Consider the following 85788-nt stretch of genomic DNA (forward strand, 5'->3'; position numbering starts at 1 on the left):
AGCCGTATATGATTAAAAAATATATTATTGAAAGAAAGAGCTGGATCCTTCTCTTTTTATTCATGCAGCTGTTTATCCTTTTTATTTCTTATCTTGATTCAACCATTTCATTAAAGTCCGTTCTCTATATTGTCTTTTTATTGATGATTATTTTTTTCATTTTTGTCATCATCCGCTACAATAAAGAAACAAAGTTTTATAAAAGCTTGGAAGGATGGGAAAACAGCCTTGATTTAACAAGTATAGCGAATGCTGAAAGCCCTTTTGAAAAAATGATTGAACAGCGGATAATAAACCAAACGAAGCTTTTGAAACAAGAGGCTTCGCAAAATCGAATTGCGCTCGAGCAGGAAAAAGATGAATTGCTGTCATGGATTCATGAAGTTAAAACACCGCTGACAGCGATGCATTTAATCATTGAACGATTAGATGATGAAGTTATCAAAGCACAATTGACATATGAATGGCTGCGCATTCATCTGCTGCTTGACCAGCAGCTTCATCAAAAACGGATTCCTTTCATGGAAAATGATTTATATATTGAAAATGTTGCACTGGAACCACTCATTTTCAAAGAGATAAAAGCTTTGCAATCATGGTGTATGCAAAAAGGAATTGGGTTTGAGGTCGAGCTAGAGGCTGCCGAAGTGCTAAGCGATGCGAAATGGCTCGCCTTTATCATGAGACAGCTGTTAACAAATGCGGTAAAATACAGCGATTCATCCGATATCATCATTCAAAGCTATCGGCAAAATGATCAAACAATGATCAAAGTGAAGGATTTTGGCCGTGGCATTGACCCGAAGGATCTGCCGCGTATTTTTGACAAGGGCTTCACATCCACGACCGCACATCAGGACAATGCCTCAACAGGCATGGGATTATACTTGGCGAAAAAAGCCGCCGAAACATTGCTGATAGATATTAAAGTAGAGTCAAAGCTTGGAGAAGGAACGACTGTTACCTTAACCTTTCCAAAGAAAAATGAATTTGTCCGCATTACAAGCATGTGACAATTTTGTCACATGCTTTTTCATTTTGTTCGCTGAATCGAAGGAAAAATACAAGAAGGACGATTATGATAAAAATATCAAGGAGGGACGCGATATGTATATTTTAGAGGCAACAAAAATTTACAAAAGCTATGGAAACAAATTTAATAAACAAGAAGTGTTAAAGGGATTGGACATTCGTGTCGAAAAGGGAGAATTCGTCAGCATCATGGGGGCATCCGGCTCAGGGAAAACGACATTGCTCAATGTTCTATCCTCAATTGATCAAGTCAGCCAAGGAACGATCAAAATAGAAGGAAAAGACATTGTAAGCATGAAAGAAAAACAACTGGCTGAATTCCGCAAAAGACATTTAGGATTCATCTTTCAAGAATACAATTTGCTCGATACACTGACAGTGAAAGAAAACGTCCTGCTGCCTTTATCCATTACAAAAACAGCAAAAAAAGACGCGGAGCAAAAATTTAATGAACTAGCGACAGAACTAGGAATTTATGAGATCAAAGACAAATATCCGAATGAAATTTCCGGCGGCCAAAAACAGCGCACCTCAGCAGCAAGGGCATTTATTCACGAGCCGAGCATTATCTTTGCCGACGAGCCAACAGGCGCCCTTGATTCAAAGTCGGCATCTGATCTATTAAACAAGCTGCAAAAATTAAATCAAAAACGAAAAGCCACCATTGTTATGGTCACCCACGATCCGGTTGCAGCAAGCTTCTCAAGCAGGGTCTTTTTTATAAAAGACGGACAAATTTATACCCAATTAATAAAAGGGGAAGAAACAAGACAAACGTTCTTTCAGCATATTATGAAAACCCAAGGGGTATTAGGCGGGGTGCAAAATGAGCATTAATCAGCTGATTTTCCGTAATTTGAAAAAAAATCTGAAAAACTACTATTTATATGTATTTGCCTTAATGTTTACAGTAGCCCTTTATTTCGCGTTTGTCACATTGCAATATGATCCGTCAATGGATGCAACAAAAGGCTCGATTAAAGGGGCTGCTGCCATTCGAACTGCATCCGTATTATTGATTGTCATTGTGACTGTCTTTCTCTTGTATGCCAATAACATCTTCATTAAACGGCGCAGTAAAGAAATTGGCTTGCTTCAATTAATCGGCATGACAAAAGGGAAAATATTCCGCATTCTTACGGCTGAGAATTTTATCATTTATTTCAGCTCATTATTCATTGGAGTCTTTATTGGATTTTCCAGCTCCAAATTATTCATTATGATTTTGTTTAAAATTACCGGTGTCAATGCCATTGCAACGCTTACTTTTTCACCTAATGCTTTGATCCAAACAGTGATCGTTTTTAGTGCGATTTATCTTTGTATCATGCTGTTGAATTACGTATTTATTAAAAAGCAGAACATTTTATCTTTATTTAAAGTTGCTTCCACTACAGAAGTAAAAAAAGTATCCCTGTTGGAAATGATTATCGGGATTCTCGGCATATTCTTCATCATTATAGGCTACTATATTTCGTCTAAGTTATTTGGCGGCGATTTTACTACGATGAATGAGCTATTCCTTGCGATGATCTTTATACTAGGATCTGTCATTATCGGAACCTATTTATTTTATAAAGGGTCTGTCAGCTTTATTTTTTATCTCATTAGAAAAAAGAAGGATGGTTATTTAAATATTCATGAGGTACTATCTCTTTCATCGATTATGTTCCGAATGAAGTCAAATGCTTTATTATTAACGATCATTACAACCGTCTCTGCTCTTGCCATCGGATTGTTATCTTTAAGTTATATTTCCTACTATTCATCGGAAAAATCCGCTGAAAATTATGTCGCCGCCGATTTTGCTCTGACGAATGCGGAAGATGCAAAGCATTTTAAAGAAGCATTACATGCGCATCACATTCCATACAGTGAAAAAATGATTGATGTGATCCACGCAAACATCAATATGGAGAAAATATTAGATACAAAGCTGAAGGAATTGAAAGTTGACCCGGCATCCATGCCTCTCCCAATCATTAGTGACGACGATGTAGAAAAGATCAATCTGTCTCCAGATGAAACTCTTTTTGCAGGGTATAACGATATGATGCAGAAGTTTATGCCGCTGAAAAGTTCCGGTCAAATCGAATTAAAAGGCCGGCACGAAGTCATACCGCAAAAATATTTAGGTTTACAAAAGGAATACTACATTTCCTATTTTTTCACAGGCGGCGGCCTGCCTGTTGCCATTGTCGACGAAACGATATTTGACCGTTTACAAAAGGACATGGACATGAAACCGTCTGTTCATATAGGAATTGATATTCAAGATGAAGCTAAAATACAGGAAGCTAATGAAATCTTTCAAAAAACGACGTTTAGCGGCAATCATGATTCACGGCTCGCCATGAGCAGTAATCAAAAACGATCTATGGGGCTCAGCATGTTTATTGTCGGCTTTTTAGGTTTAACTTTTCTGATTACATCCGGCTGCATTCTTTATTTCAAACAAATGGATGAGAGCGAAGATGAAAAGCTAAATTATACCATTTTAAGAAAACTCGGCTTCACACAAGGCGACTTGCTCAAAGGAGTTCAAGCCAAACAAGCTTTTAATTTTGGGATTCCTTTGATCATCGGACTTTTCCACAGCTACTTTGCCGTTCAATCCGGATGGTTTTTATTCGGCACAGAGCTCTGGACGCCAATGATTCTCGTCATGCTGCTATATACAGCTTTGTATTCGATTTTCGGCTTTCTCTCCGTACTTTATTATAAAAAAGTAATAAAAGCGGCTCTTTAATATTAAGGAACTGTCCAAAAAGTCAGTATAAGTTGACTTTTGGGAACCCCCTCTTTATTTTTAAAAAAACCGCCCGTGTGAAAAACGGGTAGTTTGTTCAACTTTATAGAAAAATATAAGCCTCAGCTCCCCACAGGGTGTCTGAGGCTTATATTTCATTATATGAATAACCCCCGAAATCCTCCCAAATCTCAAACCGTAAAAAAATAAGAAAATCTGCACCGCTCGGCAATCAAGCTTTTATTTGGATACGACGGAAAAACGTTTATTAATGTGCTTACGGTTTTCAATTTCATCTACAAGTGCTATCGCATAGTCTCTATAACTGATGTAGCTTTGGCCTTCAGAGTTGACAGCAAGCACATCGCCTGAAACTTTATATTCACCTGTGCGCGGACCTTGCGGATCAAAAAATGCAGCTGGGCTAATATAAGTCCATTGAATCCCTTCAGAGTTTTCAAGATCTTGCAAATTTTGAGCTGAGCTTTTCGCTACCGGCAAATATTCTTTCGGAAAATCCGGCGTATCAAAGAGGCAGGTTGTTTTCGCTTCATCGACAAACAGGCTGCCCGCTCCGCCTACAACAATAAGCCGCGTATTAGGCGCTCCTTTCAAGGCATTGATTAATACTTTTCCTGCTTCCACATGTTTATGCTCTTCACCAGGTGCAGTGCCAAATGCATTTACAACAACATCAAAATCTTTTATATCCTCTGATGTAATATCGAAAATATCCTTTTCAACAGCTGGTACATCAGTTACTTTAGAAGCATTGCGGACAATAGCCGTAACATCATGTCCTCGTTCCTTTGCTTCCTTTACTATTAGACTTCCTGCTTTTCCCGTTGCACCAATAACGGCAATTTTCATAAACAATTTTCCTCCCTTTATGTAACTAATTCAGTTACAAATTATATGTAACTATTATAGTTACAAATATAAATCCCTGTCAACTTATTGATTGAAGCTGTCATCCGGAAATCATTGCCTGCCAACCTGTTTGACAAAATTTCAAATTTGTCACTAAAATAGTGACAAATGGTGGTGGAAACTTATGATTAACAGCCGTTTAGCAGTGGCGATTCATATTATGATCTTAATAGCATCAAATCCCCTTGAGCATATGTCTTCAGAATTTATTGCCAAAAGCGTCAACACGAATCCCGTGGTGATCCGGCGAATTACAAGCATGCTCAAGAAAGCGGGACTATTAACTTCCCATGCCGGCAGAACCGGAGCAAAATTAACAAAAAACCCTGAAGACATAACACTTTTGGATATTTTTAAAGCGGTCGAACCGAAAGATGAATTATTCGCTATTCACGAAAATCCGAACCCCAATTGTCCCGTTGGAAAAAACATTCAATCCGCCCTGGACAGCACATTTACGCGCGTTCAAAAAGCGATGGAAGACGAGCTGGCCAGCCAATCCCTAAAAGACGTAATGGGCCATTTCTTACAATAAGAATGGCCCATAAAAAATGAAGCTGTAGTTATTTCCTCTTTTTCGGCACTTATGACCGTTTCGCTGTTTTGAATAAGATGAATGATTCATTTTTACTTTCATAAGTTTGCACGCATGCAGGGAATCTTTGAAATCGATTTTATTCCTCCATCAAGTGCTTGATTTCAAAATAAAAAGCATGGATAAATTTTTTCGTATTGATTCGTATAGACGATGCAGCTGCAGGCCGATCGGCTTTTAATTCCTCCATTTTTTGACGAACAGCAGTGAAATCAAAAAATTTGGATGAGTAATTTTCAAACTTTGGATGGATGAAGTCTGTGAGCCCAAGTGACGCTAAGTTGTTCAAGGAATGATAGATCGCCCTCCGCACACGTTGTTCAGACGCTTTAATTTCCCTTTTCAGATCCTCTTCACTGGTTGCTTCTCCAAGCTTCTTCAACGCAATATTTCTAAATATCTCCTTTAATGAAGGAAATCCGCCGGCAAATGTTTTCTCTTGTTCGTAATCATATAAAAACTGCATGATTTCAATGAGATCTTTACTGCCGCTTTCTCCGGCAATGCCTAGTTCTGAAAGGAGGAATCGTGCACTGGCAGAAAGAGAATTTTCTTTATAAGGATTTACATTTTGCTTTAGAAGATGATCAACGTTCATAACACTATATAAAGAGTGATGGATATCCTGAATGGTTTTTTCCAAACGTATATGACCCATCACCTTCTTTAAGATTGACAATACTTCAATTTTATTAATCGGCTTCGTTATATAGTTTTCGATTCCGTATTCATAAGCTTGGCCGATCATATCCTTTGATTCCACCTGCGATATCATAACAATTTTTCCTTTAAAAATCGGCTTGATTTTCTTAATCGTTTCAATGCCGTCCTGAATGGGCATTAACAGGTCAACTAATAAAATATCGACTTTCTTCAAATTTAAAAATTCACCGCTAACATCAGCACCGTCTGCTGCTTCGCCGACGACTTCACCAAGTTCCTCGTCTTCAATGATATGCCATAGCATAGTACGAATTGACTCATCGTCATCTATTATAAAAAACCTCATAAAATCACCTTTTTTGGGTTAAATTTCCAATTGGCAGACGAACGATAAATGTTGCCCCTTTGCTATCTTCCTGATGCTCAATCATTACTTCCCCGTTAAGCTTTTCTGCCAATTCTTTCACATATGAAAGCCCAATACCTGTTGATGAATTGCCCGTGCTGTCGAATTTCAAGGTGAATCCTGGTTTAAAAATAATATCTTTATATTGATCGGGAATTCCGGGACCATCATCATGAACGCGTATTTGGAGCCAATCATTTTCCCGCTCCACTGCAATCTCAATGCTGCCAGTTCCTTTGATGGCCTCCACTGCGTTAGCGACAAGGTTATTCACAATGGAAATAAACGTATACACATGATACTCAGGATGTGACCCATTATATGCAATACTGAATTCAATGTTTTTCCCCAACAGCTCAGCATACTTCTCATGTGTTCGAACAATGATTGATAAAAGTGATCGGACATCTAAATAATCAAGGGAGCTTTCTTCTGAAATTACTTTTGAAAGTCCAGACAAAATGCGTTGATTATCTTTTTTGATCTCATGAACCTCGCCGGCAATCCTCAAGGCATGCCGTGAAAGCTCCTCCAGCGACAGCCTTTTCTTCCCTTTCCTGATCTCCTGCAATTTTTGATACAGGTTGTAAGATTGCCTCGTAATTTCCTCAGCATCTTGAACGGATTTTTTTAATAGCACCGACTCTTCGTAAAGGTTCGATACAAGCATGATCATATGTTCATTGCGTTTTTGAATTTCCGCTTCCCTTAGCTTAGATTCATGCAATTTTATCATACTAAATAAACCGATCACAAAAAAACTTCGGAATATGGCAATAATCATAATTTTATTAAAGGCATCTAAAGTCATAACCGTTCCAATCATAATATTTTCAGCGAGTAGCTCGACAATCCCGGCTGCCAATTCTATCACAATCCCCAAAAGGCCGATCACCCATGGTCGATTGTAAAATCGGTGAATTCTTAAAACAGAAAAAACAAGCGCATACGTGAAGTAATAGAAAAAATAAGGGGAATTTGTATGAATGGAAGCCATCCAATCAACAGATGTAAGGGATATCAAATCGAGAAGAACCCGAAATGTCACAATTGATAAGCCTGCAAGAACACCACATATAACAGCTGGTACCTTTCTCAGCCACAATAAAAAAATAAACAATGTTGGAGGTCCAAAACTCACCCGATAAACTTCATTAAATGGATAAAATTTAATTTCGCCAGCGAGCGGAACCAAAATGATCATTGCAACCAATAATTGAAGTTCTTTTTTTTCAAGAGAGTGCAAGTTCAATATTACCACAACCTTGTTATAATGGTTCCTCTTAAAAAATTGAATAAAAGTTAGAATTTTAAAAACGAAGTAAATAATCAATTTGTAGAATTTTGTAGATTTATCGTCTGATCTTGTAGTTTCAATTTTAAATTAGATGAGATAACTCGTAAGCGCTCTCGCAAACAACTCTACTAATTATTATAGCTTATTATTTCGACGAGTAATCATTTAAAAGATAATGATAATCAATTTTGTCATCCATTCGTTTTGGAGGCAATTATAAAAGAAAAGAGGTGCTATGATGAAAAGAATAAGCTTGGCTTGGCAAATTTTAATAGGTCTTGTACTAGGTATTGTTGTTGGTACTATTTTTTATGGTAACCCAGATGTTGCGAAATTTTTGCAGCCAATTGGGGATATATTTTTACGATTAATTAAAATGATCGTCATTCCAATTGTTATTTCCAGCTTAATTGTCGGTATTGCAAGTGTAGGTGATACAAAAAAGCTCGGAAAGCTTGGCGGAAAAACAATTTTGTATTTTGAAATTATTACAACTGTCGCCATTATTGTCGGACTTTTAGCAGCTAACATTTTTCAGCCTGGTTCCGGCGTCGATATGAGCTCATTAGAGAAAACAGATATTCATAGTTATGTCGATACGGCAGAAGCAGTTGAAAGCCACGGAATAGCTGATACATTTGTCAACATTGTTCCACCAAACATTTTCCAGGCATTTGTTGAAGGAAATATGCTGGCGATCATTTTCTTCTCTGTATTTTTCGGACTTGGAGTCACAGCCATCGGAGAGCGTGGAAAACCGATCATTGCCTTTTTCCAAGGTACAGCTGAAACGATGTTCTGGGTGACGAACCAAGTGATGAAATTTGCACCATTTGGTGTGTTTGCCCTTATCGGTGTGACTGTGTCTAAATTCGGTATCGAATCATTGGTGCCGTTGGGTAAATTAGTAATTGTCGGCTATGGAACAATGTTATTCTTCGTTGTCGTCGTTCTTGGATTTGTTGCAAAATTAGTCGGTCTAAACATTTTTCACATCATCCGTTTACTTAAAGAAGAGCTTATCCTTGCCTATTCAACCTCAAGCTCAGAAACAGTTATGCCAAGAATAATGGAGAAAATGGAGAAATTTGGATGCCCAAAATCCATTACAGCATTTGTCATTCCAACAGGTTATTCCTTTAACTTAGATGGTTCAACCCTATACCAAGCATTAGCAGCACTGTTTATAGCACAAATGTATGGCATTGATTTGTCCATCGCTGATCAAATTTCATTGGTGCTAGTATTAATGTTGACCTCAAAAGGAATTGCAGGCGTTCCAGGCGTTTCATTTGTTGTACTGTTGGCTACGCTGGGAGCAGTAGGCATCCCGCCTGAAGGTCTTGCATTTATCGCAGGTATTGACCGTATTCTCGATATGGCTAGAACAGTGGTCAATGTCATTGGAAATTCATTAGCCGCTGTCGTTATGTCTAAATGGGAAGGTCAGTTCGATGTTGAAAAAGCTATTTCATATATCAATTCTTTTAAAAATAATAAGCAATCCGCAGCTTAACTCAAGTTTGACACCATTTCACTACATGTGGATAACTAAAGGTGATTATACCAATAGTTATCCACTTTTTTTATCGAAAATATAATCATTATGTAGTGTTATGTGGATAACTTTTGTATATCCAATAATATGTAATATATGTTATACTATTAGTGCTATGTATATTCGAATTAATAAGCAAAAAAATAAAAATGGTTCAGTTCGTCAATATCTACAAATATGTCGTACATTTCGTGTAGACAATAAAGTTCGGCAACAAACGCTTTGTAATCTAGGGAGGTTAGAACATTTATTAGAGAATGGCTCTGTCGATAACATAATCGAGGGATTAGCCAAATTTTCAGAGCGTTACTTTGACCGAATTCACGGGCAAGGGTCTTCCTCTTCTGTCTCCGTGCTTTGGACAAAAGAGTTTGGGCCGGTTTATCTGTTCCGAAAGGTATGGGAAAAGTTAGGGCTTGGTCGGCTATTACGTAAAATCATGGATGATTCCGAGGCTGCTTCTCGGTATGACGAAGCCATTTTTGCCATGGTGTTAAACCGTCTCATGGATCCCAATAGTAAGCATTATATCTTCAAACAATGGATCGACACGATTTATGCAGAAGGTCTTTCAGACATTCAACTCCATCACTACTATCGTGCATTAGACTTCTTAAGTGAACAAAAAGAAAAAATTGAGGAACAACTTTATGGACATTTAACCGATTTAACCTCATTAGAAGTAGATATCGTGTTTTACGACACGACAAGCACCTATTTCGAAGGAGAGGAAGCAGACGAACTGCTGGCTCACTATGGTTACTCCAAAGATCATCGTGGAGATCGAAAACAAGTCGTGATTGGCTTATTAATGACCAAAACAGGGATTCCGATTGGGCATCAAGTCTTCCCTGGAAACATGCATGATACGAAGACATTTGGCATGGTGGTTGGAGATCTGAAGAAGCGCTATCCTATTCAGAAAGTCATTCTAGTGGGAGACCGCGGAATGGTTAGTGAAGCCAACTTAGATCAAATTCGTGAACTGGGCATGGAATATATTGTGGGTGTCAAATTACGAAAGTCGAAGAAAGCCCAAGAGCTATTATCCATCCGTGGGCCATATAAGAAGGTTCTCCCGAATCTAAAAGTGAAGTCAAAGAAAATCGATGGCGAAACGTATGTACTCTGTTACAATCCGGACGCTGAAGAACGTGATCGAGCGAGTCGTCAAGTCGTGTTAGAAAACCTTCAATCGAAGCTTGATGAACTCGGTCCATCTGGACTCGTCAAAAACCGTGCGTATTCCAAGTTTTTAACGATAGAAAAAGCATCGGCCAAAATTGATGAAGAGAAGGTATCCAATGACGAAAAGTTTGACGGAAAGTACGCCATTCGGACCAACTCGTCATTAACGGATGAAGAGGCAGCACTTGCCTATAAAGAGTTGTGGAGAGTGGAACAAGCCTTTCGTAACCTGAAGTCGAATCTAGAACTTCGCCCGATGTACCATCGAGTGGAATCTCGTATTCGAGGCCATATCATGGTTTGTTTCCTTGCGCTTGTCATGGAATCCTTTTTGGCCTATAAGCTAAAAGAAATAGGATGCCAAACAAGTGTAAAGGATATTTTGCATGATGTAAGCCAGGTGAAGGCCTCGAAAATACGCGTGAATGGTGAAGAGCAAATCGTTCGTACAGAATTACAAGGTCAAGCAAATCTAGCATTTGAAGCACTTGTCACACAAGCGCCTCCTAGAGTATTAGAAAAAAACACGTGCCACTAACAAGTGTAGTGGTACGTGTTGTGGGTAAAGTCCAAAACACCAGTATTTTCGGGCTTTTCTTTAGTGTACTCTGTCAAACTTGAGCTTAATATAACCGATATAATTCCAAAAACTTTGCAATCAAAAAGCCGGAGTGGTTATGATACCCTTCCGGCTTTTGCTATAGATTGAAGATAATGATTTCAACAGCTTTGTTAGATTCATTCGTAAAAGATGATACTTCTGATCTTGATCGTTTTCTACATAGTTAAACGTTAAGAAAAAACAGAGCGTATTTTCCATCATTTCTGTCATTTCCTATTATTTCTTTATCTTTGTTTGTTCCAAAGTGCAATTCTTTCCCAAAAAGCTTTTCGCATGTAGAATGATTTTTCACAGGAATAAGCAGACAGCTCAAACTCGAAAAAAAGGTGTCACCTATAATGATTATTAAATAAAACTTGAAACTGTTTCCAAATTCAAGTATTATATAGAAAGACTTAGAAATAGGCACGTTTGAAAAAGTGAAAATTAATAATTTTATAGTGGACGGATGTTTATTTTCTTGTTGTCTTCAACACAAAATCACAATAGCCGAATCTGAAATAATTGGTGTATCGCTTAATTTTGCAAAATTACCATAAAACAACTTCTTCGTTTATTAGAGAGATAGAAACTTAAAAAACTTTGAACATATTTTTAAAAAGATAAATCAGGAGTTCCATTGCTTTCAATTCATTTCAGATTAGAAAAACCGTAAATTAAATTTATGGTATCTTAGGCTATTTAACTTATATAAGTTAGGGCCTTTGTTTAATCTAATTTTGAATAGTGGACGTGGTGAGCCGTCCGCGATTGCAAAAGTGAGCATTGCCTTATTTGCGCCATTTGCAAAAACACCACGTCCACAAAAGTTAAATCTCAAGGGAGTACTGTTTTCATATCTCTAATCTCCTAATGATTATTTTTCTTTTTAATACTAATATCTATAAAATTGTTGATAACGTTTGCAAGCAAGGAATCTCCAATTACACAAAACCATTTGTTTACCTTTTCCCTAATTCATCAATTAATTTTAATAAATTAGGATCTTCTATATAATTTTCTATAGTGATAATTCTTTTGTTTTTATGAGATAATCTTGCTCTTTCTAATAAATCTTTATGAACGACGATAATGTCAGTGTCTTCTGGAACATCCTCTATTCTATAATGTTTTACTTCAATACCGTCAATATTTGCTTTTTGCAGTCTTTTTCTAAATGTGGTTGCACCTAATGCACTGCTGCCGGCACCTGCATCGCAAGCAAATGAAATTTTACTTATTTTTGTATTAGACAGTTCATTAGATGGATTTAAAATTTGTTTCCCTTCAGATTTCATTGCTTTTGACTTTTCGATTGAACTTGTAAAATCTTCTTCATCTGTTTTTTTATCAAACTTTAATATTATTGCAGTAACGATGAAGGATACTACCGCAGCTACGATTACACCTGAAATGATTCCTAGGAAATTACCTTTAGGGGTTAAAGCTAAATAAGATATTATGGATCCCGGACTAGGTCCAGCTACAAGACCCGCATCGAAAAGATAAAAAGTTGTAATACCTGACATCCCGCCGGCAATCATTGCTAAAATTGTTAATGGTTTCATTAATACATATGGGAAGTATAACTCATGAATGCCTCCGAAGAAATGAATTATTATAGCACCCGGAGCAGTCCGCTTAGCAGCCTTTTTGCCGAAAAAGCTAAAAGCTAATAATAATCCAAGACCAGGTCCTGGGTTTGACGCAACGGTAAAGTAAATTGATTTTCCTGCTTCAAGCGTTTCTTGCATACCTAAAGGATAATATATTCCTTGATCAATGACGTTATTTAAAAACAATACTTTAGCTGGCTCATTAATAAGAGATAATAATGGTAAGTACCCTGTATCCACTAGAGATTTAATAGCGGATGAAACAACATTATTTGCCGCTTCAATAACCGGTCCTATAAAATAAAAGGAGAAAATCATTAGAAAGAAGCCTAAAATACCAATTGAAAAGTTATTAACAATCATTTCAAATCCTGCAGGTATTTTACCATCTATCAATTTATCAAATTTCTTTATAAGCCAGCCTCCCAAAGGACCAATAATCATCGCGCCTAAAAACATTGGTATATCGGATCCAACTATTAGCCCTATGGCTCCGATGGTACCCATTACAGCGCCCCTTTGGCCGGCAACCATTCTCCCTCCTGTGCTTGCTAAAAGCAAAGGCAATAAATACTTGATTGCCGGATCAACTATACTAGCAAGATTCTCATTTGGAAACCAGCCAGAAGGTATAAACAAAGCTGTTAATAACCCCCATGCAATAAAAGCTCCAATATTCGGCAAAACCATATTGGTCAAGAATCCTCCAACAGCTTGGATGCGTGCACGAAAAGATGGGGTTTTGGCTTTAATTACATTTTCCATGTATAACACCCTTTCTTCATATCAATATTTATAGAAGAAATTTCTATACTTTTTTGAAAAAAAAGATGTTTAAATTTTAAATTTAATCAAAAAAACATTTTTTATTCTACCATTTTAATAACATTCATTATTTCTTCTTCATTGCTTGAATTTCTAAACTTATTTACAACATCTTCATCAATTAGTATAGAAGATAAGTCGGATAGCAAACCTAAATGACTTGAATTGTCTTCAGCCGCTAAGACGATAATAATATTCACTTCTTTTCCCTCTGGGAACTGCACGTTGTTTTGTAATTTCAAAAAAGAAATGCCTGTTTTGATTACTCCTCCTTCGTTTCTTGCATGCGGCATGGCAATTCCCGGAACAATTACTATATATGGACCATTTTTATTGACATTATCAATCATATCTTGAATATATTTAGGAGTAATATTACCTTTTTTTAATAAAGGATCGGAAGCAACTCTTATAGATTCCTCCCATGAAGATACTCTATTCAAGAAATTTATATTACCTTTTAAATATTCACTTAACACACCGTTTCACCTTTCTTCATGATTCTATTTACACTACCATTTCTGTATTTTTAGTTGATAATAAATTTCTTTAATTTTTTCTCTAATTGTTTTATTTTCTAACTCTGTAAAATGTAAAATGGCTTGTTCGATCCCATTTTCACAAATGTAGTTTTGCAAAATTACAGACTCTTCATCATCAGGGTTATCGAATAAAAATGCAGCAGCAACGGCAACTGATAAATATTCTATTGAAAGTCCTAAATCAAAAAGTTCTCTAGTGGGTTTAATTAATCGTTCATTATAGCCCAGTTTGCGAATCGGCGATCTTCCTACTCGCAAAATCGAGTCGCTAATATTTTTGTTTTTAAAGCGCTTTATAATTCTTTCAATAAAATCACTCATATCTTTTGGGTCCATATTAAATTTCCTTAAAATATATTGGGAAGCTTCATTTAGCGTTTCCCGTACAAGATGTTCAATTTTTGCATTTCTCAAAGCGCTCTGTATTGTAGATTCTCCTGCTAAAAACCCAATATAAGCAGTTGCCGCATGACCCATATTCACTAAATATAATTTTCTTTCAATATAAGGCTGTAAATCTTCAACATAGATTGCGTTTTTTATAATAGGCGAATCTGCATTAACGATTTCTGATTTGTTAATGATCCATTCATAGAACGGTTCTACAAGAACACTCTCACCCCCTTCGCTATGTTTTGATAAAGCTAGGCGATCAATAGCTGAATTAGGAAAGCCAACAAAAGTACATATATTTTCCATTTCTTTATTTGAAACATATCTCTTTATCTCACGTTTCAAACTGGAAGAAGCGTTAATTGCATTTTCATTTGCGATAATGTCGATCTTCTTTTTATTTTCTTTTGCTCTTTTCAAAAGGCCTTGAGATAATATATTAGCTATTTTAGGTATGTTATTGATGCCGACAGATGTTGTAATTAAATCTGCATTCACAATAGCATTGATCACTTCTTCTTCTTGTGTTACACTGTTTAATGCTGAAACCGGAGAGATAGTCTCTATCGTATGATTATCATCTAATATCTCAACCTGATAACTATTGTAATTGTTAAATTTATCAACCGTTTTTTGATTTATATCCACGAAACAAACTTCATACCCAGTTTTGTTTAATAAGTAACCAATTAAACCTTTCCCTATATTCCCTGCACCAAAATGCAACGCTAGCATAATATTATCTCCCTTTACAATACTTAAAACTCTTTATCAAAGAATATCCAATCCAGCGAAGCTATTAACTTTTTACTCTAAATTCGCGTGATATTGCCAAAGACTAGACATATCAATATTTTGCTCTCTAATCATCATTAAGGCTAACGCGTCGCCTAATAACAATAAGCTTTGTTCAAATAAGCTTGTCATTGGTTGTACAGATTTCACTTCATTTGGCAGCTGTAGTTTTGTACCTACTGGTATCCTTACGAAACAATCTGAATACTCATTCATTGAGCTATTTGGATTTGCACCTATATGAGCAACTTTTGCTTTAAATTGCTTTGCCTTCTTTGCAATGATTAATGGAAAAGCCGTTTCTCCGCTTCCCGATCCCACTATCAACAAGTCTTTTTCAGTTATTGCAGGCTCAGTGATTTGGCCGACAATATAAGTTTTAATACCAAGATGAGCTAATCGTTTAGCGATAGCTTTCAAAGATAATAGAACTCTTCCAACCCCGACAAAAAATACTTTATCTGCTTTTTTTATCTCGATTAACAATTTATTGACTTCATTCATATCAATTTGGTTTAAAGTAGTGGTGAGTTCGTTTGTAATTTCCTTTACAATATCATAGTAATTAACCATTATTTCCCCTCTTTTCACAATAAACCTTCTATGATGCATTTTTCCATCGCTTTTTTATTCTCAGCTAAACTTTTGTCTCGAATAAATAAGCTTGTACTCCCGGCAACTAGTATGTCGGCCCCAGCTTTTACTAAGCTTGGTATTGTGTCTAAAGATACTCTGCCATCAACCTCAATATTTGTATCCAATTCTTTTTCTTTTATTAATCGCGCCAAATCTTCTACTTTTTTTATTGCATAAGAAACTTGCTTTTCATTTTCATCAGTTGCAAAGCCTGGATTGATTAACATTAACAAAATGGTATCGCACTGCGGCAAAATATAATCCAGGACAGACAGGGGAGTTGCTGGGTTGAGTGCTAAACCTGCTTTAATTCCATTGTTTTTTATTAAGTTAATGTATCGATCAATATGAGTGCTCGTTTCATAGTGAAATGATATTTGTTGTACATCAATTTTGATCATCTCTTGTATAAAAAATTCATTATTATTGGACATAATGTGGACATCAAAATTCATATCAGTTATTTTTCGTAATTGCTTAATAGTATCTATTCCCAATGGCATACTAGGGCTAAAGTGTCCATCTATAATATCAATATGTAAAGTATCCAGTCCTTCTTTCTCAATTTCTTTTACACTTTTTTCTAAATTACATAAGTCAGCACACATTATAGAAGGTGCAATCGTTATTTTTTTATTATTTTGCATGTTTGTGCCTCCATTTGCATGTGTTTGCATGTTTTCCTTTATTATAAAACGCATACAATGAAAAGTAAAGCATGTTTTTGCGTTTTCATGCCATTATTTGCGCGAATGCGTTTTGATCAATTGTTGAAATTATGATAAACTATAAGAAAGACTTAAAGGAGTAAAGTCACTATGCTAAAGGAAGAACGTCAACAAAAAATCTTGCAGATTTTAAATGAAGAACATAAAGTTATTGCAAGCGATTTAAGTAAACGCCTGTCAGTTTCGGAGGATACAATTCGAAGAGATTTAAAGGAGCTTGATAACCGCGGACTTATTAAAAGGGTTCATAGCGGAGCTTTGAGGATAGGGCCTCCTGTTGTTGATTTTTCAACAAGGCAGCACATGTTTAATGAAGTTAAAATTAAATTAGCTAAAAAAGCTTTATCCTTTATAAAAGAAGACATGGTTTTATTAATTGATGGAGGAACGACTAATTTACATCTAGTAAACCAATTACCTTTAACATTAAAAGCCACCGTCATTACAAACAGCCCGCCAATCGCTATGGCTCTGACTAATCATCAACATATTGATGTTATTATGATCGGCGGAACTTTATTCAAACAATCAATGGTTAATTTAGGAATAGACACTGTCGAATCTTTAAGTAATATGAGAGCAGATTTATATATCATGGGAATTTACAAAATTGATCCTTATATAGGAATCAGCGTCCCAAGCTTATCAGAAGCATTAGTAAAGCGGAAAATGGCTTCCATCTCTTCTGAAATATTAGGGATGGCAACATCTGATAAATTAAGCACTGTTTCCAATCACATTGTATGTCCTACTAAAGATTTAACATACTTAATAACAGAAAATATTAGTCCTAACATTAAAAAGATATATGGCAGCCAACAAGTAGTGGTGGTTGATTGATAATGCATTAACAAATTTGATAATCAGCAGTTTGATGAGAAAAAACGAGGGTAAATGAAATCAGATTCAACAAGCCGCTGGTATTGCTAATATATACCATATTGCTAAATTTCGAAGACCGCTTGGTTAATTCCAATTTAATTAAAAGAGGATAGTCTTCCTTCAGGGTAGACTATCCTGCAAAAAATCATGTATCTTTGATGATTGATTAAGCCGTCAAATCCCCTTTAACCCGTTCCGAATAAATTGGATCGTGTATTCCATTTCTTTCTCGTCATCCCATGGATAGTCCGGCATGACCAAAAAGCGGGTAATGAAAAACCCAACGATCGCGTTAATCGTTAAACGAATGACAGTCTCGGTGGGAAAATCACCTATTTGCCCATTTTGTTTAAAATGGTTGACAACTTTTATAAACTGAGGCAAAACTTTTTCAGTAAAAACCGCGCTAAATTTTTCTTGAATTTCTGCATGGAACGCCATTTCCTGAAAAAAAATTTTTAACAATGGGACATTGTTTTTGACAAATTGATAGCGGTTGCGGATGATTTTCCTTAACAGATCTTCAAAATCATCAAGTCGTTGATCCTGGAAAACTTCATTGATAAACCTTTCAGCAAATAAGGGGACGGCAAATTCTATAATGATCGGTGAAACGATGGATATCAGCAAATCTTTTTTTGTTTTATAATGGCGAAAAATCGTTCCTTCCGCTACCCCGGCTCTTTTCGCAATTTCGCTCGTGGATGTCGCAGCATACCCTTTTTCGGCGAAAATTTCGACTGCCGCTTGAAGAATTTTTGCCTGCTTTGGCGTTAAATCTTGATTCGCTGCCTTCATGAACTCGTCCATAAAATTTTTCTGGTCCATACACTTTCCTCCTTATTTCTCTCTTTTATTGTTATAACCTGCGATGTTTTTTCAATGCAAATATATTTAAGACATAGAAAAGCAGCACAAAGCCGAACAATATTAGCAAATCCTGCCAAAGATCGACCAAGTCTTTTCCTTTAATCATGATTTCTTGAATGGCGTCCGCTCCGTAAGTAAGCGGCATAAATTTACTCAACACTTGCAACCACTCTGCCAATGTCTCCAAGTTAAAGATTCCCGAAAAAAATGCTTGTGGAATGATGACAATCGGAATAAACTGCATGATTTGCAGCTCATTATTTGCAAAGGCTGATAAAAGGGTAGCAAGCGCCAGCGCAGTGATGGCTAATAAAAATGTAACTACTAACAGCTGCCAAAAATCCCCTGCCATCCAAATATCAAGTACATATACGCAATACGTGACAATAACGAACGATTGAATAATCGTGAATAAGCCAAATCCTAGCAAATAGCCTGTTACAATCTCCCATCTTTTAATCGGCGTCGACAGCAATTTTTCTAATGTTCCTTGTGTTCTTTCCCGCAAAAATGAAATACCGCCTAGCACAAAAACAAAGAAAAAGACAAAAAAACCGATTAGTACTGAACCCGTCTGATCAAAAAGATTGATTTTGTCAGAGCCATAATAATATTCGACATCAGGCTGAATATTTTTTTGGTCTGACAGGGAGCTGAAGGCGGTTTGAATCACCTTCATAACCGCTGAATTGGCTGTCGGGTCGCTTCCTTCCAGCAAAACATACGGAACATGATTTTTTATCGTTATAAATGCATCTAAATCCTCTTTTTGAAAAGCCTCCTTCGCTTCACTTTCGGACATTTGAACAACATCTTTCTCCAATTCATTTTGCAATACTTGCTCAAGCGGCGCCGGTATATTTTCTGCTGCTATTTTCGGTTCGTATGGGTCGCCGTCTAATACAAGCCATACAAGAGTGATAACTAAAAGCGGCGCAAAGATCAATAAAGCAATCGACCGTTTATCCCTTAACAGCTGTCTTATAATTCGGATGACAACAGCTCCTACTCTCATTTCTCATTCCTCCCGTATGCTAAAAATGCTTCTTCAAGTGAATCGACCTTTTGGTTTTCCTTTAGCTTTTCCGGCGTGTCACAAGCAATGATATAACCGTCTCTTAGCATGGCCAGACGATCACACTTTTCCGCTTCATCCATGACATGTGTCGTAACTAAAATGGTCATCCCGTTGTTTTTTAGTTTTCTTAATTCACTCCATATCGATTGGCGAAGCACTGGATCGATTCCAACCGTCGGTTCGTCTAAAATTAATAGATCCGGTTTATGCATGAGCGAAGCAGCTAGAGACAACCGCCTTTTCATCCCACCTGAAAAGTCCTTGACAACTTTATCCATATGATCAGTTAAATCGACAATTTCCAAAACTTCCTGAATCGCTTTCTTCCGTTCTTGGCGTTTTAGCCCGTAAATAGCGGCTATAAATTCCAGGTTTTCTTTCGCGGTCAACTCCTGATAAAGAGCATCCGATTGCGCCATATAACCGATTGATTTCATTAGCTCGAGTGAAGGAACCTTTTGATCTTTGATAAAAATTTCTCCTTGATCTCCCTCTAAAATTCCTGTGATCATTTTGACCAACGTCGTTTTCCCGGAGCCGGATGGACCAAGAAGCCCGAAAATCTCTCCCTCATTTACGTCCAAATCAATATTTTTTAGCACTTTTTCCTTCCCAAATGAAATCGCAGCTTTACGGACAATAATCATTGAGGCCATTTTTTCCCATCCTTTCGTATAAAATGAGTGAGTACTCACATACATTATAGTTGTGCAAACGAATTTTGTGAAGTGAGTAATCACTCATTTTTTTGCGAATGATAGGAAAATTTTTTTAACAGATTCGGCTTTAATAGTTATCGTCTTAAAAAAGCTGACCGCTGCGGATTTATACAAAAAGCAACAATAAGCATTTGAACTAGAAAAAACATCCACACAAATTGACTGAGGAATGAACATCAGAAGATGCGCTTTTTTGCACAAATTATGCCCATTTATTAATAGGCAGGAGAAATCGGGGCAATCGGTTAGCTATTGGCTCATTAGGAGTGTTTTACAGGAACGACTAGATGAAGATAGCTTTGGTATTCGTTCCTTAGAGGAAATTAAACAAGCATTTTTAGTTATTTTACATAATGATTAAAGGAGATTTTAGATACAATACACATTCAATAAAAATGGTTGAAGTGATACTATATGGGCAAGTGGTACTGTAAAACAATAATGATTGATTCAATATAATAATTCTTCTCATGCGGATTTCTGTTTACGGATAAGGCTGACATATGTGACTTTCAAATTCTTACAGTTGAAAGAAGTGAAAAAAGATGAGCTTAGAGGCATTAAACAAACAAGTGAAAACCGATCTTTCCTATCTCGCCTTCGGAGGTCCAAGCTGGGTGCGAACGCTAAAAAAACCTGAAGGGCATGTCTACGATGTCGTGATCGTCGGCGGCGGCCAAAGCGGCTTAGGTGCGGCTTTCGGTCTTCTACGCGAACGGATATCCAACATTCTTGTCATTGATGAAAACCGAGAGGGCTGGGAAGGACCGTGGGAAACCTACGCCCGTATGGTGACCTTGCGAACACCTAAACATTTGACCTCCATCGACCTTGGGATTCCTTCCCTAACCTTCCGCGCTTGGTGGGAAGCACAATTCGGACCGGAAGGCTGGGAAGCGCTAGACAAAATTCCTCGGGGAGATTGGATGAATTATTTGCGCTGGTTTCGGAAAGTTCTCAATCTGCCCGTCATCAATGAAGTAAAGTTGAAGTTGATAGAGCCGACTGATGAAGGGATTCATCGGCTTCATATTGAAGGAACGGGTGCACCATCTGACATATTGCTCGCACGAAAGGTTATTTTAGCCACGGGAATTCAAGGCGGCGGCGAATGGCATGTTCCTCCTTTCATTGCTGAAAAATTGCCGCATCATCTCTATGCCCACTCCTCAGAAGCAATTGATTTTACAGCACTACAAGGGAAAAAGATCGGAATTTTGGGCGGCGGCGCATCTGCCTTTGATAATGCCAATTTTGCCTTATCAGAGGGTGCTGCCGAAGTTCATGTCTTTGTCCGCCGCAAGAAATTGCAGCGTATCAATCCGATCCGCTATATGGAAGTTTCCGGTCTAATTGAACGTTTCCAAGCTCTATCGGACGCTGATAAATATGCAATCATCGCTCATTTCTTTAAATATAATCAGCCGCCGACCAACGATACCTTCGGACGCGCAGCCTCATGGCCCGGTTTTCACCTGCACTTAGGAGCACCATGGCTTGATGTTGAAGCTGCAGATCAAGGTGCAGTAGTGACCACACCTCAGGGCAAGTTCACCTTCGATTTTCTGATCATCTGCACCGGACTCGTCACTGATCCTGCTTTGCGTCCGGAGCTGAGACTTGTCGAAAGCCACATTGCTCGTTGGGGAGACCGCTATCATCCCCCGAAGGAGCTGGCCAATCCAATGCTTGATGCCCATCCTTATCTCAGCCCTGGTTTCGCTTTTATAAGCCGCGATGAAAAGGGCAAAAAGCTTCTGTACGGAATTTTCGCTTTCAACTATTCGGGTTTGATCAGCTGCGGCATTACAGCAGCTGCTCTTTCCGGCCTGAAATACGGGATACGCAAGCTCGTGTCAGAAGTAGCGGATCAGCTTTTCTTAGATGATCGCGAAAAGATATTGAAAGACTTCTATTCCTATAACGAAATCGAATTTGTCGGTGAATGGACTAAAAAGGAGTAAGGCCTTAGAATAACCGTTGGTGGTGTGGGGGCTGTCTCAAGCTGATTTTTCAGCTAAGAGGCGCCCCTTTTTCAAATAAAAATAACGTTTATATTTTTTTCGGACAGCTGTTTGTAATGCAAGGAATTTATGGTCTGAGAAAGCGGCCTTTTAACACTCTTTAAAAATAAATAAGGTGAATCGAATCAAAGTTCGATCCACCCAATTAAATTTTTTCAGTTTCCTTCGAACAATTAATGGACCACAGCTGGACCAATTAATGCTGCTGGTTTTTCCCCTAAAGCCAGCTTGCTAATGTTTGTATAGCTAATATGTTTATATGATTGCAGCAATTGTTTTAATTCCGGAAATCTTTTATCTTTTTTTAGTTTTTCGATTTCCTGATGATAGATAGACAATACATAATCATCCTGAAATTTCGGTTGGAATCGATCCGGGTCTTCATCCATTAGTAAAGAGCCCATATATTGATATCCATATTGTAATTGACGAGTCAAATGGACGATATTTAAAAATTTACGATAAATAGTTGGTGTTGTTGCCTTTAAGTTTTCGATAGCGGTTTGTGCATTTTTCAACTCATCGTAACTAGAGTCTATTATCACACTATATCATTCCTTTGTTCCGTATTAATCCCACGGTTTATTCAGTGAAAGTCTGGACACGAGTTCTTTATTTTGTTGTCTTTTTAACTTGCGAATGCTTTCACGTTCTTTTCCTGTTTCGTAGAGATATTTTTCTTCCTCTGTTTCTGGAATAATAGGCGGTACTTCCAACGGTCTTTTATTCTCATCCAAGGGAACAAAAGTGAAAAATGCAGTAGCTGCAATTCTTCGTTTCCCAGTTTCTAGATCTTCTGCAATCACTTTACAGAAAATCTCCATGGATCTTTTACCTGTATAGCTAACAAATGATTCAATACAAACCGAATCACTTACCCGGATCGGTTCAAGGAAATTAACGGAGTCGGTCGACGCCGTAACACATTCCTTTACCCTTGTATGTCTGCGGGCGGAAAGCGTCGCACATGCATCCATCTTCTTCATTAAAACTCCGCCAAATAATGTATGATAATTGTTCAAATCATTAATGAGCACTTGATCTGTTTGAACAACACGTGTTTCTTTAACTTTTTTTGCTTCCATCATGATCACCTTACGTATAAAAATACTTTTGAAGCGTACGCTTCATCCGTATTAAAATTTTTACAAAGAGAATTATAATATAGCTGGTTTGCAAAGATACAATGCCAATCCTATATACAATTCATAACAAAATAGTATGGAAGCGCTCTTTAACCTAAACAAAAAACCACCCGTGTGATGAGCTGTCCCCAGTCAAGTAGACAGGAATAAAAAAGCACATATAGAAAAATCCCTCCATAATAGACAGATGAACAGGCTTTCTTTTTCCTGTCTACTATAAAGGGATCGTATCATTGAGCTTGGTCGTGTGTTACATTCTATTCCAAATAAACTTTTATTTCATCATTTGCTTTATCAATTCTCGGTTGAGTTCTTTAAAGATTTCGTTATGGGATGATACCATGCCAAATTTATCAGCCTTAGGTTCAATAAATTGTTTAGCGCTATTTACCGCATTTGCGGCATCCTGAAAGGCCCCCGCAATCAAATGCAATTTCCCATCGTATTTTAGAATATCCCCCGCTGCATAAAGTCCCGGTACAGAAGATTCGCTATGGGCGTTGCCCGCAATGTAGTGATTGTCAATCATTTGAATATTCAGCTCGCTTTTTTCCAGCAAGGAGGAATCGCGCTCATAGCCATGATTCACAATTACTTCATCAATCGATAAATAGGTGATCTCTCCTGTTTCACGGTTTGTTAGCTCGACTCGTTCAATCCGTTCATGGTCCTCGCTGGCAATCAATTTGGTAATCGAGGTATGAAAATAACAAGTAGCCGAGCTGTTTAGAAGCTGCGTCACCTGCGATTCATGACCTTTTAACATCTCCCCTCGATACGTCAAATACACTTTTTTAGCAATCGGCACTAATTCATTCGCCCAATCAATAGCCGCATTGCCTCCTCCTGAAATGATGACCGTTTTATTTTTGAAGAGCTTTAACGATTTCACTGTATAATGCAGATTAGCCACCTCAAACTTTTCTGCACCCTCGATCTCCAGTTTTTGCGGCTTCAATATACCGCTTCCCACTGCGACAATGACCGTCTTGGAAAAATGCTGCCGTCCAGAAGCGGTCTGCAATATAAAAGTGCCATCTTCCTTTCGTTTCATCGATTCAATCTTTTCATTTAGAACCACTGTAGGATTAAATGTTAATCCTTGCTTGACAAGCTGCTTAATTAATTGCTCTCCTGTAATCGGTGCATGTCCTCCAACATCCCAAATCATTTTCTCCGGGTAAACATGAAGCTTGCCGCCCAATTGCGGCTGATACTCAATCAGCTTTGTTTTCATTTCCCGCAATCCGCTATAAAATGCCGCATACAACCCCGCTGGTCCGCCGCCAATAATCGTCACATCGTATAATTCGTCATGTTTCATCTATTTCCACCTCTCCTAGAACTCAGGAAATGATTATCATTCTCAATTAAATATACATTGTTTTTACCTCTTTTACAACGAATAGTGATTGACTATTGAAAAAAATGTTTACACCATATAGAGCTCGTATTGTTTATGGACGGTCGGACCACTGTCTCGCATTCGCACAACGAGAGCAAGTCCCAGACGGTCCCTAACCGTTGGAAACATCCGTCTTTCTTCAAGCTATCTATGAAAATCGTTTGTAGATGCAGGAAAGCAACGGACATCTAGAACCTCTATCTATTCTTCATGAAAAGATAGCGGCCGCTTCCACGAACATATGAAACATGATATTCATATGAATCCTTCCTAGCCCCTGCTTAAGTACAAGAGACGGCTCCACACAAAAAAGACACTTTTTTCTTGTTTCTGCTTCAAGTAAAAAAAGCTTCCTTTCATAAAAGGAAGCCTTCTTATAGTTGACTCAATCGGATTTAGAATCCTGGCCGGGATTAGCCGTCGACAGCTTTTCTTTTGCAAATCGTATAAATTCCTGCGCAATCTGTGATAAGCTTGCATCCTTTCTCCAAATCATTGCCAGATTCCATTCGATTTCCGGATTAGTGACGGTGATCGTTTTAAAATCATCTGTTAGTTCTATACACGTACTTTCAGGCAGCAAAGTAATACCTATATTGTAGGCAACCAATTCTTGAATAAACTCCAGTTGTGATGTTTCCGAAATAATTTTCGGTTGAAAACCGGCTTCTTTACAAGAATTGATGACAAGATTTCTTAGCACAAAATCCCGGTCGAACATAATAAAGTCCTCTTTTTTTAGCTCCTGCAAAGACACTTCTTGTTTTCCCGCCAGACGATGAGACGAAGAGACAACTAGTTTTAATTTCTCATTCACAAATATAATACTGTCAAGATTTTCATTTTCCTCAGAAAGAACAACGACCCCAAAATCCAATAAATTATTGAGAACCTTCTCTTCAACTGGTTTGGAACCATCCTCTTCTAGTAGGAAAATCACCTCTGGATATTCTTCATGAAACGATGCAATCAATTTTGAGAAGAAAATGGAATTCGTAATCGTAGGTAGCCCGATGCGAATTTGTCGTTTTCTTTGCATAAACATTTTATCTAGTTCTGCATCCAATTGCTGCAGCTGATTTTCAATTTTTAAAGCATGTTTTTTTAAAATACGGCCTGCATCCGTCAATATCAGCTTTTTTCTAGTACGTATGAAAAGCGGTGCTCCAATTTCATCCTCCAATGATTTGATAATTCTGCTGAGAGCAGGCTGCGTAATGAACAGGTTCTCAGATGCAGTGGTAAAATTGCCGGTACGTGTAACCTCAAGAAAACACTTCAATTGTTTAATTTCCAATTGAATCAATCACCCTATTACATTTTAATGATAATAAAGTTTACCACACTTTTCACTTTAGCGCTTTAAATTTGTTTCATCAAATAGGCGAAGCATAAAGCCTTGATGTTAGACTAAAAAAATGGATACGGAGAACAGAGAGAAATAAACATAATTGGTTAATCGCATTTAAGAAACAAGAGTTTGTATATTTTATTGCAAATTCACTATTACATGGAGAGGCTTGTTCGTCTTGCAAATTCTTATCACTTGCTTTCGCAAAAACTCATACGTTAGAGGCTCACAGTCAAGCATATAGAAATGAAAAAAAGTGAATGTTCTGATTTGCCACTAGCTGTTCTAGGAGGCGCCATCTTTTCTCCTTAAGCCGAGATATTTTTAAAATCGATTTTCATTTCGTATTTGGACTTTTTTGGCAGGTAATGGTCATTTCTATTATTGCCACATTACTTTGATTTTATTTACTAAAGAAATCCCTCCGTTAAAGCAAAAAAATTTTTTTTCTAACACTCATTTTCGGATATGCATGCAACATTTCTCAATGAAACAATAACCATTTTAACATGTTATAGGTACTCTAATTTGTTACGATTCAAAACAACATCATTACTTTCTCGTATTGCTGTTTTCTAAAGTGCTTTTTTAGGTTTGTTTTGAAATATGCAACTTAAAAGCCCTCTCATACCTGCATTCTAAAAATAAAACGGTAAATATAAAAAAATCTTGTTTACCAGTTCCATAATAGCAATAACAGGTAGCGGCAAAATGGAAAGAACATAAAACCTAAATTATTAAAGCATTTATCCACTATTAATACTACGGCTATCTTTACTAGAAAAACATTCTTCATTTAAAACTTGTCAACATTTTTTTCAGCAATCCGCTTGGAGTTGCTTCACTATTTGAAAGACAGCCTATCTCACCAAAAACTAGAAAACTATCTTTTGCTCTTGAAACCGCCACATTCAACAAACTTTTTTTTGCATCAATAAAATAACATCCATCATCCTTACCATATACAGTGGACATAATAATCACATTTCGTTCTCCGCCTTGGAATGTATGCACAGTTCCAACATCAACCACTTTTTTAAGCTCTTCTGGCAAAATTTTCTTAATCTCTGCAACCTGCATTTTAAAAGGGGTTATAATACCTAGAATATTTTTGGGGTTTAACGTTGGGAACTCAGCTTTGTATGCAGCTTTTATTTGTTCAAAATTCTTCATTATCCAATTTACAATTTCTCTGGCTTCCTTTTCATTATATCTACTACCCGCTCGTTTACTAGATTTCTGACTATCTACTTGATAATGCCCAAAATGAGGAATTGACAGTTTCCTTAATGGACATTTTTCATCATTTCTACCATAGCCCCTTTTTGGTTCTAAATTCCCTTTATAGACTAGATAATTACAGTATTCAATAATATCATTATAGCAACGACGATGCTCGCTTAAAAACAACCCTCTTTCACCAAACTTTTCGTATTGACAGCTTTTGCAAGCAACTTTCATCACACTAGACTCTGAAGTGTTTAAGCCTAAAGTTCTTAATTTTTCAAACTCGTCTTTATTTTGGATCACTTTGGCTGCTATAGCTAATGAAATATCTAATGATTTATTAATATTCCAAACAGGTTCAATTTGATATATATCTCCTACTACAACTGCCCGTTTAGCTAATGAAAACGAACATGCAGCAATTTCAGGAGTCACTTGTCCTGCCTCATCGACTATTAATAAATCAATTTTATTATATAAGTACTGTTCTACTCCATCATACGCAAGAAAAAGCTTTGGTAATTGGTAAAATGTCATCACATAGCAGGGTGTAAGCATACTTAAGTTTTCATAAAACAGCTCTAAAACATTTTTGAAATTTTTTCCCCTTTGTTCAGCACTTAATTTCTTTGCTTTTAACCATTTACATTCATAATAATGGACCGATAGCCAAAAGGAAGTATACCTTAAGCAGGTGTCTAATAATTTATTCAAATCATCTATTTTTGATTTACTTGAGATCTTAAAGTCTTCTCTGTTTATCAATTTTAGGTTTATTAAATTATCAATAACGGACTGTATAGATGATTTTAATGCTTTTACTTTTTTTGAAACTTCTTCCTTCTCCCTGAGATTTGTTCTGACTTCTTTAGCTATCGAACTGTATTTATCAAAAATTTCATCTATGTCCATCGATTCTTTTAAAAAATCTTCCTCTGGACTAATAAAGATACTTAATCTGTTCAAAATTTTCTGTTTGAAAGTTGGTATAAATTTTAGCCATCGATAATAAAATGGAATTCTTCTATATTCATTTTGCCATTCATTTTTCCGATGGTTTATATAATCTAATTTTTCTCTATCAGCTGCTATTTCTTTTTCAATCGCTTGAATAAAAGCATTTATACTTTTCTCACCATTACAAATTTCAAAAAATTCATGGAATAACTGTAAAATATCATCAGTATATTTTTTTATTTCCTTTAACCGTTGCCAAATTATATCTTCACATTCGTTTAAAGTGTTTATTTTTGTATTAAAATAATGAGAGCATTCCCGTAAAAATTTTTCTTTGGAAGCTTGAATGTTTTCGTCGCTTTCCACTCTCTCAAAGAAGTTTTCACCTTTTTGATTCGTATGTTGAAAACCTTTTTTTTCCGCTTCATTCACTTTTCTTGTGGATGGAAAATAGACCGCAAAACTATTAACACCTTCTATCCATCTATTTTCTAAATTACTATGCTTCCACTTTTTTGTAATTTTCCCGAATGATTCTATAATATTTGTAACGGCTTGATTATTTGTAGATGAAGCTACAATTAAAGGAGGTTTTTCTTTTTTTAAAGCTCTCTCGACATATAAATTGGCAACCAAAGATTGCAATAACGTCGTTTTTCCCGTACCAGGAGGTCCATTTACGGCCAAAATATCACCATCCTCCATATTATTGAAATGTATCAAACACTCCCTCTGAGAAGGAGACAGCTTATGAATCCCATTCATTTGACCGATGTGCTTTTTTGACTCCTCTATTGAATTTTTTATTAGCGGCTTTATAGGACTAAATTCTTGTTTTATAAAGTTTAAATATAATTTGGATTTTAAATAATCTCCTTCTTGTAAAAAATCATATAGCTTTAAAATACTTCTTGTCGAAACAATAGAATTATCTTTCAGCAAATAGATTTTATCTTCAAGCTCTATCCCATTCACTGATTGATCTGTTATCTTACTTCCTGTGACGGCTTCATACATTTCTTTGCATAAATTAAAATAAGTTTTCCAATCCGTGCTATTTTTTAGTTCGTTGTGATGGTTAGTCATAAAATCATCAAAAGCTTCTAAATGGCCTACTGCTAATGTAGTATCGACTATAGGATATAGATATTCTCTTGGTATCCACGGAGATTTATTTTCTGAAGGATAAAGTTCCCCATTTTCATCTAATAATGCGGGAATAAAAAATATGCCAGATAACGTATCATTATTGTTATTAACCCCTTCTTGCACTGTAAAAATCCTTTTAATCGTTTTCGCTACAATTATTACTTCAAGTTTATTTCCACTTTTTTCTTTAAATATTTTTTGTAAGTTGTTTTCTGATATCTTACCTAGTTCAACTTCTTCCAAAGATACAATTTCATATTCACTGTTTTTAAAATCAATCGGGAGTTTTGCGGCAATACTATCTCTGAAATACTTCGTCATTCGTAAATTGCTGTCCATAAACTCACTCCATTGAAGTTGTTTATTATATTATAATATATTTCGAAAGATAGTTATTTTCTAAAATTTTTGACCAAATTAAAAAGACATTGATCATTCAATCAGTTCTTTATGTGTCCCTTGTTCTATAATTCCTTCTTTCGTGATAACTAGAATTCGATCGGCATTTTTAATTGTAGCTAAACGATGAGTTCCTTTTATCATAGCTATTTTAAGAACTTTTATAAAACAAAAAACAGCCTAACTAATTTAGTTAGACTGTTTATATGACAAGATCCAAAAACTCATTCACTTATGGTACGTTTTTGCAAACTTTATGAGATGGTAAAACTTTATCTGAGGAAACCAAAACGTTATCTCCTTTATATCTATATCCTTCCGGTTCTCTTACATTCGAATTTTTTTAATTAATGGCCTTACAGTAACTTTTTTCATCATCGCTTACGATTTTAAAAAATCTATTAAATTCTTAAGAGTATTAATTAATGTATCCTTGTTTATAATATCAGCGGTAGTGGTTAATACATTGAAAAAATTGAGAAATTATGATAAATTAGATTAGAAACACATTTTTGTTTAAATTAAAAAATATTTACCCTATTATAATTTTACAACATAAAGTTCCTTCAGTCAACCCCTATTTCTCATTATTTTTAAAGTCCTGCGGTAATATGTCAAGGTGAAAAATCATAGAAATTGGAAATTCCCTTGTCCGATGATCCGAAAAAAGGCAATACTGAAGAAACCCAGTATTGGTACATGTAATAAACTGGGTCTAAAGGTTGATATTGGTATACCAGATCGATCCTCTTATCGATCTTCCCCCTTTCTTGGCGTGTAGATTTGACCGTTGCGTAGCAGCGCATCGATCACACGCACGAGTTTTCTAGCGGTGAGGACGAGGGCTCGTTTATGTTGGTGTTTGGGCACTTCCTCATACTTCTTCCGGTAGTACGCACGAAACGTCGCATCATGCCGTTGTACCGAGTTGGCAGCCTCCACTAGGTAGTAACGGAGATAGCGATTGCCGGAACGAATGAGGGAGGTGTCCTCGGCTTGAAAACGGCCCGATTGGTGCTTGGACCATGTCAAGCCGGCATATTTTGCCAAGGCGGCCTGATTGTGAAACCGCTCGATTTGCCCGATTTCGGCCAGGATGCCTGCGGTATAAACCGGTCCGATGCCTGGGATGGTTTGCAGTGTGTTCGGAATGCCTTCAAGATGGCGGGTAATGGCTTTATCGAGCTCTTTGAGCTGCGATTGCAGGCTGCGGATTGATTGAATCGACAGCCCTAACAGCAAGTCGATGGAATCCTCGACACACTTGGACAACCGATACGACGAACGGGCCGCCTTTTGAATCGACTAAAATGAAATTTTTTCAGATTGTGGTGGGCTGGCCCACCACGATCTGAACTAGCTCCCATGAAGTTATCAAAGAACAAAAATCTAACTGGAAAATACCTCAAAAGAGGATTCTAAAAATACTATACGAGGAGTGCTTAATATGAATACAGAACTTCGGCAGGAGCAAGAACGATTAGACAGCATAATGGCGATCATTGTGGAGCAAATCGGCATGCTGGAAAACGAAACCTCCCAGCGTCGAAAAGAAGTGATTGATTTCCGCAAACATTTTTGGGATGACGTCAAGGTGAATACTGATACGTTCGACGATTATCTTGAGACGATCATCGCCTTGAGACAACAGGCGCAGAACCTGTCCGTGAGCCAAAGCACCCACAGACAAGCCTTCAAGAGGTTGTCCGCGCTGCGCCGCATGCAGGAGGTGCCTTATTTCGGTCGAATCGATTTCATTGAGGAAGGGTCTTCAACTGCTGAACGAATCTATATCGGTATCTCCACGCTCACGGATACAAGCGGAGAGAACATCCTGATCTACGACTGGAGGGCGCCGGTCTCGAGTGTCTACTACGATTACGCGCCCGGCCCGGCCGAATATACTACTCCCGGAGGCACAGTCCGCGGCATGCTGGAGAAAAAGTGGCAATATATCATCCGCGGCGGCGTTATCAAGTCGATGTTCGATACGAGTCTCACCATTGGAGACGACATTTTACAGCAGGTGCTTGGCAGAGTGACAGACAAACATATGCACAACATCGTGGCCACCATTCAACGGGAACAAAACCAGATCATCCGTCATGATCGCGGGCGGCTGCTCATCGTGCAAGGACCCGCCGGCAGCGGCAAGACATCGGCCGCCCTGCAGCGGATCGCTTACTTGCTCTACAAGTATCGGGATAAGCTGAGAGCCGATCAAATCATTTTATTTTCACCTAATTCGATGTTTAACAGCTACGTATCCAATGTGCTGCCCGAACTAGGCGAAGAGAATATGCAGCAGGCCACCTTCCAGGAATATTTGGAATATCGGCTGAGCAAAGAATTTCAAATCGAGGGTCCATACGAGCAATTGGAATATGTGTTGACTGAAGCGGATGACTCTTTATACCGGACTAGAACTGCGAGCATCCGATTCAAGGCATCAACCCGTTTCTTCGAGACGATTAAAACATACTGTAAGTCGCTGGAATTATCCGGCATGCTATTCAAAGATATTCTATTTAGAGGAAAACCGATCATCACCGCCAAACAAATCACAGAAAGGTTTTATAGCAGCGACACCTCGCTCCGTTTTCACAGCAGACTTGAAAAGCTGGCAGATTGGCTAAACAAGCAAATCGATGAAGCGGAGAAGCTTGAACGGACTAAGCCATGGGTGCAGGAAGAAATCGAGCTGCTTAGCAACGAGGATTATCATAAAGCTCATACTCTCTTACGGAAAAAACGCGGCTTTAAAGCAGAAACGTTGAACAACTATGAGAACGAGATCGAAGCGCTGGGCCAATTGATCGTTCGCAAGAAGCTGAAACCGTTGCGCAAACGGATCCGAACGCTTCGTTTCATCGACATGAAGGGAGTATACAAGCAGCTTTTCGCCGATCCAACGCGGGTCAAACAGTGGATGGAAGTGGAAACACCCGAGGAGTGGGAGGATATTTGCCGATTGACTGTAAAAACGCTAGACGAAGGCAAACTGTTTTACGAAGATGCAACTCCGTATTTATTTTTGAAAGAGCTGATTCAAGGCTTTCAGACGAACGTCTCGATCAAACACGTGCTTGTAGACGAAGCGCAAGATTATTCTCCGTTTCAATTCGAATTTTTGAAGCGTTTGTTTCCTTCGGCGAGGATGACTGTGCTCGGCGACTTTAACCAAGCGATATTCGCTCATGCCAGTGAAACGGTCGATTTCCACACGCTTACCAGCCTATACGGACCGGATAAAACGGATTCGATCACCTTGACCCGCAGTTACAGATCCACAAGACAGATCATTGAATTTACGCGCGGACTCGTGCCCGATGGCGAACGGATCACTGCTTTTGAACGCGACGGCGATAAGCCTGTGTTGACGAGAGTGTCCGATCAAGCTGAACTGCACCGCTGCATTGCTTCCAAAGTCGTGGACTTGCGGAAACGGGGATATAATACGATCGCGATTATATGTAAATCTGCTGCGGAAAGCACCGCCGCATACGAAGCACTGAAAAGCGTTGAAGATATAAAACTTGTGAAGAGCGGCTCTACCGAATATGAACAAGGTGTTGTCGTTATACCGGCGTATTTGGCGAAGGGCATCGAATTCGACGCCGTCATCATTTATAACGCTTCATCGCACGTATACGGCGTTGAGAGCCTGCGCAGATTGTTCTACACCGCCTGCACCCGGGCTATGCATTACTTGCAGCTTTACAGTGTAGGCGAACCTAGCCCCTTTTTACAGAACGTTGCGCCGGGTAGTTTCCTTCAGATCCCGGGTTAACACGGGACTGGTCTGGTATCTGAAATGTATCACTGTCATTAAACGGCCATATATGATATAAAAAACCACTTGCCAGCATCCCTTCAATACCATACCCCGAGTTGGGCAACTTGTTTAATGGAAGGTAATGAAGGGATGTCAGCAGTGGCTGAAATAAATTATATCAGACATGTGAAATTCTATATGATGTGTTAAAAGTTCTGTAAGCAGCAAGGTTCCGTAATTTTTCGGTAAAAGCTTTTTTACTAGGATATCGCGAACAGATCAATACACAATATCCAATTTATGCCCGGCGCATATATACACGGACGGTGATGGGCGCAAAGATTGCTACGATGGATGCAGCCCCGATGAGAGAGACGGCGAAATCTGAGCCAATAGTTCCATCATTGATCAGATCACGGACGGCAGTAATAATATGCGAGATCGGATTGATCTTCGCAAACCATTGGAGCCAATCGGGCATCGTCTTGACTGGCACAAAAGCATTGGAAAGAAACGTAAGTTGAGCTTTTCATCCTAACAAGCCTCGCAGCAGTTTGTAATCGGGAATTGGTTTTCCCAATCCTTGTTTCCTAAACGTTCCCGGTACAATGGTCACTATAGAGCATGTCGCTTTGCCATCAAGTGGATTAAATGACAGATTTCATCGTATCTTTTAGCACTGAAACGGAATAATTAAATTGTTCTTGTTCCTTTTCGTTCAGTTCAATTTCGATTATTTCGTGCACGCCGTTACGATTAAGCTTGGCTGGTACTCCAATATATACATCATTTTGTCCATATTCACCTTCTAGATAGGAAGATACTGTCAGGATACTATTTTCATTTTTAAGAATTGCTTTTGTAATTCGGACAAGGGACATTCCTATTCCATAGTATGTCGCCCCTTTTCGCTCAATGATATGATAAGCAGCGTCACGGACGTTTACGAAGATCTCCTCTAAACATTCTTTCTTTAAATCTTTCTTTCGCTCTAAAACATCATCAAGATTCTCTATTCCGATCTTGGCATGGCTCCAAACCGGAAGCTCGGTATCTCCATGTTCCCCTATGATAATTGCATGAATATTTCTTGTATCCACATTGAAATACTTCCCTAATTCAAATCTTAGACGTGCAGAATCTAAGACTGTTCCTGAGCCAATGACGCGTTCCTTTGGCAGTCCTGACTCCTTCCAAGTGACATAAGTTAAGATATCTACTGGATTTGTTGCCACTAAAAATATGCCATTAAATCCACTTTTCATAATCTCTTTTATAATTTGTTTAAATATTCGCGTATTTTTCTCAACTAACTGCAATCGGGTTTCACCTGGTTTTTGTGCCAATCCCGCAGTGATAACAACTAAGTCCGCATTGGCGCAATCTTGATAAGAACCGCTCCATACCTTTATTGGCGAAGGTGCAAACGGCACTCCATGATTAAGATCCATCACCTCGCCTTCAGCTTTTGCTTCATTTATATCAATTAAAACTAATTCCTCAACGACCCCCTGATTAATTAGTGAATAGGCATAACTGCAGCCTACAGCACCTGTTCCAACGATTACAACACGATTTACTTTTTCTTTATTCATGGTTATACATCCCCCTTAAAATGTTATATGATTAAAATAGGAACCAGCTAACTAATCCAATTACAGCAAGCAAACATAAGCTATATTTAATTGTCACTTTAAATAAATCACTTTCTTTTCCTGCAAATCCAACTGCCGCAGCTGCAACTGCAATTGATTGAGGTGAAATCATTTTAGCCATTGTACCACCCATTACATTGACAGCAACCATCGTTTCGGGTGCTATTCCAATTTGTGAAGCAGTGACAGCTTGAAGTGGAGCAAATAAGGAACCGCTGTTTACAACAGAGCTGGACTAAATCCAAGCCCCACTAAAATGGCTGCTGTTATGGCAACGGGTGCTCCAAATCCTGCAGCTCCTTCTAAAAATGCCCCAAATGAGAATGCCCCAATAAGAACTTGCAATTCTTTGATCCTCTGTAATAAAAGAAATACTAATGGCAAATTTTCCGGTTTTTACTGATATTTTATAAAGGAAAATAGCAGCAAATACGATTGATGCTACTGGCCATAAACCGACTAAAATTCCATATATCGCAGACATCAAAACTAAGATTGCAGGCATTTTATAAATAAAGACGGCAAAAATGCCTGCAGCAATTATGCTGAAAAGCCCTGCTATATATCCTTTTAATTTAAATACTGTCAGCAGAACAATAAAAACGATGATAGGAACGGCAGCTATAATAGCTGAAAGCCATATATTTTCCAATGGATTATAAACTTGCTCCCATACATGCATCTTGTTCAGCCCCTATACTTTAAAATCGACGAAATGATTTTGTGATATATTTCACAATATGTATTACATCCTCCCCCTAAATTATTTATTTTGCTTACAAAGTTAGTATAACATCTGTTTGTGAAATTTTTCACAATATATATGAAAAAAATATGAACTTTTGAGACATGTTGAGTAAAGTAATGATAAAAAGGAGAAAATCATTTATGAAGGAATAAGAGGGTTAGATAATCTTTAAAATTTAATATAAAAATATAATAATTAACTAGATGAAAAGTGATGAGGACGACTAAACTTACTATTTTATAAAATAAAAATTTTACGTAAATTTTTTTACATGTCTATTTTCTTGACATAATACCAAGACGAATATAGTAAAAAAGGGCTGTTCAGAATGAGGCATCCAAGTTTTTTGATGGAAGATCTACACACTAGGAATAAGTAAACTAAAATTCATTTTACCCATAATAACAAAATGCAACTGTTCGTAAATTCACCGGTCTAATCAACTTAGAACTCCGGAATCTTCTTGATCGTCAGCAATTCACCATGATGTAGAGCGAGTTGTTTAGGATTCGATAATTGATTCAATAAGAGTTTTCTCCGTTCTACAATTTTTAAAGGGTGTCGGTGTGTATTTAAAATGTGAGCAATTTGAATGGTACATGTCTTATAGTAACTGCATACGTCGAGAATATATTTATGAAGCAATGGCAATCCAAAATCATCATATGCTTCTAAAGTTTCAGGATCACACAAACCATAAACGATTTCAATTTGCACGGGATAATCGAATCCATCTACTTTTTCATCACTTTCTGTTAAGTCAAGAGTTTGATCAAGAGCTATTTTACTCCCATTTAAATTAATAAAACCACTTTTAGAGTATATACCTGATGGTAGTTTAATATCTGAGGCAAGGTAATAATAATATGTCATAGAAAACCCCTCTCATTTAATGACTTCATCTGTATTTGCGCTAGATAAATTAATTCGGGTCGCAAAACGTCCTTGGATTTTGGAAAAATCTTTTTTCGCTATGGACATTAAGTGACGCTTTTATTTTTTCTTGAGATGTGACAATGACCCATGCTTGGCCCATTGTTGCACTTCGTACACCCTCATTAATCGGACGAAAAATTTCTTTTTTAAATATTTCTTTAACTAACACATAATCTTCTCCTCTATGATATTCTCGTTAATTGATACTGATCTTCATTATGTAAAATCCCAAATAGTCGTAGGTCTAATCCGGTAAAATGACCGGGGTAAAAAAGTATAATTGGTTTACGTTTTTTTGCAAGCAAAAAGTGCAGAGAATTGCAAAATCCTTATGCAGTGATATGCAATGGGGATTTACATGGAGGAGGAGCCATGATAACCTTTTTTGGTTTTGCCAAAACTGTTGGCTAAAGAATCATGGCTACAGAGGATCCATGTCAAGCCCTTGATGGATAGATCACATATATGTATATTTATTCAAAATTTTGATAAAGCACTGTATTTTTTTCTTGTAGAAAACATACTACCATCTCAAAGGTGTCATTGTTAATTTCTAATTCTTCTGCGGATACTTTATATACTGTTGTATCATCATCACTTGAAACTACTTCAACTGTTTCATCAATACTTACATCAATTTGTTCTGTACTTTCAAAAATTTCTTCTGTATTTGGGAAATTGGTTATTTCTTCCGCAAATGCAACCGGAGCAACTCCAGCAATATTAATAAACAAAAAAGTAGCAACTAATAATTTAATTAATTTCTTTTTCATCTTTTTCATTTAGAATTTCCTCTACCCTTTCTTTTTGTAATGTTAGAAAACCTTCTCCAAATTGTACTTTGTCACCTAACTTCACAACATAATTGGAGAGTTCTTCTTTGATGGTGCTGGCATTATATTTTGAGTCGCTTCTATTCAGGATTGCTGCAATAACACTAGTGGCATATGCAGTAGCGAAAGACGTTCCTGAAAATGTTGAGTAGGATCCTTTGTTATCTGTAGAGATAACTTCTACACCTAGAGCTGAATAATCTATTTTCCCGACTCCCGAATAAGGATCAAGTTTGAATTTTTTATCAAACGAGGAATCAAGTAATCGCTGAACATCCGAGTTCTTATGAACGAAATCAAATGATTACGAATTTAGACCATTACCTAGAGGCGTTATTAGGTAAAACCTCGGGCTATTCGGGATGCAGGTCAACAAGTCATCTTTAATCACGGTGGAGACTTTATTTGACGCTTACTTTTAATTTATTTCAAATAATTCCCTTTATACAACAGAACATTTGTTCCTTTTCTGTGGATCATAGTTATGTTAAATTAGTATAATGTAGTAGACAAGCTACTATTAAATTGGAGGTTATTAGATGAAACCTATTTTAAAATATCGTGGTGGAAAAAAAGCAGAAATTCCTTTCTTTATTGACCATATACCCAATGATATTGAAACCTACTTTGAACCCTTTGTTGGGGGTGGTGCTGTATTCTTCCATTTAGAACATGAAAAATCAGTTATCAATGATATTAATTCTAAGCTTTATAAGTTCTATCTTCAATTAAAGCACAATTTTGATGAGGTAACTAAACAATTAAACGAACTACAGGAAATATATGAAAAAAACCAAAAGGAATATGAGGAAAAAAAAGCTCTTGCTCCTGCTGGTGTCAGAGTGGAAAATAAAAATGAAGAACTATATTATGAGCTAAGGAACGAATTTAACTATCCATCAGGAAAATGGCTAGACGCAGTAATTTATTATTTTATAAATAAAACTGCTTATAGTGGGATGATAAGGTATAACAGTAAAGGAGAATATAACGTTCCTTTTGGAAGATACAAAAACTTTAATACAAAAATCATTACTAAACAACACCATAACCTGCTTCAAAAAACAGAAATATATAATAAAGATTTTTCTGAAATTTTTAAGATGGCAAAACCAAATGACTTCATGTTTCTTGATCCTCCATATGATTGTATTTTTAGTGATTATGGAAATATGGAGTTTACAGGTGATTTCGACGAGAGGGAACATCGTAGGCTTGCTGAAGAGTTTAAAAACTTAAAGTGCCGTGCACTAATGATCATTAGTAAAACGGAATTAACTACCGAACTATATAAAGATTATATCGTTGATGAATATCATAAAAGCTATTCTGTAAACATTAGAAATAGATTTAAGAATGAAGCAAAGCATTATATAATCAAGAACTATGATTATGTACGAAAAAATAAAGAAGAAAAATATGAGCAACTTGAACTTATTCATTAGTTAAAGGAACAATGAACTGGCATTGTTCCTTTTTCAATTTCATTTTAAATTGTACTCAATGAAAGTTAGCCATTCTTCAGCTTGATCATATCCTAAGTCACTTCGTAATAATTTTATCAGTATTTCTTTTAGTTTATTAGGATTAAAGTGTTCTCCATCACCTTTCAGCTGTGTAACTAGCTTTTTAAACTGGTCTACTGTTAATGGAATTACAGGTTCTGATTCCTTGTTAAAACCTATATGTCTTGCAAAAGAAAGATCAATACTTTTTCCTAAGAAAAGAGTATATGCTTCTATTCCTTTTTTTTTATATTCTTGTAGGTGCCTGACGACTGAATCCCCTTCATAATCTAGTTGCTTTTCCCCTATCGTGAGGGAACATTCAATTAAAATTGAAAAATGCTCATATTCAACTAATATATCTTCAACACCTGGTATGGCATTACCAATTGGATGACCTGAATCATCAAGCTTAAAGTTTGGGACTAGATTCTTATAGGAACCTAGTTTTTTAAAAACTCTATATGTGTTCCACTCGAAGTAATTTGGAGGATTTATCGTTTTTTCAACTTCTTCATAAAAGTCCAGAATATCTTGCATTTTAAAACCTTACCTCCTTGTCAACAACCCAATTATTTAAAGTTTCTTCTAAACCAGCTTTAATTTGAGTATATTTTCTTTCACACTCTATAGTTGTTCGATATAATGAGACCATCAGATTCTTAATATCATAAGAAGATAACCTTCTTCCTTTTTCAATTAATTTCTTCTGTACCATTAGGAGCATGTTAAACTGTTTTAATGAGAGAGGGATAATTCTTGTGTTTTGAACAATATTGTATTTCATAAACTCCTCAAAAGTATTCTTATTGATTTCTGGCGCAATGAATAAACAATATAGTTCTTTCTCTACTCCTTGCTTTTCTAATTCTTTTTTCTTGTTTAAATAATGCCTTGTTACTGGTTCTGATTCCATCTTAAACTGGGTTGCTCCCTTAGAAGTTGTTACTTCACCAAGAACAATAAAGTCTTCATATATAATTTCCATATCAGGCTGGTTACCTGCGGCATGAGTAACTGGTTGTAACTCTTCATCAATAACGAAGTTGTTTTTATATTCTAAAGCATTTCCAAGAATAATGAAGCCATTCCACGTAAGCCATTCAAATACAGTATTTTTATTTGCAATGAAGCGAGCTTTAATTTTCTCTTCAATCACATTCTTTTTCTCATGATATACCTCAAGAAGGTCAATGACTTCTTCAAGTTGACGTGGGTCATTAAAATCTGCTTGTAACTTTTTCTTTTTGAGTTCTAGCTGTAATTCCTTAGCATGGTAAATAACATCTTTTAATGTTTCTACATCAACTTTTTTATTAAGAGAATTATAAATGTCTTCAAGGACTTGTATTTCAACTTTAACATTTGGAAAATGTTCTACTAATTGCTCAGCTAGTCTGGTATTTTCATCTCGTATTCTATGGGCTAGATCTAAAAGTTGTTCTTTTGTCTCAAATGAAAACTGTGGTAAACTCGGATTTCCATAATATTCATGAAATTCCTCTACTCTCGTATAGTTCTTTACAACTTTTGATGAACTGATAATTTCATCAATTAAATCAGATTTTTCTGGATTTAAGACGAGTTGATTCCCTCTTGCAACAAATAGACCTGTATATCGAAAATATCTTGTGGTTGCATCTGCCACATCTCGTGCATTTCTCATTTTAGTTTCAATTTTTGACTTATGTGAAGAGTCAGATTTCCCTTCACGAATTTTACCTACATTTCCATAAATCTTTTCGAATCTTTTAAAAAAGTAATTCTCAGTAAACTCAAGTTTCTTATTTTGTCCTTTTATTTTTTCACGTTCATTACGGAACTGCATTATTTCCTCTGCAATTTCATCCACCTGATTATTATTTGTTGCTGTTAAACAGAACATAGCAATATCTAATTTACTGAGGCCGCCTACCTTTTTTAGTAAGCTAAGAACAAATACAAGAGGATTTATACTCCATTCCTCCTCGGGATATTCCTTACCTTTGTGTTGAAACGATGGATATTGCCACTTTACTAACTGTTTTAAGAAAACATCTTTGGGTCTTCGGTTATTTGCAAGCATTTTCCCTGCTTCAGTTATACGAAGATAACCTTCTTCATCTACAAATACGAAACCATAAGTTTTCATTGGTGCCACTCTGTCTCGAGTAGAAAATGCAGCTTCTTTTTTATAAGTAGTACCTAAGAATTGTGGTAAAGCAGCAAGTTCTTTAGCAAATGCCTCTTGTGCTTTATACCCTTTTACCCCTTTCCAATAACTTCCCTCAAAATTTGCTAGTACTTTTAACTCAGGCTGAATTTTTTCTGGACTTCTAGGTGAACAAGAAACATACCAATTAACTTTTTTAGCCATCTAATCCCTCCTGTAAGACCCATAAATGTGATGTATACCTAGATTATACTGATTAACCAAAAAAAGTAAATGTCCTTTACTCAAAAACTTAAATATTTTTCGTTTTTGAGTAAAAGACATAATAAATATTTATACACTTTATTGTTAAGTTGAACCATTTAGAAATAACTTTTATGCTTATAGTTAGAGTAGAATTTAAAAGGGGAATTTAAAAATTGAAGAAAAAAATATATCAATAATAGGGGTTCCAATGGATTTAGGTCAAATGCGCAGAGGTGTTGATATGGGGTCAAGCGCAATTCGATATGCTGGTATAGTTGAGCGATTAGAGCGATTAAACTATTCAATAGAAGATTTAGGAGATATCGATATTGGAAGAGCAGAGCGTAGTAATATTAGAAATGTCGAAAATTTAAGAAATTTGAAAACGGTATCAGAGGCGAATGAAAAGCTTGCCGCTAAAGTAAATGAAGTAATCCAATCAGATTCTTTTCCATTAGTGTTAGGAGGAGATCATAGTATTGCTATTGGAACATTAGCAGGCGTAGCCAAGCATTATGAAAACCTGGGAGTTATTTGGTATGATGCACATGGGGATTTAAATACAGCCGAAACATCGCCCTCAGGAAATATACATGGTATGCCATTAGCAGTAAGTTTAGGAATAGGACACCCAAGTTTAACAAACATAATGGGCTACACTCCCAAAATTAAACCAGAGAATGTCATGATTATCGGTGCACGCTCATTAGATGAAGGAGAGCGTAAATTAATTAAAGAAAAAGGTATAAAAGTATATACAATGCATGAAATTGATCGGCTGGGCATGACAAAGGTTATGGAAGAAGCAATAACATACTTACAAAACCAAAGGACAGATGGAGTGCATTTATCATTAGATTTAGATGGCTTAGATCCACACGATGCTCCTAGAGTTGGTACACCTGTTATTGGTGGTATCAGTCATAGAGAGAGCCATTTAGCAATGGAAATGTTGGCTGAATCCGGAATTATTACATCAGCAGAGTTTGTTGAAGTAAATCCAATTTTAGATGAAAAAAATAAAACAGCAACTGTAGTTGTAGCCTTAATGGGGTCATTATTTGGTGAGAAATTAAAATAAAGATGAATTATACAATGAACTCAAAAATTTTAATTCCTTTAATTTATCCTAGTAAGGGGCTTATTAATGGATTGGTTATTATTTTCACTTTAGTGACTTTACTTGGTATTCTTCAGTTTTTCAGACTATTAAGGGAAAGAACATGCTAGGCATTTTATTTGCTTTTAGCACTGTAGCTGTTTTCGGTTGGTTTACAGTAATGAAAATTTATCCATCATGGATAACCAACAGCTCACTAATTAGAAGGGTTGTCCGAAAATGCTTCGGACAACCCTTTTCTATACATTTACGATTCAAGCCACAAATCTATATTTTTTTCAAAAAACCTCATTTACTTATGGTACGGTTCTCCCCTATTTATGCGAAAAGCACGGTAGATTTGTTCGAGCAAAATGAGGCGCATGAGCTGATGGGGGAAGGTCATTTTGGAAAAGGAGAGGGCTTCGTCCGCCCGTTTCATTACCTCTTTGCTCAGTCCGAGCGATCCGCCGATGATAAAGGCGATTTTGCTTTTTCCGTATGTGGCCAGTTTATCTATACTATGTGCGAACTCTTCCGAGGATTTCATCTTGCCTTCAATGGCAAGGGCGATGACGTATGCATCGGTCGGGATTTTGGCTAAAATTCGTTCGCCTTCTTTGTTTTTGATTAGTTCCATTTCCTGCGGGCTTATTTGTTCAGGAGCCTTTTCATCAGGAAGTTCAATGATGTCAACTTTTGCGTACGATGAAAGACGCTTTAAATATTCGTCGATTCCCTGCTTTAAATATTTTTCCTTCAGCTTCCCAATCGCTATAATTTGAATGTTCAACTTTCATATTTCCCCTTTTTTATTTTATCAACATGTTGATAACTATTTCCCACATAAAATAACAAATATTCCACAGATTTTATCCACAATTGTGGATGAATACCTCTATATTTCGTGTCCGAAAATCAGTTCCCAACTATATATACTGCGGTTTTTTCGCACAATTCACAGGTTGTGGATAAGCTGTGATTAAATTCAATTTTTTGAATATTTGGTGCTGTTTCATACTGGTCTACATACATGTCGATTGCTAAATCAATATGATCCTCGCAGCAATACATTTATAATCCTCCTACCCCATAATGAAAACAGGAAAGCTGATTCCGCCTTCCTGTTCTTTAAAAAGATTTTTGTTCAACGAGCTTCAGCTTCACTGTTTTCAACTCGCCGTTTCGATAGAATTTTACTTCCACTGTGCTTCCAACCTTTTGGCTGTATAGCTGCTTTCGAAGCTGGAGAACATTTTCGACCTTTTTCCCAGCAAGCTCTATAATTACGTCCTTCTCTCTCAAACCTGCGCGTTGAGCTGGCGACATCGGCTCAACACTCATCACAATCACGCCGTTTTTAACGTCCTTTGGCAAATTTAATGCCTCTTCCCAATAATAGCTTGGGATGTCTTCAAGAGACTGAAGACCGATTCCCATATATGGACGCTTCACTTCGCCGAATTTTTCAAGATCATTAATAATCGGAATTGCAATGTTAATTGGGATAGACAGTCCGATTCCTTCCACCGCGGATTCAGCAATTTTCATGGAATTAATTCCAATTACTTTCCCGTCTAAATTCACAAGTGCTCCGCCGCTGTTTCCGGGATTAATTGCGGCATCCGTCTGCAGCACTTCCGCCTGCCAATCCACTGTTCCGTTTTCATCAATATCAACAGGAATGGTCCGTTCTGTTCCGGAAATAATCCCTTGTGTAACAGACCCAGCAAATTGCAAGCCGAGCGGGTTTCCGATTGCCAACACCGGCTCACCCGGTTTGACTGTGTCCGAATTGCCGAATTCAGCAACCTTCTTAACATGCTTTGCATCCACAACCAATACTGCTAAATCCATCAGCTGATCACTGCCGACAAGTTCAGCGGGAATGCGTGTTTCGTCGTTTAATACAACTTCCAATTGATGCGCTCCGGCTACAACATGGTGATTTGTTACAATATAGGCTTTATCGCCTTCCTTTTTGTAGATGACCCCTGATCCTGTTCCTGCTTCTCCCTCTTGTGTTTGATCCCAGAAGCTTACTTGCTGAATATTGACGACTCCGACAACCGCATCACTCACTTTATTAACTGCTTCTGTAACTGCTGAATTCACATTTACATTTACTGTTTTGACTGGCCCTTGGACATTTCCTGTTTCCCCTTCCTCATTTTGCTCTGGACTGATGTTCAGATCATATGGAAGAATATTGAATTGTGCTAATGCTGGAAGGGAGAAAATAACTAATAACGCGCCTAACACGGCTCCGATTAACCCAGCCAATAATGATCCGCCCCGGTTTCCCCTTTGTTTTCTGTTATTATACCGTTCAAAATCATCATCATAATATCCCATCGCCTCATCATTCCTTTCCGATGACGAATGATTTTATCTACATTATTATAGTATAACGCGAGCTGGCAGGAAAAATATATGACAACATTAACATACCCAACGATGGGGAAATTCAAACATTTAAACAGCTACGAGAGGCGTCGGTTTCTTTGGATCTGTATCATATAATTCAAATTGTTCTCCGACAATGAATCCTTTTTTCTCTAATACTTGCTGGACAGACATTCGTGCGAGCTCTTTCATATTATTTTCTTTACTTAAATGCGCCAAATAAATTCGTTTCGTCTTGTCGCCAATGACATCAGCCATAGCTAGTGCAGCATCTTCATTTGAAACATGTCCAACATCAGATAAAATTCTTCGTTTTACATTCCAAGGATACCGGCACATTCGCAGCATTTCTACGTCATGGTTGCTTTCAAAAATAAAAACATCTGCACCGCGTATGATCCCTTTCATTCTGTCGCTTACATATCCAGTATCAGTAATTAACGCTAGTTTTTTTCCATTGTGGTGAAACACAAAAAACATTGGTTCTGCTGCATCATGGGAAACGCCAAATGATTCAACCTCTAAACTTCCAAACGATTTCGTTTCGCCGATTTCAAAAGTAAACTTTTGTTCTAAATGAATTTCGCCGATTTCTCTCTCCATTGCTTTCCACGTTTTTTCATTCGCGAAAATCGGAATTTCGTATTTTCTCGCTAAAATTCCAAGTCCCTTGATGTGATCGCTATGCTCATGGGTGACTAATATACCGCTTAAATTTTTTATGTCCCGTTGAATTTCTTGAAACAAATTTTCCATTTGTTTACCACTTAATCCTGCATCGATTAACAGGGAATGTTCATCTGTTTCTACATAAATGGCATTCCCTGTGCTGCCGCTCGCGAGAACACTGAAATTAAGGCTCATTTCCTTCACTCACTCCAAATTATTATTCTCTTTCTCCGGTTTAATGACCTGACCTTCCAATGCATTCACATAATAATCTTCTGTTTTATTGACAACTACATGCCATGTCGGAGCCAAAATTTGCTGTTCCGACAGCGGGTATTGTGTGTAATATCCGTATTCTACATCGGTTACTTTACTGTTAGATTTCAAATCATTTTTTTCATAAAGAGCTTCCAATGCTTTAATCGCAGGCAATATTTCCTGCTTCTCCAATTCTTTTATATCTTCTAGCAATGTTTGCTGATAAGACACAATTTCATTTTTATCATTTAAATAAAAGACAATCATACCGATTCCATCACTTACATCTTGAAAAATAATTTTTCCTTTGTATTCCTGCAGACAAATAATTTCCCTTGTTTCTTTGCTGTAGCGCCAAAACTTGTATTGACTGCCCGCAATGATTTGTGTCGTTAAAATTTGCTTGATCTTATTTTCGATATTTTCTCCTACAATTGGAATCGGTTTGTCAAAACTCATCCGAAGCTTTGTTACCGAACGAGTCAACTCCTCATCAGGCAGCATCGGCTTTTGATTTTTCAGTTGTTCGATTTCTTCTGCCTTAAATATTTTGCTTTCTGCCGTTATATAAGAACCTTCTATTACTTCTTTTGGAAGCTTCCCAAATTGTATATTTTCCGCTGCAAATTGCTCTTCAATCGTCGTTTTCGTGATCATATCATATTTGGAGCTTTTGATTTTTTCAACATACTGAAAAGCTAAATAAATATCAAGGATCAGGAAGGCAATAATAAACACAGTTTTCGTTTTACTCCAATCCAATACCTTCCCCTCCTTTACCCGCTTTTTTCACATTCAGCCTTTGATATTTATCGTTTTCGAGTTCAATGCACCATATCGGCTCCAAATTTACGATATTTTGCCGTGACGACTGTTGTATGTCATAAGCGGGAAAAATACGTTTTATTTTGTCGGCTTCAATGCTTGGATTATCTTTAATAGCTTCAATTATATCTGCTGCTTTAGGTAAAGTCGTTTTATCTTCCCGGATAAAATCATCCAAATAAAATAACGGACGCTGATATAAGGCAATATCATTCTTTCCCCAGCTTTGCATGATCGTCGTGATCGAATAATGCGAATCGCTGAACGAAAATACTGGCAAATTTCGAACCGTTAGACGAAAATAAATTTTCTGTTCTTGATCCGTTTTTTCGAAGCGATAATCATTTAATCCTGACAGCCAACCGCCATGTTTGTTCAAAAAATCAATGCTCTGCAAGATCAATTTTCCTTTTTCCGTCGTTAAAGACTGGTCAATTGTCGGATTAACGTAAACAACCCTTTCTTTATCTTCGTTGATGACAAGCTGACGGGAGCTGTCTGTATACACAAATTCGGAAGCATTGACATCCCGTTTTACATAACTTGGATCATTAAACAATGCATTTTTAATCTGCTCACCGCTCATTGATTTTGTAAAATATTGAAGGCGATGAATCGGAAACGGCTTTTCAGGCAAAAATAATCCGTTCCAAAACACGTAGCTTTCAAAGTTTTCTTTTTCTTTATACACTTCCGTCCACAAATTGCTTAAAACGGTTTTCACCTGTGCTTCTACAACATATTTATGCTCGTAGTCGACTAAATAAAGTTTTCGGTTCGCTTTCTCGTTTGTCAGAGGAATGTAAATCCGATCAAATTCTATATTGAAATCTTCTTCATCCGTCCAGTCGGTTATTGATAAGAGGGCTGACATCGGAATCGAGTCGTTAAAAATAACTTCAAAGTTAGGGGTTGAATTATGTATTTCCCTGTTTATCCATTGATTAAAACCATATTGCTTTTCAATCTCTCCAGAAATATTTTTGAATTCCTCTAGCTCCCACTGACGAATATCCTTCCAAAGTCTTTCGATGACGATTTCGTCATAAGTTGCGTAATGTTTTATTTTTTCATGAATCATAATATGATCCGGCTGCACGACTTCATAAGGCTTTTTTGTTACATTGCTTAACGGGTTGTTTTCAATATAGTTGGAGTTTGAAATTTCCCCGTAGTTTGGCTGATATGTCCAAATATTCCAGGTGAAGAATAAACTTGTCAGCACTAAAAATGTTAAAATAATGGATTTTATCGTTTCCCGGTTCATAGCCAATCATCCTCTTGGTTCTGTTCATATGGCAATGTGAAAAATACAGTCGTGCCTTTTCCTTCTTCACTTTCCACCCAAATTTCTCCTCCGTGTGCTTCCACCATCTCTTTTGCAATTGCAAGACCAAGACCGGTTCCGCCCATTTTGCGTGATCTAGCCTTATCAACACGATAAAAACGTTCAAAAATTTTTTTCACACTTTCTTTTGGAATTCCAATGCCTTCATCTTTTACACTGACTTCAATATGGTCAACTTGTTCTTTTACTTGAAAAGAGATTTTTCCGCCTTCAGGAGAATATTTCAAAGCATTGGAAATAATATTATCGAGCACTTGCGTAATTTTATCGGGTTCAATTTCTACATAAAGGCTTTTTTTCGGAATGTTTCGTACAAATGTGACATGCTGCTGCTTAGACATTTCAAAACGATCAATAATTTTGTGGAAAAAGTCTGTGAAATTCACCATGTCTTTATTTAATTGATAATCTTTACTATCTAGTTTTGATAGCTGGAGCAAGTCATTAACCAGCCTAATCATCCGCTCCGTTTCGTTTTGCGTCACTTGTAAAAATTTTGGTGCGATCGTTTCGTCTTTCCAAGCCCCTTCCGCCAATGCTTCCAAATAACTGCGCATTGTAGTAAGCGGCGTCCGCAGCTCATGAGAAACGTTTGCGACAAATTCACGCCGCTCTTGGTTGATTCGTTCCTGCTCTGTTACATCGTAAACTACTGCAATCAATCCGTTAATATGATCTTCATCAATTTGTATCGTAGAAAAGCTGATTCGTAATATATACGGTTTTTCCTCTGTGCTGAAATCTAACAGCATCGGTTCTTGCTGGTTCACTAAATCTTCAAAAGTACATTCATCCGTTAAATCTAAAAGCTCCACAATTGATTTTCCTAAGGCTGTTTCACGTGAAACATTCAACATTTCATGGGCCGGATTGTTCATGACAATTACTTTTCCATGCCGATCTGTAGCTATGACACCTTCTGTCATATGAGTAATAATAGACGCCAGCTTTCTGCGCTCTTCTTCAGTTGTTTCCTGTGCTTCCTCCAATTTTTCCGTGAGATGATTGAACGTTAATGCAAGCTGTCCAATTTCATCTTCTCCATACACTTTTACTTTTCTGGAAAAATTCCCTTTTGCCAGCTCCAACGCTTGCCTTCTCATATCTGACAACGGACGGGTTATAGTGCGGGCAAGAAAAATTCCTAGCGCCGCGGTAATAAGAAGGGACATCCCTGTGCCTGTTGCAAAAATTTTGTTAATCGTCCGCAATTGTGAAAAAACTTCCTCCATTGAGGCAACGACATAAACAACGCCAATTGTTTCTCGTTTATAATCTGTGACGATCGGAGTCGCTGATACGTACATTCGATGCTTCGTTTGCGGATCAAGCAAAATATTGCTTTCAGGCGAACCGACGATTAAAGTCCGTTTAATCATATTTTCAGTTGTTCTTTTCCCGATCACATCTTTGTTGTAATCAGATGTCCCGATGACACGCGCATCTTGGTCCACTACGCGAACTTCATGAATTTCCTCCCGTTTAAAATCTTGCAAAATAGCAGATATCTCATCTTCCATATTCAATGATTCGTCCACTTCTTCATTCGTCATCGCTTGCTCAATCTGGTAAGCCAGCAAATCAATCCGCTGCGAAAGGGAAGATTTAAAATTTTCTATAAGAGAAGATTCCAATTCCTTAACGAAGTAAATACCGATGATTTGCATAGCCAAAATAATCAGAAGCACATAGATCAGCACAATTTTAAAATGTATCGAACGGAAAAAACTCACTCGACTGCTATACATGTTCACTGCTCCTGTTCAGGATTGCGCAAATAATAACCTACCCCTCTTCTTGTCACAATCCATATTGGATGGCTTGGGTTGTCTTCAATTTTTTCCCTAAGTCTTCTAACCGTGACATCTACAGTTCTGACGTCTCCGAAATAGTCATATCCCCAAACGGTTTGCAGCAAATGCTCTCGGGTCATGACCTGTCCAATGTGCTTCGCTAAATAGTGAAGCAATTCAAACTCACGATGAGTAAGCTCGATCGTTTCTCCCCGTTTTGAAACGACATATGCATCAGGATGAATAACGAGAGAGCCGATTTGAATTTCCGACTGTTCAGAAGCCGCTTCCCTTGCAGCATTTGTTTGCTGTCTTCGTAAATTTGCCTTTACCCTTGCCAAGAGCTCTCTTGTGCTGAATGGTTTTGTCACATAATCATCAGCACCAAGCTCCAGACCAAGCACTTTATCGATTTCTGAATCTTTCGCAGTCAACATAATAATCGGCATTTCATATTTTTTTCGAACTTCCCGGCACACTTCCATTCCATCCTTGCTGGGAAGCATAATATCTAACAATATCAAGTCAGGTTTAATTTCTTCCACCATTTCAATCGCGCTTGTTCCATCATAAGCACAGTATACATCAAAACCTTCTTTTTTAAGATTAAACTCTAATATATCTGCAATTGGTTTTTCATCATCAACAACTAATATTTTTTTATTTTCCATCATTTTCTCCCCTTTTGATCTATTAACTTTACTTTACCACGATTACATTCATCTCATCATCAACTTTCAATACAAATGGAAAAAACAAGCAGAAAACCCCTAGCTATTGCTAGAGGTCTTAAATTCAATAGGTTTTGGAACTTAGAGTAAACCCCTGTAAATTCCTATCAAACCTATTATATCAATTTTTATCTTATTGTAACAGCTTGAGATGAGAAATCAAATTTCTATTTACAACCACAAATGTTACCAATTTTGGTTTAACTTACTTATAGCCAAAAATAGCACGGATAAACCGTGCGTATGAAGTGGCTCGGGACGGAATCGAACCGCCGACACAAGGATTTTCAGTCCTTTGCTCTACCGACTGAGCTACCGAGCCGTATAAAGTTTTCAAGAATGCGAACTCTTTTTCCCTCTCTCAAGCCTTTCATATATGTGGATTCTCGAATGTGAGGCAGCTTGTATAATATTTCTCGATTGTAATGGTGAGCCATGGAGGATTCGAACCTCCGACCCTCTGATTAAAAGTCAGATGCTCTACCTACTGAGCTAATGGCTCATAAAAAATTTTTTCCTTCTAATCCATTTTAAAATTTGTCAGATGTCCCTTCCTCTTCTAGCTTTTTCGAGGATGTTGGATGCGTCGGGACAACTCGTCGCTTATTCGATGAAGCCTTGCTCGTTGCTCTACCGACTGAGCTAATGGCTCATAAAATTTTTTTTCTTCTAATCCATTTTTCATTTGTCAGATGTCCCTTCCTCTTCCGGCTTTTTCGAGGATGATGGATGCGTCGGGACAACTCGTCGCCTATTCGATGAAGCCTTGCTCGTTGCTCTACCGACTGAGCTAATGGCTCATAAAATTTTTTTTTCTTCTAATCCATTTTAAAATTTGTCAGATGTCCCTTCCTCTTCCGGCTTTTTCGAGGATGATGGATGCGTCGGGACAACTCGTCGCCTATTCGATGAAGCCTTGCTCGTTGCTCTACCGACTGAGCTAATGGCTCATAAAAAAATTTTTTTCTATCTAACCCATTTTAAAATTTGTCAGATGTCCCTTCCTCTTCCTGATTTTTCGAGGATGTTAGATGCATTGTGCGAACAGTTCGGAGCCAATACGCTCATTTTTCTCAAGACGTGTATAATAATATCATTTCTAGAGGGACAAAACAACGATTTTTTTTAATTTCACAAAAAAAAGAGGGAACAGCCGATCCCTCCAAGTTTATTATATTGGACTGTATACACTGCGGACAACATTTGTTTGTGAACGATCTGGACCAACTGAAAAGATGGAAAGTGGGATACCTGTTAACTGGGAAATCCGTTCAACATAATGGCGTGCATTGTCAGGAAGATCGTCCAAGCTTTTTGCCCCCGTAATGTCTTCCTTCCAACCCGGCAATTCCTCATAGACAGGTTCGCACTGTGCAAGTACTTTTAAACTTGCTGGAAATTCTTCTAAAATTTCACCTTTGTATTTGTAGGCGATGCATATTTTTAATGTTTCGATTCCTGTCAATACATCGATGGAATTTAAAGATAAATCAGTTATTCCGCTTACCCGGCGCGCATGGCGAACAACAACGCTGTCAAACCAGCCCACTCGACGTGGACGTCCTGTTGTTGTGCCATATTCCCGTCCAACTTCACGAATTTGATCGCCAATTTCATCGTGGAGCTCTGTCGGAAACGGACCGTCTCCTACACGAGTTGTATAAGCTTTTGATACGCCGACAACATGTTTAATTTTCGTAGGACCTACACCTGCTCCAATTGTCACACCGCCTGCTACTGGATTGGAAGATGTAACAAAAGGATATGTACCTTGATCGATATCAAGCATAACGCCTTGAGCTCCTTCAAATAAAACACGGCGTCCTTCATCAAGCGCGTCGTTCAGCACAACAGATGTGTCGCATACATATTGTTTGATTTGTTGGCCGTACTCGTAGTATTCATTTAAAATCTCTTCCAGTTTAAATCCTTCAACTTCGTATACTTTTTCAAACAGGCGATTTTTTTCTTCTAAATTTCTTCTCAATTTTTCTTCAAAGACTTCACGATCCAATAAATCGGCGATGCGGATGCCAATACGGGCTGCTTTATCCATATAGGCTGGACCTATTCCTTTTTTCGTCGTCCCGATCTTGTTGGCTCCTTTTCGTTCTTCTTCCACTTCATCCAATTTTAAATGATAAGGCAAAATGACGTGAGCGCGGTTGGAAATTCGCAGATTATTTGTTTGAATTCCCCGTTTATGCAAACCGTTCAACTCTTCTACCAGCGCTTTAGGATCGACAACCATTCCGTTTCCGATGACACAAATTTTATCTTGATAAAAAATACCGGATGGGATTAAATGCAGTTTATATGTTTCACCGTTAAATTTGATTGTATGGCCAGCATTGTTTCCACCTTGGTAACGGGCGATCACTTCCGCATTTTGAGAAAGGAAATCGGTTATCTTCCCTTTTCCTTCATCCCCCCATTGTGTACCAACAACAACAACTGATGACATGTGTGCACCTCCGTGTTCACCAAAAATCCAATACAAAGAAACAAGTTTATTCTACCAATTGTAGCAAGTAGAGTCAATAAAATCCGAACGTTCACTTTATTATTAAATATTTTGTTCGTGTTATATAAGATGCTTACAAAAAACAACTGCCTCATCAAGAGACAGCAGGAGGAATATGATCGTCTTCATATCTTCTTTCAAGATTTACAAATTTATTATATTCTTTTACAAATGCAAGCTGAACAGTTCCTACAGGGCCGTTCCGCTGCTTGGCTATAATGATTTCAATAATATTTTTGTTTTCTGATTCCGTATTGTAGTAATCATCTCTGTATAAAAAGGCGACGATATCTGCATCCTGCTCAATACTACCGGACTCCCGAATATCTGACATCATCGGGCGTTTATCTTGACGCTGCTCGACGCTTCGTGATAGCTGGGATAATGCGATGACCGGCACTTCCAATTCACGTGCCAAAGCCTTAAGAGATCTTGATATTTCCGAAACTTCCTGCTGGCGGTTTTCCCGATTCCGCCCGCTTCCTTGAATTAATTGCAAATAATCTATGATAATTAAACCAAGGCCCTTTTCCTGTTTTAACCGTCTGCATTTGGCGCGAATATCACTCACTCTTATGCCAGGTGTATCATCAATATAAATGCCGGCATTTGATAAACTCCCCATTGCCATCGTCAACTTTCCCCAATCATCCGGGGTTAAATTTCCCGTTCGCAAATTTTGGGCATCTATGTTTCCTTCTGCGCAAAGCATACGCATGACAAGCTGTTCCGCACCCATTTCCAAGCTAAAAATCGCTACATTTTCGTCCGTTTTCGTCGCAACATTTTGAGCGATATTTAAGGCAAATGCAGTTTTACCGACAGACGGGCGGGCCGCTACGATAATTAAATCATTTCGCTGAAAACCGGCCGTCATACGATCCAATTCGGAAAAGCCTGTAGGAATTCCTGTAATTTCCCCTTTGCGATTGTGGAGCATTTCAATTTTATCGTATGTTCGAACAAGAATATCTTTAATGTTTTGAAACAATCCAGCTTTTCTCCGCTGCGCCACTTCCATGATGCTTTTTTCGGCTTCTGTTAAAAGTGTTTCCACATCGTCTTCCCGATTATAGCCTTCTTGAGCTATAGCCGTTGCTGTTCGTATAAGTCTTCTCAATATCGATTTTTCTTCAACAATTTTCGCATAATATTCGATATTTGCTGCTGTAGGAACGGATCCCGCTAAATCGCTTAAATAAGAAACCCCGCCAACCTCTTCCAAAATTTTCGCATCCGCCAAGTCTTTTGTCACAGTTACTAAATCGACGGGCTCTCCTTTTTCCGAAAGCCTCAACATCGATTGAAAAATCTTTTGATGGCTGGATCGATAAAAATCTTCAGGAACTAATATTTCGGAAGCTAACATAAGCGCTTCAGGTTCTAAAAAAATTGCCCCAAGCACTGCCTGCTCTGCTTCTATATTTTGTGGTGGAATTCGATCACTGACCAGAAGATCATTCAAGATGATCACCGCCTTACCGTGGACACATAAATTTTTTCTCCAAAAAGTATAAAGAGAAATGTGGCATTACTTCAAGATCAACTTCTTTCCATAATACCACATTGCTCCTTGCCATTATTCTTCTGTAACATGTACCTTTAACGTCGCCGTCACTTCCGAATGAAGCTTAATCGGAACATTTGTATAGCCTAAAGAACGAATCGCATCTGGAAGATCAATCTTCCGTTTATCGATTTGAATATTATGTGCTTTTTTTAATTGATCAGCAATTTGTTTGCTTGTTACGGAACCAAATAATCTTCCGCCCTCACCGGCTTTCGCTTTTAATTCAACCGTGATTTTTTCAAGCTGTTCTTTTAATTTTTTTGCCTGCGCTAATTCTTCCGCTGCCTCTTTTTCTTCTTTTTTCTTTTGCGCTTCCAGCTGTTTTAAATTGGCACTTGTCGCTTCAACAGCCAAACCTTTTTTAAAAAGATAATTTTGGGCATAGCCGTCAGCTACATTTTTTACTTCACCTTTTTTCCCTTTCCCCTTTACATCTTGTAAAAAAATCACTTTCATTCTTCATTTCTCCCTTCTAAATATTGTTGAACAGCTTCTTTTAATCGTTTTTCTGCTTCATTTATCGTAACATGCTCCAGTTGGGTCGCGGCATTTGTTAAATGCCCTCCACCTCCAAGTGCTTCCATTATTAATTGAACATTAAAATCGCCCAATGATCTAGCACTAATACCGACTGTATGTTCATCACGCTTCGCAATGACAAACGACGCCAATACGCCGTTCATTGATAAAAGAGTGTCAGCTGCCTGAGCAATGATCACTTGATCGTAATATTCATCTTCTCGATCTGCTTTTGCTATTGCAACCCCATTATTCATAATCTCTGTGTTTTGAATGAACTTGGCACGTTGAACAAATTGTTGAATATCCTCTTTCAACAATTTTTGGACAAGGATTGTATCCGCTCCTTTTGATCGCAAATAAGACGCCGCATCGAATGTTCTAGAGCCTGTTCGAAGCGTGAAGCATTTTGTATCTACCGTAATACCTGCCAACAATGCAGTTGCCTCTATTGTACTCATTTTAAATTCTGCAGGCTGATATACTAAAATTTCCGTAACAAGTTCAGATGTAGATGATGCATAAGGTTCTATATAAACAAGCAGTGGATCTTGAATAAATTCTTCTCCCCTGCGATGATGGTCAATGACTACTACATGGTCAATTTCGCTCAGCAATTTTTGTTCAGCCACCATTGAAGGTTTATTCGTATCTAGAATCACGAGAAGAGAATGATCTGTTGCAATATTCAGGGCTTCATCCGGAGTGATGAATCTGGACCATAACTCAGCGTCCTTCTTTACTTCCTCCACAAGCTTTTGAAGTCCTTGGCCGAATTCTTCATGATTTACAACAATAAAACCTTCTTTATGATTGATTTGCGCCACCTTCAATATTCCAATTGCTGAACCAATTGAATCCATGTCAGGATTTTTATGACCCATAATAAATACTTTATCACTTTCACGAATGATTTCTTTTAATGCATGAGAAATCACTCGAGCTCTAACGCGTGTGCGTTTTTCGATCGGATTTGTTTGTCCGCCGTAAAATTTAACCTTGCCATTTCCCCGTTTAATAGCAACTTGGTCTCCTCCGCGGCCTAAAGCAAGATCTAGACTCGACTGCGCCAGATGCCCCAATTCAGACAGATCTTTAATGCCGGCTCCAATCCCGATGCTTAAGGTGAGAGAAACATTTTGAATAACCGCTTTTTCTCTGACTTCATCTAAAATAGAAAATTTCGTTTTTTCAAGCTCAGCCAAAATTTTTTCATTAAAAACCGCAATAAAACGTTCAGAGGAAACTCTTTTTAAAAAAATACCGTTATCGACTGCCCATTTATTTAATATGGATGTCACAAGACTGTTTAAATTGCTCCGCTTTTGATCGTCGAGCCCTTGTGCGATTTCATCATAATTATCTAAAAATATATAAGCTAAAACAATCCGTTCGCTTTCATACTGCTTTTTTAGTTCCGTGTGGTCCGTTTCATCAAAAAAATAAAGAAGCCTTTCTTCTTTTTTGACAATGACGCGAAATTTACGGTTTTGAAGAGTCACGATATCGGAATCTATCCCTTTTTGAAATAACACTTTTAATGTTTCAGAAATTTCGTCAAGAGGACGACCGACCAGCTTGTCGTTCTTAAAATATGAAGCTAAAAATGGATTGACCCATTCCACGGCAAATTGATCGTTGATAAGCATAATGCCAATCGGCATCTTCATAAAAACTTCATCGCCAGCTTTTTTCAAACGAAACGTTAAATCAGAAATAGAATGTTCCAATTCTAATTTCAATCGTTTAACAGCATAAAAGAAAAAAAACAACAGACAACCTGCAACGATTGCGCTAATACAGCCAATCACCCAATTATAAAATAACAGAAAACCGATCATTGCCGCTATTACGCCGATGAGTGCGTATAACGGGTAAAAGAATAAAGGTTTTTCAAAAAAACTCGGCATTTTATTCAGCTCCTTGCAAACAGAACGAACCAAGGCCTAACGTATTTTTTCGCGGAGATTAAACCCTAAATCAATGATTCCCAATATTCGTACTGGATAAAGAAGAATTGGCAAAATAAATGTTCCAATTACAATTAATACCGGCACTGCTTTCGAAAGTTTTTTCACATGACAAAAATAAAAAATAAAGGAAAACCCTTGAATTAAAAGCACAGCCTGTAAAACAAACACAATATTGTAAAGCGCGATATTTAAGAAAGATTCTTTAGGCAAATTGATAAGCATAAGGAGAGTGGCGATTAAATAATACCAAATAATACTTTTTGGAAATTTCCAGTCGCGGAAAGGGGTGATTGTTCCAACATTCAATTTTAATCTTTTTATAATTCCAATGTTCAATATATGTATAATCACGGCTAACATAAATGACACGATGACAAACATGCTCGGAAGCAAGTTCATTAATAAATCAAACTGCTCGTTCATTTGCTCCATCATTGTTTTTTTCATTTCTTCATCCATTGAAGGGAATGCGGCTAATGTTTCCCTTACTGAAGACTTGGTTTGTTGTATAACATCACTAAAAAGATCAACGCCCAAAAAAACAATTGATAACGCATAATCAAGAACGAAATTGATGAGCAATGAAATGGTGCCGCCTATTAACGCAAACAGCTGCCGTTTTTGACGATAAAAGTATGCCATTATGATACCTGTCACACTGAACATGAGCCCAATCGGCAGCGAAACGATGGAGCCGATCAAAAATGTCATCACGATTGATGCTAATAATAAAACAAAAGACTGCTTGATTCCGTGGCGGATACCGAAAATAATAAACGGCGTCGAAAGGAAAAATATTGATATCACGCTTAATATCGGAACATATAAAGTAATTAATAGAAAAACGGTATAAATAGCAACGAATATAGCACCTTCTGTTAAAACATTCGTACGTTTCACAGACTCACCTCAATCAAGACTCATACCATTATTTTAATCTAGACTTTTTAAACAATCAAATCATGGTTTCATTTAACGGACAAGAAAAAAGCAACAAGGGATTCACCTTGCTGCCTTTGAAATTTCTTATTTATCATCTGCAACATAAGGAAGCAATGCCATTTGACGGGCCCGTTTAATGGCAACTGTTAATTTCCGTTGATATTTTGCACTCGTTCCTGTTACACGGCGAGGCAAAATTTTTCCGCGTTCAGAAATGAATTTTTTAAGCAAATCAACATCTTTGTAATCAATGTGCGTAATGCCGTTTGCTGTGAAATAACACACTTTCCGGCGTTTACCGCGGCCTCTGCGTCCAGCCATTACAACTCCTCCCTTCTTTGCATTTATTCTAGACGTACAATCGGTTAAAATGGTAAATCATCATCTGAAATATCAATTGGTTGTCCATCATTAGCAAATGGATCGTCGTCAAAGTTTTGGTGGTTCTGATTATTCCGGTTTGGATCAAATGGTGCACTGCCATATGGATTTGCATTTCCTTGATTTCCTGCAAAAAATCCCGTATTATTCCCGGCTGCAGCACTCTTCGGTTCTAAAAATTGAACGCTGTCCGCCACAACCTCTGTTACGAATACTCGTCTTCCCGTTTGATCTTCATAGCTGCGTGTTTGAAGACGGCCATCAACACCTGCAAGGCTGCCTTTCTTTAAATAATTGGCTACGTTTTCCGCAGGACGACGCCAAACGACACAGTTGATAAAATCTGCTTCGCGTTCCCCTTGTTGATTTGTAAAATTCCGATTAACTGCCAATGTAAAGGTTGCAACGGCTACACCGCTGGGCGTATATCGTAATTCGGGATCTCTTGTAAGCCGACCGACCAAAACGACACGATTCATCATTTCAGAACCACTCCTAAAATGTCTTTTAAGATGATATTACCATTTTAACGCGTTTATTGGAACAAATTACTCTTCTTCTTTAACAATGATATGACGTAAAATATCTTCATTGATTCTTGCCAAACGGTTAAATTCTTCAACCGCTTGAGGTGAAGCTTGAACGTTTAAAATCATGTAAATACCATCTCGGAAATCTTTAATTTCATAAGCGAGACGGCGTTTTCCCCATTCCTTCACCTCTGTAATCTCCGCGCCATTGTTTACAAGAATGCCGTTAAAACGCTCAACTAGCTCTTTTTTAGCATCCTCTTCAATGTTTGGACGGATAATATACATAATTTCGTATTTTCTCATTCTCTTACACCTCCTTTTGGTCTTGACGGCCCAATTCGGGCAAGGAGTAATTATCATTACTCACAAACCAAAATTATAGCAAATTTTTATTGATCCCGCAAGATTAGACATTGAATCGAAAATGAATAATATCTCCGTCTTGAACCTCGTAATCTTTTCCTTCCAATCGAACCTTTCCAGCTTCTCTTGCAGCAGCCATCGAACCTGCCTCAATTAAGTCTGTATAGGAAACTGTTTCGGCCCGAATAAATCCCCGTTCAAAATCAGAATGAATGATGCCTGCGCACTCAGGTGCTTTCATTCCTTTTCGGAACGTCCATGCCCGAACCTCTTGTTCCCCAGCAGTAAAATATGTGGCGAGCCCCAGCAAGCTGTAAGATGCTTTAATTAATTGATCTAAACCAGATTCTTGAATTCCAAGCTCCTGCAAAAACATTTCTTTTTCTTCCGAATCAAGCTCGACCATTTCAGATTCAATTTTTGCACATACGACAATTACTTCTGCATTTTCCGCAGCAACATATTTGCGCACTTTTTCCACATATTCATTACTTCCAGAGGATATATCTTCCTCACTAACATTTGCTACATAAAGTACAGGTTTAATGGTGAGCAAATGAAGCTGTTTTACATATTTCATCTGTTCTTCCGTGAATGAAACAGAACGGGCGGGCTTTTCATTTTCAAACGCTTCTTTTAACTTCATTAAAATTTCATATTCAAACATAGCTTGCTTGTCTTTTTGTTTTGCTATTTTGGCAACGCGATCGATCCGTTTATCAACTGTTTCCAAATCAGCCAAAATTAACTCAATGTTAATTGTTTCAATATCTGCAATCGGATCCACTTTTCCGTCAACATGCGTAATATTTTCATCATCAAAACAGCGAACAACATGGCAAATTGCATCCACTTGGCGAATGTGAGACAAAAATTTATTGCCAAGGCCTTCTCCTTTGCTTGCCCCTTTGACAATTCCTGCGATATCAGTAAATTCAAATGTTGTCGGAACCGTTCTTTTCGGCTTAAATAATTCTGAAAGCTTTTGCAGGCGATAATCAGGCACTTCAACAATTCCTACGTTCGGATCAATGGTGCAAAACGGATAGTTCGCACTCTCGGCCCCCGCTTGTGTGATCGCATTAAATAGCGTTGATTTTCCAACATTCGGAAGACCAACAATACCAGCAGTTAATCCCATGAATTTTCCACTCCTCTTTTTGTACGGACACTATCTCATCACTAATCTTCACCCATTATAGATAGGAACAAGAAAAATGACAAGCTTTCATCCTCCAAATCGATCAGCTCTATAAAAAAAAGACTGCCGATTTAAGGCAGCAGTCTTTCATTGCTTCTCACTATGTTTTTCAATGACTTTTTTCATCTTTCTTACAAATTCTTTTCTCGGCATGAGAACACTATGGCTGCAACCTTCACATTTAATACGGATATCCATTCCCATTCGGATCACTTTCCAGCGATTTTCTCCGCAAGGATGAGGTTTCTTCATTTCAACAATATCATAAAGGTCAAATTCCTTGTTAACCATCTAAGCCGTCATCATCCCTTCCTTAAATATTCCATTTATAGCAAACATACAGTATATCTTTTTAGTTAAAGCGAAAAGCCATCTATACTTAGATGGCGCCATGATAGATTTATTTTAACAAGTTTTGTATTTGATTTGTACCTTTCATCAAGCCAATTCCGTTTGAAGGTATAAACACTATTCATTTTTAGGTATAGAAAATTTAAATATTCCGTATACTGGTAATACTATTTCAGGGGGTGAATGGCCGATGAATGTAAAAACAAATTTTTTCCCTTATAAAAAAGAAAAAGAAAGAATCTTTTATCATCATACAGATGCTGTTACTAAATTATCACTAAAAATTGGAAGTCTTATACCAAAAGAACATCAAGATTCCATCGTCGTTTTATGCATTGGAACAGATCGTTCAACAGGAGATGCGTTAGGTCCGATAGTCGGAACGAAGCTAATGGAACAAAATTTAACTCATGTTCATATATTTGGGACTTTGAAATCTCCGGTTCATGCTGTCAATTTAGGAGAAACGATTGAGACAATAAACAATCAGTTCGAACATCCCTTCATCATTGCTGTGGATGCTTGTTTAGGTCTCTATCAAAACATTGGTTCTTTTCAAGTAGCGGAAGGTCCCTTAAAGCCAGGTGCAGCTGTCAATAAATCGCTTCCGGCGGTCGGAGACATGCACATCACTGGAATCGTTAATGTCAGCGGCTTTATGGAGTTTTTTGTTTTGCAAAATACGAGGCTCCATCTTGTTATGAGCATGGCTGACGTCATCTCAGCAAGTTTGATCAATACCTTCAATTCTATAAGGGAATCTGAACAATCAAACGTATCGCTATTTCGAAGAGGGTTTGAATTTTAGCTGTTCTTCAACATCAAGATGATACTTTTACATCCAACAGTTCTAAAATACGCACCAAATCTTCTTTCGAAAAAAACTCAATCTCTATTTTACCTTTCTTCTTTTGCTGCTTAATGGAAACGGATGTTCCAAATTTTTCTCGTAAAAACGATTCTTGTTCACGTATAAAAGCATCTTTTTTCTCTATCTTTTTCTTTGTTTCACGTGAAACACTTTCATTCATCTGCTGCACTAACTGTTCTACTTGCCGGACATTTAAATTTTCTTTTAAAATTTTATTCACTAAATATTCAAGTTTCTCTTTTTTCTTTATGCCAAGCAATGTTCTCCCATGACCCATTGATAGCTTGCCTTCAGATATCAATGTTTGGACGAACGGTGGAAGGCTTAGGAGCCGCAAATGATTGGCAATATGCGGACGGCTTTTGCCAAGACGTTTTGCCAATTCTTCTTGTGTAATGTTCAAATGCTCCAAAAGCGATTGGTACGCTTTCGCCTCTTCGATCGGGGTTAAATCTTCCCTTTGCAAATTTTCTAATAGAGCGATTTCCATCATTTGCTCATCTGTCAACTCTTTCACAACTGCCGGAACTGTCTTAAGCTTCGCTTCTTTTGCTGCTCGATAACGGCGTTCACCGACTACAATTTCATAGCCTTTTATGCTCTTTCGGACTATCAGCGGCTGTAAAATTCCGTGCTGCAAAATGGATTGCTTAAGCTCTTCAATCGAACCAGGGTCAAATGTTTTTCGCGGTTGATAAGGATTTGGACGTAAATCCCCTATTTTAATATCTTGCACCACTTCTTCCTTATTCAGTTCTAAATTGGCAAAAAGTGCATTAATTCCTTTCCCTAATCCTCTAGCCATTTGCCACCACTTCCTTTGCTAATTCTAAATAAACCTCTGCTCCTTTGGATCTTGAATCATAAAGGATAATAGGCTGTCCATGGCTCGGTGCTTCACTAAGCCGCACATTTCGTGGAATAATGGTTTGATACACTTTGTCTTGAAAGTATTTTTTTACCTCATCAATTACTTGAATGCCTAAATTAGTCCGCGCATCAAGCATTGTCAGCAATACACCTTCAATCATCAAATCCGAATTCAAATGTTTTTGAACCAACCGAATAGTATTTAACAGCTGGCTTAATCCTTCCAAAGCATAGTACTCGCATTGAACTGGAATAATGACCGAATCCGAAGCCGTTAGCGCATTGAGTGTTAAAAGTCCGAGCGAAGGCGGGCAATCTATTAATATGTAATCATATTGCTGCTTCACTGGTTCAAGCGCTCTTTTTAATCGGACTTCACGGGAAATCGTCGGAACTAATTCAATTTCAGCACCTGCAAGTTGAATAGTTGCTGGAATCACATCAAGATTTTCAATCTGTGTTGTTTTAATGACTTTTTTTACATCTGCATCCTCTACTAAAAGATCATACACACAAAGGTCGACATCCGCTTTTTCAATACCAACCCCACTTGTCGCATTACCTTGAGGGTCTATATCGACTAATAGAACCCGCTTTCCTGTGTATGCTAAGCAAGCTCCGAGGTTAACGGAAGTTGTTGTTTTTCCAACGCCGCCTTTTTGGTTCGCTATGGAAATGATCTTACACACGGTGTCACCTGCTTTCTCCTACTTCAAATGTTCTATTGTATTTTATTTTATCACGAAAATGCTTAATTGTAGGTGATATCTTTGGGGATGTTTCACAAACTTTTTTCTTTTGTAGGTGGAAATGCTAGGAATTCATCCTTTTTTCGAAAAAAATAAAATATTGTCGTATTTCCCGGAAAATAATTTGTTGCTGTCGAACATTCTGTCCAAGTCTTTTTGCTAAGTTTTTTTATAATAAAAAACTCTTCACGAAAAAGTGTGAAGAGTTATTTTGGAATTTTGATCGTTAATTGTATATAGTTTTCAAATTCTTCTTCTTTTGAATCTATTTTAACTCCTGTTTCAGCCACCATGGTCAAAGATTTCCGAATCGTATTCAAAGCAATTCTCGTATCTCTGCTGAAAGCTTTTCTTTTCGGTTTTTGCTTTTCTTCTTTTTGGTCTAACATTTTAACTACGCGATCTTCTGTTTGTTTAACATTTAACTGTTTTTCAATAATTTCGTTTAACAATTTAATTTGCAATTCATGATCTTTTAAAGGAATGAGTGCTCGCGCATGACGTTCCGTAATGGATTTGTTTAACAATGCCTCTTGAACTTCTTTTGGGAGCTTCAGCAGACGTAGTTTATTGGCAATCGTCGATTGTCCTTTTCCAAGCCTTTGAGCTAGCGCTTCTTGAGTCAGCTGATGGAGTTCAATTAATTTTGCATAAGCAACTGCTTCTTCAATGGCTGATAATTCTTCCCGCTGCAAGTTTTCAATTAAGGCGATTGAAGCGGTTTCTTTATCATTATAATTTTTTACTATAGCCGGAATTTCCATCCATCCAAGTTTTTTGACAGCTCTCCATCTTCTTTCCCCGGCAATAATTTCATACCGTTCATCCGTTTTTCTGACAACAATCGGCTGTATAATGCCATGAGTTCGGATTGTTTGCGCCAATTCATCAATTTTATCTTCAGAAAAAACAGTTCTCGGCTGAAATGGATTAGGGACGATCTCATCAACAGGAATATGCAAAATTTCTTCTTTTACATCTTTTTCTTCTTCAAAGTCCGTCACATCTTTTTCCCCAAAGCCAAATAATCGAGAAAAAGGATGCTTCATATGCTGACACCACCTTTAGAAACTACCAGCATTTATTAAATTTCTCGTTTTCTAGACAAATTTCCTGCTAAAAATGACAAACAAAAAATATTATTTTCGAACAAGTTACTCAATAGGCATTTTATTTGGTGTGCCGGGCTTCCTAGGATACTTTTTCGGAGTAGCACGATGTTTATGAATCACAATGATATTGCGCTGACTTTTTTCAATGGGCAATTGAAAGGAATGAATCGTCTGGACTTGTCCGCCAAATAATGAGATCGCTTTATTTGCCCCTTTTAATTCTTCTTTTACCGATTGAGCCTTCAATGCCAAAAAATCACCATTTACTTTCACGAGCGGGATACAAAGTTCACTTAGTACGGATAATCGTGCTACAGCCCTAGCTGTCACGATATCAAAAGATTCCCGAAATATTTTCTTTTGACCGAACGTTTCCGCACGATCGTGGTATAAAAAGACATTTTCCAAATTTAGTTGAGCAGTTAAATGCTCTAAAAACGTAATTCGTTTTTTCAAAGAGTCAACGATTGTCAACTGCAAATGAGGAAAGCAAATTTTCAGCGGAATGCCGGGAAAACCAGCACCCGCTCCAACATCGCAAACGGAAAGAGGTCTGTTAAAATCATAAAAAAAAGCAGCCGAAATAGAATCATAAAAATGTTTGATATACACTTCTGTCCGATCCGTTATGGACGTCAAATTCACTTTTTCATTCCATTCCGTTAGGAGCTTAAAATATGCTTCAAATTGTTCCAATGCTTGTGAGGAAAGTGAAATCCCTCTTTCCTCCAGCAACGTTTGAAACTGAATACTGTCCATCGCTCTATCCTTTCGTCTCCATTGTAATAAATCTCTTTATTCATTAGACACGCGGGCGATACGGCCTTGTTCCAAATAAACAAGTAAAATAGAAATATCCGCCGGATTGACGCCTGATATGCGTGAAGCCTGTGCAACTGATATCGGCCGAACCTGTTTTAATTTTTGCCGCGCTTCTGTTGCAAGTCCATTGATAGCGTCATAATCAATGTCTTCTGGTATTTTTTTGTTTTCCATGCGTTTTAATTTCTCTACTTGCTGCAACGATTTTTCAATATATCCTTCATATTTGATTTGAATTTCTACCTGCTCCTCCACTTCTTTAGGCAAAGCTTCACTTTCGGTAAGCATTTTTATATGTTCATAATTTATTTCTGGACGCTTCAAAAGGTCTGAGGCACGGATGCCGTCTTTTAACGGACTTCCTCCGACTTCTTCAATCAATTTTTGAGTCTGTTCATTCGGCTTGATAATGATGGAACGGAGGCGTTTTTTCTCATTTTCTATCGCTTCTTTTTTGGCCAAAAACTTTTCATACCGCTCTTTTTTAATCAAACCGATTTTGTATCCGAGTTCTGTCAAACGCAAATCCGCATTGTCATGGCGAAGGAGAAGACGGTATTCGGCTCTTGATGTTAAAAGACGGTATGGTTCGTTCGTTCCTTTCGTCACCAAATCGTCTATTAATACACCGATGTAAGCATCAGAACGGCTGAGAATGATCTCTTCTTTATTCAACGCTCTTCTAGCGGCATTAATACCGGCCATAATCCCTTGACCAGCTGCTTCTTCATATCCTGAAGTTCCGTTAATTTGTCCTGCCGTATATAAATTTTTCACTTTTTTCGTTTCTAGCGTCGGCCATAGCTGTGTTGGTACGATCGCATCATATTCAATGGCATATCCAGCTCTCATGATTTGTGCATTTTCAAGCCCCGGAATGGTAGATATCATACGGCGCTGTACATCTTCCGGCAGGCTTGTAGAAAGCCCTTGAACATAGACTTCTTCCGTATTACGGCCCTCAGGCTCCAAAAAGATTTGGTGGCGCGGTTTATCATGGAAACGGACAATTTTATCTTCAATAGACGGACAATAACGAGGTCCTGTCCCTTTGATCATACCAGAATACATGGGAGATCTGTGCAAATTTTCGTCAATGATTTTATGAGTTTCACTGCTTGTATACGTCAGCCAACAAGGAAGCTGATCGGTAATATATTTTGTTGTTTCGTAGGAGAATGCACGCGGCTCCTCGTCTCCAGGTTGAATTTCTGTTTTGCTGTAATCAATGGTTTTACTGTTGACTCTTGGAGGTGTCCCTGTTTTAAAACGAACAAGTTCGAATCCAAGCTTTTCTAAATGCTCTGACAGCTTAATGGACGGCTGTTGATTGTTTGGTCCGCTTGAATAAGAAAGGTCTCCGATAATGATTCTTCCACGCAAAAACGTCCCTGTTGTTAAAACAACTGTTTTCGAACGGTATTCGGCTCCTGTCTGCGTCACGATCCCTTTGCATATACCGTCTTCTACAATTAATTCTTCGACCATTCCTTGAAGCAATGTTAAATTTTCTTCCTGCTCCAGCGTCTTTTTCATTTCCCTTTGATATAAAACTTTATCGGCTTGTGCCCGAAGTGCACGAACAGCAGGTCCTTTTCCTGTATTTAACATTCTCATTTGAATATATGTTTTATCAATGTTTTTTCCCATTTCTCCGCCAAGCGCGTCAATCTCACGGACGACAATTCCTTTTGCCGGCCCGCCGATTGAAGGATTACATGGCATAAAAGCTACCATATCCAAATTAATGGTCACTACTAAAGTTTTAGCACCAAGCCTTGCAGCCGCAAGACCCGCCTCACAGCCCGCATGACCTGCGCCAACCACGATTACATCATATTCACCGGCTTGATATCGCATCAAATTCACACCCTTTCCTATTTACCTAAGCAAAATTGCGAAAACAACTGATCAATTAAGCCTTCATGTACACTGTCGCCAATGATTTCGCCGAGGAGTTCCCACGTTCTTGTTAAGTCGATTTGAACAATATCGATTGGGACGCCTTGTTCTATTCCCTCTATAGCCTCTTCAACAGCTTTTTTGGCCTGAGATAACAACGCAATATGGCGTGTATTGGAAACATAAGTTAAATCATCTGCTTGAAGATCCCCTTTAAAAAACAAAGAACTGATCTGTTTTTCCAATTCATCGATCCCTCTATCTTCCTTTAAGGAAGTGGTCACAATTGGATGTCCATTGGCTAGCTTCTGCACTTCATCCATATCGATTTTCTTCGGCAAATCAGTTTTATTGACAATGACAATAAAATCCGTTCCCTTCACGGCTTCAAACAATTTTTTATCTTCTTCCGAGAGCTCTTCGTTATAGTTTAGCACAAATAAAATTAAATCAGCTTCTTTCAATACCTGTCGGGATCGCTCCACACCGATTTTTTCTACAATGTCTTCCGTCTCACGAATTCCAGCCGTGTCGATAAGACGGAGAGGAACACCTCTCACATTGACATATTCTTCTATTACATCCCTTGTCGTTCCTGGTATATCAGTTACAATCGCTTTATTTTCATGAACGAGTCCATTGAGCAAAGAAGATTTGCCAACGTTTGGCCGCCCAATTATAACGGTTGATAAGCCTTCCCTCAATATTTTCCCTTGGTTAGAAGTTGAAAGCAGTTTTTCAATTTCGTCTCGCACGTACGAAGCTTTTTCAATTAACATATTATGTGTCATTTCTTCGACATCATCATATTCGGGGTAATCGATGTTGACTTCAACATGTGCGAGCGTTTCAAGAATTTCCTGACGCAGCCGTTTGATGCGCTTTGAAAGACGGCCTTCCATTTGCCCAAGAGCAACATTCATTGCTTTATCGGTTTTAGCCCGAATCAAATCAATCACAGCTTCCGCTTGAGACAAATCAATTCTTCCATTTAAAAATGCTCTCTTCGTAAATTCTCCTGGTTCCGCCAAACGAGCGCCGTGCTTAAGAACTAGCTGCAAAACGCGGTTAACTGTTACGAGACCTCCATGGCAATTGATCTCAACAACATCTTCTCTTGTAAATGTTTTAGGCGCCCGCATGACAGAAACCATCACTTCTTCAACCATTTCTTGCGTATCGGGATCAATTATTTTTCCATAATGAATCGTATGGGTTGGAACATCTTTTAATTGTTTCTTTGCAGGGCTTTGAAAAATGCGATCCGCAATGTCCACCGACTCATCGCCGCTTAAGCGGACAATCGCAATGGCTCCCTCTCCCATCGGGGTGGAAATTGCTGCTATTGTATCAAATTCCATTGTCTCACCTCGCTTTTTGTTGCGATCTATCATAAACCAATCCGGCAGTTGTTTTCATTCACCAAAGTTTAAAAATACCATATAGTCTAGAAAAAAGAAAAGCACAATGTTTATCCACAAAAAAAATTATCTAATTTATTATTTTAACTTATCCACATGTTCATAACAATATTTCGCTACTTTTCACTTATTCACAATACCGTAACGTTTAAGAAACAAGCCAGATAATCTTCCATGGGGTTAGATCTGCATGTCTCGTAATTCAAAATAATGAAAAACGAAATGATTTGATAACTGGAGAAACAGCTTAAAAAACTGCCTTGAAAAATCAAAGAGGTACCAAAAAAGTTGAAGAGTCTTTAATAGAGGTTGACAGAAACCGAAAATTTCTTTTTAAAGGCATCAATTTGGAGGCTAATCGAGTAGGAGGGAGCGATTAACTCCCGTCCTCTCACACCACCGTACGTACGGTTCCGTATACGGCGGTTCAATTAAGATAATTGACGCAAGTTTTCATAACTTCCGTGAATAGCTGTTCTCTTTATGCCAGTGGTCACTCCACCCTCCAAGAGGTCTCCCACGGGATTCACCGCTTCCTCCCTCAAGTGAGGTACTACGTTTTCTGTGTTCATCATGACTCACTGAATGCCAAGGGCTATTCTCTCTTAATTGTTCGGTCCTTCTTAGTTGTTCTAGACCAACTAATACTATGACCTCTGCTGACTTCTGACGGTTCAGCTACTTATCACTAAGTAGGTTATGAAGCGTACTTCACATATCCACCAGACCTCCCCGGGTAAGTACATGCACTTTCACACCATCTATCCGCCTCATTTACTCGATATGACCTTCGACAGAAAGAGCTTTGTTTTGTTTTGCAAACTCACTCAATCATACCTAGCCTTATATGAGGTTCGTGTTCCTCGGACCGGTGTTTTGCCTCCAGCTTCCTTCAGATTCCGCGTCACCACGGACACCCTTGCTCTTGGCTAACCTCTACTTCTGTCTTCGGGGTTCGGGACTTACACCCTATAGTTCATATACATGCCGGGCGCACAAAAAAATGATGAATTGGCTTTCCAATTCATCAAAAAACTTATTTTGGTGCGATGACGACATATCGATTGGGCTCTGTTCCGACTGAATACGTTTGAACCCTTTCATCTTCCATTAACGTTGAATGAATGATTTTTCTTTCAAAAGAAGGCATGGGCTCCAAAGAAAATTCCTTATTTGTTTTTACAACTTTATCTGCCAATTTTACCGCCAATTGAGTCAAAGTCTCTCGGCGCTTTTCACGATAATTTTCAGCATCCAAAATAATGGGTACGTAATCGGTTGACGTTTTATTCGCTACAAGCTGTGTCAAATATTGCAAGGAATTTAACGTTTGTCCTCTTTTCCCAATTAGAATTGCCAAATTTTCCCCTTTAATATTAAAATACGCTGTTTTTTCTTCAAGTTTAATATCAATGGAAGCTGTAATTCCCATTTCTTTTATAACCTGCTCAAGGAAATTTTTCGCCTCGTCCAATGGATTAAGGTCCGTATTCTCGTTCCATTTTAACAAAGCATCCGTCAATTCGCTTGTTTCCTTTAATTTCACATGGACAATGGCAGGTTTTTGGCCAAATATCCCAAAAAGCCCTTTTTTTCCTTCATCGATAATTCGAATATCCACTTGTTCCTGCTCAACATTTAATTCTTTTAAGGCTTTCTTCACAGCATCCTCAACGGTCTGTCCAGTAGACGTTATTTCTCTCACTTTTGAGCTCCTCCTGCCTTTTCAGAAGCTTTGCGTATATCTGAACCTTTGATCACAAGAGTTTGGACAATCATAAAAATATTTCCGACTACCCAATAAAGTGATAAAGCTGCTGGGAACGACACCGCAAAAATGACAATCATAATCGGCATCATCCAAAGCATTGTTTGCATTTGCGGATTTATGTTTTCTGTTCCTGCCATCATTAATTTTTGCTGAACAAATGTCAAAATGCCTGCTAAAAGAGGTAGAATAAAATAAGGATCTCTCTCACCTAGATCGAACCATAAAAAGCTGTGTTCAGCAATTTCCCGGGTTCTCATAATGGCATGGTAAAATCCAATTAAAATTGGCATTTGAATTAATAGTGGTAAACAACCGGCAAGAGGATTAACACCATGCTTTTGAAATAAAGCCATTGTTTCTTGTTGAAGCTTTTGCTGTGTTTTTTGGTCTTTCGAACTGTATTTCTCACGCAGCTTTAAAATTTCCGGCTGAATTTCCTGCATGGCCTTTGAATTTTGAATTTGTTTGATCATTAACGGCAAAATCGCTAATCGAATTAAAATGGTTACGATGATAATGGATAAACCATAATCATTTCCAAATAGCTGCGCAAAATATGTAATTAACCAAGAAAGCGGATAAACAATGTACTGGTTCCAAAAACCTTCACTGTCTTTTGTAATCGGTTCATTTATTTCCGTACACCCGGACAAAACAGATGCTAGACCAAGAATAGCCAGCAATAATACTATTCGCTTCTTCAAAAAAACTTCCTCCTAACAAATTCTATATATCATAATTAAAAATAATCCGTTTCCATTCAAAAAGTATTTTACCATCTTTTTTGTAAAATTGCTTTTGATTTCTTAATGATTTTTTGTCTGATAAATGTTCATTTTTATAAAAAGATGAACAAGACTTTTTTTTACCTCATGATAATTCATTTGCGCAGACGGTTTCCTCGCAATAATAATATAATCCTTCCCTTTAGCGATATTGTCCTTCTCTTCTAAAAATACTTGACGAATCAAACGTTTTACTTTATTCCTCGTCACGGCATTGCCAATTTTTTTACTGACAGACAGCCCGATCCGAAAATCTTTTATATCCGGCTGATCAAGCATATAAATAACGAACTGTCTGTTCGCCATTGACTTTCCTTTTTGAAATACTTTTTGAAAGTCCTTATTTTTTTTTATCCGGTTCCTTTTTTTCATTCCATTCACTCCGACTCTCCGATTTACTCGAGAGATCAAGTAACTTCATTTTGTGTAAAAAAGACCACTGACTTTTTTTCAGTGGTCTACGCTGATAATACTTTTCTTCCTTTACGGCGTCTCCGAGCTAAAACCTTTCGACCGTTTTTTGTGCTCATCCGGCTGCGGAATCCGTGAACTTTGCTGCGTTTTCTTTTATTTGGTTGATATGTTCTTTTCATTCTATGACACCTCCCCGAGGATTAACTCTAAAAAGACAGTCTTTCTAATTATAGTAAAGGAATATCCTAATTGTCAACTAAGGTCCATTGTACTATCGGCAAACAACATTGTGGATATTTTTTTATAAAAAATACAGTTTTACAGCAATTATCGACATTTTTTTCACACATTTATCGACATGTGAATATTTTTTTCAACAGCATGTTGTCTTGTGGATAAACTTTCAAAACCCATTGCAACACATAGGTTATTTTGATATGATATTTGTGTTTTACCTCTGAATATCTTTCATTTATCATTATATTATCCACACATTGTGGATAAATTGTGGAAAGTTGTTAACGGCCCTGTGAAGGAAGTTTTCCACACTCTCTGAATTTTGTAGAAAAGTTATTTTTCTACTATATTAAATATTTTTGTGCAAACATATGTGGAATGCATATTTATTCATTGTTCATTTTTTACAGCCGATGTAAAGGAGGGTGACCCCAAAGAGCCATGGAGAACATAGAGGACTTGTGGAATCGGGTGCTTGCCGAAATTAAAAAAAAGGTCAGTAAACCGAGCTTTGATACCTGGCTAAAATCTACAAAAGCACACGCTTTACAAGGTGATTTGCTCATCATTACTGCTCCAAATGAATTTGCGAGAGATTGGTTGGAATCCAGATACCTGCATTTAATCGCGAACACAATATATGATTTAACAGGAGAAGAAATCGGTATAAAATTTATCATTCCGCAAAATTTGACAGACGATGAATTTATGCCTAAAGCCCCCATTAAAACATCGCCAAAAAAAGGGGAAGAGACAAATGAATTTCCCCAAAACTTGCTGAATCCAAAATATACTTTTGATACGTTTGTTATCGGCTCAGGAAATCGATTTGCCCATGCTGCATCCCTGGCTGTTGCGGAAGCGCCGGCAAAAGCATACAACCCGCTGTTTATTTATGGTGGCGTCGGTCTCGGAAAAACTCATTTAATGCATGCAATCGGCCATTATGTATTAGAACATAATCCTTCCGCAAGAGTCGTCTATTTGTCATCAGAAAAATTTACGAATGAATTTATTAACTCAATCCGTGACAATAAAGCCGATGAATTTCGCAATAAATACCGGAATGTTGATGTTCTATTGATAGATGATATTCAATTTCTTGCTGGAAAAGAACAAACACAAGAGGAATTTTTCCATACGTTCAACACACTACATGAGGAAAGCAAGCAAATAGTCATTTCGAGCGATAGGCCGCCAAAAGAGATTCCTACTCTTGAAGACCGACTGAGATCACGTTTTGAATGGGGGCTTATAACAGATATTACTCCTCCTGACCTCGAAACAAGAATTGCCATTTTAAGAAAAAAGGCGAAAGCTGACGGATTAGATATTCCAAACGAAGTCATGCTTTATATTGCCAATCAAATTGATACAAATATTCGTGAGCTAGAAGGTGCCCTTATACGCGTAGTAGCTTATTCTTCTCTCATCAATAAAGATATTAACGCGGATCTTGCGGCAGAAGCATTAAAAGACATTATACCGAGCTCCAAGCCAAAAATTATTACCATTCAAGAAATTCAACGTGTAGTTGGACAGCATTTTAATGTTAAATTGGAAGATTTCAAAGCAAAAAAGAGGACAAAATCTGTTGCATTTCCAAGACAGATTGCCATGTACTTATCAAGAGAATTAACCGACTCTTCCTTGCCGAAAATTGGAGAAGAATTTGGAGGAAGAGACCATACAACAGTCATTCATGCTCATGAAAAAATTTCAAAGTTATTAGAAGAAGACCCACAGCTGCAAAATCAAATAAATGAAATAAAAGAACAGTTAAAGCATTCCATTCATTATCATTAGTTGAGGACATTGTGAATAATTTTGACGTTGGCATGCACAGTTTATCCACATGTGGATAGACTGTGCTTCCTTTCATTAACATTGTTATCAACATATCCACAAGCCCTATTACTACTTATACTATATTTTTTAATTAAAAAATAATAATAATATAAAATGTATTTGTTTGATAGATGGCAGTGCAGCCTTAGAAGGAGGATTTACATGCAAGTTATTGTCCAAAAAAATAAGCTTGTTGAAAGCGTCCAAGATGTCATGAAGGCCGTCTCCTCTAGAACAACCATACCTATATTGACCGGAATAAAAATTGTCGCAACAGAAGAGGGCATTTCATTAACAGGCAGTGATTCAGACATTTCGATTGAGTCCTTTATACCTGCAGAAGAAAATGGAACGATTCAAGCGGAAATTATCGAGCCCGGAAGCATTGTTTTGCAAGCTCGTTTTTTTAGTGATATTGTGAGGAAGCTTCCGCAGGATAAAGTGGAAATGAAAGTGGAAAACCACTTTCTAACTATTATTCGATCAGGAAGTGCGGAATTTAATCTGCATGGTTTGGATGCAGAAGAATATCCAAGATTGCCGGAAATTGAGGAGCAAAACGTTTTTAAAATTCCATCAGATCTATTAAAAACCTTAATTCGACAAACAGTTTTTGCTGTTTCGGTTTCAGAAACAAGACCAATTTTAACCGGTGTAAACTGGCGTTTAGAAACTGGCGAATTAACATGTATTGCAACGGACAGCCATCGATTAGCTTTACGGAAAGCAAAAGTGGAAACCAATATTTCTGAAGCGCATAATGTCGTTATTCCGGGAAAAAGCTTAAATGAGCTGAATAAAATTCTTGATGAAAACGATGATCTTGTCGAAATTGTCATTACAGAAAATCAAGTTTTGTTTAAGACGAAAAACATATTATTCTTTTCACGTCTCTTAGACGGAAATTACCCTGATACGAGCAGACTTATTCCAATGGAAAGTAAAACGGATATTGTTCTTGACGCAAAAGATTTTTTACAAGCTATAGACCGCGCATCTCTTCTTGCAAGAGAAGGACGCAATAACGTCGTCAAGTTGACAACATTTCCTAACGGGAAGGTTGAAATCTTGTCAAATTCACCGGAAATTGGGAAGGTTGTCGAAGAAATTCATGCCAAAGATGTTCAGGGAGAAGATTTAAAAATTTCCTTTAGTGCAAAATATATGATAGATGCATTAAAAGCAGTGGAAGGATCAGAAATTCACATCAGCTTTACAGGGGCGATGAGGCCGTTTTTAATTCGTGTTCCCGAAGATGAAACAGTTTTGCAGCTGATTCTTCCTGTTCGAACATATTAAACAGCTGTCGTCGGATTCTTCACGATAAATTCCACTATTTTATAGTGCTGGAAATAAAAAGAAAGCTACTAGTAATCAAAAAAGCTAGTAGCTTTCTTTTCGAATTGGGAAATATTTAGTAAAATAAAAAGTTAGAGACTATTTTGAGAAAGCGGATGAAAATCAGATGAAGCGTATTGTTCAAATTAAAGGTGAATATATTACACTCGGACAATTTTTAAAATTGGCGGATGTCATCCAAACTGGCGGAATGGCAAAATGGTTTCTCCAGGAGCATGAAGTGCTCGTAAATTCTGAGAGGGAAGAGCGCCGGGGGAGAAAACTGAGAGACGGAGACATAGTAGAAGTAAAAGAGACTGGAACCTTTATTGTAAAAAACTGAAGTTGGTGACCTTCATTGTATTTAAAAGAATTCAGTTTAAAGAACTACCGTAATTATGAGTCCCTTCATATACAATTTGAAAACAAAGTCAATGTGATAATTGGAGAAAATGCCCAAGGGAAAACAAATATGATGGAGGGCATCTATGTTTTGGCGATGGCGAAATCCCATCGAACCAGCAATGATAAAGAGCTCATTCAATGGGAGAAGGAATATGCTAAAATAGAAGGGAGAATAGAAAAACAAAATCGTTTTTCTACGGTTGAATTAATTATTTCCAACAAAGGGAAAAAAGCTAAATTAAATTATTTAGAACAAAAAAAATTAAGCGAGTATGTCGGTCACGTCAATGTGATTATGTTTGCTCCGGAAGATTTGAATTTAGTAAAAGGAAGTCCGCAAATTCGCAGGCGTTTTATCAATATGGAAATTGGACAAGTTTCTCCCGTTTATTTGCACCAACTGAACAAATATCAAAAAATCATTCAGCAGAGAAATCATTATTTAAAGCTCCTCCAGACGAGAAAGCAAACGGATGAAAAAATGTTGGATGTGCTTACACTTCAGCTGTGTGAAACAGCAAGCAGCATCATTAAAAAAAGATATTTGTTTGTTAAGCAGCTTGAAAAATGGGCACAACCGATTCATTCCAGCATTTCTAGGGGAATGGAGGAATTAAGAATTCAGTATAAGCCTTCTGTTGATGTATCAGAAGAAGCAGACTTGTCGAAAATAGTAGAAGTATACTATGACAGGTTTGCTAAAATAAGAGAAAAGGAAATAGAACGTGGAACGACGTTAGCCGGTCCCCACAGAGATGACCTTATTTTTTATGTGAACGGCCGGGATGTTCAAACATTTGGATCGCAAGGCCAGCAGCGCACAACAGCTCTTTCGCTGAAATTGGCCGAAATAGATTTGATCCATGAAGAGATTGGCGATTATCCTGTATTATTGTTGGACGATGTTTTATCAGAATTAGATGATTTTAGGCAATCTCATTTATTAAATGCCATTCAAGGGAAAGTGCAAACATTTGTGACAACAACAAGCGTAGATGGAATTGATCACAAAACCTTGAAGGAAGCGGCTATCTATCGTGTATCTTCCGGACAATTAATATAAATTATTTTTTTTTGAAACAGATCATGATGCTATTAAGAATTTTAACATCTGCAGCTTGTTTTTTACTCATGCATAGATCGTGTCATTACTTTGAAAAAAGCGGATCAATCTATTTAGATTTTTTTGTGGAAAAAAGATTTTTTATCTATTCAATCGATTTTATGTTTATAAAAGTGTAGGTGATCATTGTGGCGATGGAACAAAATCATGAGGAACAAACAACATATGATGAAAACCAGATTCAAGTGCTGGAAGGGTTGGAAGCTGTTCGAAAAAGACCTGGAATGTATATTGGATCTACCAGTTCCAAAGGTCTTCATCATCTCGTTTGGGAAATTGTCGATAATAGTATAGATGAGGCTTTAGCGGGTTTTTGTACAGAAATAAATGTGACGATCGAACAAGACAATAGTATAACAGTAAAAGATAACGGGCGAGGAATACCCGTCGGAATACATGAGAAAATGGGAAGACCAGCCGTTGAAGTCATCATGACTGTCCTTCATGCAGGAGGAAAATTCGGAGGCGGAGGCTATAAAGTTTCCGGTGGACTCCACGGTGTAGGAGCTTCAGTTGTGAATGCACTGTCAACTGAACTGGAGGTTTTTGTTCATCGCGATGGAAATATTTACTACCAGAAATATCGCCGAGGTGTGCCTTGTGAAGATTTGAAAATTGTTGGAAAAACTGAAACGACGGGAACCATTGTGCATTTCAAGCCTGATCCTGAAATTTTTAAAGAAACAACCGAATATGATTATGATACGTTGGCGTCGCGGTTGCGAGAACTTGCTTTTTTAAACCGTGGAATCAAGATTACATTAGAAGATAAGCGGGACGAAAAAGGACGGCAAAATTCATATTACTATGAGGGCGGTATCATCTCCTATGTAAAGCATCTCAACCGTACAAAAGAGGTTCTTCATGAAGAACCGATTTATATTGAAGGAGATAAAGATGGAATAAAAATAGAAATCGCTCTTCAATACAATGATGGATATACAAGTAATATTTACTCTTTTGCTAATAATATTCACACATATGAGGGTGGCACTCACGAATCCGGCTTTAAAACTGCCTTAACTCGAGTTATTAATGATTACGCTAGAAAAACAGGAGCTATTAAAGAAAACGATCAAAATTTATCAGGAGAAGATGTTCGTGAGGGGTTAACCGCGATCATTTCTGTCAAACATCCTAATCCCCAATTTGAGGGACAAACGAAAACAAAGCTTGGAAATTCCGAAGTAAGAACAATTACGGATTCCATTTTCTCGGAAATGTTTGAAACGTTTCTTTTCGAACATCCGCAAACAGCCAAAAAAATTGTGGAAAAAGGTTTGATGGCGGCAAGAGCCCGTTTAGCTGCCAAAAAAGCAAGGGAATTAACGAGAAGAAAAAGCGCATTAGATGTTTCGAATTTGCCTGGAAAATTAGCAGATTGTTCGTCAAAAGATCCATCCATCTCAGAATTGTTTGTTGTTGAGGGTGATTCTGCCGGCGGTTCTGCTAAGCAGGGCCGGGACAGACATTTCCAAGCTATTTTGCCGTTGAGAGGAAAAATTTTAAATGTTGAGAAAGCACGTCTTGACAAAATATTATCCAACAATGAAGTGCGTGCCATAATCACAGCCATTGGAACAGGGATTGGCGAAGATTTCGATGTTTCGAAAGCGAGATACCATAAAGTTGTGATTATGACGGATGCCGATGTGGACGGAGCGCATATTCGTACACTGCTGCTTACCTTTTTCTATCGGTACATGAGAGGAATTATCGAAAAAGGATATGTTTATATTGCGCAGCCTCCTTTATATAGAATTCAACAAGGGAAAAGGGTTGAATATGCGTACAATGATCGGCAGCTCGATAAAATTTTGTCCAATCTTCCAAGCCAACCGAAGCCAAGCATTCAACGCTACAAAGGACTTGGAGAAATGAATGCTGAGCAGCTTTGGGAAACAACAATGAATCCATCAACTAGAACGCTGCTTCAAGTAACATTGCAGGATGCGATTGATGCGGATGAAACGTTTGAAATTTTAATGGGAGACAAAGTGGAGCCTCGCCGCCAGTTTATTGAAGAAAACGCCCGTTATGTAAAAAATTTGGATATTTAATCGATTTGTTCACCCCATTCTCATTTTGTTTTTCTCCATAAAGTGAGGTTTGGGAATTGATTTTTACGGAGGTAATAAAAAATGGCTGAAAACAAAGAATCGCAAATACAGGAAGTCAATATAAGCCAAGAAATGCGTTCATCCTTCCTTGATTATGCGATGAGCGTCATCGTGTCGCGCGCCTTGCCTGATGTCCGTGACGGACTTAAGCCTGTTCACCGGAGAATTCTTTATGCCATGCATGACCTTGGCATGACTCCGGATAAACCGCATAAAAAATCTGCAAGGATTGTAGGAGATGTGATCGGTAAGTACCATCCACACGGAGATTCAGCTGTTTACGAGACGATGGTGAGAATGGCCCAGGATTTTAACTATCGCTATATGCTGGTGGATGGCCACGGAAACTTTGGATCCGTTGATGGAGATGCCGCAGCTGCGATGCGTTATACAGAGGCGAGAATGTCAAAAATTTCAATGGAGCTTTTGCGAGATATTAATAAAGACACCATTGATTATCAAGATAATTATGACGGATCTGAAAAGGAGCCTGTCGTTCTCCCTTCCCGTTTCCCTCACTTGCTCGTAAATGGCGCATCCGGAATTGCAGTAGGAATGGCGACCAACATTCCTCCTCATCAAATCGGTGAAGTGATCGACGGTGTTCTGGCATTAAGTAAAAATCCAGACATCACAATTGCAGAACTAATGGAAATCATTCCTGGACCTGACTTCCCAACGGCAGGACAAATAATGGGGAAAAGCGGCATTCGAAAAGCTTATGAGACCGGACGAGGATCAATCACGATCCGGGCGAAAGTTGAAATTGAAGAAAGAGAAAACGGAAAACAGGCAATTATAGTGACTGAGATTCCGTACCAAGTGAATAAAGCAAAACTCATTGAAAAAATCGCAGAGCTTGTCCGTGAGAAAAAAATTGACGGGATCTCCGATTTAAGAGATGAATCTGATAGAAAAGGTATGCGCATTGTCATCGAAGTTAGGAGAGATGCAAATGTCAACGTACTTTTGAATAATTTATATAAGCAGACGGCATTGCAAACAAGCTTTGGAATTAATATGCTTGCTTTAGTAGACGGAGAACCGAAAGTATTAAATTTAAAACAAATTTTAGAGCATTATTTAGATCATCAAAAAGTCGTTATTAGAAGACGTACTGCTTTTGAATTAAGAAAGGCTGAAGCGCGAGCGCATATTTTGGAAGGGTTAAGAATTGCATTAGATCATATCGATGAAGTGATTAACCTGATTCGAAGCTCCAAAACAACAGATATTGCCCGCGAAGGATTAATGGAAAAATTCAGCTTAACGGAAAAGCAGGCACAGGCAATCTTGGATATGCGGCTCCAGCGTCTGACAGGCCTTGAACGAGAAAAAATAGAAGAGGAATATAATGAGCTGGTAAAGCTAATTGAAGAGTTAAAAGGTATATTAGCCAGCGAAGAAAAGGTTTTAGACATTATTCGCGAGGAATTGGAAGAAATAAAAGAGCGTTTTAATGATGAGCGCCGTACAGAAATAATTGCAACTGGTTTAGAAGCTTTTGAAGACGAAGATTTGATTCCAAAAGAGAATATTGTCATTACGCTTACCCATAAAGGCTATATTAAGCGTCTCCCTGTTTCTACTTACCGCAGCCAAAAGCGTGGCGGAAGAGGAATTCAAGGAATGGGAACTAATGCTGACGACTTTGTTGAGCATCTTTTAACAACTTGTACACACGATACTATTTTATTTTTTACAAATAAAGGAAAAGTTTATCGAGCAAAAGGATATGAAATCCCTGAATATGGACGAACAGCTAAAGGGCTTCCGATCATTAATTTATTGGAAATAGACCAAGATGAATGGATCAATGCCATCATCCCTGTTCCAGGATTTGTTGATGATTGGTTTTTATTTTTTGCGACAAAAGAAGGAATATGTAAACGATCACCGCTTTCTCAATTTTCCAATATACGTAACAGCGGTTTAATTGCGCTGCACTTACGCGAAGGGGACGAGCTTATCTCCGTACATTTGACAGATGGTACAAAAGATATTGTAATTGGAACAAAAAATGGAATGTTAATTCGTTTTCATGAACAAGATGTCCGGTCAATGGGCCGCACAGCTACGGGCGTAAAGGGAATTACGTTGGAAAAAAATGATGAAGTTGTCGGCATGGAAGTGCTGGACCCAGGTGTCGATGTATTAGTCGTAACTGAAAATGGGTACGGAAAACGTACGCACGAAAGCGAGTACCGAATCCAAACCCGGGGCGGCAAAGGTTTAAAAACATGCAACATTACCCCTAAAAATGGATCGGTAGTTTCTGTAAAAGCTGTTCGCGGTGACGAAGATTTAATGATCATTACTGGGAACGGCGTTCTGATTCGCATGGATGTCAATGATATTTCTTCAATGGGACGTAATACAGTCGGTGTAAAGCTTATTAAACTTGATGAAAATGAACATGTTTCAACGGTTGCGCTCGTTGAAAAGGAAGAGCAAGAGGAACAACAGGAAGAAGAATAAAAAGTGCTCTTTTTTGAAGGGTGATATCTGCTGAAACATATTCTGCCATCGGAAGGAAAAAATACTAATTTTAGGTCTACCACAGCTTTCAAAGCTGTGGTATTGTTAATTTATGGAGATCAAACGAATATTTCCTGATCTATATTCTGTGAAAAAAAGGTATTTTTCATTTTGAGGTTTGTTTACGTTCCTAAATGAATGGGTGCTAATTGATTTTTATTTAAAGGAGGGGGGTTCATTTGCGGATTCATGTCAAAAAATTGAAGCCGGGATTTGTCTTAGCAGAAGATGTTTATTCTTTGTCACCAAAACCAATTGCGAAAAAAGGCACTGTTATTAATGAGGAACATATTGAATTTTTTCGTGCATTTTTAATTAAAGAAGTTCAAGTCCGGACTTCTACTACTACAGGAGTAAAAGAAGCGAAAGAAGATATTTCCACTGATCAACCTCAAAAAAATGAGGCTGACGTTCAAAAAACGGAAAGTTCATCCAAAACTGCTTTTGAAGAAATTTTTGTACATTCAGTAGAACAGCTCCAAAAGTATTTTTTATCTTGGCAGTCGGGTGCTTCAGTAGATATTTATAAAATTAGAACATTACTCCTCCCAGTATTAAAAGCTGGGTTTGATCAACCAAGCAAAATAATGGAGACTTATACAACATGTGATGCAAAAAATTATATTTGCCATCATTCTGTTTCTGTCTCTTTATTAAGCGCTTTAATTGCAAAAAAAATGGGATTTTTAACTGGTGAAGTAAATCAAATTGCTCTTGCAGGTCTGTTAAGTGATTGTGGGATGGCAAAAATTACGCCGGCAATTTTAACAAAAAAAGAAGCGCTGACAGAAAAAGAGTTCCTCGAGGTTAGAGAACATCCTATTCACAGCTATAAATTATTAAAAGATTTACCAGCTTTAACAGAAGGTGCGAAAGTTGCAGTCTTGCAGCATCATGAACGATTTGATGGATCAGGTTATCCTTTAGGAATTAAAGGCGTTCAAATTCATCCTTTTGCCAAAATCATTTCGTTTGCAGACGCATATCAAGCAATGATTTCTCCTCGTCCATATCGCAATGGACAATCGCCTTTTCACGTATTGGATCAAATAGAAAAAGACCAATTTGGAAAATTTGATTTATCGGTTGTTCAAGCTTTCAAAAAAATATTTATAAAAGATATGGTAGGACGAACAGTAAAGCTTTCTAATGGAGCTTATGGGAAAATCGTTTTTATAAATGAAAAATTGGTTACAAAGCCGATGGTACAAGCAGAAGATTCCGATCAAATTATATCTTTGGAAAAGAGCAAGGATTTGTCGATTATAAAGGTTTTTTAGTTTTTTCGAAGATATAAAATAATGCTTGTCAAAAACGATTGAAACTGCTATAATCACTGAAGTCAGCAATTAAAATAAAAAAAGTGTTGACAACCATAAAGTATGATTTTATAATGTAAAAGTCGCTGTTTTTGATATATGATCTTTGAAAACTGAACAAAGCGAAAAGCGTGCCTGTTGATTCTGACAAGAGCATTTGGTGACAAACTTTTTTTGGAGAGTTTGATCCTGGCTCAGGACGAACGCTGGCGGCGTGCCTAATACATGCAAGTCGAGCGGACCGAAGGGAGCTTGCTCCTTTAGGTTAGCGGCGGACGGGTGAGTAACACGTGGGCAACCTGCCCTGCAGACTGGGATAACTTCGGGAAACCGGAGCTAATACCGGATAACACCGAAAACCGCATGGTTTTCGGTTGAAAGGCGGCTTTTAGCTGTCACTGCAGGATGGGCCCGCGGCGCATTAGCTAGTTGGTGAGGTAACGGCTCACCAAGGCGACGATGCGTAGCCGACCTGAGAGGGTGACCGGCCACACTGGGACTGAGACACGGCCCAGACTCCTACGGGAGGCAGCAGTAGGGAATCTTCCGCAATGGACGAAAGTCTGACGGAGCAACGCCGCGTGAGCGAAGAAGGTCTTCGGATCGTAAAGCTCTGTTGTCAGGGAAGAACAAGTACCGTTCGAACAGGGCGGTACCTTGACGGTACCTGACGAGGAAGCCACGGCTAACTACGTGCCAGCAGCCGCGGTAATACGTAGGTGGCAAGCGTTGTCCGGAATTATTGGGCGTAAAGCGCGCGCAGGCGGTTCCTTAAGTCTGATGTGAAATCTCGCGGCTCAACCGCGAGCGGCCATTGGAAACTGGGGAACTTGAGTGCAGGAGAGGGGAGCGGAATTCCACGTGTAGCGGTGAAATGCGTAGAGATGTGGAGGAACACCAGTGGCGAAGGCGGCTCTCTGGCCTGTAACTGACGCTGAGGCGCGAAAGCGTGGGGAGCGAACAGGATTAGATACCCTGGTAGTCCACGCCGTAAACGATGAGTGCTAAGTGTTAGAGGGTATCCACCCTTTAGTGCTGCAGCAAACGCATTAAGCACTCCGCCTGGGGAGTACGGCCGCAAGGCTGAAACTCAAAGGAATTGACGGGGACCCGCACAAGCGGTGGAGCATGTGGTTTAATTCGAAGCAACGCGAAGAACCTTACCAGGTCTTGACATCCCCTGACAACCCTAGAGATAGGGCGTTCCCCTTTCGGGGACAGGGTGACAGGTGGTGCATGGTTGTCGTCAGCTCGTGTCGTGAGATGTTGGGTTAAGTCCCGCAACGAGCGCAACCCTTGACCTTAGTTGCCAGCATTCAGTTGGGCACTCTAAGGTGACTGCCGGCTAAAAGTCGGAGGAAGGTGGGGATGACGTCAAATCATCATGCCCCTTATGACCTGGGCTACACACGTGCTACAATGGGTGGTACAAAGGGCAGCGAAACCGCGAGGTGGAGCGAATCCCAAAAAACCACTCTCAGTTCGGATTGCAGGCTGCAACTCGCCTGCATGAAGCCGGAATCGCTAGTAATCGCGGATCAGCATGCCGCGGTGAATACGTTCCCGGGTCTTGTACACACCGCCCGTCACACCACGAGAGTTTGTAACACCCGAAGTCGGTGGGGTAACCCTTACGGGAGCCAGCCGCCGAAGGTGGGACAAATGATTGGGGTGAAGTCGTAACAAGGTAGCCGTATCGGAAGGTGCGGCTGGATCACCTCCTTTCTAAGGATATATACATTGAAATAGGGTGCGCTTTTCCGTTTTGTTTAGTTTTGAAGGATCACATCCTTCCCCATTTGCTGGTGAATTCGCAAAGTTGATTTCCCAGCGAATAGAAGCTGAATAAAAAATACAGGATGGGCCTGTAGCTCAGCCGGTTAGAGCGCACGCCTGATAAGCGTGAGGTCGGTGGTTCAAGTCCACTCAGGCCCACCATAAATAAGACCATCCTGGGGCCTTAGCTCAGCTGGGAGAGCGCCTGCTTTGCACGCAGGAGGTCAGCGGTTCGATCCCGCTAGGCTCCACCATAAGTTTGATGAATATTGGAAGCATTGCTCCTATGCGAGAGCCCATTCGAAGGATCGGATGTTCGGCTCGAAGCAACTCAAGCAGCAAGGGAGCTCATTGAAAGAAAAAGCATTGTTCTTTGAAAACTGGATAACGGAAAGACATTCACGAATAGATCGCTCATGTTAGGAAGAAACGGTTAAGTTAGAAAGGGCGCACGGTGGATGCCTTGGCACTAGGAGCCGATGAAGGACGGGACAAACACCGAAATGCTTCGGGGAGCTGTAAGTAAGCGTCGATCCGGAGATGTCCGAATGGGGGAACCCACTGTCCGTAATGGGGCAGTATCCATACCTGAATCCATAGGGTATGGAGGGCAACCCGGGGAACTGAAACATCTAAGTACCCGGAGGAAGAGAAAGCAACAGCGATTCCCTGAGTAGCGGCGAGCGAAACGGGAACAGCCCAAACCAAGAGGCGTGCCTCTTGGGGTTGTAGGACACTCGATTAAGGAGTGACAAAGGAACGGGGTAGACGAAGAGGTCTGGAAAGGCCCGTCAGAGAAGGTAACAACCCTGTAGTCGAAACTCCGTTCCCTCCCGAGTGGATCCTGAGTACGGCGGGACACGTGAAATCCCGTCGGAAGCAGGGAGGACCATCTCCCAAGGCTAAATACTCCCTAGTGACCGATAGTGAACCAGTACCGTGAGGGAAAGGTGAAAAGCACCCCGGGAGGGGAGTGAAAGAGAACCTGAAACCGTGTGCCTACAAGTAGTCAGAGCCCATTAACGGGTGATGGCGTGCCTTTTGTAGAATGAACCGGCGAGTTGCGATTTCGTGCAAGGTTAAGCCGAAAGGCGGAGCCGCAGCGAAAGCGAGTCTGAAGAGGGCGAAATAGTACGAGGTCGCAGACCCGAAACCAGGTGATCTACCCATGTCCAGGGTGAAGGCAAGGTAACACTTGCTGGAGGCCCGAACCCACGCACGTTGAAAAGTGCGGGGATGAGGTGTGGGTAGGGGTGAAATGCCAATCGAAC

General features: G+C 38.2%; 73 protein-coding genes, 4 tRNA genes, 2 rRNA genes and 3 pseudogenes (2 of these 82 only partly in view). 24 read left to right on the plus strand and 58 right to left on the minus strand.

Annotated elements, in window-relative coordinates; genetic code table 11:
* The 4 genes from NST97_RS12540 to NST97_RS12555 form a co-directional block, all read left to right on the plus strand.
* A protein-coding gene (locus tag NST97_RS12540; protein WP_339195863.1) for a response regulator transcription factor crosses the window boundary here: on the plus strand, positions 1-16 show its end. 680 nt of this gene lie to the left of the window's left edge; the window shows 16 of its 696 coding nt (coding positions 681-696); the start codon falls outside the window, past its left edge; the stop codon is at positions 14-16.
* Positions 9-1013 carry a sensor histidine kinase gene (locus NST97_RS12545; RefSeq protein ID WP_063389122.1) on the plus strand — a complete coding sequence of 335 codons (1005 nt, stop codon included), beginning with the start codon at positions 9-11 and terminating at the stop codon, positions 1011-1013. Before NST97_RS12540 ends, NST97_RS12545 begins: the two co-directional genes overlap by 8 nt.
* Positions 1014-1107: 94 nt before the next feature.
* Complete coding sequence (locus NST97_RS12550) at positions 1108-1869, plus strand: ABC transporter ATP-binding protein (protein WP_340734369.1); 762 nt, start codon at positions 1108-1110, stop codon at positions 1867-1869.
* Entirely contained in the window at positions 1859-3781 is a 1923-nt protein-coding gene (locus NST97_RS12555; RefSeq protein WP_066251461.1) for an ABC transporter permease, read from the plus strand. The genes NST97_RS12550 and NST97_RS12555 overlap by 11 nt, the downstream gene beginning before the upstream one ends.
* Before the next feature lie 240 nt (positions 3782-4021).
* Here the strand turns inward: NST97_RS12555 and NST97_RS12560 are convergent, their stop codons facing one another.
* Positions 4022-4651: an NAD(P)-dependent oxidoreductase gene (locus NST97_RS12560; RefSeq protein WP_341343326.1), complete on the minus strand. Its 630-nt coding sequence runs from the start codon at positions 4649-4651 to the stop codon at positions 4022-4024.
* 184 nt (positions 4652-4835) lie between these two features.
* On the opposite strand from NST97_RS12560, the gene NST97_RS12565 reads away from it, so the two are divergent.
* A complete protein-coding gene (locus NST97_RS12565) occupies positions 4836-5246 on the plus strand; it encodes an Rrf2 family transcriptional regulator (protein WP_327848286.1) in 411 nt (136 codons plus the stop codon).
* 139 nt (positions 5247-5385) lie between these two features.
* Here NST97_RS12565 and NST97_RS12570 read toward each other — a convergent pair whose 3' ends face one another.
* Complete coding sequence (locus tag NST97_RS12570; protein WP_341343327.1) at positions 5386-6315, minus strand: response regulator; 930 nt, start codon at positions 6313-6315, stop codon at positions 5386-5388.
* A gap of 4 nt (positions 6316-6319) precedes the next feature.
* Complete coding sequence (locus NST97_RS12575) at positions 6320-7627, minus strand: sensor histidine kinase (protein ID WP_339198108.1); 1308 nt, start codon at positions 7625-7627, stop codon at positions 6320-6322.
* Positions 7628-7910: 283 nt separating this feature from the next.
* On the opposite strand from NST97_RS12575, the gene NST97_RS12580 reads away from it, so the two are divergent.
* Together NST97_RS12580 and NST97_RS12585 are read left to right on the plus strand one after the other, a co-directional pair.
* Positions 7911-9188: a cation:dicarboxylate symporter family transporter gene (locus tag NST97_RS12580; protein WP_066251467.1), complete on the plus strand. Its 1278-nt coding sequence runs from the start codon at positions 7911-7913 to the stop codon at positions 9186-9188.
* Between the two features lie 157 nt (positions 9189-9345).
* The gene (locus tag NST97_RS12585) at positions 9346-10956 is read left to right on the plus strand and encodes an IS1634 family transposase (protein WP_341343328.1); all 1611 of its coding nucleotides are present in this window, start codon (positions 9346-9348) and stop codon (positions 10954-10956) included.
* 1025 nt (positions 10957-11981) lie between these two features.
* On the opposite strand, the gene NST97_RS12590 is transcribed toward NST97_RS12585, so the two are convergent.
* From NST97_RS12590 to NST97_RS12610, 5 genes are all read right to left on the minus strand, one after another.
* Positions 11982-13400: a PTS mannitol transporter subunit IICB gene (locus NST97_RS12590; RefSeq protein WP_066251470.1), complete on the minus strand. Its 1419-nt coding sequence runs from the start codon at positions 13398-13400 to the stop codon at positions 11982-11984.
* Positions 13401-13501: 101 nt separating this feature from the next.
* On the minus strand, positions 13502-13939 hold the full coding sequence (locus tag NST97_RS12595) for a PTS sugar transporter subunit IIA (RefSeq protein WP_066251473.1): 438 nt from the start codon (positions 13937-13939) through the stop codon (positions 13502-13504).
* Between the two features lie 33 nt (positions 13940-13972).
* Positions 13973-15130: a mannitol-1-phosphate 5-dehydrogenase gene (locus tag NST97_RS12600; RefSeq protein ID WP_117016899.1), complete on the minus strand. Its 1158-nt coding sequence runs from the start codon at positions 15128-15130 to the stop codon at positions 13973-13975.
* 72 nt (positions 15131-15202) lie between these two features.
* Positions 15203-15763 carry a 6-phospho-3-hexuloisomerase gene (gene hxlB, locus NST97_RS12605; protein WP_066251479.1) on the minus strand — a complete coding sequence of 187 codons (561 nt, stop codon included), beginning with the start codon at positions 15761-15763 and terminating at the stop codon, positions 15203-15205.
* 14 nt (positions 15764-15777) lie between these two features.
* Complete coding sequence (locus tag NST97_RS12610; RefSeq protein WP_066251481.1) at positions 15778-16473, minus strand: ribulose-phosphate 3-epimerase; 696 nt, start codon at positions 16471-16473, stop codon at positions 15778-15780.
* A gap of 171 nt (positions 16474-16644) precedes the next feature.
* Here NST97_RS12610 and NST97_RS12615 point away from each other — a divergent pair, with 171 nt between their 5' ends.
* On the plus strand, positions 16645-17394 hold the full coding sequence (locus tag NST97_RS12615; RefSeq protein WP_066251483.1) for a DeoR/GlpR family DNA-binding transcription regulator: 750 nt from the start codon (positions 16645-16647) through the stop codon (positions 17392-17394).
* Positions 17395-17610: 216 nt separating this feature from the next.
* On the opposite strand, the gene NST97_RS12620 is transcribed toward NST97_RS12615, so the two are convergent.
* Genes NST97_RS12620 through NST97_RS12630 form a run of 3 tightly spaced genes read right to left on the minus strand, consistent with a single transcriptional unit; the run spans position 17611 to position 20040 of the window.
* Positions 17611-18264: a TetR/AcrR family transcriptional regulator gene (locus NST97_RS12620; protein ID WP_144598302.1), complete on the minus strand. Its 654-nt coding sequence runs from the start codon at positions 18262-18264 to the stop codon at positions 17611-17613.
* Positions 18265-18295: 31 nt separating this feature from the next.
* Entirely contained in the window at positions 18296-19321 is a 1026-nt protein-coding gene (locus tag NST97_RS12625; protein ID WP_311066690.1) for an ABC transporter permease, read from the minus strand.
* Positions 19318-20040, minus strand: a complete 723-nt coding sequence (locus NST97_RS12630) for an ABC transporter ATP-binding protein (protein ID WP_144598303.1) — start codon at positions 20038-20040, stop codon at positions 19318-19320. Before NST97_RS12630 ends, NST97_RS12625 begins: the two co-directional genes overlap by 4 nt.
* Positions 20041-20648: 608 nt before the next feature.
* Here NST97_RS12630 and NST97_RS12635 point away from each other — a divergent pair.
* Positions 20649-22067 carry an NAD(P)/FAD-dependent oxidoreductase gene (locus NST97_RS12635; protein WP_339210690.1) on the plus strand — a complete coding sequence of 473 codons (1419 nt, stop codon included), beginning with the start codon at positions 20649-20651 and terminating at the stop codon, positions 22065-22067.
* Between the two features lie 233 nt (positions 22068-22300).
* Here the strand turns inward: NST97_RS12635 and NST97_RS12640 are convergent, their stop codons facing one another.
* From NST97_RS12640 to NST97_RS12665, 6 genes and pseudogenes are all read right to left on the minus strand, one after another.
* Entirely contained in the window at positions 22301-22672 is a 372-nt protein-coding gene (locus NST97_RS12640) for a hypothetical protein (RefSeq protein WP_063388277.1), read from the minus strand.
* A 24-nt stretch (positions 22673-22696) separates the two neighbouring features.
* Positions 22697-23212 (minus strand): acyl-CoA thioesterase, encoded by a 516-nt coding sequence (locus NST97_RS12645; protein ID WP_082829614.1) that lies wholly within the window; start codon positions 23210-23212, stop codon positions 22697-22699.
* A gap of 334 nt (positions 23213-23546) precedes the next feature.
* A complete protein-coding gene (locus NST97_RS12650; protein WP_144598304.1) occupies positions 23547-24596 on the minus strand; it encodes an NAD(P)/FAD-dependent oxidoreductase in 1050 nt (349 codons plus the stop codon).
* A gap of 466 nt (positions 24597-25062) precedes the next feature.
* Positions 25063-25974 (minus strand): LysR family transcriptional regulator, encoded by a 912-nt coding sequence (locus NST97_RS12655; RefSeq protein WP_066251505.1) that lies wholly within the window; start codon positions 25972-25974, stop codon positions 25063-25065.
* A gap of 846 nt (positions 25975-26820) precedes the next feature.
* Positions 26821-29700, minus strand: coding sequence for an AAA domain-containing protein (locus tag NST97_RS12660; protein WP_339198123.1), 2880 nt, complete (start codon positions 29698-29700; stop codon positions 26821-26823).
* A gap of 810 nt (positions 29701-30510) precedes the next feature.
* Positions 30511-31065: pseudogene (locus tag NST97_RS12665) on the minus strand (IS110 family transposase); the annotation flags it as partial.
* Positions 31066-31207: 142 nt separating this feature from the next.
* Between NST97_RS12665 and helD the strand changes: the two are divergent.
* The gene (gene helD / locus NST97_RS12670; RefSeq protein WP_339210692.1) at positions 31208-33550 is read left to right on the plus strand and encodes an RNA polymerase recycling motor HelD; all 2343 of its coding nucleotides are present in this window, start codon (positions 31208-31210) and stop codon (positions 33548-33550) included.
* 283 nt (positions 33551-33833) lie between these two features.
* On the opposite strand, the pseudogene NST97_RS12675 reads toward helD, so the two are convergent.
* The 9 genes and pseudogenes from NST97_RS12675 to NST97_RS12715 form a co-directional block, all read right to left on the minus strand.
* Positions 33834-34055 (minus strand): annotated as a pseudogene (locus tag NST97_RS12675) (ABC transporter permease); the annotation flags it as partial.
* A gap of 127 nt (positions 34056-34182) precedes the next feature.
* Positions 34183-35130 (minus strand): L-lactate dehydrogenase, encoded by a 948-nt coding sequence (locus tag NST97_RS12680; protein WP_339198129.1) that lies wholly within the window; start codon positions 35128-35130, stop codon positions 34183-34185.
* A 31-nt stretch (positions 35131-35161) separates the two neighbouring features.
* Positions 35162-35362: an L-lactate permease gene (locus NST97_RS12685; protein ID WP_235600454.1), complete on the minus strand. Its 201-nt coding sequence runs from the start codon at positions 35360-35362 to the stop codon at positions 35162-35164.
* Positions 35363-35421: 59 nt separating this feature from the next.
* Positions 35422-35872 (minus strand): annotated as a pseudogene (locus NST97_RS12690) (L-lactate permease); the annotation flags it as partial.
* 510 nt (positions 35873-36382) lie between these two features.
* Complete coding sequence (locus NST97_RS12695) at positions 36383-36811, minus strand: hypothetical protein (protein ID WP_339193689.1); 429 nt, start codon at positions 36809-36811, stop codon at positions 36383-36385.
* 49 nt (positions 36812-36860) lie between these two features.
* Positions 36861-37043: a hypothetical protein gene (locus NST97_RS12700; RefSeq protein ID WP_144598567.1), complete on the minus strand. Its 183-nt coding sequence runs from the start codon at positions 37041-37043 to the stop codon at positions 36861-36863.
* 13 nt (positions 37044-37056) lie between these two features.
* On the minus strand, positions 37057-37179 hold the full coding sequence (locus NST97_RS12705) for a BREX protein BrxB domain-containing protein (RefSeq protein ID WP_242009369.1): 123 nt from the start codon (positions 37177-37179) through the stop codon (positions 37057-37059).
* 168 nt (positions 37180-37347) lie between these two features.
* Positions 37348-37656: a hypothetical protein gene (locus tag NST97_RS12710; RefSeq protein ID WP_144598566.1), complete on the minus strand. Its 309-nt coding sequence runs from the start codon at positions 37654-37656 to the stop codon at positions 37348-37350.
* Positions 37628-37912: a S8 family serine peptidase gene (locus NST97_RS12715; RefSeq protein ID WP_339200062.1), complete on the minus strand. Its 285-nt coding sequence runs from the start codon at positions 37910-37912 to the stop codon at positions 37628-37630. Before NST97_RS12715 ends, NST97_RS12710 begins: the two co-directional genes overlap by 29 nt.
* 334 nt (positions 37913-38246) lie before the next feature.
* Between NST97_RS12715 and NST97_RS12720 the strand changes: the two genes are divergently transcribed.
* Positions 38247-39152, plus strand: a complete 906-nt coding sequence (locus NST97_RS12720; RefSeq protein ID WP_339198141.1) for a DNA adenine methylase — start codon at positions 38247-38249, stop codon at positions 39150-39152.
* Between the two features lie 39 nt (positions 39153-39191).
* Here NST97_RS12720 and NST97_RS12725 read toward each other — a convergent pair whose 3' ends face one another.
* Together NST97_RS12725 and NST97_RS12730 are read right to left on the minus strand one after the other, a co-directional pair.
* Positions 39192-39752, minus strand: coding sequence for an AlwI family type II restriction endonuclease (locus tag NST97_RS12725; protein WP_144598408.1), 561 nt, complete (start codon positions 39750-39752; stop codon positions 39192-39194).
* Between the two features lies 1 nt (position 39753).
* On the minus strand, positions 39754-41568 hold the full coding sequence (locus NST97_RS12730; RefSeq protein ID WP_339198145.1) for an AlwI family type II restriction endonuclease: 1815 nt from the start codon (positions 41566-41568) through the stop codon (positions 39754-39756).
* A gap of 214 nt (positions 41569-41782) precedes the next feature.
* On the opposite strand from NST97_RS12730, the gene rocF reads away from it, so the two are divergent.
* Positions 41783-42691, plus strand: coding sequence for an arginase (gene rocF / locus NST97_RS12735; RefSeq protein ID WP_341343560.1), 909 nt, complete (start codon positions 41783-41785; stop codon positions 42689-42691).
* A gap of 331 nt (positions 42692-43022) precedes the next feature.
* Here rocF and rlmH read toward each other — a convergent pair whose 3' ends face one another.
* The 20 genes from rlmH to NST97_RS12835 form a co-directional block, all read right to left on the minus strand.
* Positions 43023-43502, minus strand: a complete 480-nt coding sequence (gene rlmH, locus NST97_RS12740) for a 23S rRNA (pseudouridine(1915)-N(3))-methyltransferase RlmH (RefSeq protein ID WP_341343329.1) — start codon at positions 43500-43502, stop codon at positions 43023-43025.
* 125 nt (positions 43503-43627) lie between these two features.
* Positions 43628-43783, minus strand: coding sequence for a CxxH/CxxC protein (locus tag NST97_RS12745; RefSeq protein WP_144598404.1), 156 nt, complete (start codon positions 43781-43783; stop codon positions 43628-43630).
* 57 nt (positions 43784-43840) lie between these two features.
* Complete coding sequence (locus NST97_RS12750) at positions 43841-45064, minus strand: S1C family serine protease (RefSeq protein WP_144598403.1); 1224 nt, start codon at positions 45062-45064, stop codon at positions 43841-43843.
* A gap of 120 nt (positions 45065-45184) precedes the next feature.
* Entirely contained in the window at positions 45185-45979 is a 795-nt protein-coding gene (locus NST97_RS12755; RefSeq protein WP_063387771.1) for an MBL fold metallo-hydrolase, read from the minus strand.
* 9 nt (positions 45980-45988) lie between these two features.
* The gene (locus tag NST97_RS12760; RefSeq protein ID WP_341343330.1) at positions 45989-46804 is read right to left on the minus strand and encodes a two-component system regulatory protein YycI; all 816 of its coding nucleotides are present in this window, start codon (positions 46802-46804) and stop codon (positions 45989-45991) included.
* Positions 46791-48134, minus strand: a complete 1344-nt coding sequence (locus NST97_RS12765) for a YycH family regulatory protein (protein ID WP_066251767.1) — start codon at positions 48132-48134, stop codon at positions 46791-46793. The genes NST97_RS12760 and NST97_RS12765 overlap by 14 nt, the downstream gene beginning before the upstream one ends.
* Entirely contained in the window at positions 48131-49963 is a 1833-nt protein-coding gene (walK, locus tag NST97_RS12770) for a cell wall metabolism sensor histidine kinase WalK (protein WP_066251764.1), read from the minus strand. The genes NST97_RS12765 and walK overlap by 4 nt, the downstream gene beginning before the upstream one ends.
* A 2-nt stretch (positions 49964-49965) precedes the next feature.
* A complete protein-coding gene (yycF, locus tag NST97_RS12775; protein ID WP_063387767.1) occupies positions 49966-50679 on the minus strand; it encodes a response regulator YycF in 714 nt (237 codons plus the stop codon).
* 309 nt (positions 50680-50988) lie between these two features.
* Positions 50989-51061: transfer RNA gene (locus tag NST97_RS12780), tRNA-Phe, on the minus strand.
* 104 nt (positions 51062-51165) lie between these two features.
* Positions 51166-51241: transfer RNA gene (locus NST97_RS12785), tRNA-Lys, on the minus strand.
* Between the two features lie 669 nt (positions 51242-51910).
* Positions 51911-53203 (minus strand): adenylosuccinate synthase, encoded by a 1293-nt coding sequence (locus NST97_RS12790; RefSeq protein WP_063387766.1) that lies wholly within the window; start codon positions 53201-53203, stop codon positions 51911-51913.
* 154 nt (positions 53204-53357) lie between these two features.
* Positions 53358-54728, minus strand: coding sequence for a replicative DNA helicase (dnaB, locus tag NST97_RS12795; RefSeq protein ID WP_063387765.1), 1371 nt, complete (start codon positions 54726-54728; stop codon positions 53358-53360).
* Positions 54729-54842: 114 nt separating this feature from the next.
* A complete protein-coding gene (gene rplI / locus NST97_RS12800; protein ID WP_063387764.1) occupies positions 54843-55289 on the minus strand; it encodes a 50S ribosomal protein L9 in 447 nt (148 codons plus the stop codon).
* Complete coding sequence (locus tag NST97_RS12805; protein WP_063387763.1) at positions 55286-57262, minus strand: DHH family phosphoesterase; 1977 nt, start codon at positions 57260-57262, stop codon at positions 55286-55288. Before NST97_RS12805 ends, rplI begins: the two co-directional genes overlap by 4 nt.
* Before the next feature lie 36 nt (positions 57263-57298).
* Positions 57299-58225, minus strand: a complete 927-nt coding sequence (locus tag NST97_RS12810) for a YybS family protein (RefSeq protein WP_341343331.1) — start codon at positions 58223-58225, stop codon at positions 57299-57301.
* A gap of 126 nt (positions 58226-58351) precedes the next feature.
* On the minus strand, positions 58352-58588 hold the full coding sequence (gene rpsR, locus NST97_RS12815) for a 30S ribosomal protein S18 (RefSeq protein ID WP_044748995.1): 237 nt from the start codon (positions 58586-58588) through the stop codon (positions 58352-58354).
* 44 nt (positions 58589-58632) lie between these two features.
* Positions 58633-59130, minus strand: a complete 498-nt coding sequence (ssb, locus tag NST97_RS12820; protein ID WP_094244812.1) for a single-stranded DNA-binding protein — start codon at positions 59128-59130, stop codon at positions 58633-58635.
* Between the two features lie 66 nt (positions 59131-59196).
* Entirely contained in the window at positions 59197-59484 is a 288-nt protein-coding gene (rpsF, locus tag NST97_RS12825; protein WP_063387760.1) for a 30S ribosomal protein S6, read from the minus strand.
* A 103-nt stretch (positions 59485-59587) separates the two neighbouring features.
* Complete coding sequence (ychF, locus tag NST97_RS12830; protein ID WP_063387759.1) at positions 59588-60685, minus strand: redox-regulated ATPase YchF; 1098 nt, start codon at positions 60683-60685, stop codon at positions 59588-59590.
* A gap of 147 nt (positions 60686-60832) precedes the next feature.
* On the minus strand, positions 60833-61036 hold the full coding sequence (locus NST97_RS12835; RefSeq protein WP_341343332.1) for a DUF951 domain-containing protein: 204 nt from the start codon (positions 61034-61036) through the stop codon (positions 60833-60835).
* Between the two features lie 250 nt (positions 61037-61286).
* On the opposite strand from NST97_RS12835, the gene yyaC reads away from it, so the two are divergent.
* Complete coding sequence (yyaC, locus tag NST97_RS12840; RefSeq protein ID WP_063387757.1) at positions 61287-61904, plus strand: spore protease YyaC; 618 nt, start codon at positions 61287-61289, stop codon at positions 61902-61904.
* 13 nt (positions 61905-61917) lie between these two features.
* Here yyaC and NST97_RS12845 read toward each other — a convergent pair whose 3' ends face one another.
* From NST97_RS12845 to rpmH, 10 genes are all read right to left on the minus strand, one after another.
* Positions 61918-62772 (minus strand): ParB/RepB/Spo0J family partition protein, encoded by an 855-nt coding sequence (locus tag NST97_RS12845; protein ID WP_063387756.1) that lies wholly within the window; start codon positions 62770-62772, stop codon positions 61918-61920.
* A complete protein-coding gene (locus NST97_RS12850; protein ID WP_063387755.1) occupies positions 62765-63526 on the minus strand; it encodes a ParA family protein in 762 nt (253 codons plus the stop codon). The genes NST97_RS12845 and NST97_RS12850 overlap by 8 nt, the downstream gene beginning before the upstream one ends.
* 266 nt (positions 63527-63792) lie before the next feature.
* Positions 63793-64635 carry a nucleoid occlusion protein gene (gene noc / locus NST97_RS12855; protein WP_063387754.1) on the minus strand — a complete coding sequence of 281 codons (843 nt, stop codon included), beginning with the start codon at positions 64633-64635 and terminating at the stop codon, positions 63793-63795.
* A gap of 105 nt (positions 64636-64740) precedes the next feature.
* Complete coding sequence (gene rsmG, locus NST97_RS12860; protein WP_063387753.1) at positions 64741-65457, minus strand: 16S rRNA (guanine(527)-N(7))-methyltransferase RsmG; 717 nt, start codon at positions 65455-65457, stop codon at positions 64741-64743.
* Between the two features lie 36 nt (positions 65458-65493).
* Entirely contained in the window at positions 65494-67380 is a 1887-nt protein-coding gene (mnmG, locus tag NST97_RS12865) for a tRNA uridine-5-carboxymethylaminomethyl(34) synthesis enzyme MnmG (RefSeq protein ID WP_063387752.1), read from the minus strand.
* 17 nt (positions 67381-67397) lie between these two features.
* Positions 67398-68783, minus strand: coding sequence for a tRNA uridine-5-carboxymethylaminomethyl(34) synthesis GTPase MnmE (gene mnmE, locus NST97_RS12870; RefSeq protein WP_341343333.1), 1386 nt, complete (start codon positions 68781-68783; stop codon positions 67398-67400).
* A 1096-nt stretch (positions 68784-69879) separates the two neighbouring features.
* A complete protein-coding gene (gene jag, locus NST97_RS12875) occupies positions 69880-70548 on the minus strand; it encodes an RNA-binding cell elongation regulator Jag/EloR (protein WP_341343334.1) in 669 nt (222 codons plus the stop codon).
* Entirely contained in the window at positions 70545-71318 is a 774-nt protein-coding gene (gene spoIIIJ / locus NST97_RS12880; RefSeq protein ID WP_063387749.1) for a YidC family membrane integrase SpoIIIJ, read from the minus strand. Before spoIIIJ ends, jag begins: the two co-directional genes overlap by 4 nt.
* A 102-nt stretch (positions 71319-71420) precedes the next feature.
* Positions 71421-71771: a ribonuclease P protein component gene (gene rnpA, locus NST97_RS12885; RefSeq protein ID WP_063387748.1), complete on the minus strand. Its 351-nt coding sequence runs from the start codon at positions 71769-71771 to the stop codon at positions 71421-71423.
* Positions 71772-71857: 86 nt separating this feature from the next.
* Positions 71858-71992 (minus strand): 50S ribosomal protein L34, encoded by a 135-nt coding sequence (gene rpmH / locus NST97_RS12890; RefSeq protein WP_063387747.1) that lies wholly within the window; start codon positions 71990-71992, stop codon positions 71858-71860.
* Between the two features lie 499 nt (positions 71993-72491).
* On the opposite strand from rpmH, the gene dnaA reads away from it, so the two are divergent.
* From dnaA to NST97_RS12945, 11 genes are all read left to right on the plus strand, one after another.
* Positions 72492-73856, plus strand: a complete 1365-nt coding sequence (gene dnaA / locus NST97_RS12895) for a chromosomal replication initiator protein DnaA (RefSeq protein ID WP_063387746.1) — start codon at positions 72492-72494, stop codon at positions 73854-73856.
* Between the two features lie 204 nt (positions 73857-74060).
* Positions 74061-75197, plus strand: a complete 1137-nt coding sequence (gene dnaN, locus NST97_RS12900) for a DNA polymerase III subunit beta (RefSeq protein WP_339198181.1) — start codon at positions 74061-74063, stop codon at positions 75195-75197.
* Positions 75198-75363: 166 nt separating this feature from the next.
* On the plus strand, positions 75364-75579 hold the full coding sequence (yaaA, locus tag NST97_RS12905; RefSeq protein WP_339193722.1) for a S4 domain-containing protein YaaA: 216 nt from the start codon (positions 75364-75366) through the stop codon (positions 75577-75579).
* 15 nt (positions 75580-75594) lie between these two features.
* Complete coding sequence (gene recF, locus NST97_RS12910) at positions 75595-76704, plus strand: DNA replication/repair protein RecF (protein WP_339198184.1); 1110 nt, start codon at positions 75595-75597, stop codon at positions 76702-76704.
* A gap of 194 nt (positions 76705-76898) precedes the next feature.
* Positions 76899-78824: a DNA topoisomerase (ATP-hydrolyzing) subunit B gene (gene gyrB, locus NST97_RS12915; RefSeq protein WP_339193726.1), complete on the plus strand. Its 1926-nt coding sequence runs from the start codon at positions 76899-76901 to the stop codon at positions 78822-78824.
* A gap of 81 nt (positions 78825-78905) precedes the next feature.
* Positions 78906-81362, plus strand: coding sequence for a DNA gyrase subunit A (gene gyrA, locus NST97_RS12920; protein ID WP_341343335.1), 2457 nt, complete (start codon positions 78906-78908; stop codon positions 81360-81362).
* Positions 81363-81601: 239 nt separating this feature from the next.
* Positions 81602-82702: an HD-GYP domain-containing protein gene (locus NST97_RS12925; protein WP_063387740.1), complete on the plus strand. Its 1101-nt coding sequence runs from the start codon at positions 81602-81604 to the stop codon at positions 82700-82702.
* A 210-nt stretch (positions 82703-82912) separates the two neighbouring features.
* Positions 82913-84466, plus strand: a 16S ribosomal RNA gene (locus NST97_RS12930).
* Between the two features lie 136 nt (positions 84467-84602).
* Positions 84603-84679 (plus strand) — tRNA-Ile (locus tag NST97_RS12935).
* Between the two features lie 16 nt (positions 84680-84695).
* Positions 84696-84771: transfer RNA gene (locus NST97_RS12940), tRNA-Ala, on the plus strand.
* A gap of 177 nt (positions 84772-84948) precedes the next feature.
* Positions 84949-85788, plus strand: a 23S ribosomal RNA gene (locus NST97_RS12945) (it continues 2092 nt past the right edge of the window).
* Together the 16S and 23S rRNA genes with 2 tRNA genes alongside form the textbook arrangement of a ribosomal RNA operon.

The organism is Aeribacillus sp. FSL K6-1305, assembly GCF_038050115.1.
In the GTDB taxonomy this organism is placed as follows: Bacteria; Bacillota; Bacilli; order Bacillales; family Aeribacillaceae; genus Aeribacillus; species Aeribacillus composti.

Coding starts and splice junctions, on each gene's coding strand:
- NST97_RS12545 (WP_063389122.1), top strand. CDS start 9: ATGATTAAAAAATATATTATTGAAAGAAAGAGCTGGATCCTTCTCTTT.
- NST97_RS12550 (WP_340734369.1), top strand. CDS start 1,108: ATGTATATTTTAGAGGCAACAAAAATTTACAAAAGCTATGGAAACAAA.
- NST97_RS12555 (WP_066251461.1), top strand. CDS start 1,859: ATGAGCATTAATCAGCTGATTTTCCGTAATTTGAAAAAAAATCTGAAA.
- NST97_RS12560 (WP_341343326.1), bottom strand. CDS start 4,651: ATGAAAATTGCCGTTATTGGTGCAACGGGAAAAGCAGGAAGTCTAATA.
- NST97_RS12565 (WP_327848286.1), top strand. CDS start 4,836: ATGATTAACAGCCGTTTAGCAGTGGCGATTCATATTATGATCTTAATA.
- NST97_RS12570 (WP_341343327.1), bottom strand. CDS start 6,315: ATGAGGTTTTTTATAATAGATGACGATGAGTCAATTCGTACTATGCTA.
- NST97_RS12580 (WP_066251467.1), top strand. CDS start 7,911: ATGAAAAGAATAAGCTTGGCTTGGCAAATTTTAATAGGTCTTGTACTA.
- NST97_RS12585 (WP_341343328.1), top strand. CDS start 9,346: ATGTATATTCGAATTAATAAGCAAAAAAATAAAAATGGTTCAGTTCGT.
- NST97_RS12590 (WP_066251470.1), bottom strand. CDS start 13,400: ATGGAAAATGTAATTAAAGCCAAAACCCCATCTTTTCGTGCACGCATC.
- NST97_RS12600 (WP_117016899.1), bottom strand. CDS start 15,130: ATGCTAGCGTTGCATTTTGGTGCAGGGAATATAGGGAAAGGTTTAATT.
- hxlB (WP_066251479.1), bottom strand. CDS start 15,763: ATGGTTAATTACTATGATATTGTAAAGGAAATTACAAACGAACTCACC.
- NST97_RS12610 (WP_066251481.1), bottom strand. CDS start 16,473: ATGCAAAATAATAAAAAAATAACGATTGCACCTTCTATAATGTGTGCT.
- NST97_RS12615 (WP_066251483.1), top strand. CDS start 16,645: ATGCTAAAGGAAGAACGTCAACAAAAAATCTTGCAGATTTTAAATGAA.
- NST97_RS12620 (WP_144598302.1), bottom strand. CDS start 18,264: ATGGACCAGAAAAATTTTATGGACGAGTTCATGAAGGCAGCGAATCAA.
- NST97_RS12625 (WP_311066690.1), bottom strand. CDS start 19,321: ATGAGAGTAGGAGCTGTTGTCATCCGAATTATAAGACAGCTGTTAAGG.
- NST97_RS12630 (WP_144598303.1), bottom strand. CDS start 20,040: ATGGCCTCAATGATTATTGTCCGTAAAGCTGCGATTTCATTTGGGAAG.
- NST97_RS12635 (WP_339210690.1), top strand. CDS start 20,649: ATGAGCTTAGAGGCATTAAACAAACAAGTGAAAACCGATCTTTCCTAT.
- NST97_RS12645 (WP_082829614.1), bottom strand. CDS start 23,212: ATGGAAGCAAAAAAAGTTAAAGAAACACGTGTTGTTCAAACAGATCAA.
- NST97_RS12650 (WP_144598304.1), bottom strand. CDS start 24,596: ATGAAACATGACGAATTATACGATGTGACGATTATTGGCGGCGGACCA.
- NST97_RS12660 (WP_339198123.1), bottom strand. CDS start 29,700: ATGGACAGCAATTTACGAATGACGAAGTATTTCAGAGATAGTATTGCC.
- helD (WP_339210692.1), top strand. CDS start 31,208: ATGAATACAGAACTTCGGCAGGAGCAAGAACGATTAGACAGCATAATG.
- NST97_RS12680 (WP_339198129.1), bottom strand. CDS start 35,130: ATGAATAAAGAAAAAGTAAATCGTGTTGTAATCGTTGGAACAGGTGCT.
- NST97_RS12695 (WP_339193689.1), bottom strand. CDS start 36,811: ATGACATATTATTATTACCTTGCCTCAGATATTAAACTACCATCAGGT.
- NST97_RS12710 (WP_144598566.1), bottom strand. CDS start 37,656: ATGAAAAAGATGAAAAAGAAATTAATTAAATTATTAGTTGCTACTTTT.
- NST97_RS12720 (WP_339198141.1), top strand. CDS start 38,247: ATGAAACCTATTTTAAAATATCGTGGTGGAAAAAAAGCAGAAATTCCT.
- NST97_RS12725 (WP_144598408.1), bottom strand. CDS start 39,752: ATGCAAGATATTCTGGACTTTTATGAAGAAGTTGAAAAAACGATAAAT.
- NST97_RS12730 (WP_339198145.1), bottom strand. CDS start 41,568: ATGGCTAAAAAAGTTAATTGGTATGTTTCTTGTTCACCTAGAAGTCCA.
- NST97_RS12745 (WP_144598404.1), bottom strand. CDS start 43,783: ATGTATTGCTGCGAGGATCATATTGATTTAGCAATCGACATGTATGTA.
- NST97_RS12750 (WP_144598403.1), bottom strand. CDS start 45,064: ATGGGATATTATGATGATGATTTTGAACGGTATAATAACAGAAAACAA.
- NST97_RS12755 (WP_063387771.1), bottom strand. CDS start 45,979: ATGAGCCTTAATTTCAGTGTTCTCGCGAGCGGCAGCACAGGGAATGCC.
- NST97_RS12765 (WP_066251767.1), bottom strand. CDS start 48,134: ATGAACCGGGAAACGATAAAATCCATTATTTTAACATTTTTAGTGCTG.
- walK (WP_066251764.1), bottom strand. CDS start 49,963: ATGTATAGCAGTCGAGTGAGTTTTTTCCGTTCGATACATTTTAAAATT.
- yycF (WP_063387767.1), bottom strand. CDS start 50,679: ATGGAAAATAAAAAAATATTAGTTGTTGATGATGAAAAACCAATTGCA.
- NST97_RS12790 (WP_063387766.1), bottom strand. CDS start 53,203: ATGTCATCAGTTGTTGTTGTTGGTACACAATGGGGGGATGAAGGAAAA.
- rplI (WP_063387764.1), bottom strand. CDS start 55,289: ATGAAAGTGATTTTTTTACAAGATGTAAAGGGGAAAGGGAAAAAAGGT.
- NST97_RS12805 (WP_063387763.1), bottom strand. CDS start 57,262: ATGCCGAGTTTTTTTGAAAAACCTTTATTCTTTTACCCGTTATACGCA.
- rpsR (WP_044748995.1), bottom strand. CDS start 58,588: ATGGCTGGACGCAGAGGCCGCGGTAAACGCCGGAAAGTGTGTTATTTC.
- ssb (WP_094244812.1), bottom strand. CDS start 59,130: ATGATGAATCGTGTCGTTTTGGTCGGTCGGCTTACAAGAGATCCCGAA.
- rpsF (WP_063387760.1), bottom strand. CDS start 59,484: ATGAGAAAATACGAAATTATGTATATTATCCGTCCAAACATTGAAGAG.
- ychF (WP_063387759.1), bottom strand. CDS start 60,685: ATGGGATTAACTGCTGGTATTGTTGGTCTTCCGAATGTTGGAAAATCA.
- NST97_RS12835 (WP_341343332.1), bottom strand. CDS start 61,036: ATGGTTAACAAGGAATTTGACCTTTATGATATTGTTGAAATGAAGAAA.
- yyaC (WP_063387757.1), top strand. CDS start 61,287: ATGAATGTAAAAACAAATTTTTTCCCTTATAAAAAAGAAAAAGAAAGA.
- NST97_RS12845 (WP_063387756.1), bottom strand. CDS start 62,772: ATGGCTAGAGGATTAGGGAAAGGAATTAATGCACTTTTTGCCAATTTA.
- noc (WP_063387754.1), bottom strand. CDS start 64,635: ATGAAGCATCCTTTTTCTCGATTATTTGGCTTTGGGGAAAAAGATGTG.
- rsmG (WP_063387753.1), bottom strand. CDS start 65,457: ATGGACAGTATTCAGTTTCAAACGTTGCTGGAGGAAAGAGGGATTTCA.
- mnmG (WP_063387752.1), bottom strand. CDS start 67,380: ATGCGATATCAAGCCGGTGAATATGATGTAATCGTGGTTGGCGCAGGT.
- mnmE (WP_341343333.1), bottom strand. CDS start 68,783: ATGGAATTTGATACAATAGCAGCAATTTCCACCCCGATGGGAGAGGGA.
- rnpA (WP_063387748.1), bottom strand. CDS start 71,771: ATGAAAAAAAGGAACCGGATAAAAAAAAATAAGGACTTTCAAAAAGTA.
- rpmH (WP_063387747.1), bottom strand. CDS start 71,992: ATGAAAAGAACATATCAACCAAATAAAAGAAAACGCAGCAAAGTTCAC.
- dnaA (WP_063387746.1), top strand. CDS start 72,492: ATGGAGAACATAGAGGACTTGTGGAATCGGGTGCTTGCCGAAATTAAA.
- dnaN (WP_339198181.1), top strand. CDS start 74,061: ATGCAAGTTATTGTCCAAAAAAATAAGCTTGTTGAAAGCGTCCAAGAT.
- yaaA (WP_339193722.1), top strand. CDS start 75,364: ATGAAGCGTATTGTTCAAATTAAAGGTGAATATATTACACTCGGACAA.
- gyrB (WP_339193726.1), top strand. CDS start 76,899: ATGGAACAAAATCATGAGGAACAAACAACATATGATGAAAACCAGATT.
- gyrA (WP_341343335.1), top strand. CDS start 78,906: ATGGCTGAAAACAAAGAATCGCAAATACAGGAAGTCAATATAAGCCAA.